Raw genomic sequence first — 115343 nt, forward strand, 5'->3', positions numbered from 1 at the left:
ACTGCCAGTGTATATCGGGATGGTGGATGGATACGGGTAGGTACAGGGGCTCTCTAGCCTCGACCTCGATGCAATAGGGCAGGATGTACTTGCTCTTGTACCATTGTATACTGCACCAGCTGTCGTCAATGTACCAGCTCTTGCTCTCCCCATAGGCCATACGGTAGCTGCTGCCTCGTGGTAGTTCCCTGCTTTCGAGGGCCTGGGGATAGTAGCGCTGCGGCTGTATCAAAAGGCTTCGTATCATAAGCTTGAAAGGCTTCGGGTTATTCCATAGAGCATTGCTCATGTCTGCACAAAACCTGCGGCAACGCCCATGCTGCTAAGCGCTGCCACAGGTTTTACAGCAGATCGGCACACTTATCGATATGTGATCAGGATCTGTAACCCTTCATCTTTGCGCATGCTGTCTGAATCAAAGCTGTACGATTGTTGTGTTGAACTGAAGATATAGACATCTTTGTCTCGAAGCTTCTCGGTGTTACCGGTTTTGGCAAAAGCAATGGTTCGACCTGCGAGCAGTTCGCGGGCAATAAGTTCGGCCAGAGTCGCTTTGAACGTGGGGTCCATATCGGCAATCTGTGTGCGCTGGCTGGAGCTGAGCTCAAAGCGCTCGTCCATCCATTGGTCAAAATCAGTTTGCAATAGCAACATAGATCCGGCTAGGTCTGCTGGACTTTGAGCTAATTCATTGGCCTGTACGAAGGCACTTCCTGATGCATTTAATGGTTGTCTCATAGTTTTTAATTGTTTAAATGAATTACAAATAAAAACTTTGCCGGGAATTATAAAGAATGGAAGTTGCTGATTTTTAAGTATTTCACCAAATTGTTGAAAACTCACGCATTTCGTTACAAAGATTCGCATTTATCGATATTTAATCGATGGAATTTGACTTCTTATCTTTCATTTTTTATATTAGGTATTAATTTGTTTTCTAACACGAAACCTAATCTAATTATCCTGCCTAAACTTTAACTATTATGAGGGTCCTCAATTTTGTTCTTAAGTATGCCTTACGCATTGCGATTATTGCTTATCTGATTACAGCCAACTGGAGATTTCTGGAAATCTTCGCTTACCTGAATGCACCAAAATTTTGGCCGCTATACTGGGCGACTTGTACCTTGGTACTGATTTATATGGTGATCATCGAGGCGGTATATTGTGTGCTCATATTGAACCATAGTAAGACAATGGGCGGGATACGGCGCTCTACAAGAAAAGTGGTCTTTTTTGTAACGGGCATTACCATCGTTACAGCTATAAATCTAGTGTTCTTACAGTTCCTTTTGTCTTCTGCTGATCATACTTTTCTGACTGCGGAATATTTTAGGAGTGGATTTGTGTTTTTTCTACTGGTATTTATGGCATACGAAGCATGGGTGTGGTATTATCCAAAGACTACATTGGGTTTTTGGGTGATGGAGCGTTGGGTAGGAGGCGTAGTTCTGGGGATCGAGCAGAAAGCAGCATCCTATTCTTCAATATATGCGGAGAAGGAGGAGGCACTGATAGATGATGGTAGTGATATAGTCGTAACGCAGGAGGTGCGGCTTGAAACAGCCGAATGTGATGCACCCAGGCAGTCTTTCGTAGCAGAGATGTCTATAGTACTCATGGATATCTTACTGATTATTTCCCAACGGGATGGCGTATACATTTATTTGCGTTCGGGGCAGCGCTTCTTTACACAGGCCAAATTGGCGATGCTTTTTAATGACGAACAGCTGGCTTGGTTTGCCGAGTATAGAAAAGGTGCCAGGGTGAATTTGACGCACTTATCGGCAGCGCCGGATAGTGACTGTGTACTGCAACTGAGTGACCAATATATGCTTGTCCTAAGGGAAGTATGGAAAGAGTCAGCTCTCGGGCTGGATAGCTTCTTGACCGTAAGTCCAGTGTATATCGATAGAATAGAACAGCAGATCGAAAATAAAGAGCAGTTGGATAAGGCTGTATTGAGCGAAAGTATCGAGCTGAAATCCGTAATTGAAAACTATTAATTCCTGTGTCTAGAGCGATGGGCTCCGCATGCTGCAGATGCGAAACAAATCATCGACATGGAAACAAAAAATGAAAAACAAGAGACCATCCACCATTGCCAGTGTACCTGCATACCGAGTACAGGTGATAGAGGGAGTGCCTGTGCCAGTACTTGTCTGGCCCTGGCATTGCAGGGTATGGCTGCGCCGCTATACAATCGCTTTGACCAGTTACTGGATACAGCCGTGCGTATGTTGGAATTGTTGGAGGAGAAGATGGATCCACCTAGGGACTTAAATGAGGAGCTGTTGGATGCTTTAGATCTTAAACTTTTACTTAAGGTAGGAGATACTAAATTCGCCTCAATGAAAAAGCTGTTTAAAACCTATGAGGTAAATAAAAAGCCTTATTACCTAAAGCACGAAGTGATGGAGATCATCAAACATCATGAAGTGATTTCAAACTCCGAACACGAAACTTTATAACAAATAAGAAGCTGTTTCTGCCTTTTCGCGGAAGCAGCTTCTTGTCCGCTGCAGAGCAGTGCTTGAACTAAGGTTGAACTAGCCTATAACTAGCCTAAGACTAAGGTTGAACTAGGAAACAACTAAGCCTCAACTAAGAATGAACTAGCAACTCTTCATAATCATTCATAATCGTTCATTTTCCTTCATAATCATTCGCAGCCCCCTGCAAGCCATTGTTTTACGGAATATCCTGTAAATCTTTGTATCGTTATGCTTCACGGAAGGCGCCCCGTACAGCTTGACAACAAACAGAGTTTTTAACGTCAAATAAACAAAAAAATGGCAAAATCAAAAGACAACGTCGTGATGCAGGGCGCATCAGGAAGAATCGGAAGAAACCTCGTGTTTCGGCAAAGAGGCGATCAGACAATTATCGCGAAAACACCGCGCATACCCACGGATCGCGTTATGACGGCCAAGCAGGTTGCTGTACAGTATAAGTTTTATGATGCTACCCAGTACGCCAAGAGTGTCATGCTGGACGATGATCTGAAAGCAGAGTACAAGAGCAAGACCAACGTAAATCAGTCCGCTTACAATTTAGCATTCAGAGATTATTTTAAAGACCCAGAGCTCCGTCGCGTAGATGATAGAACGTACGAAGGGGAGGTGGGCAATAAAATCAGTTTTCTGGTCAAGGACGTGATGGTATTACGGTCACTATCGGTAGAGATACTGGATGATCAGGATGCAGTCATCGAATCGGGTGCGGCCGTGCTGAAAGATAAGTCGGATAGCGAATGGCTCTATACCGCTACAGTGCAGAACCCAGACTTTATGAACTGCAAGTATCGCGTCACTATGGTCGACCGACCGAATAAGGTGGTCACGGTGACGAGAGGCTTTGGTGAATCGCAGGGCTAAGCTTTGTAAGCAATAGAAGTCATCAGAGGATAGGGCCTTCGGGCCCTATCTAATTACTAATATCTAAATACTAAAAACATGACATCACTATCAAATAATATCCCTGCACCCTCACAAGGTTGGCAGGATAGAATAGTACAGTTTATGGAAAACGTAAAAAACTATTTATTAATAAATTTAATACTCATAACCTTACTTTTTACTTTAACAGGGAAGCTCCTGCAATTCCTCGATCCAGTGGCAGGCGTTCTCGATATCGGTATCCTTACAGTAGCCCTGTTCGGCCTATTGGTAGGTATCGCAGCAGTACTGTGTAGCCTATGGCTGCAGGAGCTGCTCTGGCAACCCTTTAAAGTATTTCGGAAAAATATTCAATCTCACTTTAATCGATTATCATCATGGCAACAATGTATTCTATATTTCTCGGTTTTCTTCTTAATGCTCTATGCAGTGGTAAAGGTGATGGGGATAGTGTTGTAGCTAGTGCTACTCGTACTCCTGTACAATCACTCAATTTATCGTCTTTGAAGCAGTTCCCCATTAGGGACGACCTTTTAGCATATGGAATCAAAGGCCGTAAAGCTACAAATAGCAATTCTGTACATTTTGCAATACATAAGGATTTACCTTCGGTGAGCTCGCAAGCTCGGTTCCAGTCTATGGGAAGGACACTAGGGCAGGAGACCTTGGAAACCACCTCTGTAGCTTTACGAAGCCGTGATAAACATAGGGTAAACAGTCTTGATCTTTGCGGCACTTTCTATCAAGAGAAAGTGCCTAGACATTCCGCCAATAAGGAAAAAAGAAACTTAATAATAACTATTGCTTCTGCAGAACTAGGAATCAAAGAAGCCACTGGCAACAACGATGGACCTCGTGTCGAGCAGTACCTCCGCTATACCAACCTTGGCCCAGGCTATGACTGGTGTGCCTCCTTTGTAAGCTGGGTATACGCGCAGGCCGGATTCAGTGCCCCACGTAACCCTTGGAGTCCCGCGCTATTTCCGAGGGCAAGAACCTATAAGGATACGGATGAGATACAGCAAGCTGACCTTTTCGGAATCTACAGCAGTGGATTAAAGCGTATCCATCACGTCGGGCTCATCAGGAGTAAGCAAGATCAATATATCTTGACCATCGAAGGCAACAGTAACAATCGCGTAGAATCACGGCGGAGGCATGTCAAGACAGTGTACAGCTATGCAGACTGGATAAAATAGAAAGGAGAGATATAATGAACTATAGATTTATATTATGGATACTATTGACTGCCGCCTTGACGGGGTGTAAGCTGAGGCGGGACACGAGTGCTGTAGCTTCATCGCAGAGACAGGCAAAGAGCCGTGTCGAAGATAGCACATCATGGTTTCAGCTGATAGGCCGGGACAGCACCTCACAGTATTGGAGCTTTACAAGTGATAGTGGCTTCTATTTCCATCCAGAGAATGGCTTGTGGGGACAGTCAGGCAGATTGTATTATATCGAACAAAAACGTTCGGAGACAAACCATATCAATTATCAAAACACTTATGACAGTATCGGGATGTCGCAACATAAGGAAGAAAGCGATAAGCGTAGCAGTCAAACGAGATCCCCATTAATGTATGGGCTCTGGTTACTGTTAATACCCTTGGTTTTGGTCGCTTATTTCTATTGGAAAAGATGACACCTGAAGCAAATTAATGCTTCTATTAGCCCCCGAAATAATCGGGGGCTGTATGTTTAGGATATTTCGTTTAATGTCTTCATTATTTCCTCCGTCCTCTTCTGCGATAAGCTGTATTGCCTTCCTTCAGAACATCGTCAATCGATGTAAAGGTGGGTTTGTCAGGGTCTAGCGCCACTATAATATCTTCTAGGCCACCAACGACTACAAGTATTTTCAGTAACGATTCGAGTGATATTATTCCTTTCTGTTCGAATTTACGTAATGTAGCCAACGGTACACCCGAGCGTTGTGACAATCCATCTTGAGTAAGCTCCATCACAAGCCGCCTATCACGTACATGATCTGCTATTTTTTTTTGCGCCTTTGACGTAGATATAAGTGATGGCATGATGTTATTTGTTGTTTGGTTTTCTATCTAATTAACACTATAGTAGTATAAACATGGGTTTACTTATTGGATTTTGCAATAGTGTGTATCAAGTTTGATCTGCATTGGTCAGTGACGGGGGAGGAAAGAGGGTTAGGGGGTACGGAGTTATGGAGTGAACGAGTTATCCAGTTAACAAATACTAATGGGGATATCTGGTTTTTGGAACGGCCCTCGAGATGATCGGGGGCTGTTTATTTCAACCGATTATATCTTTTAATTTCCAAACTAAGACGTGCTTAATTCCGTTGCGCGAAGGTAAAGCAATATCATCCAAGGACACCACAATTTTTTCATAATGATCATTAATCGCTTCTAAAGGGGCATACTCGCGTTCGATGGTCTGTTCATCTATAAGGATGTAAGTGCTTTGAACATAGATCAACCGATCGGCCTTCTTTGCTACAAAATCGACCTCTTTATTTCTCAGTGTTCCTACATAAATATCATAACCTGCTCGGCGCAATTCGAGATATACCAGATTCTCCAACTTATAACCAAGGCCATAACCAAAGCCAGGGTATAGGTAATTTTTAAAGCAGAGATCGTTAGCGTAATATTTACTAGCGCCAACGATAGTATCCTTTCCACGGATATCATATCGGTCTACCCGGTGAATTAAAAAAGTGTCTTCAATATAGCCAAGATAGGTAGAAAGAGTCTCATAGGTTGTCTTGCGTCCATTACTTTTAAAGTAGTTGACTATATTGTTTATGGAAACTAAATTCGAAGCATTATTGACCAGATAAACAAAGATATCCTCTAATAGCTTTGGATCTTTTATGGAATGCCGTTGAATAATGTCGCGTAGTAGAACAGTGTCTTTAATAGCCGATATATAGTTTCTTCTGGACTCTTCATTTGGAAGTTCAAATAACTCAGGTAGCGCACCAGTTTCCATGTAATCAAGATAACTTTGTTTTACCTGCTCTTTTTTCATCATGCCCGTATACTCACTGAAACTAAAGGGCAAAATCTCAAACTGTACATATCGACCCGAAAGTAATGTTGCTAGTTCGCCTGAAAGCATTTTAGAGTTTGAACCACTTATAAATAGTTCATAGGTTTCTGTGTAATCTTGCGATAACGAGTTGATCAAATGTTCCCACCCTTCAATATTCTGTATTTCATCAATGAAGATCCATATCTTTCCCTTCGGTTGCAATTTGCGTTTATACGTTGAAATTAAAGAGCTAAGATCTTTATAGGTTCTTAAGAAATCAAAATCGGTAAATTCTTTGTTTATGTAAAAAATATTTTCTGGGTGGGTGCCCTTAGTAATTAAATTGTTTGCTATTTGTCTCAATAGATAGCTTTTACCAGCACGACGTTGGCCCACTAGCACCTTTACTAATTTGGTACCGATATAATTTTCAATTTTATCTGTATACTCCTTACGGGGAAAACCCAACTGAGGAACATGACTATCCCAGAAATTGTACTTTGCTAATGCTGAAAAATATTCTTCCATACTCTAAAAATTTGATATAAATATACAAACTTTCTGCTGTACTTGAAAGTTTTTGCTGTCTATCTGTGTTTCAGAGGAGACAGAGTTAGAGGGGTAAAAGGAGGTTACAGGGTGTCGGATTTACGAATTATTCTATTAATAACTAAGATATTGACTGTTTTAAAGGTTTAAAAGAACTACATGTATGGTGATCGTAAAGGGGAAATAGGTTACGAAGTTATGAAGTTATGAAGTTATGGAGTGAACGAGTTATCCAGTTAACAAATGCTAATGGGGATATCTGGTTTTTGGAACGGCTCTCGGGATGATCGGGGGATTGTTTGTTTGTTTGTTTTGCTAAAATAATTAGTATTTACTGTTTTTTGTTGTTATATTAGCTTTTGATTTTTAACTACTTATAAATAATGAGTTATGATAGAATACTATGATTATGATGAAATTTTATTGGCTTTAGAGGAGCCAATGGAAGAGGAATTTTATGGAACGCGATCCAAGTTTATCAACCTGACTACCGACTTCAGCTTCAAGAGGATATTTGGGACTGAGGTCAACAAGGATTTACTGTTGTCTTTTCTGAATGGTGTCTTTGCGGGTCGCAAGGAAATCAAAGATCTGCATTACAACAAGAATGAGTATGTGGGGGACAGCGACAGCATGGGCGGGGTAGTCTTTGATTTGACCTGCATCGGGTCGAATGGAGAGCAGTTTGCCATTGAGGTGCAAAGGACTTCTCAGCTCAATCTGAAACGGCGAATGCTTTATTATGGCAGTAAGATCATTTCGGATCAGGCCCCTAAAGGACGTAGAAGGGAATGGGATTACAAGATTTCGGAGGTATACGTAATCGTTATATTGGATGGTTTTCCCATGCCCGGTGGGGATGGTCTGGATTACATACATGATATCTGCCTATGCCATAGAGATACAGGTCGCGTATTTTACGATGAGTATGGCTTTATTTATATTTCTTTGGTTAACTTTGTTAAACAAGAGGTTGAACTTCAGACTGATTTCGATTGTTGGCTTTACGTTTTGAAGAATATGTCCAAGATGGACAAATTACCATTGTATATGCGTAAGCCGATTTTTGAGAAGCTGTTTGATATCGCAGAATATAGTAATATGAACAAGGAGGACAGACAAATGTATGATGTTAGTTTAAAAAGAAAATGGGATGCGTATTCCATTGAGCAAACCCGGATTATCTTAGAGGAGCGTGCCAAGGAAAGGGGACTTCAACAAGGGCTTCAACAAGGGCGTGAACAGATGAAACTAGAGACCGCGAAAACAATGTTAGACAAAGGTTTTGATCTAGAGATGATCGCGGAACTACTCGACTTATCCGAAGCGGACATTGAGCGGTTCAGGTAACCGATTTCATAAAAGTATTCCGCTCAAGATACCTTATTCCTGTTTACTTCAGAAGCTCATCGCACCCGTAATATAACCTGTAAATAACCAAATCAGGGCTTCTGAATACTTGCTTTATTATTAGACTCTATTCTTTTTTTGAGGTTATACACATGACTCCTCCTTTGAAAAAAATGCTTTGAAATATCATCAATAGCTGTAAAGATGGGATTGTCATTGACTACCCGATGCGCATTTTGCGTATACCGGCCAGTGCAAAAAAGAGCAAACTAAATGCAAATAAGATCCAGCTTATCCAAGGGATACCTAATAAAGTGCTTTGTGGTACACCGGAGAGTAGGCAGCCACCTAGAAATAAGATGCCCGCGATGTAGAGGTATCTATTGATACTGCTGTCTTTGCGCTGTTGCTGCTGTAATGCCCCGAGCGCTTCGCTATCGATGCGGAACTTCAGTTCGCCCTGTTCTACTTTGTGCAGTAGGTCGATAAGAGACTTGGGGGCGGCCGATAATGTGCCCTGTAGCTGCTGTAGCAAGTGCAGCACATTCTCGATGATGTACGGCGGAGAAAGGCGCCGGGCCATGATCTTGGTAATATAGGGCTTGACCTTGTCGATGATATTGAGATCGGGCAGGAGGGACCGGCCGATACCTTCGAGTAATACGATACCCCGTACCAGTAGGTAAATGTGGTCGGGCATGAGGATATCATTTTGATTGAGTATTTTTGAAAACTTTGAAAAAACAGCTTTGACATCCAGCTCTTGAAGTGACTGCGCCGCAATCATATCAAACATGGCCTGTATATCGCGCTCGAGTATCTTTTCATTTTTGATGTGGATACGGAGAGACATGCGCTTGATGGTACGGATGAGATTATCGACGTCTTTATTGATAAAGTAAAGGATGAAGTTTTCGAGATGCTCTTTGTCCTTAGGGAGTAGACGTGCCATGGCGCCCAGATCGATAAAGGCGAGATGACCCGAAGGGGTAACGAGTATATTGCCCGGATGGGGGTCGGCATGAAAGAATCCGTGCTCGAGTACTTGGGTGAGGTAAAGGTCGAGACCGGTGTCTATAATATATTCTGGGTCAAGTTGATGTAGTTTGATGGATGCACTGTCGGTAATCCGGAATCCCTCAATCCTAGAAATGCACAGCAGGCTGTCGGTCGATAGCTCGGGATAGGCCTGCATACATTGGATGCGGGGCTCGTCCCTAAAATTGCGGGCAAACTGTTGGATGTTTTTGAGCTCATGCTGGAAAGAAAGCTCTTCCATAATATTCTTTTCAAAGGCTTCGAATATATCGGGAAGATTGATCTCCCGTACCAGCGGATAGTAGTCGATCAGCAGGCTGATGATGTCTTTGAGCAGAAGTAGGTCGGAGGTCACAATCTTACGGATACCTGTACGCTTTACTTTCAGTATCACAGGGGCGCCATTGCTTAAGCTGGCTTTATAGACCTGTGCGATAGAAGCGGAGGCAAACGGTTGCTCATCGATCTGCTCGAAAATCTCCGATAGATCGTCTACCTGTAGTTCGTTTTCGAGCCAGCTGCGGATATCGATATCTTCGGGCGAGACATTATCCTGTAGTTTCTTGAGCTCGAGGATAAGCCCCGGTGGAAGTAGATCTTCGCGCGTAGAGAGTGTCTGCCCAAATTTGACGTAGGTAGGCCCCAGCTCTTCGATGACTTTGCGTATGCGTTCGTAAAATAAGGGGGCTTGATCTCCTGTCGTATCTTCGGAAGAAGCTGTCGCTGATTCTTTATTGGTTATCTTGGATCTGAGGTCTTCAAAACCATGTTTGCCAAGGATGCTGATCAACTTGGCCGCTCGCATCAGTTTGTTCTTTTGCCTTGCTATCGGATTTTCCATACGCTATTATCTGTTGTTAAGCAACTACAAGATAGTGATTTTTTGGAACTCAGGTGTTAAGGCGGTGTTAAAGCTAGGCCTCTAGGGGCGTGCATTTTTTTTCCTTGGAAAGAAAATGCACGCACGATGGCCATCGAAACTATAGTTCTTTACGCAGGCGGGCTACCGGAATATTCATTGCTTCACGGTATTTGGCTACCGTACGCCGGGCAATGCTATAACCTTTTTCTTTGAGAATCTCGGTCAGCTTTTCGTCGGCCAGCGGTTTGCGCTTGTCCTCATTGGAAATACACTCTTCCAATATTTTCTTTACTTCTTTATTGGAAACCTCTTCACCGGAATCGGTCTGTATGGCTTCGGAGAAAAATGATTTTAAAAGGAATGTGCCAAATTCGGTCTGTACGTATTTGGAATTGGCAACACGCGATACGGTCGAAATATCCATATCGATCTCTTCGGCAATATCTTTGAGGATCATCGGTTTCAGCATACGGTCATCTCCAGTGAGGAAGTAATCGTACTGAAACTCCATGATGGCATTCATGGTTTTGAGTAAGGTCTGTTGCCGTTGTTTGATAGCGTCAATAAACCACTTGGCAGAGTCGAGCTTCTGCTTGACAAACTGCACGGCCTCTTTCATTTTCTTGTCCGCTTTCTCTGCCTTTTCGTAGTGCTCGAACATATCCTGATACGAACGAGACACCCTCAGTTCGGGCGCATTACGTCCATTAAGGGTAAGATGTAGCACGCCGTCATCATTACTGATATGAAAGTCGGGAATAATCTGTAACTGTTTGCCTGCGGCAGCTGCAGAGTCTCCGGGTTTGGGATTTAATTTTAAAATTTCATTGACGATTTCTTTCAGCTCTTCGGAGCTGACATTGAGCTGCCGCTCAATCTTATCATAATGCTTTTTGGTAAACTCGTCGAGAAAGTCTTCTACAACGCGGATCGCCTGTTGTACGGTAGGATTATGTGCATCTTTTTTCCGTAACTGAATCAGGAGGCACTCCTGTAGATCACGGGCGCCGATACCTGCAGGCTCAAACGCCTGGATGATATGAAGCATATCTTCTACTTCTTGTTCTTCGGCCATGACATTCTGCGAGAAGGCCATATCGTCTATCAGTGAAAGTATGGGGCGTCTTAAGTAACCATCGTCATCGAGGCTGCCTATGAGCTGGGTGCCAATAAGATATTGCTTATCATTAAGTGCCAGAAGGTCAAGCTGACTCTGTAATCTTTCGAAAAAAGAATCCTGTATAGCGATTGGTATCTCGCGCTGCTCGTCTTCATCATCATTGGCGTAATTGCTGCCGTATTCTTTATATTCGTCCTCCTGGATGTAGTCTTCTACACTGAATTCTTCATCAAAGGAGTCATCATTATTGTCATAATCATCAGGATCCTTATCGGGGTACTCCTCGACAGGGTCATTCATGTTGGTCAGACTGCCATCTTCTAAGGCGGGATTTTCTTCCAGCTCTTCCTTGATACGGGTGTCTAATGAGGCTGTAGGCACCTGCAGAAGCTTGATAAACTGTATCTGCTGCGGAGAGAGTTTCTGTAATAATTTTTGCTGTAAAGTCTGTTTTAACATGTCTAAGTTAATTACAATGGTAAAAATAGTGATTTATACCGACATTAGGAGCTGTTTCTTTATTAAAGCGTAGAAGAACAAATAAAATGGAAGGAAAATCTAATAGTTAAAATAACCTGTTTCAACCTATTATTACAGTTTGTTAAAATTAGTTAATTTTATTCCTGCCCCGTTCTTTTTGTTTTCTAAAATACAAGATTTTAAAACATTTTATCCATATTTACCGCATGTTTAGACGTGTTAAAAATAGATTATTGCGATATGTACTGATTGTAATTTACAGTATAATATTGTTTACCTGCGCGGTACAGCTTAATTTCTTAGGTCTATTCGGATATTCCCCAACAAAAAATGATATTGTAATGCCTACGCTCAATGTGGCATCGGAGGTGTATACGGCCGATTCGGTACTGATCGGGCGTTATTTTGAGGAGGATAGGGATCCTGTGCCGTTTGACAGCATTTCAGAACACGTATTGGACGCATTGATAGCTACCGAAGATATCCGTTTTTATAAACATAACGGAGTCGATTTTATGGGACTGGTCTCGGGCGCAATATCGACTTTGAAGGGAGATCCTAGGGGCGCTAGTACAATAACACAGCAGCTGGCAAAAAATCTTTTTAAAACCCGTTATACCAATGCACAGGGCTATCTGAGCAAAGTACCGGGGCTGAATATATTGATCACGAAATATAAAGAGTGGATGACGGCTTATAAGCTGGAGACCAGATATAGCAAAAAAGACATCATTACGATGTACCTGAATACGGTATCGTTCAGTAATAATGCTTATGGGATAAAGTCGGCATCTATACGCTATTTTAATAAGCAACCGAAAAACCTGAATGTAAACGAAAGTGCCTTACTGGTGGGAATGCTGAAGGGGACAACCATATACAACCCTATCCGTAACCCTAAAAATGCAATGCAGCGACGAAATGTTGTATTGGCCCAGATGGGAAAATCTGGGTACCTGACGGAAGCTGAAGTAAAAGGGCTGTCCAGAGATTCGCTGAAGCTGGATCTGAATTATAAGGACAATATCGATGGTAATGATTCTTATATCCGGTCGGCGGTAGAGCGGTGGCTGGAAAAATGGAGTCAGGATAATGAGATCGATATCTATAAGGCTGGACTGAAGATCTATACCACGATAGATTCGCGGATGCAAAAAATAGCAGAAAAAGTGGTGGCCGAACGTATGGAAGAATTGCAAAGACGGCTGAAGAATACCTGGGGAAGTGAGGAGCCGTGGCGGGATAAAGAGGGAAAGGTTATTCCGGAGTTTTTGGAAAACCATGCGAGAAAGCTACCGATATACGCAAGTTTAATGCAAAAGTATCATAACAATGAAGATAGCGTCTTTAGAGACCTGCAGGTAAAGAAAGAAATGGAAGTCTTTACATGGCAGGGGATGGAGAAGGTTAAGTATTCTACGATGGATTCGCTAAAACATTATTTGATGATGCTGAATACGGGTATGATGGCGATGAATCCTTACGACGGGGAGATTAAGGTATGGGTCGGAGGGATTAATCATGAGTATTACAAATTTGACCATGTAAACCAGGCTAAAAGACAGGCCGGCTCTACGTTCAAGCCATTTGCTTATATGGCGGCCCTGGAATCGGGTATGTCTCCCTGTGACAAATTTACGGATAAGCCGGTGAAGATCGAGTTTACCAATAAGAAGGGGGAGCATGAAATATGGGAACCTAAAAATGCAGATTGGAGTGTCTCCTATCGGGAGATGTCGTTGCGCTGGGCTATGGCCAGGTCGCTTAATACCATTACAGCACAGGTGACTGAGGCTGTCGGATGGGATAAGGTCGTCGATGTGGCGCATCTATGCGGTATCGAGAGTAAATTAGAATCTGTGCCTTCTGTAGGGTTGGGGTCGAATGATGTCTCGGTGCTGGAGATGGTAAAGGGCTATTCCACATTTATGAACGCCGGTAAGAAAACGGATCCTATTTTGGTTTCGAAAATTGTAGGTATGGATGGTAATGTCATCGCTACGTTCAAATCGGAACAGAAACAAGTGATCAGTCCGGAAAATGCCTGGTTGATGACGTATATGCTGCGGGGCACCGTGGAAGAACCGGGAGGAACATCGCAGGCGCTGTGGGAATGGGACTTGTTTAAAAACGAAAATGAGATAGGAGGGAAAACCGGAACATCATCCGACTATGTGGATGGTTGGTATATGGGGGTGACGAAAGACCTGGTCGCCGGTGTGTGGGTCGGTTGTGATGAACAAAGTATACATTTTAAGAATTCGGCGACCGGAGAGGGCTCTAAAACAGCATTGCCTATCTATGCGTTGTTTATGGAGGAATTGTATAAACATCCGGAACTGGGGGTAACATTTGGCAGGTTTCCTGAATCTACTGTCGAGATCAAGAAGGATTATCGCTGTCCTAGTCCACGTATACGGGTGGAACAGCCGGTAGATAGTGTAGAAACACCCGATAGCCCGGAAGATGAGGCGCTGCTATTGCCAGAGCTAGAAGAGGTGAAACCGGTACAGCGGGAGTTGGATATGCAACGGAATAATACGCAGGAAAATAGAAGTGATAATTTACCTTAATTATTTATAAATTTACTGAATTATAGATTGTACGGAATTATGAATGGAATTATGCGATACCTCGCCAAATTAGCTTTGACATGCTGTATACTGCTCTTGTTTGGCATGTCTGTCCAGGCGCAGTATTTTGGACAGAATAAAATGCGCTATAAGAAGCTTAATTTTAAAGTGTATGATACACCACACTTTAATCTTTACTATTATTCTAAAAATGATAGTTTGGTTCGTTGGTTGGCCAAAGAGTCTGAGGTGTGGTATGAGCTTCATCAGCAGGTTTTTCAGGATACATTCTCCCGCAAAAATCCTATTATTGTTTATAATAATCACCCCGAATTTCAGCAGACTACGGCTATTTCGGGCGAGATCAGCGTAGGTACCGGTGGGGTTACCGAAGCTTTCAAACAGCGTGTGGTGATGCCTGTCATGCAGATCAATCAGCAGACCAGGCATGTATTGGGGCATGAGATGGTGCACGCTTTTCAGTATAGGGTGCTTATGGAAGGGACGGATTCGACCCGGCTAGAGAATATCGGCAATATACCGCTATGGATGGTGGAGGGAATGGCCGAATATTTTTCTATTGGCAAGAAGGATGCTTTTACATCGATGTGGATGCGTGATGCGTATGTCAACAATGATATTCCGTCTTTAAAGCAGATGACGGAGCAATCGTACAATTATTTTCCCTACCGCTATGGGCAGGCTTTTTGGTCTTATATAGGTTCGACGTATGGCGATACGGTTATTATGCCGCTATTTATTGAAACGGCTAAATATGGTTATGATTATGCGATGAGAAGAGTATTCGGTTATGATGCACAGACGGTCTCTACACTATGGAAAAATAGTATGGAGAATATGTACCGGGGACTGGGTAAAGATACAGCTTCAAGACCGATAGGTATCTCGCTGCTGAATAGTTCGAACGCAGGAAATATGAATGTGTCGCCGACGATATCCCCGGATGGTAGGTATGTGGCCTATCTGTCTGAAAAAGATATGTTCAGCATTGATCTGTTTCTTGCCGATGCCCATACGGGTAAGATGATCCGCAAACTGGGAAGTAAACTGACGAGCAAAGATATTGATGAGTTTAGTTTTCTGGAGTCTGCCGGTTCTTTTTCTCCGGATAGCAAGAAATTTGCGTTTTCTGTTTTTAGTGAAGGAAAGAGTAAGTTGATGACGGTGGACGTCGAAACGGGCAATACATTGTCGGTGCAGGCTATGGGGGATATCGTGGAGTTTGCTAATATTGCCTGGTCTCCTGATGGAGAGACTTTAGCGTTTTCGGGGTTGAGTAATGGACATTCGGATCTGTATACGTACAATTTAAATTCTAAAAAAGTAACGCAGCTGACGAATGATGTATATTCGGACTTTCAGCCGAGTTATTCGAGAGATGGCAAGTATATTGTTTTTAGTACGGACCGGATAGCGCTACAGAGTAACAGTAAAGATGTGGATATCCCGATGAATCTGGCCATATTGACACTGGCAACCGGAGAAATTAAAAATATTCAGGTATTCCCGGGGGCTAATAACCTGAATCCTCACTTTTCATCCAATGGTCAGGAAATCTACTTTCTGTCGAATGGAGATGGCTTTCGTAATATGTACCGCTATCTTATCGCATCGGGCACAGTGGAACGGTTGACGGATTATTTTACAGGTATTTCGGGAATAACGGAGTACTCGCCTGCGATGAGTATTTCGAGTAATGATGAGATTGTTTATTCTTATTTTAAGAAGGGCAAGTATGACGTATACAAAGCGAAAAGTGCCGATTTCGAGCCTGTAGCGGTAGATGGTACAACGAGTGATTTTACGGCTGCTATGTTGCCTCCTCTGGTAAATAGAGGGGTAAATGTGGTCAATACCAACCTGCGTAATTTTAACGTATTTGGGCGTATAGATGATGATCAGATTAATAATATCGCGTATACCCCTAAATTTAAACTGGATTACCTAGCAAACAGCGGCGTGGGCATGTCAGTAGGGTCACGCTACGGGGCGGGTATATCGACGGGTATCCAAGGGATGTTTTCGGATATCCTGGGGTACAATCAGATTTTTGCCGCCTTAAACATCAACGGGGAGATTTATGATTTTGGAGGACAGGTGGCCTATATCAACCAGCGTAGCCGTATCAACTGGGGAGGGGCACTGTCGCATATACCGTATATGTCGGGCTATAACCTGTATGAGATGGAGGATTTTGGCAGAGGAGAGGAGCTGTCCTTAAATACTTATCTGGTGCGTAATTTTCAGACGCAGGCAGAGGCCTTTGTGGCATTCCCATTCAATCGTCACCATAGGGTAGAGACGGGTGCTGCGATATCCAGACACAGTTACAGGGTGGATAAATGGAGACAGAGTTATTATTATGGTTATGGGGACCGCCAGAAAATATCTAATGAAGAAGCAGAGAAGCTTGGATTCAGGAGTCTAAAGCCCTTTACTATTCAACAGTTGAATGCTGGTTTTGTAGGGGATAATGCGGTGTTTGGTATAGCAGCACCTCTTCAGGGATTTAGATACCGTATTGGGGCGGAACAATATTTTGGCGATTATTCTTTTACGGCCTGGAATGTGGATCTGCGGAAATATCATCGGATCAAACCGGTGACGGTAGCCGGACGGTTGTACTCGTATATGCGTACCGGAAAAGATGAAGATGCGCTGTATCCGTTGTATATCGGATATCCGTATATGCTAAGGGGGTATGAAACCGGGAATTTTGACGCTTCGGGTAAGGTTAATTTTTCGGACCTGATGGGGTCGCGTATGGCAATAGCTAATCTGGAATTGCGTCTGCCGTTTACAGGACCGGAGAAACTCGCTGTGGTAAAATCGGGATTCTTATTCTCAGATCTTAACTTCTTTATAGATGGCGGGGTAGCTTGGCGTGGCGGAGATAGAATAAAATGGGATAAAACCGATGCCGATAAGGTGCCAGCTGTGGATGGACAGGGAAATCCTGTTATAAATCCAGAAACTGGACAGCAGGTAATGGAATATGACAAAAATGTAAGGGTACCGGTATTCAGTGCCGGAGTATCGCTGCGTGTAAATCTATTCGGCGCAATGATATTGGAGCCATACTATGCTATACCATTCCAAAAGACGCGTTCTAAATTCGGAACATTCGGATTAAACTTTGCGCCGGGTTGGTAGTCTATACCTATAACATATGCGATATATGTTGAGGTTGTTAAGGGGGCGTTGTTTAGGCTTAGGTTTAAACAACGCCTTTTTTTATGGTGTCTGCACCTGTACAGTAAAGTTAAAATCGCCATCTCCATATTGCTGTCTAGAGATTAGTTGACCTGGGTTCTTAGCTGCAAAACCTGCATTGCTGCTTGCTGTTGGGGCGCAGCGAAAGAAATGTTCAGCCAGTTTGGATTGTGTTTTCGGATCAAGCGTTCTTTTTGCATGCGGGTGAAGTGGGTAAGCTCCATCAGGCGCTTTTGCGCGCTCTCAAAAGAAGTAAATTCTTCTACATGTACAATACGGTTGAACTTAGGCAGTTTGCCTGTATGACGGAGGGAGTGGAACTGTAGATTGGCAGATTGTGCAATTAAATCCTGTGTATAAGCTGCCTCTACATAGGCTCTATTAGGGTCTGTTGCGATGTAAATCAGGTGTTTTTTCATGCGATATACTAAATTATTTGGTGGTGAATATATTTTTTACTAATTTTATTGGCACAATAATACTAATAAATTTAGTTTTCAAAGAAAATATTTAAAAATACTTTATGTCAAACATTTCATCAAACCTCCGGTTTTTAAGAAAAAGGAGTAAGTTAACACAGCAGCAATTTGCTGATGTGATGGAGATTAAACGTGCTTCGGTAGGGGCGTATGAAGAAGATCGGGCAGAACCTAAATATGAACTGCTAAAAAAAATAGCGGAGTATTATGATCTGTCCATGGACGAATTGGTCAATGAGCAGATCGATGAGAAATGGAAACCTGTCCCTAAGAGTAATGCCTCTAATCTAAGGGTGCTAAGTGTTACCGTAGATGGGGATGATAAAGAGAATATCGAACTGGTGCCTACTAAAGCGAGCGCTGGCTACCTGAACGGTTATGGGGATCCGGAGTTTGTGAAGGAGTTGCCCCGGTTTTCATTGCCGATCTTTAAACAAGGTACCTATCGTGCTTTTGAAATAAAGGGTGACTCGATGTTGCCGCTTCCGACAGGATCGATTGTGGTAGCAGAGTATGTAGAAAACTGGCACGATATTAAACCCGGTCAGACCTATGTCGTCGTGTCTAAGAATGATGGCGTGGTCTATAAACGGATTGCATTTAAATATAAGGATGATAAAGGATTGAAATTATTGTCGGACAATAAAGTCTATGAGCCATACTGGGTGCCGGCGGATGAAGTACTGGAGATATGGAAAGCGAAAGCTTATATCTCGACGGAGTTTCCTGAACCCAATAGTGAGCCGACCATGGAGTCGCTGACCGCTATGATGGCCCAGATGCAAAAGACGATCAGTGCTGTTGTCGATACCAAAAAACCGTAGCTTAATAAAAGAATAAATATGTGGAGAAAGGCTGTGCATGGAGAAGGACGTGAAAAAATATAGAAGGGGCTTGTGTTTTTCAAAAAAAAGCACTACTTTTGTACTATCTGAAAGGAAGGGGGCATGTATTTGCCCCCTTTTTTAATTGATTTTTAAAATTAATGTATGCAGGTCGAACAACGTGTAAAAGAACTGGTAGAAGAAAAAATTGCGGATAGAGCGGATCTCTTTATTGTCCGTATCAAAATGCTGAATAATGGGGTTTTGGAAATTCTGTTGGATGGTGATGAGGGGATTTCTATCGAGGACTGCGTGGCTGTAAGCAGGCATGTGGGCTTTCATCTGGAAGAAGAGAATGTTATAGAAAAGGCATACCGGCTGGAGGTTTCTTCTCCAGGTATTGACGCGGGATTGTTATTGCCAAGGCAATATGTAAAAAATGTAGGCCGCAATGTCCGTGTTAAGTTGGACGATGGGACCAAACGTGAAGGTAAACTGATCAGTGCGACCGAGTCGGAAGTAATAATTGAAGAGAAAACAAAAGAAAAAGGAAAGAAGGCTGAAACAAACGAAGTCATATTTTCAATGGATAAAATAACAGAAACAAAGGTGTTAATTTCATTTAATTAAAAATGAGCAGCAATATTAATTTGATTGACTCTTTTCAGGAGTTTAAAGAGTTCAAAAATATCGACCGTCCAACGGTAATTACAGTATTAGAAGAAGTATTCCGCAGCATGATCCGCAAGCGTTTTGGTACGGATGAGAATGTTGACGTTATTGTGAATCCGGATAATGGGGATTTGGAAATGTGGAGAACACGTGTGGTGATGGAGGATGGATTTTCGGAAGATGATGACTTGGAAATCGAATTAGCTGAAGCACACCAGTTTGATCCGGATCTGGAAGTTGGTGATGATTATATCGAACAGATTACGTTAGAAAGTTTTGGCCGACGTGCTATCCTGGCTGCCCGTCAGACTTTGGTGTCCAAAGTATTGGAGCTGGAGAAAGATGAGGTCTTTAAGAAGTATAAAGACCGTGAGGGTGAGCTGGTAATCGGAGAGGTGTATCAGATCTGGAAGAAAGAGATTTTGGTGTTGGATGAAGATGGTAATGAGTTGATCTTGCCTAAGACGGAACAGATCCCTGCCGATTATTTCAAAAAAGGGGATAGCATCCGTGCCGTAGTCTATAAGGTGGATATGATGAACAGTAATCCAAAGATTATTATTTCGCGTACCGCACCTGAGTTCTTACAGCGTTTGTTTGAACTGGAAGTACCTGAGATTTTTGACGGTTTGATTACTATTAAGAAGATTGTACGTGAACCAGGAGAACGTGCTAAGGTAGCTGTAGAGTCTTATGATGACCGTATCGATCCGGTGGGTGCCTGTGTGGGTATGAAAGGATCCCGTATACATGGTATCGTACGTGAATTGCGTAATGAAAATATTGACGTGATTAACTTTACGACGAATCATTCGTTGTATATCACGCGTGCATTGAGTCCGGCACGTATTTCTTCGATCAAAATTGATGAAGATGACAAGACGGCAGCGGTGTACCTAAAACCAGATCAGGTGTCGTTGGCAATCGGTCGTGGTGGGCACAATATCAAGTTGGCAGGTAAGCTTACAGGATATGAAATCGATGTGTACAGAGAAAATGACGAAGTAGAGGAAGATGTGGATATTGAAGAATTCTCAGATGAAATCGATGGCTGGATCATTGATGAGTTAAAACGTGTAGGACTGGATAGTGCCAAGTCTGTATTGTCTTTATCACTCGAAGAATTGATAAGACGCACAGACTTAGAAGAAGATACTATTCAAGAGATAGTACGCATTTTGCAGTCGGAGTTTGAATAAGCTTCGATTGCCCATACGGATATTACATATTAAATGTAAATATTTGTTAATTGCGAGTAAAAAAAACATATTTTTGTAGTAACAGATTTTTAGAGGTTAATAAATAGATGACAGAAGGTAAAAGCATAAACTTACTCAAAGCAGCAAAGGAACTTAATATTGGTATAGGTACTGCAGTGGAATTTTTAAGTAAAAAGGGTTTTGACGTGGAAGCAAAACCTACGACAAAATTAACTGCAGATATGTATGGCGTTCTTTCGCGTGAATTTCAAGGTGATAAAATCGCAAAGGATGAAGCGAAGCAGATCGTTATAGGTAAAATTCGCCGTGATGAAACTCCTTTGGGCGGAAGTGCAACTGTACCTCAAGATTCTACAAACCCTAAAAAAGAAGATCGTGCAGAAGACGTAGAAGAGATCCTGATAAAAAATGTATCTACTTCGGCTCCCGTGGAAAAAGAAGCTCCTGTTGAAAAAGAGGAGACGGTGCAACCGGCAAAGCAGGAGGAAAGTACGGGTAGTGGACACCTTAAGGTAGTGGGTAAGATTGATCTTGATAGCTTAAATAAGGGCAAAGGAAAGAGGAAGGAAGAGGAAGTGGCGAAGCCTGAAGTGAAAGCTGAACCCGTAAAAGAGGTTGTGAAGGAAGAACCTAAGGAAGTGAAGGAACCAACCCCTGAGGTCGTGAAACCAGAAGTAAAAAAAGAAGAGGTAGCTCCTGTAGCGCCACCACCCCCGGTTGTAGAGAAGAAAGAGGTCGAGAAGCGGGTTGAAGAGGTAAAGCCTGTGGTCGAGAAACCTGAACATAAAGTTGAAGTTAAAAAGGAAGAAATAAAGGTGGAAAATAAACCTATTATAGAATCTAAATCAACGGAAGAGCATAGTGAAGTGATTCGCGCGCGCTCAGAGAAGTTGGAAGGACCAAAGGTTATCGGTAAAATAGAATTACCAACCTTTAAGCCAAAGGAAAAACCTGTCGCTTCGTCGTCTAATGCTAATCAAGACAACAAACGGAAGCGTAAGCGAACCCATAAACCGGGATCGCCGATTTCTCCAAATGAACAGGCGGGACAACAGGGTGGAAATACCCAAGGTGGACATCAGGGACAACACCGTCAAGGTGGTTTCCAGCAAGGAGGCGGTCAGGGACAACACCGTCAAGGTGGTTTCCAACAAGGAGGTGGCCCACGCGGTAACAATAACAACCGCCCTGGTGGCAACAATGCCGGAAGAGGTAAGTTTGATCCTAGAAATAGAGGAGCAAGACAAGATGCTCCTAAAGAGGAACTGACAGAGAAAGAAATTCAAGATCAGATCAAAGCAACACTTGCTCGTTTGAGTGGTGCTGGTAAATCAGGTAAATTTGCGCAACGTGCAAAATTAAGAAGACAGAAACGTGACGATGTGGCTTTGTCGGCAGAGGAAGCAGCATTAGAACAAGAAATGATGGCTAATATATTGCGCGTTACCGAGTTTGTAACGGCAAATGAGTTAGCTAATTTAATGGATGTGCCGGTCACTAAAGTAATTGGTACATGTATGAGTCTGGGCATGTTCGTGTCTATCAACCAACGTCTGGATGCTGAAACATTGACTATCGTAGCGGATGAATTTGGCTACCAGATCGAGTTTATTAAGCCTGAAGATGAGGAAACTACAGAGCTTGAAGAACCAGATAACGAAGCTAATCTGATCTCCCGTGCGCCGATCGTGACTGTAATGGGACACGTCGACCATGGTAAAACATCGTTATTGGATTATGTCCGTAAAGCGAATGTAACTAAAGGTGAAGCCGGAGGGATTACGCAGCACATAGGTGCTTATGCGGTAAGCTTAGAGGATGGTCGCAAGATTACGTTCTTGGATACACCGGGTCACGAGGCGTTTACAGCGATGCGTGCCCGTGGTGCTAAGGTAACGGATATCGTTATTATTGTAATTGCGGCGGATGACGCGGTGATGCCTCAAACAAAAGAAGCTATCAACCACGCACAGGCTGCTGGAGCTCCAATTGTATTTGCATTTACGAAAGTGGATAAGCCACATGCTAATGCGGATAGAATCCGTGAACAGTTGTCGGCAATGAATATCTTAGTGGAGGACTGGGGCGGTAAGTTTCAGGCACAGGAGATTTCTGCAAAAACAGGAGAAAATGTAGATCTGTTATTGGAAAAAGTATTGTTGGAAGCAGAGATGCTCGAACTTAAAGCGGATCCTAAGAAACGTGCAGTAGGTTCAGTAATTGAAGCGGCTCTGGATAAAGGACGTGGTATTGTCACTACGGTGATGGTACAAAGCGGTACGCTGCGTGTAGGAGATGCTATCTTAGCAGGATCACACTCCGGTAAAGTGAAAGCATTGACCAATGAACGTGGTGAACGTGTAAAAGAAGCGGGACCTTCGGTGCCGGTTCAGATTTTAGGTATGTCCGGAGCGCCGACTGCTGGTGATAAGCTGTATGTCATGGAGAGTGAATCTGAAGCGCGTATCGTCGCAAATAAACGCTTGCAGTTGCAGCGTGAGCAAGGTATGCGTGCTACGAAACATATTACCTTGGATGAGATCGGTCGTCGTCTGGCAATCGGTAACTTTAAGGAACTTAATATTATCGTTAAGGGTGACGTGGATGGATCTATCGAGGCACTATCTGACTCTTTATTAAAGCTATCTACAGACGAAATACAGGTAAATATTATCCACAAATCGGTGGGTGCTATCTCGGAGTCCGACGTATTATTGGCTTCTGCTTCGGATGCTGTGATCATCGGTTTCCAGGTAAGACCTACGCAGAATGCGCGTAAACTTGCCGAGAACGAGCAGATTGATATCCGTCTGTACTCGATTATCTACGATGCGATCGAAGAACTGAAATCCGCAATGGAAGGTATGTTAGAGCCTAAGTTTGAAGAGAAAATTGTAGCGGAAGTAGAAATCCGTGAGACTTTCAAAATCACTAAGGTCGGTACGATTGCAGGATGTATGGTCACGACGGGTAAAATCGCTAGAAATAATGATATCCGCATAATCCGTGATGGTGTAGTGGTACACACCGGTAGATTGGCTTCGTTGAAACGCTTTAAAGATGATGTGAAAGAAGTAACACATGGCTACGAATGTGGTCTTCAGATTGACAAGTATAACGATATACAAGTTGGTGACATCGTAGAAGCATACGAACAGGTTGAAGTAAAACGTAAATTGTAATTTACAGGAACAAATATTAGAATCCCGGTCAGCAATGATCGGGATTTTTTATTTCTATAGAAAGTTTTAATGGCTTATCATAACTATTTATTTGATTTAGATTTTTTAAGACTTTATCTTTAGCACTATGTATAAGTTCAGGATATCGGATATTATCAAACATCCCAATAATAATATTTCTATTCGCTTTCAAGACCTTTCGGGTTCCTTTCCGACGTATAAGGCGGGGCAGTTTTTGACACTATGTTTTCAATTTGGCGAGCGGGAAGTACGTAGATCCTATTCCTTCAGTAGTTCGCCCGATGTAGATGAACTTTATGAGGTGACTGTAAAACGCGTAGACAATGGTGAAATATCGCGGCTGCTGCATCATAATACAGCAGTAGGCGACGTAATCGATGTCATCGATCCGCAGGGACTTTTTGTATATGAGCCTGATAGAGACATTAGGCGGACTGTGTTTTTGTTTGGTGCGGGAGTGGGAGTGACGCCGTTATTTTCGATTCTGAAAACGGCATTGACCCAAGAGCGGTACACTAAAGTAGTGCTTATCTACAGCAATAGTAGTAAAGAGTCTACTTTGTTTTATGATGAGCTACTTCAATGGCAGGAGAAATATCCAGATCGGCTGAAGATTGAATTTATCTGGTCGAATAAGAAGAATCTACTAAAAGCGAGGTTAAATAGGGAATACCTGATCGAACTGGTCAATGCAAATCTAGAGAGCGGAGTAAAGCCTGTATTCTACACTTGTGGACCTCTGTTTTACATGGATCTCTGTCGCTTTACACTGTTGGGCATGGGATTTCCGGATGAGACTATCAGGAAAGAGACGTTTCACTTTCCTGAAGAGGAAGAAGATGAGGATGAGAAAGAGGAGGAACCAGTAGACATGACACCGTACGATATTATATTGAAATTTAACGGACAATCTTATCCCATGACTATTCCTTATAATAAAAGTGTCTTGGATGTAGGCTTGGAGCACAAATTGAAATTGCCCTATTCTTGTAAGTCCGGAATGTGCAGTACTTGTATATCTCAGGTGCATGAAGGCGCTGTTAGAATGGATTATAACGAAATATTGACGGACCGCGAAGTCGGAAACGGAAGATGCCTAATCTGTACATCACACCCTATGGAAGATGGAACAATAATCGAAGTATTGTAACATAATGACCGATCGGACGACATATAATCAGTAAATGGTATACAGGATGAATAGAGCAATGAGGCATGTGTACTTCGCATTATCAGTCCTATGTTTTTGTATGGCTACTGCTAATGGGCAAGACATTAAAAAAATGGGGAAGCTCAAGAGCCCAAAGCTGACTGAAGTGTCGGGTATAGTCTCTTCTTACACGGATAGTAACCTGTTTTGGGTGCATAATGACAGTGGAGATGAAGCGAATATTTATCTGATTGATACGCTGGCCGATCTGAAAGTTACAGTACACCTGGAGGGAATTAATGTGGTAGACGCGGAGGATATTGCATCTTTGATGATTGACGGTGTGCCTTATCTGCTATTGGCAGATATGGGAAATAACTTAAGAAAAAGGGATACGCTATCACTTTTTTTATTTAAGGAGCCGGTTTTTGATAAAGATAGGAGGTCTCATGTGGTTGCTCGAGAGGATATTATGGAGATTAGGTTCAGATATAAAGATAAAAGAAGAGATGCAGAAGCGCTATTTGTGGATCCCATTGATAATATGATTTATATTATTTCGAAGCGGGACTTTAGGTCTACGTTGTTCAGAATGTCTTTTTCTGAGGCTAAAGCGGGATCTGTGCTAGTGTTGCCGCCCTTGATGCAGCTTCCGCTGACTTTTGCTACAGGAGCAGATATACGGCAAGATGGCGGATATATTATAGTGAAAAATTTAGTAGCTGTATTTTTGTGGAAACGCGAACCAAACCAAGATATTATCTCTGCATTAAGCCAACCTTATCAGCAAATTCTTTACAAACCAGAACCTCAGGGGGAGGCAATTTGCTTTGATAGGAATAAGAATTTTTTTTATACCATTTCTGAACGCCCTTTTGGCTTAGAATCTTATCTTTATAAATATAAGTATAAATATGAAAATTAACATTTTGAACTACTTTTTGGTGGCTACTCTCTTTATTGTAGGCTTCCAGGCTAAGGCTGCTCAGGTAGATACCGTAGAGATTTTCTCTAACAGTATGGGGAAGAAAATAAAGGCAGTAATTGTATTTCCTGAAAATCACAAAAAACCAGTCCCCACATTATATCTATTGCATGGTTATTCTGGGAATTATGCTAACTGGGTTAATAAGGTACCTTATATTAAGACGCTGGTCGATAGATATAATTATGCGATTGTATGTCCTGATGGAGGATATGGTAGTTGGTATTGGGATATAGAAGGAGATAAGAATAATCAATATGAAACATTTGTCAGTAAGGAACTTGTAGCGTATGTCGAATCACAGTATGCAGTCTGTCAGAATAGAGAAAGCAGGGCAATTAGTGGTTTGAGCATGGGCGGACACGGTGCATTATATGTCGGTATACGTCATCAGGATGTGTATGGTGCGATAGGAAGTACAGCTGGAGGAGTCGATTTCAGACCATTTCCAAATAGCTGGGAAATTATTGAACGATTGGGTACTTATAGCGAAAATAAAGAAGTGTGGGATAAACATGTGGTCATGGAGATGTTGCATGAAATAAAGCCAAACAATCTGAAGCTTTTTATAGATTGTGGCACAGATGATTTTTTCTATAACGTGAATAGGACGTTACATGAGAAAATGACTTATCTGAACATACCTCATACGTTTGTATCGATGCCCGGTAAACATAACTGGGATTATTGGAGTCAATCTATATCATTGCAGATGGCATTCTTTGATCAGTTTTTTAGAAATTAACTATTTTATTCCGTTTCAACACCTATGCGCTTACAGTTAATTGTTACCTTAATAAGTCTATTTACCTATATTAATACTTATGCACAGCAACGGGCTACGATCAGTGGTTATGTTAAAGATGCCTCATCTGGAGAGCTTTTGATAGGCGCTGCCATACAGGTAAAAGGGCAGCAACTATCCACTTCGACAAATAGCTACGGTTATTTTTCTATAGATGTACAACCGGGAGAGCTAGAAATCACGGCCTCTTTTGTAGGTTATAAAGCGTTGCATACAAAAATAAACATACAGGAAAAAAAACAACTGACACTGGAGTTGGATCCCGTAGATAATGTGTTGGATGAGGTGGTTATCTCTGGAAAGAAGCGAAATGACAATGTGACAAATGCGCAGATGGGGGCACTTAATTTTACGATGGAGGAAGTTAAAAATGTCCCTGTGTTATTTGGCGAGCGCGATATTCTGAAGACGATACAGATGTTGCCCGGTGTTGCTAAAGGAGGAGAGGGATCTTCTAATTTTTATGTTAGAGGTGGAGGCGGAGACCAAAATCTTATTTTGTTGGATGAAGCTACGGTATATAATGCTTCGCACCTGATGGGTTTCTTTTCGACGTTTAATTCAGATGCCATTAAGGATGTTGCGTTATATAAAGGGGGGATACCAGCACAGTATGGAGGGCGGGCTTCGTCGGTGCTAGATATCCGTATGTTGGATGGTAACAACAAGAAATTTGCGGCAGAAGGCGGGTTAGGATTAATAGCTTCGAGACTTAAGCTGGAAGGGCCGATTGTTAAAGACAAAAGTTCTTTTATGATTTCGGGAAGGCGTACCTATGCAGACCTCTTCCTGAAACTCTCCGATGATGAGACTATAAATAAGAGTAAGCTGTATTTTTATGACTTGAATGCCAAGGCCAACTATAGGTTTAACGATAAGAATACCTTGTACCTCTCTGGCTATTTTGGAAAAGATGACTTGGGCTACGGCGATTTATTCAGTTTTGACTGGGGCAACGCTACGGCGACCGCCCGTTGGAATCATGTATTTAATGAAAAGCTTTTTAGCAATACCTCTGTTATATACAGTGATTTTACCTATAGAGTAAATGTCTCTAGTGACGATAGTAAATTTAAGATCGCATCTAAGATTGAAAATATCAATTTAAAACAGGACTTTTCTTATTATCGGAATAATCTCAATACATTCCGCTTCGGAATACATGGATTGCGGCAGAGGGTCTCTCCTGCAAGTCTTAATGCAGGTGATAACGCTTCGGTAAATTCTATAGATATACAGAAAAGATATGGTATTGAACTGGCCGCCTACGCTTCGCATGAATGGAAGCCTTCTAACTGGCTTTCGTTGATATATGGTTTACGACTTACGGATTTTATGGTTCAGGGACCGGGAACATATTATACCTTTGATGAAGATGGGGAAGTTATTGATAGTAAGGATTATGATGGTAGAATAGTAAAGCATCACTTAAATTTGGAACCTAGGATGTCGATGTCTTTTATCCTTAATCCAAAAAATAGTGTAAAGTTATCTTATAACAGGGTCGTACAGAATTTGCACCAATTGACAAATACGACCTCTTCGTTGCCCACAGATCAATTTGTACTAAGTAGCATTAATATTAAACCTCAATATGCTGATCAAGTGGCTGCGGGGTATTTTAGAAATTTTGTAGATAATACGTATGAACTCTCTATAGAATCTTATTATAAATACATGGGGAATCAGATTGACTTTAGGAATGGAGCTGATTTGCAGGCTAACAAGTACTTGGAAGGAGAGTTGTTATTTGGACAGGGAAGAGCGTATGGTGTGGAATTATTGCTCCGCAAAGCAAGAGGGCGGTTCAATGGATGGTTAAGCTATACACTGGGTAAGAGCGAGCGTCAGTTTGACCAGATCAACGAAGGCAACTGGTTTAATGCGCGTCAGGATAGGACGCATGATGTTTCTATCGTAGCGATGTATGAGCTATCAAAGAAATGGAGTTTGGGTGCAAATTTTGTGTATTATACAGGTAATGCTATCACTTTTCCTAGCGGAAAGTACAGCATCAATGGTAATACGATGTTCTATTACACAGAGAGAAACGGCTATAGAATGCCTGATTACCATCGATTGGATATTTCGGCAACCTATGAACCTAAGCCTGCGCATAAGCGCTTTCATTCGAGTTGGTCTTTTGGACTTTATAACGTATATAACAGAAAGAATGCATATATCATCGACTTTAGAGAAAATGAGAATAATGCGCAGATAACAGAAGCATATCGTATTGCTCTGTTTGGAGCTATTCCTTCTGTAACATGGAACTTTAAATTTTAGCTATGAATCATTGTAGAGTTTATATATTTCTTATTATAAGTGTCTTATTAGTTTCTTGTGAAGATCTAATAGATGTGAATTTAAATAGTGCCAATCCAAAAATCGTAGTAGAGGCGGACTTGAATGATCTCAGCGCAAAGCAGGTGATCTGGGTATCCCGAACGGTGGATTTTGACTCTCCGGTGCCGAGTGAACCAATAAGTGGGGCTGTGGTATCCGTGGCAGATAGTAAAGGGCGTTTGTTTAGTTTTGTGGACAAGGGAGATGGACAGTATGTCAAAGAAGGTTTTAAGCCTGAAATAGGGTTAACTTATAATCTAACGGTAAGTATACAAGGTGAAGAATTTAAATCTTCCACCAAAATGAATCCATTTGTGTCAGTGGATTCATTGGCGGTGAAGGAAGAGACGATTTTTAATGAACCTTACTATTTTGTTGTCTTGAAATTTGAAGACCCGAAAGATGTGCCTAATTATTACAAGTATGATATTTCGGTAAACGGAGGAGGTTTTAAATTTGCGAATGCGTATAATGATAAGTTTAATGACGGATTGTATGTTTCGCATCAAGTAGCAGATCGTGACAATTCGCTCGAGGTTGGAGATAGTGTGATCGTAAGACGTCAGTGTGTAGCAAAGGAGGTGTATACCTACTGGAATCAGATACAGATGCTCAACCCTGGTAGCGCTGCACCGGCTAACCCCACTTCTAACCTATCTAATGGTGCCCTAGGCTATTTTAGTGTGAGTAGTGCAAAAGAGTATGGTGTTAAGATCATAAAAGAGGAAAATTAAAGGGTATCAAATGTGTACCCTTTTTGAAGAAAATGGGTTATGGTCCTAGGTAAGGCATATTTTACGCTAGGAATCGCTTTCAAATTATCATGAAAAACGATAATAGACCCGCTTTTGGTATGTTTGAGTACGTTGGCATAACATTTTTCCGGACTGATATTCAAGTCGAAATCACCGGTAAGGACATCCCAATAGATAAGTTCGAAGTGTTTGCGCAATATATTAATCTGTGATTTTTTTGCCCGTGCATAGGGGGGTCTGAATAGCTTACTTTTGGTATGTTCCTGACATAGCATTACATTTTCGATGTATACCTCGTCGGGGGTATCCCAACCCTTTAAATGGTTGAATGTATGGTTGCCTATACGATGTCCTTCCTGGACTAGTCTTTGGTAGATTTCGGGATGCTTCACGATATTTTCTCCTACACAAAAAAAAGTCGCCTTGACCTGATGTTCTTGTAAGACATCCAAGATCCAGGGTGTAATCTCAGGTATAGGGCCGTCGTCGAATGTCAGATATATTTTCTTACTTGCTCTGGACCGGTTCCAGGTGACGCTTGGATACATCCAGCGGAGAAAAAAAGGCGCATTGACAAAATACATTTCAGATTTCAGTATTAATTTACCAAATTTAGCTAAAGATTATTAACCAATTGGTCTCAAAATAGAAAAGAGAGGCTGTTTATGAAAAAATTTTTCAGGTATTTTGAACTTTCTCTGGCAGAGCAACGTGGTTTTATAGCACTCAGTGGTCTTGTTTTGTGCCTGTTAGCAGTTCCCACTATTAACAAGATAGTTAGACAGGAGGAAGATCTAAGCTATGCCTTAGTACTATTGGATAGGCGGGGTACAGACGAAAAGAAATTCGTGAATAAAGAAGAGGATGTCACTAAAGGTGTAATAGAAAAGGTGATGCCGATAGCGGATTTTGACCCTAATGGCTTATCGATAGAAAAGTGGCAAAAATTGGGCTTAAGCCAGAACCAGGCCCAGGTAATTAAAAATTACGAAGCGAAAGGTGGAAGGTTTTTTTCGAAAGAGGACTTAGCCAGGGTATACTCGATTTCCAGATCGGAATATGAAAGACTAGCGCCGCATGTGAAGATTGATCAAAGTAAGTTGACGGAAGCGAGGAAAGGAAATTTCTTAGCAGCTTCGGATAATAGAAGGAAGGTTGAGAAATCGATACCGTCGGTGGACCGAAAAAAGCAAATGTTGGATGTGATGCAAGCAGATAGTGCGGATTGGGTCACATTGAAAGGCATAGGGCCAGTTTTTGCTAAGCGTATCATTAATTATAAGAATGCGCTTGGAGGTTTTAACAGTGTCGATCAGATAAGTGAGGTATATGGATTGCCTCCGGAAACTTATGCACGGATTAAAGATCAGTTATATCTTTCATCGGACTCAAAAATTAAGACAATAGACATCAATACATGCTCTATCGATGAGTTATCAAAGCATCCTTATATCTCTAAGAAGCAAGCACAATGGATTGTAAATTACAGAACACAACATGGTGTTTATACCGATTTGTCAAGTTTAGAAGGTATAGCACTACTGGATCAAGATTTTTTGCGTAAAATTGAGCCGTATTTAAAATTTTGAATGTAATGTTAGAGCAAAAACTGAGAGAAGTTATTCGGGATATCCCTGACTTTCCAAGTCCAGGAATTATATTTAAAGACATTACACCGGTATTAAAAGACGCAACTCTGTGCGTTGATATTGTAAACGAGTTTGCGGACAAGTTGAAAGATGTAGACATCGATGCAATAGCTGGAGTGGAGAGTAGGGGATTCTTGTTCGGACTGATGTTGGCTACCAAGCTGGGGATACCATTTGTTCCCATCAGAAAGCAGGGGAGATTGCCGTACAAGACGATTGCTGAATCTTATAAACTGGAGTATGGGCAAGCTACAATTGAAGTACATGAAGATGCGCTAGATGCGGGGACAAAAGTACTGATCCATGATGACCTATTGGCGACTGGGGGTACGGTTGTGGCGAGTGCTAAGTTGATTGAAAAATTGGGCGGGGTAGTGGTTGGTTTCTCCTTTGTAATAAGCCTGGATTTCTTGAATGGAGCCGGAAGATTGAGGCGTTTTAGTGACAATATTATTTCTTTGGTAAGATATTAGGATTATACGTTCTGTTTTATATTTTTACGGTTTAAAAAATATAAAAATGTATGGAATGGATCACTGACCCTCAAATTTGGATTTCTTTTTTAACACTGACTGTGCTAGAGATTGTACTCGGTATAGATAATATTGTGTTTATTTCTATTCAAAGTGCTAAACTGCCGGCCGAACAACAAAAGAAAGCAAGAAAGATCGGTCTTTTACTGGCATTGGTAATGCGTGTATTACTCTTATTTTCTATCAAATGGGTAATGGGGCTAACCGCACCTCTGATTAATCTATCTGAATGGTTTGACTGGAATAATGAGAAGTATGCACGATATTTCGTGTTGTCCGGACGTGATCTTATTCTATTTATAGGAGGATTGTTCCTCATATACAAAAGTACTACTGAAATACACCATAAGGTGGAAGGAGAGGTTGAAGTGGCATCGACTGGTAAGAAAGTTGTTTCGTTTGCTTCTGTAATTGTACAGATTCTTATTTTGGACCTGGTGTTCTCGTTAGATTCAGTAATCACTGCGGTAGGGATGGTGGATCAGATCGGCGTGATGATTGCTTCCGTTATCGTAGCTGTGGGTATTATGCTGCTATCAGCGGAATCAATCAGTAAATTTGTTAATGATTATCCCTCTGTGAAAATGCTAGCATTAGCATTCTTATTGTTAATTGGGGTTTCGCTTACAGCTGAAGCATTTGATCAACATATTCCTAAGGGATATATCTATTTTGCAATGGCTTTCTCTGTACTTGTAGAGTATCTTAATATAAAATCGCAAAGAAAAGCCTTAAAGAAAAAATAAGAATAGAATAAGGGGCGGTTCAACATTAAAATGTGGGCCGCCCCTTTTGCTTATAGGTAAAACATTGTGTCGTGTTTTATTCTATTATTCCTTCTATTCGGTAATGTCGGTCTCCCAACATTTTTACAGATTGTAATTTATCTATAGTATATCTTTTCCCTTTTACATATTCGAGGTGTTCGGATGTGTTATAGAGAAGATTTTTGGTTGACTTTTTAATGATAAATGTCGTAGGAATCTGGTCCGTATAGACAATTTCCAATAAAGATAAATCTAGCGAGGGATCGGTTACAGTATATTTTACCGTATTTCCGATGCTGTCTTTTCGATACGTTCCGCGATATGCAGGTTTGTTGAGGTCTACTGCCAAAAAGCTTGCTAACTCCTTGTCCCATGCCGCAATAACGAGTTCTTTTGTTTCCGATACACGGTCTTCTGATACCGTTTTTTTGATTTTCGGTTGCAAAGAATCTAAACGCGCTATTTCTTGCTGAAAAAAAGAAGGCAAATCAAATTGTTGTATCACGGTAGTGGTTTTGGTTTCCGATGATGGTGATCCGCATGAACTATGCATAGCTATCACAAGACTTACAATCGCTAACGTAACTATTTTTCTTCCTTTTTCTTTCCGTTGACTAGTATACCAGAACATCTCCACTCATTTCTATAGGAATGTCTAAATCTAGCAGCCTAAGAACCGTAGGTGCAACATCGCCTAGTTTACCGTCTTTAATATGTAAATAATCTTTATCAATCAATATACAAGGTACCAGATTGGTGGTGTGCGCTGTATTAGGAGAACCATCTTCGTTGACCATGAACTCCGAATTTCCGTGGTCAGCTAAAATAATGAATGAATAACCATAAGCTAGACCGGTCTCGACAACCTGCTGGGTACAACGGTCTACAGTCTCTACGGCTTTTACCACAGCGTCGAATACTCCTGTATGTCCCACCATGTCTGGGTTGGCGAAATTAAGACAAATGAAATCCGGTTGATTATTTCTAATGTCCTCCGAGATAGCCTGTGTAATCCCGACTGCACTCATTTCTGGCTGAAGATCATATGTTGCTACTTTGGGTGAAGGTATTAATAACCGACGTTCTTTATCAAACTCTTTTTCACGGCCTCCGGAGAAGAAAAACGTCACATGGGGATATTTTTCGGTTTCGGCTATACGTACTTGGCTCTTTCCTTGAGATGCTAAAGCTTCACCCAAAGTCTGCGATAAGTTATCTTTTTCAAATACAACGTGAATGTTCTTGAAAGTTTCGTCATAGGACGTCATGGTTACATAGTACAATTCTAAAGGGGCCATGTTGTAATCTGGAAAAGCTTGTTGAGTCAAGGCTATTGATATTTCACGTCCACGGTCTGTCCTAAAGTTAAAGCAGATAACTACGTCGCCATTCGCTATTGTAGCTACCGGACGATTCTGTTCGTCAACCATGACAATAGGCTTTACAAATTCATCAGTAATCCCTTCATCATAAGAGTTCTGTATCGAAGCAATCATATTTTTAGAAGGTGTTCCTATTCCTTTAGTCAATAAATTGTAGGCTTGTTGTACGCGTTCCCAACGATTGTCCCTATCCATTGCATAATATCTACCTATTGCAGAGGCTATCTTTCCGCAGGAATGGGTCAGGTGTTCCTGTAGATTCTGTAGGTAGCCAACACCTCCATTGGGGTCGGTATCTCTGCCATCCATAAAGGCGTGGATAAATACTTGGTCGTTGGATAAACCGAACGACTGGGCTGCATCGCAGAGCGCTTTTAGGTGATCGATATGAGCATGCACTCCACCATCGGACAAGAGTCCGATAAAGTGTACTTTTTTATGATTTGATCTTGCGTATTCAAATGCGTTTTGAATGATTGGATCTCGGTTGAAATCACCTTCCCGAGCAGCTTTATTTATACGTCCAAGCTCTTGATATACGATTCGACCGGCACCTAGGTTCATGTGTCCTACCTCGGAATTCCCCATTTGTCCTTGCGGAAGTCCGACAGATTCTCCAGAGGCTTCCAGTTTAGAGTTGGGATAGGTCGAAAGCAATTTGTCAAGAAAAGGCGTTTGCGCAGCACGAACTGCATTTGAATTATCTTCTTTGCCATACCCTAATCCATCCAGGATGAGTAGAGCTACTTTTTTTTGATTTGAACTGTTCACACACAAATATAACAATTTTAAAAGATAAACTTATTGATAGAAGCACGCTAAAAGTACAGAGAGGAGGAGGTATTGATAAGGTATCCGACCGAGTTGCTGTTGACAGATCTTGATTAAACAAGTTATAATTACGGATAGGAAGCGGGTGACAACTTGGGCGAGGTTAAGAATCAAAATGCTATTTTTATTTATAGTATTAACTCTACAAAACGAAATTTTCGTGTTTTGGTCAAAGTGATTGAGTTGAAGGGAGCTGTGTCTATATCTGAGCTCCGGATTGATTGATTTCAGGGAATTTAATAAACAATAATTTTTTAGAATAAATTTATTTTATTCATCTTAGCTTAATATTTGACGCTAAATAAATGGATCAAGAGTATAAGAAAGAGCTGAACTATTTTGTTCAACAGGCTTTGGAGGAAGATGTTAGAGACGGAGACCATACTTCTTTGGCGGCATTGCCAGAGGACAAATTGGGAGAAGCTAAACTACTGGTAAAGGAAAATGGTATTTTGGCTGGAATAGAGGTCGGCGTAGAGATCTTGCATCAAGTAGACCCCACATTACAGGTGGAAGTTTTTATTAAAGATGGTCAAGACGTTGTAGTCGGTGATATTGCGCTGATCGCGAAAGGAAAGATTCATTCTATTCTCAAAGCGGAGCGTTTGGTACTTAACGTCATGCAGCGTATGTCAGGCATTGCTACAAGAACTGCTGAATACGTAAAAGAACTGCAAGGAACAAAAGCACGGGTATTAGATACGCGGAAAACAACGCCTTTACTTCGTTTTTTGGAGAAAAAAGCTGTTGTGATAGGTGGAGGTGTGAATCATCGGTTTGGATTGTATGATATGATACTGATTAAGGACAATCATGTTGATTATGCCGGCAGTGTGTCTGCAGCAGTCAACAATGCTGTCGCTTATAAACAGAAAACAGGTATTGATATTCCTATTGAGGTGGAGGTCCGTAATTTTGACGAATTGCAAGAGCTATTGGACTGTAAGGGTGTAGATAGGGTAATGTTCGATAATTTTGAGCCGGAGGATGTGCGCAAAGCTGTAGAGCTTGTGAATGGTAGACTCGTAACCGAAGCATCGGGTGGTATAACGCTAGAAACGATCCGTGCGTACGCCTCGTCGGGCGTAGATTTTATATCGGTGGGAGCGTTGACACATTCGGTTAAAAGTTTAGATCTAAGTTTAAAAGCGAGACTTATTTAATAGAAGTTAATGATTTCGATTTACTTAGTAAGTATTGTAATTCTTGCCTATTTATTCGGCTCTATACCGACTGCTGTGTGGTTTGGTCAGGCTTTTTACGGGGTGGATGTTAGAGAGTACGGTAGCGGTAACGCCGGGGCAACTAATACATTTCGTGTATTGGGAAAAAAGGCGGGTGCTATCGTCATGTTTGTGGATATTTTCAAGGGGTGGACAGCAACAAATCTGCCTTATCTTTTGGATACAACTATAGTTGGGGATTATCGGTCACCGCATTTTGTAAACTTCCAGCTTGCATTGGGTGTAATAGCTGTTTTGGGACATTTATTCCCATTATTTGCAGGTTTTAGAGGAGGGAAGGGAGTTGCTACATTATTCGGTATGGTATTAGCTATTCATTGGCCAGCCGCATTGTGTTGCGTATCTGTCTTTATACTATGTTTACTGATCACGCATTACGTATCTCTAAGCTCTATTTCGGCAGGATTTACTTTTCCGATTAGTCTAGCATTAATATTTAAGACAACGGTGCCGTCGATTATGTTATATGCAATTGCGATCTGTGCCCTGATATTGATTACGCACCAAAAAAATATAGAGAGGCTTTTGAAAGGACACGAGTCCAAGATTTATTTGTTTAAAAAAAGACGAAGTGATTAAACTATCACATGTTTGAATTGTTTTAATCCACAAGGTCATTGTCAGATAATAAAAAATAGGATGAAAAGGTTATTTAATTATGCAGCGGTTTTGCTTTTGGGAGCAGTAGTTGCAGGTTGTGCTACTTCAGCTATTACGGGAAGAAAATATCTTAAGCTTGTAGATAGTAGCGCAATAAACGATCAAGCAGCATTAGCTTATAAGGAATTCTTGTCGAATTCGAGCACAAAAGTTGTCACGGGCACAGCTAATGCTACTGCTGTAAAGCGTGTTGGTAACGATATTGCCGCCGCTACGATGCGCTTTCTTAAGGAAAGAGGGATAGCAGATCGCTACAACTTCAATTGGGAATTTAATCTAATTCAAAATGATGAAGTCAACGCTTGGTGTATGCCAGGTGGAAAAGTAGCGGTATTCACAGGTATATTGCCTTTTACAGGAACAGATGCTGGCTTGGCAACAGTAATGGGCCATGAGATTGCTCATGCTATTGAAGAGCACTCGGTAGCTCAGGTGTCCAACAAAATTGCGGCACAGGGAATTGGTCAGATAATTGGGGTAGCTTCAGCGACGACGGACAATAAGTGGATCGATGCACTCAATTTAACCTATGGTATCGGAGCACCGATAGGTATGCTTAAATTTTCAAGGGATGATGAATTGGCTGCGGACAAAGCTGGATTGATCATCATGGCCATGGCGGGATATGATCCGAATCAGGCGGTGAAATTTTGGGAGCGTATGGCTTCTGCAAAATCAGGAAACCAGCCTGCAGAATGGACTAGTACACACCCGAGCGATGCCCGAAGGATTAGTCAGCTGCAGAGCTTAATACCTGAAGCGATGAAATATTATAAAAAATAGATTTTAGTAAACGCTATTGAAACAGCAACCAGGTAAATGGTTGCTGTTTTATTTTTATAGAAATAGTATCTTTGCGACACGTATTAAAAAATGCTATTTATGTCAACAAAAGAAGATAAGATTGCAACTTTTGACCCCTCTCAACCGGGATTAGCAGATGCAAGTATTTATGGATTGCCTTTTTCGGCAGAGGAGAGTGAAATTATTATTGTTTCGGTGCCTTGGGAAGTAACAGTAAGTTATGGCGCCGGAGCTTCTGAAGGACCAGCAGCTATATTGGATGCTTCATTTCAGGTAGACCTATTGCATCAGGAATTTCCGGAGTTATGGAAATTGGGAATCTATCTAGACGAAGGACCAGCACATTGGAAAGCCAGTAGCGCCCTGTATAAGGAGATGGCTCAGCCTATTATCGAAGCCTTGGAGAATGGGGAGATTGTGGACGATAATCCAGTTTTAAAAGCAGACTTAGCTAAGATAAATGAAGCTTCCGCTGTGCTTAATACCGAGCTTAAGGAGCTTGTGACTGCATGGATAAATAAAGGCAAAAAGGTTATCTTATTGGGTGGAGATCATTCTACGCCTTATGGATATTATCAAGCCTTAGCATCGATTTATGGTAGTTTTGGTATATTTCATTTTGACGCGCACATGGATTTGCGTATTGAATATGAAGGTTTTACCTACTCACATGCTTCCATTATGTACAATGCTATACAACTGCCAGAGGTATCTAAACTGGTGCAGGTTGGGATCCGTGATTTCTGTGAGCAGGAAGTAGCGGTTGTCAAAGGTTCTGATAAAGTGAAAGTCTTTACCGATGCTGATTTGAAAAAAGGTCAATTCGAGGGCAAGACCTGGCAAGAGCAGGTCGATGAAGCCATCGCTTTATTGCCAGACAATGTAGCCGTAAGTTTTGACATTGATGCTCTTTATCAATGGTACTGTCCAAATACGGGGACACCTGTACCGGGTGGACTCTCTTACGAACAGGCTGTGTATGCATTAAGCCGTCTTGCTGAATCCAACAAGAAAATTATAGGTATGGACTTAGTAGAAGTCGCTCCAGGTGAGGATGAATGGGATGGAAATGTAGGGGCTCGCCTGTTGTTCCATATGTGTGGCGTATTGGCAAAAAACAACGGCCTGGCAGTTGGAAACAAAGTCATATTTTAGGCTTTTATGCGTATTTACCTTTGATTTTGTTATCTTTAGGCGGATTTTGAAAATATTCACTAAATATTTCAATATTCAGACTCTTAAAACGAAAAATTAATAATACTTCAACAGAAACTATGTCTTCTAAGATTATTTACACCAAAACAGATGAGGCGCCACTATTGGCAACTTATTCCTTTTTACCGATTGTACAAGCATTTGCAAAAACTGCTGATATTGACGTTGAGTTGAGAGATATTTCATTGGCTGGACGTATTCTTGCCAATTTTAATTCGTATTTGAAACCAGAGCAACAGACTGTAGATGCTTTGGCAGAATTGGGACAGTTAGCTACGACACCTGACGCGAATATTATTAAGTTACCGAATATTTCGGCTTCTATACCTCAACTGAAAGCGGCTATTGCTGAATTACAGCTTGCAGGCTACGCAATACCTAATTATCCAGACAACCCTTCTAATGATGAAGAAGAGAAAATCAAAGCAAGTTATGCTAAGGTTTTAGGATCGGCGGTGAATCCGGTATTGAGAGAAGGAAACTCGGACCGTAGAGCTCCAAAAGCGGTAAAGAACTATGCGAAGGCAAACCCACATCGAATGGGGGCTTGGGCAGCGGATAGCAAAACCAAAGTTGCCTCTATGACAGAGGGAGATTTTTATGCGACGGAACAATCGGTGACTATAGAAAAAGAGTCTCAGTATAAAATAGAATTTGTCGCTGCAGACGGATCCGTAAAAGAGTTGAAAGGATTAGCTCCATTGAAGGCAGGTGAAGTTATTGATTCTTCTGTGATGAATGTTGCTAAATTGAAAGACTTCGTTGCCGCTACTATTGCAGAAGCTAAAGCAGCTGGAGTCTTGTTGTCAGCACACTTAAAAGCTACCATGATGAAGGTTTCAGACCCTATTATCTTTGGTGCTATTGTAGAGGTATATTTCAAAGAAGTATTTGCTAAATATGGTGAGTTGTTTGCTTCTTTAGGTATCAATAAGAATAATGGCTTGGGTGAGGTATTCGCTAAAATAGCGGGTAACGAAAAAGAAGGTGAAGTAAAAGCGGCTATTGAGGCTGCTATTGCTAATGGCCCTGATTTGGCTATGGTTAATTCTGATAAAGGAATAACCAACCTACACGTTCCTTCTGATGTGATTGTCGATGCTTCTATGCCTGCGATGATCCGTATAGGTGGTAAAATGTGGGATAAAGCAGGTGCAGAACGTGATACCATTGCGATGATCCCTGACCGTTCGTATGCAGGTGTATACGAGGCTATGATCGAAGATTGTAAAGAAAATGGCGCGTTGGATCCAAAAACAATGGGTTCTGTTCCAAACGTAGGTTTGATGGCGCAGAAAGCAGAAGAATACGGTTCTCATGACAAGACGTTCCAAGCAACAGCCAAAGGAACAATTCGTGTTGTCGATGCTAATGGCGATGTATATATGAGCCAGGCTGTAGAAGCGGGCGATATCTTCCGTATGTGTCAGACAAAAGATGCTCCTATTCAAGATTGGGTTAAGTTAGCAGTTAACCGTGCTCGTCTATCAGCTACGCCAGCGGTATTCTGGCTGGATGAAGCACGTGCACACGATAGAGAGATTATCAAGAAAGTAGAGAAATACCTAGGCGATTTTGATACAAATGGTTTAGATATATTTGTAATGTCTCCAGTAGAAGCTACAAAATTCTCACTAGACCGTATTCGTGAAGGTGAAGATACTATCTCCGTAACAGGTAATGTTTTACGTGATTACCTTACCGATTTATTCCCAATCTTAGAAGTTGGTACTTCAGCTAAGATGTTATCTATCGTTCCTTTAATGAATGGTGGAGGTCTATTTGAAACAGGTGCTGGTGGTTCTGCTCCAAAGCATGTTGAGCAGTTCTTAGAAGAAGGTTATTTACGTTGGGACTCTTTAGGAGAATTCTTAGCGTTGCAAGCTTCTTTCGAGCATTTGGCACAAACACAGAATAATAGCAAAGCTCAGGTGTTGGCAGATGCGTTGGATGAGGCAAATGCATTGTTCTTAGCTAATGACAAATCTCCGGCACGTAAAGTAGGACAGATAGACAACCGTGGTTCACATTTCTACCTGACATTATACTGGGCTCAGGAATTGGCAAAACAAACTAAAGATGCTGATTTAGCAACTAAATTTGCAGCATTGGCACAAACGTTGACTGCCAATGAAGCTAAAATCAATGAAGAATTGATTGCTGCACAAGGTAAAGCACAACAAATTGGAGGATATTACTTCCCTAATGATGAGCTTGCTTCTACAGCGATGCGTCCTTCAGCGACATTGAATACAGCGATTGCCGGAATTTAATAATCTGTAATCCAACATAATCAAGTCTCTCTATTTAAGGAATAGAGAGACTTTTTTTTGCGCACAAAAAAGCCCCAACCATTCGGTATAGGGCTTATTCAATAGAAAATATAAAAAATTAATTGAAATTGATGACGAAGTCTTCCGGTTTTGTTCTTACTTTTTTCAGGTTGACCAACCAGTCATTTGGTTCATCTCTGTAACCTAATGCCAGTATCGTAACCGATTTCAGTCCCAACTTGTCCAGACCTAAAAGTTCGTCCAGTTGCGCATTTGTAAAACCTTCCATTGGCGTAGCATCCACACGTTGCTCTGCAGCAGCGGCGATCGCCATTCCGAAGCCGATATAGGCTTGCCGTGCAGCATGTGCAAAGTGTTGCTCTTTGGTTTGTTGTGCAAACATTCCAAATAAGGTGTTCTTGTAGTCGTCCGATGTACCTAATGGCAACTCTCGTTCTGTTTCCTGCTGTGCGAATACGGCATCTACACGTTCTTTTGTATATTCATCATAAGCCGCAAAAATCAATAGGTGAGAAGAGTCTACAATTTGTGTTTGTCCGAATGCGATAGGTTGAATCTTAGCCTTAAGATCCGGATTACTTATCTGTATAATTTTAAATGGCTGCAATCCAGATGAGGTAGGAGCCATTCTAGCAGCTTCGATAATATAGTTTACTTTTTCTTGTGCTACTGGAGTGCCGTTCATTTTTTTAGTGGCATATCTCCAGGATAAGTCTTGTAATAAGCTCATTGTTTATTTGTTGTTTTTTAGTGTAAATATAAAACCTTCAACAGCGTCTATCAGGGTGGGGGTAGGTGCTGAAGGGATATGGTCGTCTGATAATAGGGCAATAGCAACAAAACCATGAAGTGTGGACCAGAAAGTCTTTATCTTCAGGTATTTATCTGCGATGTGATTTGCAGAGTCGTTTAGCACTTGCTCTATAGCACTATACATGTAGTTTGAAGTACGTTGCATTTCCTTTGAACTGTTGATAGCCTCACATGGAGGGATTCCTAATCCGAACATGATTCTATAATGCTGTACATAAGTAGATGCGAATTTCCAGTACGTATAGGCGATATCTCGTAAGCGCTCGCTAGAGTCGATTTTGTCTTCAGGAATCAAACTCATCTTATGGGATAGGATATTGAATCCTTCTTTTGAAAAATACTCGATGATAGCCTCCTTACTTTCAAAGTGTTTATAGATTACCGGAGCACTATACTCGATTGCATCCGCAATCTTCCGGATAGATAGGGCTTGCCATCCATCTTCAGTGATTATCTTCCATGACTGGGTGATAATCTTGCTCCGTAGCTCCTGAATTTCACGCTCTCTTCTTGTTGTTGTACTCATGTGTTTGAACATTTAGTTAACACTGTTAGCAAAAGTAACACCCGTTTTTATTTTTTGCAAATGCGGCTTGTTTTTTAGACTTTCAGTTGACAAAAATAAATCTATCTTTTTTTCTATCTTTAGTCAAAACTGTATAATATGCAACAACAGAAGGTATCTTTGATTCTAGGGAGTGGTGGCGCACGAGGCATTTCTCAAATTGGTGCTATACAATGGCTGCTTGAACAGGGAGTCGAAATTGACGAAGTGGTAGGTTGTTCTATAGGTTCACTAGTCGGAGCAGCCTTTGCTGGTGGGAAGATAGGAGAGTTGGGCGAGTGGATGAGCAAGCTGACAAAACGGGAAGTATTTCGTTTGATGGACTTTTCCGATCCGAGGTTCGGGATTTTAAAAGGCCAAAAGGTTATGCGTACCTTACAGGAAGTTTTTGAAGATGTCGCTATTGAAACCCTCGGTATCAAATTTACTGCAGTTGCAACAGATTTAGCCAACGAGCAGGAAGTTGTATTTCGAAAAGGAAGTATTTATTCTGCGATTAGGGCGTCAATAGCTATACCAGCTGTTTTTCAGGGGGTACAGCTTGCTAATAAATTTCTTGTTGATGGAGGAGTACTTAACCCTGTTCCTATCAATTATGTACAAAATACAGATAATATTAAGATCGCAATCAATTTAGATGGACCTCCCAAGGCAGCCGTAGAGAAATCCTATAGCAAACTCAATGCATTAGATTTATTGCAGGAATCCTATATGGCCATGAGGCGCAGACTCAGTCTTTTGAGTATTCAACTGTATCAGCCTGATTATGTAATAAATATTCCCAATGATCTTTCAGGAATATGGGATTTTGATCGATCGTCAGATTTGATAAAAGATGGATACGAACTGACCCGGAGCACACTATCCCAACATATCGATAAGATAAAAGGTAAGCAAGTTTAATTATTCTTGCTTACCTTTTTCTCTTATTATAAATCAGCTTTACGTATGCTAACTGCATTTTTATGACCATGAAGCCCTTCTAGTTCAGCCAATATTTCTACTATGGAACCAATTTGTTGTAGTCCTTCAGGACTTATCTGCTGAAATGTTATCTTCTTAATAAACGAATCTACAGAAACGCCGGAGTAGGATTTTGCATAGCCAGAGGTAGGCAGTGTATGATTTGTTCCGGAAGCGTAATCTCCTGCACTCTCTGGAGTAAGATGTCCAAGGAATACCGAACCTGCATTAAGTATTAGCGAAGTGATCGATTGCCAGGCATCCGACTCGATAATAAGGTGCTCGGGAGCATATTTGTTGGAAAACTCCATTGCAGCTCTCAAATCTGTCGTTAGGATAGCGTAGGAGTTGGTCAGGGCCGCGCTGGCTATTTCCTGACGCGGTAGTAGACTTACCTGCTTGTTTAGTTCTAGATTGACCTGCCTAATGAGTTCAGCCGAAGTCGAGACCAGTACAGCCTGGCTATCTGGCCCATGCTCGGCCTGTGCCAATAGATCCGCAGCTACATAAGCCGGATTTGCTGTTTCATCAGCGATAACCAATACTTCCGAAGGACCAGCAGGCATATCTATACTGACATTTGTCTGACCTTGTATGATACTTTTTGCTTTCGTGACAAATTGATTTCCAGGGCCGAATATTTTGTCAACCTTCGGCACTGTTTCCGTTCCGAATGCCATAGCAGCAATAGCCTGAGCACCTCCCACAAGATAAATGCGCTCTATTTTCAATAGGATTAAACAATAAGCAACGAATCCGTTGATTTTGCCCGATTTCTGAGGAGGCGAGCAGACCACAATCTTTTTGCAGCCAGCTATTCTTGCCGGAACGCCCAGCATGAGCAGGGTGGAGGGCAATACGGCCGATCCGCCTGGAATGTAGAGGCCGACACGTTCTATAGGACGCGCTTCCCGCCAGCATTTTACGCCTGGCATTGTCTCGGTAACCCGCTCGCGTTTCAGTTGCGTACTATGAAAACGGTGAATATTTTGAAACGCAATTTCGAGCGCACGCTGCTGATCTCTAGATATTGTACTGGCGAGCTCCTCGATATCGTCTTTGCCCAGATATACTTGTTCCAAATCTACCTGATCAAATTTAGAAGCATAGGCTCTTAGGGCTTTATCTCCTGAACTTTTTACATCTTCGATGATGGAATATACGGTGTCAGAGATAGCATTATTAGGGTCTGTATTTCGTAGCACCAACTGTTCGATAGCAGTTGGTGATAATTCTTCCTGATTGTAAACTTTTAGCATTATAATATGATTTTTTCTATAGGCATCACCACGATTCCTTGTGCGCCTACAGACTTGAGTTTATTGATTTTACCCCAAAAATCATCTTCCGAAATCACGGTGTGCACAGCTACCCAGCCTTCCTCGGCTAGAGGTACCACGGTTGGACTCTTGACACCTTTCAATAATTCCGTTACTTTTTCGAGGTTGTTTTTTTCTACATTAAGTACCACATATTTCGTCTCTTTGGCCCTTAATACGGATTGAATCCGCTGCAACAGCTCCATTAGTATTTCGTTTTCTTCCAGACCTTCGCGTGCTATTAATATAGCTTCCGATTTGCGTACATCAGCAAATGGCTTCAAACCGTTGCTTTTTAGTGTACCGCCAGTCGATACAATATCGCAGATAGCATCGCTTAGCCCCAGACCTGGTGCAATTTCTACGGAACCAGAAATTGTCTGGATATCGGCGTTTATTTTATATTCTTCAAGAAAATTCTTAAGTATAACAGGGTAGGAGGTTGCGATTGATTTGCCATTAAGGTCTTTCAAATCAGATATTTTGGAGTCTCTAGGGATAGCAAGTTTTAATGTACATTTGCCAAAGCCAAGACGCTGTAAATAAGCTACATTAGATTCTGTTTCGTCAATTACATTTTCGCCTACGATGCCAAGATCGGCAATACCTTCTTCGACATATCCTGGGATATCATCGTCTCTCAAAAACAATATTTCTAAGTTAAAATTAGAAACAGACGTAATAAGAGAGCTTTTATAGTTCTCAAAATCAAGACCGCAGTTTTTTAGAAGTTGAACGGATTTTTCATTTAATCTACCAGACTTTTGGATAGCTATTTTTAGATTTTTCAAAACGAATTGTTTAGTTGATGGTAAAACTATTATTAATTATAAAAATGAAATCGAGGGGGAGTTGCTTCACGTAGAAACACATAACATTACATATCGCCAATCTGGCGATGATGCATATGAATGTGATGTGAAAAAACTGTTGTCATTTATTAATAATAATTTTCCAAATGTAGAATTTTGTTGGTGAGTTTGCAAGCTTTTTTTTATTTCTATTAAAAACTGTGAAAAAAGTAATGACACATTTAAATACTTTAGCCCTCCATAAAGGAAAGTATTGTTGTGATATGAATAGATGCGGTTGTAGTATAAGAGGGCTAGGTAGGTTTTGAATTAACACTGAAACATGAATAACAGAGGAGACAATATACACATACATCTATTTAACATAACGTAAATTATGTATATAATTCATGTGTTTTGATCTTTACATGATGGTTTTGACATTTAGCCGTAATAAATGGATTCTAGGTTTTAGACAAGCAAATAATTTGTTTACTTTGTATAAAGATTTAAAAGAATGTCGTCTAAAGCAGATAAAGCAGAAAAGACCGTATATTTTAGTATCATAGGAAGCTTTGCCTTGGCTATAGTTAAATGGTTGGCCGGTTTTTTTGGAAACTCATTTGCCTTGATAGCTGATGCTATTGAATCTACTACAGATATTTTCTCCTCTATATTAGTTTTACTAGGAATTAAATATTCAAAACGACCTGCAGATGAGACTCATCCCTATGGACACGGCCGTATTGAGCCATTAGTTACTTTTATTGTTGTTATTTTCTTGGTGATATCAGCTACAGTTATTGCTCATCAGAGTGTGATTAATCTAAGAACCCCACACGAGCCGCCAGAGGCTTGGACATTATTTGTGCTTGGTGGAATTATTATATGGAAAGAAATTAGTTATCATGTTGTTAATAGACGTGCCAAAGCCTTAAATAGCACTTCGTTAAAAGCCGATGCTTGGCATCACCGTAGTGATGCAATCACCTCTGTTGCAGCGTTTATAGGTATTTCTTTTGCTATTTGGTTAGGCGAAGGGTATGAATATGCGGACGATTGGGCTGCATTGTTTGCGGCCGGATTTATTCTATATAACTGTTATCATATTTTTAGACCAGCTTTAGGTGAAATTATGGATGAAAATCTTTTCGAAGATATGGTAGATGAAGTTAAGACTATGTCGCTTTGTGTTGATGGCGTTCTTGCTACTGATAAGTGTTTTGTTAGAAAAATTGGCATGACATATATTGTTGATCTTCATGCGGTTGTAAGTCCTGATTTAAGTGTTAGACAAGGCCATGATATTGCACATGCGTTGAAGGACTATTTGATGTTGAATATGCCTTCGATTTCAAATGTTTTTGTGCATATAGAGCCGTTCGATCCTGCTGCTAGGCGGAGCAACAACTAAAAATTAATTTATCCCATTGGTGCAACATTGCTCCTCTCCTCCCTATTTTTTTTGCAGCTCCCTTCCCCTACTTGATTAATGCTCGCGTGGCGGTGTTATGCTATTGTTTTTGATCTTTTGTTATGTTTTTTTAATTTTTTTATAAATATTTATATGAAATTATTAAATTTGAAAACTTCTATATAAAGTTTTTTCAAAGAAAGATGCTAAACCTTAACAATTTTATTAAATACGTTGAAAAACGCAATCCCAATGAGTCCGAGTTTTTACAAGCGGTAATTGAAGTTTTGGAGGATCTTATTCCTTATATCAATAAATATCACCCCGAATTTGAGAGTTTGAAAATTTTAGAGCGGTTAACTGAGCCAGAAAGAGTGATCTCTTTCCGTGTCGCCTGGCTGGACGATAATAACCAGATTCAGGTCAATCGAGGATATAGAGTTCAGATGAATAGCGCTATTGGTCCTTATAAGGGTGGACTTCGCTTCGCTCCTAGTGTGAATCTCAGCGTTTTGAAGTTTTTGGCGTTTGAGCAGGTTTTTAAAAATTCGCTTACGAGTTTACCTATTGGCGGAGGTAAAGGTGGTGCCGACTTTGATCCAAAAGGTAAATCTGACAACGAGATAATGCGTTTCTGTCAGTCCTTTATGACCGAGCTGTATCGTCATATCGGTGCCGATACAGACGTACCTGCGGGTGATATTGGCGTTGGTGGCAGAGAGATTGGTTATCTATTCGGTCAATACAAACGTATTCAGAACAATTTCACGGGTGTGCTTACTGGAAAAGGTGTCAATTGGGGTGGCTCTTACATCCGACCAGAGGCTACCGGTTACGGACTTCTTTATTTCGTAGGTTGCATCTACGATTCTATAAATGAGAATCTGGAGGGAAAAACTGTTGCGATTTCTGGCGCAGGCAACGTTGCTTACTTTGCGGCAGAAAAAGCCATTTCATTGGGTGCTCGGGTAATTACCATATCCAATAGCTCAGGCACATTGTATGACAAAGAAGGGCTTACTTTAGAGAAACTATCCTTTATCAATACCCTAGGGCGTGATTTGAATAAGTTTACAAAAAAATATAAGACAGCGACCTTTCATCCCGGCGAGAAGCCGTGGCAATTTAAATGCGATATTGCGCTACCCTGTGCCACAGAGAATGAACTGAATGAAGCAGATGCTAAGAAATTGATAAAAAATGGTTGCAAATGTGTTGCCGAAGGTGCCAATATGCCTTCTACGGCAGAGGCAGTCAAAGTTTTTTTAAAAGCTAAAGTGTTTTTTGCGCCGGGCAAGGCCGCAAATGCAGGTGGTGTCGCTGTATCGGGGCTAGAGATGTCGCAGAATTCGATTGGACAGCAGTGGTCCGCCAGTAAAGTGGATGGTCGGCTAAAAACCATTATGGAGAATATTCATAAGACCTGTGTGCGTTATGGAAAAGAAGAAGGTGGATATATCAATTATCTGAAAGGGGCCAATATTGGCGGTTTTATCAAAGTTGCTGAGGCGATGAAGTCTCAGGGCGTATTATGATGATATTCTTACGGGATTAATTATACAATTGCTAAGATTTTGTTTACTTTGTGGCCTTCTAATTAAATCAAGATTAAATGAGGGTTTTAGCAGAATTGCCACATCCAGATTGTAAGATTACTATTTTTGGGATGAATCAAAAGTTCATCATCAAGTTTGAGCAAGGGAATCTTGAGCAATCCTATAAGATTGCAGAATCAGATGTGTTGAATGGAGTTAATGGGGTCTTTGAGATTCTAGATGAACATTTTATCAATCACGTCCTAAAGTCTTTTACAAGTATGCGGACCGGGTTTAACGATACCTACAATAGATACTATTAAATAAAAATAGGTGAGCTTTTCTATCACTCTCCTATTTTTATTTTTCAAATGTATGTTTTTTTCTAAAATTGGCTACCATATCTGGTAGTGCTATCGAAGCCTTTTCTTCAAATAGTTGTATTGCATTGCTTCTTATATTTAGCGGAGGAATATTCGGATCTACAACCACTATTTTACATTCGCTCGATGTTTCATAGACTAGATTTGCTGCAGGGTATACTTGCAGAGAAGTGCCTACAACCAGTAGAAAGTCCGCATTCTTTACCAGTCGAATCGCTTTATCCATATTGGGTACAGTCTCTCCAAACCACACTACATGCGGCCGCAAAGGTGAGCCAAATTCGCAGGTTTCCTCCATTCTAATTGTGTCCCCTATTATCGGGTACACCATGGTAGGGTCTAGCGAAGATTGCGATTTTCTAATTTCACCATGCAGGTGTATGATATTTTTACTACCTGCACGTTCGTGGAGGTCATCTATATTCTGTGTGACAATCCACACATCTGCATCTTGTTCTAGGTCGGCTAGCGCGACATGTGCTGGGTTAGGCTCCGCTAGAATACACTTTTTCCTTCGTTCATTATAAAAACGCTGTACCATCTCTGGATTTCTTCGCCATGCATCCGGGGTTGCCACATCTTCAATGCGATATCCTTCCCATAGTCCATCATTCCCCCTGAATGTCTGTAGTCCACTTTCGGCAGAGATGCCAGCACCGGTTAAGACGACTATCTTACTTCGTTTTGTCATTCTTCAAAGATAAAAAAAGAACGCATAGAGCAATACTTCCTCTATAGGGGAAATGTCTACCAGCACTATTGTTTTACAAAGTAGCGATGTTCGATAACAGTTACTTCGTCTTCTTTTTTCGTCATTTTATCGAGCCCAGCTTTGATGCTACAGTGTCCCGTTATTCCACGGTATACCAAAGCTCCGCCAAGGGTTACCCCGGTCAATGCTGTCATTGGACGTTTTATGAGTTGCTTTATGCCTATTCCTAATATCAACCCACCGGCCACAACGGACAGTATTCGTTCAGAGGTCCCGATATTTCCATCGACACAATCTTCATCCACTTTCTTTTTTATCTTTTCTAAGGCGTAATTTAAAAGCATAATAAATGTTGTTTTATGTTACAGTTATATAACAACTTATTTGAAATTATGTTTTTCAATATATATGAATATATGTATCTTAACGCGTATTTTTAAGAGAGATTTATAAGATGCGGGTAAAAAAACACTCCGGAGAATTAGTTCCTTTCAAACCTGATAGTTTGCGTTATTCCTTGTCCCGCTCTGGAGCCAACCCAGAGGAGGTCGATGGTGTATTCGAACGTATAAAAGATAAGTTATATGATGGTATTTCTACCCGTGAACTTTACGAGTTAGCGTTTGAGTATTTAAAGTCCTGTAGAGATACTTATGCCGCTCGATATAGTTTGAAGAAAGCCTTAAGGGATCTTGGCCCCGAAGGGTTTTATTTCGAAAAATGGGTGGCTCGAATGTTTCAGGAGGACGGTTATCAGGCTGTGACCGGACAGACCATCCAAGGACACGCTGTCACGCATGAGATTGACGTCGTCGCGAGCAAGGGAAAGGAGCTTTTGGCGATAGAGTGCAAATTTCGAAACGATGTGGATGCGAAGATATCGGTAACCACTCCTATGTATTTTATGTCTAGAGTGGTAGATATATCAAATATTTCCTACACGTTTTTTAATAAGTCATTAAAAATATCTGCCGGATGGTTGGTCACAAATGCTTATCTGACTACGGACTCTATCAAATTCGGTGAGTATCATAAAATGAATCTATTATCTTGGGATTACCCTAAAACATACAGCCTTAAAGCCCGTGTCGATAATAACGGACAATACCCAGTCACTTGCCTAACCTCGCTGAATGCACAGGATAAGGCCAGGCTTTTGAAAGCACAATGTATTTTGGTCAAAGACGTGGTTAGATATCCCAAATTTCTACGTGATTTAGAAATCACTGACCAAAAGAGGAAGCAGGTCTTAGAAGAGGCCATAGAATTGGTTAATAGCCCTTTGGAACATTGATTTTTAGAAAGACTGTGCTAACCACAGCGGAAGTGCAAATTCCTTTAGAAGATGTGCTAGGTTATAGTCTTTGTAGTTTGCATGGCTAAGCCAGACGTGTTCTACTATTTCGGCATACGTTGATACTTTTATATTTAATGGTGAATTGAGTCGGAATATATGTCCTTCTACAATAGTGTCAGGCTCATTAGCTGCTTGGGTGATGTGTGTGCCAACTAAAGTTAAGGCAGTCGGCTCAAATCGAAGATGGAGTTCTTCGCTAAGCTCTCGGATTAGTGCGTCAATCGGTGTTTCTTGAAATTCGATCTTGCCACCCGGTAGGGTGTAATAAACTGAATTGTTCTTTCTTAGGGCTAGAATTTCGTTCCGTTCGTTTGTAATGATTGCTAGGGCAACTGTTATTTTGGATGTCATACCTAATACTTCGCTAGGTTCTTTTGATACTATATCATGACATTGCTATAGGTGTGGATTGTGAGTCTATAGCAATGTCATACCACTTGTGTATATTCTATCTATTCTATGCAGCTTTCTAGGTAGTAATCCAGTGCAGACTTAATATCGTCTTCACTGATGAATACATTGTATGTAGCGTTCCCTATCTCTTTTAATAAGGCAAAACCAATCTTACCTTCTTCATTCTTTTTGTCATTTTTCATGAGTTCAATCAACTCTCCGTAGATTTCAGTCCCGAAAGCATAACGATCGTACCGGGATAAAAAGGTCTGGGTAATATCTTTTAGTTCACTTTCTGTAAGTCCGGTATGCTTATGGGATAACCAAGCTTCACAGATCATCCCGATAGCTATGGCTTCTCCATGTAATAAAGGATTGCTGTCATGTAATAATGAATATCCTTCTACAGCATGTCCGATGGTGTGACCAAAGTTCAAGATCTTTCGTAATCCCTGTTCCGTTGGATCGCTTACGATTACCTTGTTCTTTATCTCTACCGAGCGGTATACAATCTCAGTACTTACCTTTGTCGTATCAATTTGCTTACAGGTATTGTATAAATCTTTGTCCTGAATCAAGCCGTGTTTTATGATTTCTGCAAATCCGGAGGTTAATTGCCTTTGGTCCAGCGTATCCAGAAAAGCGGAACTGATGAAGACTGCTTGTGGTTGCGTGAAGGTACCGATAATGTTTTTTACATTATCAAGGTCGATTCCTGTTTTACCTCCTACTGATGCATCTACCTGTGATAATAACGTCGTGGGTATTTGTACAAAATCAATTCCTCTTTTAAACGTAGAGGCCGCAAACCCACCCATATCCGTCACCACTCCTCCTCCTAGATTTATCATTAGGGCTTTTCTGTCGGCACCGAAGTCTAGCATAGTTTTCCATACCCCGATACAGAAATCAATATTCTTGTTTTCTTCCCCTGGGTCTATTTCGATGATGTCGTAATCCAAAAGATTTGGAAGAGCTGCTTGTAGTACCGGCAAGCAGTGGTCATTGGTATTTCTATCTACAAAGATAAGAATCTGTGAATATCCCTTTTTGGCAATATACGACTCGAGTGATTTTAACGTGTCGTCAAAATAAACTTTATACCCTAAACTATCTATTGTTTGCATGCTGTTAAAATGAAGAAGTAAATATACGTATTTTATACGATCCTGACCTTTAATCCGTCAAACTCGACGAGATCCCCTTTTCTAACTTTCAGTCGTTTTCTTAAATCTACAGACCCATTGTACTTTACCAAGCCATCCTCAACAACTCGTTGAGCCATCCCCCCGTGCTCCACCCAATTTAATGCTTTCAATAATTGTATCATCGGAATAAATTCCCCCTCTAGTGTAAATGTTTGCATAAGCAAAAGTAAGTTAATCTTGCGTAAAATAATCTTTTTCCCCAAAAACTATTCATTAATTACTTACTTTTGTCTCGAAAAATTAATGCATAATGATAACACAAGAGAGTTCGCCCATATTAAACTTTGATAACACTGAAATAGCCTTCCGTAACAAGTCTGATAAAGATCTAGAAAGAGCCTATTGGTTATTTAAGATGGTTGCGTCCAATGCCCTGATTAAGATTGGTACTCCAATAACTAACTTTTCTTTGAACATCGGTCTGCCCATTCAAGGGATAATTCGAAATACCATTTATAAGCAGTTTTGTGGAGGTGAGACTATTCAGGGGTGTAGCAAAGCCATTGATGAATTGGGCAAAGGTAATGTGACTACGATATTGGATTATTCTGTTGAGGGAGAAGAGTCTGAAGCAAGTTTTGACGCTTGTTGTAACGAGGTATTGTCTACTGTAGCTTTTGCAAGAACCAATGAATTGATCTCATTTTGCGTGTTCAAACCAACTGGTGTAGGCCGTTTTGATTTATTGGCTAAGGTTGATGCTAAACAAGGATTAACAGCTGACGAGACTGAGGAGTTTAAACGTCTCTTGGATCGCTGTGATCGGATCTGCAAGGCTTGCCACGATGCCGGTATTAGAGTACTTATCGATGCCGAACATTCTTGGATTCAAGATACGATCGACGATATCGCACGTGAGATGATGGAAAAATATAATAAAGAGCAGGCTATCGTTTATAATACATACCAGTTGTATAGACACGACAAGCTAGCTTCTTTAAAAGCGGACTTTGCCTATGCTGAAGTTCAGAATTTTTATCTAGGAGCAAAGATTGTCCGTGGGGCTTATATGGAGATCGAGCGTGAGCGCGCAGGGGAAAAAGGATACCCATCCCCTATACAACCGAATAAAGAAGCTAGCGATAGTGACTACAACAGTGCCATTATGTTCTGTGTCGATAATATTGAGCGGATTGGTCTTATGGCAGGCACCCACAATGATGCAAGCTGTATGTTGTTGGCTAGCGAAATGGATAAACGTGGTATTAGACATAATCACCCACATGTGTTTTTTGCGCAATTATTGGGTATGTCCGATAACCTATCATTCAATTTAGGGGCAGCAGATTATAATGTTGCTAAATATATGCCTTATGGACCTGTCAAATCCGTGATGCCATACCTGTTCCGTAGAGCACAAGAGAACACATCTGCAGCAGGTCAGACAGGGCGTGAGTTAAGTTTGATTATAAAAGAGAAGAAACGTAGAAAAAGTTTGAAAAAGTAACTTGACTGATACTATCATCTAGATAAAATGTGATTATCGGTAATAGATACTTTATCTCCGTTTGAGAGTGATTACGCTAAGTGTGAGTTTTATTTCAAACGGAGATATTTTTGTATTGCGGCTTTTTGCTATTAAAATAATATGACTGACAAAGAATTAGTGAAATATCATCATTTGATGAAGCTTTCAAATGAAGCTAAGGCATTACTTTTTGATGTAGATGGCACTTTGGTAAACAATATATGGGCACACAAGGCCGCTTATGTTGAGACAGCATCGGAGTATGGTATCCAGTTGGACGATACTCTGATTGATGAAACCGCTGGGTGGCCTACTGTTGCTGTAGCTGAGGAGATTTCCAGACGGTATAACGTTGTTTTGGATATTGAGAGCTTCTCTAAGCGAAAATCAGCTATATTTATTGAAAAATTTGTTTATGAAACTCAGCCTGTCAACTTTGTGAGACAGGTACTTATAGATAATGTAGGAATAAAGAAAATTGGTATAGTTTCTGGAGGTAGCCGATCCACGTTAAATATTACACTAGATGTTGTTGATGTGTCCGGCAAATATGAGGCTTTAGTATGTGCTGGTGATACGGAAAAAGGAAAGCCATCCCCTGATCCATTTTTATTGTGTGCCAGGTTGCTTGATGTATCTCCTCATGAGTGTTTAGTCTTTGAAGATGGCGATCCTGGTGTGACGGGAGCTATCGCAGCAGGCATGTCCTGGGTGCGTATAGATCAGTTGTAAGTGCTAAAAATTAGTCATTACACGTATGCCTCCATTGGTGTAATCCATATCTGATCGTCTGTATTGGCCCACCGGAACCTTGAAATATGGTTCTACGGATATGCCAAAACGGTTATTAACTTTTACTTTCTTGCCGATAGAGAAATTTACGAAACCATTAAAACCATTAGTTGAAACATTTTCATCTGCAGATTTTATAGTTTTACTCACTGCTTTTACTGCAGACTTCATCTGTTTCTCGTCCTCAGGAAAACCTTGAGAAAATGTTTCTGTATTGATATTGTCTACATAATGGGCATTTCTTTCTTGATTAAGTATTGCCGAGTATGAAACTCCCGCAACGGCATAGAATGACTTTGCTACATTATATTTCACCTCTAATGGAACGTCTAGCGATTGCACTATACTGGTTACTGCATTAACGTTAGGGATTATCATTCTATTGCTTTCGGTTGCACTATAAGCCATTATGTTATTGCTTACAGGGGCATCGCTTGCTTTTTGACGAACGACAACGGCTTCTGCACTACTGGCTGCAGCAGGATTTTTCATCATGCCTACTTCATATGAATTGTATGACGCTCCTGTGCGTACACTCACTTTATTGGTGATGTTATAGGCTAATGTCAAACCTCCACCAACGTTAGTTTTTTGACTGGTCGACTGAGGCGATACAAATAAGCCCAAGTCAAATCGATCTCCAAAATGCACCTGTTTTTTCTGATTTATCGATTCCACCTCTTTGAAACTTAATTCAGACGTAGGGATGGATCTAGCCGCTAGTATGCTATGGTCAGCTTGTGCCGGAGTACTTTGAGAAGTTCTGATGTCCGCTGATGTATAGCTTCTTGTCTCTGCCAAAACCTTCTTGATTGATCCCTGAGGAGGTATTTCCAAGCTGATTTCAGGACGGCTGAATGCCTGTGAAATAACCGGCAGATTTAGCTTGTATTCAGCTTCTTGCGACTGAGGAGATATGCGACTATATGATCTAAGTTCATTATCGTCAATCTTTGATCTTTCATTAGGAACTCTTTTCTCCGATTGATCAGCGCGCTGACTGTCCATTGCTGTATCTTTATTTTCGACAACAGCGGCTATATTATTTCCATTATCAATATTTGGTGTGGTTGAATTCTTGATATAATATACCCCCCCTACCCCCAATAGCAATAGAGCGGCAGCAGCCGACACCCAGCGTGTGATGGGGCTGATCTTGTTAGTGCTGCTAGGATTTTGACGCTTGAAGCTCTCCCAGGCTCCTTCTCTATATCCCCTATCAGGCTGCTCCTTAAGGCGTGATATTATATCATCGATTATGTCTTTCTCACTTTTCATTCTGCATATATTTTTAAGAATGATTTATATTGTCTAATACAGAAAACTGATCTGTATACAGTTTTCTTAATCTCGATTTTGCTCTTGTCAAATATGTCCGCGAGGTACTCTCTGGGATGTTCAATAGTTTACCGATTTCTTCATGCGAATACCCCTCTATTTCATAAAGGTTGAATATCGAACGTTGAATTTCAGGTAGTTCGTAAAGTAGTTGTAATATATCGTTTTCTTCGAGCCTCGTAGATGAACTTACCGCATGTTGCAAAAGTTCACCTTCGTGTATATCATCCAATGCATAGGCTTCTTTTTTCGCCCTGATTTTATCTATTGATGTATTGACTGTTATGCGTGCCATCCAAGCTTTGAATGTCTTTTCTACAATGGTCTCATCTTCGTCAAAAGAAAAATCGGTAATTTTCCTAAAAACTTTTACGAACGATTCATTAACAACATCTTCAGCTTCCATCTCTTCTTTTACATAGCGAAGGGCCACCGCCATGAGGTAACCATAAAATTTTTTGTAAATAAAAGACTTGCTACGTTCCGTATCAACCAATACACACTCCTCCAAAGCGGACTTTAGAGTTAAAGGGGCTCTCTTCTTGAAGTATTTTGGCAATATATTCACGTAAGACTTATCTGATATTCATGTATCTAAATTAAGTATTTTATTCCCTATAATGCTAACCATAAAGCGTCAATTAAACAAATAAATCTCTCAACGTTTATGTATACTAACGAATACGACGATCAAACGCTACACCTATAGCATTTATTTTTTTGATTTGATATTGAACTTGAGTCTTTGGTTCTTTTTGCTTAATTTTAAAGAAATATCCGCCTAGCATGAGCGAATTAACATGAACGAGCTAAAGCAGCGTATATGCATTATTTCACAACAGAAGACATATATAGTATAGTTAGAATCCGCCAATTTACGGATGGGAGATAAAAAGTAGATTATACACATATGAAATACTCCTATTTAGCAAAGCACAAACACTCATGAGTCCGCCAACTGGTGGATGACATATAAAAAACAGATTATACACATATGAGACATATACTATTCCCTACAGACTTTTCAGAGGCAGCAAACAATGCTTTTTTATATGCCTTGAATTTAGCTAATCAATTGGATACAAAATTATTTGTATTGTACTCCTATATCACTCCTGTTTTGTCTGCAACACATGCGGGACAACCCGAGATGTTGGCAGATGTATACCAACAGGTTGAGCTTTCTAAATTTGATTATTTCAAGAAGCAAGCTCCAGCATTACGCGAGCTTGCTCAGAATCATAAACTAGATCCTTCGAAGCTTGTATTTATATTTGAAGAAGGGACTGTCGTTTCCAGTGTGAAGAAGGTTGCTAAGTCTGAGGATATCCGCTTAATAGTGATGGGAACCTATGGTGCATCCGGTTTTACCGAAAAATTCATTGGAACCAATACAGTGGCTGTAATACAGAATGTTCAACAGCCTGTACTCGCCATACCTAGCCAAGCAAAGTATGCACCAATAAAGAAGGTTGCTTTTACGACACTATTCCGCGAAAAGGATTTACCTGCGCTGGAAGAAGTGGTAAGTATGGCTAGTTTAGTGAATGCTGAAGTGTACTGCACTCATGTGATGGACGATGCTAGCAATCCGGCCAAGCCGTTATTGTATGGAGAAGATTGGGGCAAAAAGTTTCAAGGGAAAAAGCTGGATTTCGTCTTTCTAGAGAAGAAAGTAAGTGTTGAAGAAACGATTAATAGCTTCCTTATGGAGAATAAGATTGATCTGTTGGCTATTGTTAAACGTAACAGAAATTTCTTTGACAGATTGGTTAATTCCAGTCTATCAAACAAATTAGCGTTTCATTCGGATACGCCTATTCTTGTATTCCATGAAGAGAAGGACGCTAAGTAAAATGAACGATTTTTAAGTATTTCTGTTATAATTAAAGTGGGATGTTAAGTACATTATTGAATATTCTGAAACAGGCAAATAAGTTGGATCTACCCGTAGAGAAGTATACGATGCTTATTAATGAAAAAACAGAAACTGAAGGCATTCTCTGTTTTGTTCCTATGGAACGAAAAGAGATTAAAGTTTTGTTACCCAACCCTTATCACAAAGATTTATTAGAGTTGTCGACTCCATTTACTTATAAGCATTTACTCTCACATAAAGAAGTTATCATTTTAAAGTAACGAGAAGGCAAGTTTTGATATTTAAAACAAATTATACATATATGAAAAAAATACTTTCTCTCGCGCTGCTATCTTCCTCTGTGCTAGGTGTAGCTTGCAATGGTAGCTCCGCGAATAGTCAAGAAACGTCTGCCGACAGTGTTCTCGCCCCTGTTGAGTCACAAAAAGCTAATACGGCCTATAAACCCGCTTTCGATGGGCAGACTCGTATCCCTGGTGTCAAAACCTTTACGGCTTTTGAAGGTAAAGTGTTTGCTGAAGGATTAAAATCACCTTGGGGAATTGCCGTTCTCCCGGACGGTCGTTTTTTGATTACAGAAAGAGCTGGAACGATGCGTGTCGTAGGTGGTGACGGGCAATTGGGCGAACCTATTACCGGTCTTCCCTCGGTTGATAGTGATGGACAGGGAGGGCTTCTTGGGATCACCTTAGATCCTGAGTTTGAAAGCAACCGTATGGTATATTGGATATTTTCCGAGCCATCCGCCCAAGGGAATCTTACAGCTGTTGCTAAAGGAAGGTTAGCAGAAGACGAAAAAGCGGTTGAAAATTCTATCGTTATCTATAGAGCTGGCCCTGTTTTCAAAGGAAATCTTCATTTTGGAGGACGTATTATCTTCGATAAGAGTGGCAACCTATTTGTAAGTACAGGAGAGCGTTCAGAGTTGGCTACACGTCCTATGGCTCAGGATCTGAATACCGGGTTGGGAAAGATATTACGTATTACCACTGATGGCAAGCCTGTTGCAGGTAATCCTTTCGAAGGCAAACAGGATGTTCTTCCAGAGATTTATTCTTACGGACATCGCAATGTGCAAGGAATTGCTTTACATCCAGAGACAGGAGATCTTTGGGAAACAGAGTTTGGTCCTCGGGGAGGAGATGAACTTAATCGTGTAGAAGCTGGGAAGAACTACGGCTGGCCGACGATTACCTATGGTATCGAATATTCAGGTAAAGAGATCGGCGCACCTCCTATTCAACAAAAAGAAGGCATGGAACAACCCGTTTATTACTGGGATCCAGTTCTATCGCCATCGGGCATTTCATTCTATACAGGCACTGCAATTCCGGAATGGAAAAACAATCTTTTCATAGCGGGACTTAGTAGTATGCATATTGCTAGATTAGTGATCGAAGATAATAAAGTCGTGGGTGAAGAACGACTACTTAGCAAAGAAGGTCAGCGCTTTAGGGATATTATTCAAGGACATGATGAAGCCCTTTATGCGATTACTGATACGGGAAAACTATACCGTATCGCAAAGAAATAGTAGATGTATTATCCTGTGTCCACTAGTAGGTAGATAACAGATAAAAAACAGATTACATATGAAAGAAGAGTTGCACCATATCCCGTTAGTAAAAAATGATTTAGATCACCGTTTCGAGATTAATGTAAATGGTTATTTAGCATTTATAGATTTTAAAGAAACCCGGAGTCGGATTTCTTTAATACATACTGAAGCAGCTGCTGAACTGAAAGGTACGGGGGCAGCCCAAGCCGTGGTCGAGAAGACCCTGTTATTTATTGAACAGGATGGTCGGAAACTGATGCCCTACTGTCCCTATGTATTTGCTTACGTTAAGAAGCATCCCGAGTGGAAACGGATCGTTGATCCTGCCTTTCCTGCTTATGGGGATATCTAGCTTTTTTGTGGATAAATGACTACAAAAGCAGTGTTTTTTACCGTATAATAATATGATGACACTTCTGTTGGTCAATTCTGGCATACACTTTGATTACTAATTATTAGATTGTAAAAAATATTTTATTAATCACTTATAATTACAATATACTTCCTTAAGCCCAATGATAACGTGCGATATTATTGGGCTTTTACTTTTTTAGCGTTCGACCCTCTCTTTAACTGATTCGCCGTAGAAATCGGTATATATAGCTTTCTTTTTAGCTAATTCGTACCATTTGATAAATGCACCAATAAAGACTATCATCATGAGGATCATTGCAAATATTGCTAGGCCCGCTAATAGCCATTGCTGATTGGGCAAGTAAATATTGAATACCTGTTCATAACCCGCCCAGAAGGTGATAACAGCCATAAATACTCCAGGAATAGCTGTGCACAGTGCATACTTTCCACGATCCATGCGAATCAACATGGTGGTGCATACGATTAGTCCACAGGCAGCCAGTAATTGATTGCTTATTCCAAACAGCGGCCATATACTGCTTACATTTCCTGTATAAACCAGGTATCCCCAAGAAAAAGTAAATATAAAGCTGCTGAGCAAAATGCCTGGCAACCAGTTTTTATCTTTGAACTTAGGTATTACATTTCCCATCATCTCTTGTAGAAAAAAACGGCCTACACGTGTGCCGGCGTCTATTGCGGTTAATATAAATACAGCTTCAAACATGATCGCAAAATTGTACCAATAGGCCATTACATCATCCATGAAAGGGATATTGTCAAAAATATGTGCCATGCCCACAGCCAGGGATACCGCGCCTCCTGTTCTTCCATGCAGATCGATCCCTATCCGTTCTATAAAATGATCAAGATCTACCGTCATCAGTTCAGGATGTTGAGCGAGGAAGGTCTCGTACGATGCTAAAGGAGTATTTATTGCGAAATAATCTCCGGGCATTAACGTGCATGCTGCGATTAGGGCCATTAGTGCTACAAATCCTTCTACCAACATAGCACCATAACCTACAAATAGAATCTCCCGTTCGTTGGCCAGCATTTTTGGAGTTGTCCCCGTGGCTATAACAGCATGAAATCCCGAGATAGCACCACAGGCAATGACAATAAATATAAAAGGTAGAACAGGACCACCGATTACCGGTCCACCACCAAAGATAAAGTCCGTAAGTGCCGGCATTTGAAGGGTTGGTTGTACAAAGATAATTCCTACAGCTAGCATGAGTATAGTGCCTATTTTTAAATAGGTAGACAAGTAGTCTCTAGGGACTAGTAGTAACCACATAGGTAATACGGATGCAAGAAAACCATACATTGTGATCGCTATAGAAATCGTTTTAATATTCCAGTGAAATAAATTGCTTATCTGTTCATATTGCATCAGATTGTGTCCGCCAATTATTCCTATAATCAACAAAACTCCTCCTATAATACTTGCTAGTGTAACTGAATCTTTTCGGTACCGCATGATCAATCCCATTAATACAGCTATAGGCATAGTGATAATGACCGTAAACAAAGACCAAGATGCTTCATGCATTGCGCTGATGCAAGCTAATGAAAGCCCCGCCAACGTAAGAATTAAAATCAGGAGAACGGCTATCCCCGTTATAGTGCCTGTAGTTCTACCGATTTCTTTATAAGCGATAGAAGCTAAGCTTTCTCCTTTGTGCCTTATAGAAGCAAAGAGCACAATCATATCATGCACTCCTCCTGCTAGTACACAGCCTATTAAAATCCAAAGAGTTCCCGGTAGATAGCCAAATTGAGCAGCTAAAACGGGGCCTACCAGAGGACCTGCTGCCGCTATGGCAGCAAAATGGTGTCCAAATAGTACATTTCTATTCGTCGATACATAATCCTGACCATCGGCAAATTCGTTGGCCGGTGTGATGTTTTTGTTATTTAGACGTAGAACCTTATTCGCCATGAAAATACCGTAAAAACGATAGGCTATAGCAAAAACAAGCAACGATACAAAAATTAAGGTTAATGCATTTATCCCGTTTAAAGACTCCATAGATTTATAGTTTGATTGTAAGTGATGGTAAAAATAGAAATTATATCAATTCTTGCTGTGTATTTAATTTATTTAAAAAACTATAACTGTTTCATTCATGCTTGGAAAATTGTTAATTTGTTATTTTTGCATCCAGTTTTAGTAAAGGAATAGTATAACAAAAACCAGTATATATTAGGATTGTATAGTTTATTACACCTCTTTTAATATGATCGAAGTACAAGATTTAAGATTGTTCGATTTGGCTAGGCGTCAGATCGATTTGTATCCCAACCTATCCATGTTTGGGTATAAGCGAGGAAGTAAATGGCAATACCTTTCGACAATAGATTTTTTGAAAGAGGTCGATCGATTGTCACTAGGGCTTATAGGTCTGGGGATATTGCCAGGTGAAAAAGTCGGCTTAATTGCAGATAGCAGCGTTGAATGGCACATGATGGATTTTGCTATACAGCAGATTGGAGCTGTGGTGGTTGCTATGTATCCCAATATTACAGATGCTGATTACCAATATATATTTAATGACGCGGAGATTAAGCTTTGTGTCGTAGGAAATAAGTCGCTTTACAATCGTATCAATAATATCAAGCAAGCTATTTATACGCTTAAGTACGTTTTTTGCGTTCAGGAGGCAGAAGATGTCCGGAACTGGAATGAGTTAAAAGAGATTGCCGCAGATAAAGATATTACCTTGTTGGACACGTTGCGAGACAAAGTTTTACCGGGTGATTTAGCGACTTTAATATATACCTCAGGTACTACGGGCAAACCCAAAGGCGTCATGCTTTCACATAACAATATTGTTTGCAACGTTATGTCGGCAAGGGATATTACTCCCTGTCAGGCTTTTGATCGTGGACTTACCTTTCTCCCGCCCTGCCATGCTTATGAACGGATGGTCGTATATACCTATATGTACATCGGTATTACCATTCATATAGCAGAGTCTTTAGACAGGATCGGACAGAATATTACGGAGGTGAAGCCCCATATCATGACAGCGGTACCACGTATCTTAGAGAAGGTTTATGAAAAAATTATGAAGACCGGTCATGAGTTGTCTGGAGTTAAACGTAAAGTCTTTGACTGGGCGGTGGATATCGCGGATGGCTATGATCCCAATCCCGCTAAGCGGAGTGCATTCTATAACTTTAAATTATCAATTGCCAAGAAGCTAGTCTTGGATAAGTGGTACCAAGCATTAGGAGGACACTTGATTACAGTCGCGTCGGGTTCGGCTTCCTTACACAATAAACTTGCTCGAATGTTTCTAGCTGCGGGTATTCCTATTTATGAGGGCTACGGCTTGACGGAGGCCTCCCCTCTTATAGCTGTCAATCATTATATACATGGCGTACGTGTAGGTACTGTCGGTCTACCCGTTAAGTATGTAGAGGTCAAGTTAGCAGAAGACGGGGAGATTTTAGTCAAAGGCCCGAATGTGATGATGGGCTATTATAAAGATCCGGCAGAAACGGCTAAAACCATCATCAATGGCTGGTTGCATACCGGTGATATTGCCGTGCTTGAAGAAGGACGTTTTATAAAGATAATAGATCGTAAAAAAGAGATGTTCAAGATATCCGGAGGCAAATACGTTACCCCTCAACCTATTGAGAAGAGACTAGTTGAGTCACCATTTATCGAGCAGGCTATGGTTATTGGAGATGGTCAGAAATTCGCTTCTGCGTATATCGTTCCCAACTATTCCAACCTCTTAGAATGGGCGCGTACCAATGCTTCCGAACTGGTGACCTTGCCCAAAGAAGAGTTCTTAAAACAAGATGCTGTTCTTAAAAAGATAAATAGTGAAATCCGTCAGGCCAATCAGCATTTCGGAAATTGGGAGCAGATTAAAAAGCCTATTATCCTACAGGACGAGTTTACAATTGAGGGAGGCGAACTTACGCCCACTTTAAAGATGAAACGCAAGGTGATTCTCTCCAAGTACAAAGTGTTATTTGATGAGTTATATCGTTCTGCCTAAGTGAGTTATTATGTCTGGGTTCAAGAAGAGGATAGATAGTTTTAAGTGGGCTTTCAATGGCTTCAAGGTAGCCTTCAAGGGCGAGGTCAATTTAAAGATTCACCTCGTTGCTGCAACAATGGCAATAGCGCTTGGTTTTCTTTTTGACATCGATCGTTACGACTGGCTTGCTGTTTTGATTGTAATAGGGATGGTATTATCTGCCGAAATTTTCAATACCGCTTTAGAGCATCTGGCGGACTTCGTGTCCATCGAAAGGTGTCCTGCTATCAAAAAAATCAAGGATCTTGCCGCAGCTGCGGTCTTGCTCCATGCTATTATTGCAGCTATAGTCGGTATTATTGTATTTTTTCCTTACATTATCGCTTATCTCCAGGCCTAGATATAGATAGCATGGACAAAAAAAAGCCAGATTACATTCCTAATCTGGCTTTTTTATATTACTCACATCCGTCAGGGCCGCAGCTCGGTCCATCCTGCTCTGCCACAATCTGTAGTGAACTACCCCCCTTCCACTCCGATAATGCCTTTTCCAGTGTCTGTACGAATAGTTCATTTGGTTGCGCTCCTGAGATAGCGTATTTACGGTCGTATACAAAGAAAGGTACCCCCTGCACACCGATCTGGCGAGCCTCATGAATATCCATTTTTACTTCATCATCCAGCTCTCCGTTCTCCAGTACTCTGACTAATTCATTTTCATCCAGTCCCAATTGCGCGGCTAGACCTGTTAACACAGCGATATCATCCACATTTTTACCTTCTGTAAAATAGCTTTTAAAAAGCAATTCTTCCGCTTCTAGCTGTTTGCCGTACTTCTTCGCAAAGTGGGCAAATACATGTGCACGGAAAGAGTTTGCTACCACCGCTTTATCCATATGATATTCTAGACCTTCTACAGCTGCCATTTGTGTTACCTGTTGGCTCATTTGCTGCGCTTGGTCTAAACTCATTCCCTTATGCTTAGACAGATAATCGCTGATATTTTGAGAGGTGTCAGTCTGCAAATCCGGATTCAGCTGATAGCTTTTCCATTCGATTTCTATGGCATCTTTATTCGGAAGAGTTTCAATAGATTTTTCTAATTTACGTTTTCCAATATAACAGAAGGGACACATGATGTCACTCCATATTTCGATCTTCATTTTTTCCATTTGCAATCCATTTGTTTAAATAGTTCCTTATTACAAAGATAAGTATTGTTTGAGGCAAAGTATAATGTGTGTAACATAAGTCACTTTCGGCACCGCATATTCGGTGTAACTTTACGTTATCATGTCAGAAAGGTAATGGTAGAATAGTTAACTTTCGACAAAAAAGAGATCTTATCTGACAGGCACCACAGGAAGACAGAATAGCTTTTCCTCTGAGAAGAGTTGCTGTGTAAGCATAAGATTAGTTAAGTCGCTATGGAAGAGAACGTAAAACTGGATGCTGAATACTGGGAGCATCGTTGGCAGGCTAGACAGACAGGTTGGGATATTGGATATCCATCCCGACCTATTGTGCAGTATATGAAAGGATATTCCAATAAGGAAGCACATATCCTAGTTCCAGGCTGTGGCAATGCGTATGAAGCAGACTGGTTGGCCGCTGCCGGGTTTATGAATATTACGGTATTGGATATATCGCCCACAGCGATTGTGAGCGCCAAGAATAAAGTACAGCATGGCGCGGCTATTAATTTTGTTTGTGCCGATTTCTTTAGCTATCATGGGCAATTTGATTTGATTATTGAACAGACCTTTTTCTGCGCCATCCCTATAGGTCGGCGCAGCGATTATGCCCGTAAGACATCTGAGCTATTGGTTGCCGATGGCCATCTGGTAGGTGTTTTGTTTGACCGGGAGTTTAGTTACAGTGGTCCACCGTTTGGCGGCAGTGCCCTCGAGTACGAACCACTATTTAAAACGTATTATACATTCGAGCACTTCGAAACCTGTTACAATAGTATCGATACTCGGGCAGGTACAGAGTTGTTTATCAAATTGGTGAAAAGATGAAAGAGCTGTTTTTAAGAAATTGGACCTTTATGCGGATCTTCAGAATCGCATTGGGACTGGTAGTTGCTATTCAGGGTTGGTATAGTAACGAATGGATATTTATTGTATTGGGACTTATATTTGCTATAATCTCTTTTCTCAACCTAGGTTGTTCTGCCTATGGTGGTGGTCACTGCAACTACCGTAGATGATATAAAAAAAGGTAGGCCCACCATTATGGTGGACCTACCTCGCATTACTACCCTTTATTGATTTATTGTTTATCCCACCATACACGGCCACTCAGGTTATCTCCACCTGGTACTGCCGCCGCTGCCGCTTTATAATATTCCTTATTTGTTCCTGCTTCTTCGGCTGTAGGATATGGAAACCTACGGGGTATAGTACCATTCGTAGCATTACCTGGGTATACCACCGGTGTTAGTTCCGGATAGCCTGTTCTTCTCCAGTTGGCCCATGACTCGTAGAAGTTCAATGCTGTATTCTGGAGAATCCAGTATTGATTACTGATCTGTTTTAATCCCTCCGTTAGTGGGTTGGCATTTACAAAAGCAGAAGCGTCCTCCTCCGATATAGCCAATCGATCATCATACTGTCCCAAGAAAGTAATACCAGCTTTTACTGCATTAGCGTAATGTGTAGCAGCAGAGCCTCCTATTCCCCATCGTTGAGCAGCTTCTGAAGCCAACAATTCGCTTTCAGCGTAAGTCAGTATAAAAGTAATACCATTCGATTTTATCATGCCTGGGTGCAGCGAAGAGTATTCTGCCATCGTGGTGTAAGAGGGGTGAGCAGATACCGCATACTCCACTTTGCTGTTCAAATCTTTTCCGTTTGGCATTCCTTTTTGCTTAGTAGCATCCGTAATATAACCGGGGTTCTGAGTTTTGTTATCTTCACTCATCCAGAGATTTGTAACGGCAACTTTTATTCGGGGATCGTTTTTCCCTTTCAGTGCATTGATAAAAGTATCAGACCATTTTACATAGTAATGTTCGGCTCCCCCATCTCCTAGTAACACTTGACTGGTGCGGTTCTGTGTAACACGTGAACCGCTATTATCATGTTTGATAATGGCGTTTTCGGTATTACTGGCTAGTGTTTTTCCGATAGCTTTAGTTGCATAAGCTTTGGCAGTACTTTCATCTACCTTAGTCAGGCGCATAGCTAGTCTTAACATGACCGAGTTACCAAACCTTTTCCATTGCTCAATGTCTCCTCCATAGATGATATCTCCTGTTACTTTATCACCGGTCGTAGTCAGTGCATTGGTGGCTTCGTCTAGCTCTTTTAGAAGATCCATATAGATATCCTGCTGTTTGTCGTACTTAGTAGATAATATTTTTTTATAATATCCTTGTCCGGCTTCTGAATAAGGTACATCACCATACAGGTCTGTGATTCGGGCAAATATTAATGCTTTCCAGATACGTGCTATTTGATGGACGTTATTATACTTTTCATTGTTCTTTGTGACTTCAAAAACATCAACAATGGGTTTTACCTGCTCATCGTATGCCCTCTCCCAATAGGCAGAAGTATACAGTGGGTTGAGGAGGTACTTGTCTCCCGCCCAGTAACTGATGACTGTAGACAAGCCTTGTATCATTGTACCGGAGTAGATCAAATTGGCACGCCATGTATCGTACGCAAAGTCAATGCTACCCGTATAAGTCAGTTGAGCCGTAGTTAGCGTAAAGTTAGGATCAAAATTCTCCCCTCCATACGCTACAGGGTTTGTATTTATATTTACAAAGTCTTTCGTACAGCTTGTTGTTGTTAGTACTCCGGCAAATGCTAAAAGTGCTAGTATGTTTAGTTTATTCCTTTTCATATTTGTTATCCGATTTAGAGTTTAACATTGAGGTTGAAACCAAAAGTGCGTGCAGGTGGCATACCTCCCAATTCTAAGCCAATAAATGTTGCATTATAACTCGACTCAGGATCAATATTGTCCGTTTTTTTCATGAGTGTAAACAGATTACGTGCTACGAAGTTCAATCCCAAACTCTTGATCTTGTTATTAAACATGGAAGTCGGGAATGTATAACCAAAAGTCAACTGTCTAAACTTTATGAAACTAGCGTCATTCACGAAGCGAAATGATGTGTTATCAGCCATATTCTCATAGTATTTAGGCGCAGCATTGCCAAGAGCTTCACGATCTTTCAATGTTTCTTGATGCAATCCTTTTATATAGCCGTAGTAGTCTGTACCTGAGAATATTTTTCCGCCAAATTTGCCATCGATCAAAAATCCGAGATTAAAATTCTTATAAGTAAAGTCGTTGTTCCAGCCTGCGAACCATTTGTTCTGGGCTGAGCCATAGCTTTTTAATTCACCTTTAGCTGGCGAACCATTCTCTAATTTCATAATCTGACCATTGTCGTCATACTTGTAGTCATAAGCAAATATTTGTCCGAATGCTTTACCTGGTACATTTTTTATGAAACCGACACCGGATCTAGATGTTGCCACTAGCTGCTCGTCCAGACCATCAGCCAAGGATAGTACTGTATTATCATTGTAGGTTCCGTTTAATGAAGAGGTCCAGTTAAAATTTGCTTTCTTTAGGACAACCCCTGATAATAAAAGCTCTACTCCGGTATTACGTATGGAGCCCATGTTCAAAACCGCAAAGGGATATCCCGTTGAAATAGGAATAGAAACTTCTAGAATTTCATTTTTTGAACGCTTAGTATACCAGGTTAGATCAACAGATAGACGATCATTTAATAAACGGACATCTGTTCCTATTTCAAGCTCCGATGCGGTCGAAGAGAATAATTCAGAATTAGGAACAGCTGTGTTCGAAATTTGACCAAGCGCATTATTGTTTAAATTCTGCGCCATAAAACTGTAATTTAAAACGGTTTGGTAAGGGTTGGTTGCTTGTCCCACCTGGGCATATCCGGCACGTAGCTTACCGAAATTTAATACTGGGGAATTTAAAAATTCTGAAAACACGAACGAACCACTTACTCCGGGATAGACGGAGTATAGTTTATTGTCCTTTCCGGGTGTAGCCAAAGTAGAGAACCAGTCCGCACGGACACTACCCGTCAAGTAGAAAATATCACGGTAAGCATATTCCAAAGTACTGTATAGCGATTGCATTTCCTCTTCAGATTTTATCTGTGCCAGTGATTTATTCGCTAGTCCAGGAATAGTATGTACTCTATCTACCAAGAATTTGGTTCCTTGATTGATCATCATGTCTGATTTTGTGTTACGGAATGCTGCTCCTAAATTTGGCGTCAACGACATATCATCGGTCAATGTAAATGATTTTCCGACCAAGATGTCTGTATTCAAATCTGTAAATTTAGTGCTTTGCAGAACCATATTATTAGGTGGGGCATAGGCTAGTCCTTCTGGGAAAACACCTTCATATTCGTTGGTATAGTAGTCCTGTCCTGCGCGACCTTGTACGAAGATGCCATTGTCAAATGTATAACGAGCCGTTACCGAGCTTATCAGTCTGTTTCTCTTTGTATTGTTTTGGATTTCGTAAGCTGCGTACCAAGGGTTAGTGTCCCAAGGATTTCCGGAATTATAGGCTATTTCTTCGCCATTAGTATCTTTCCAAGGTTTTAGATCACGGATATCTATACTTGTGGGCAGGAATATGGCATTAAAGTTTGCACTACCAGCACCATCTGACAACATCGGTCTATTTTTTGCGTTTTCAATGATATAATTAGCACGCGCATCTAAGGTTAACCTTTTGACCGGTTCGAATGTGCCGGTAAGGTTGAATGATTGTCTATCCAAACCAGAGTTTGGCATAATAGATTTATTATCTAGGTCAGTGACCGAAAAACGGATAGAACCTCCTTCAAAGGATTTATTTAATGCCAGCGAGTTTGTCCAGGTATGTCCATTTCTATAGAAGTTCTTGATATTGTTTTTTTGAGCGGCATAGGGACGTTCCACCCCGTCAAACTGTACAACCTTTGAACCATCAAGCTTACCGCCCCAACTCGATGCGCCTACTTGTTTGGCCGCAGCGGCGCTACCGGGTTTTTCATTATTTGTACCTTGCCCATACACGTATTGCCAGTCCGTTGGATCCATCACATTTTCTACGACATAGTTGCTGCTGAAGTCTATGCCGTTACCTTTGCCGGATTTGGTCGTAATCAGTATAACTCCTGCTTTGGCTCTAGAACCATATAGTGCGGAGGCGGCCGCTCCTTTTAGTACAGAAATACTTTCTATATCATCGGGATTGATATTACTGATGGCATCCCCCATGTCTGGCGCATTGTCCCACTGGCTACCTTTGTTTCCGTTGGGATTAGTTGTCCCACTGGTAGAGGCGCCCGATGGTTTATTTTCCATCGGCATACCGTTGATTACATAGAGCGGTTGGTTCGTCTGTCCCAAACTGGATATACCCCGGATTACCACACTGCTGGAAGCTCCTACACCGCCGGAGGTGGACGAGACATCAAGACCCGCTACTTTTCCGACAAGGGAATTTACGACATTATTTTCACGAGCTTTGGTTAGACTTTCTCCTTCAACCTGCGTCACGGAGTATCCCAGGGAACGGCGCTCTCTTTTTACACCTAGGGCAGTCACTACTACCTCGCTAAGCATTTGGTCATCGCGTTCTAATGCGACAGTCACCTCACCGACTTTTTGTATGGTGATTTCTTTAGATAGATATCCTGTGAAGGAAACCACCAAAGTATTTCCCGTTGGTACATCAATCTCGAATCGGCCATTCAAATCGGTTGCTTTTCCGATTGCACTGCCCTTTACGCGTACGGTAGCGCCGGATAGTTTGTTCCCATCCTGATCAGTCACCAATCCTTTTATGCTCAAAGTCTGTTGTTCGGACACCACAACCAGTCCTTCACCCGAAACCGAGTACTGTAGACCATTTCTAGCAAATAGACGTGGTAGTAGGTCAACAACTTTTGTGTTATCTACTTTTAGTGAAAGTTCCTTGTTAAGGTTTTCATTTGTTGCACTATAGACAAAGTAATAGTCGCTATTTTCCTCAATCAATTTGAGAATCTTGCTCAACTTTGTCTTTTTGACATCCAAGGAGACTTTCTGTTGGGAATAGACATTTGCGGTTACGTTCGCGAATGCCAATACAATCATAATCAAGGTTAGTTTCATCCGAATAATGAATCTAGAGCGCACAAGATAATTCCAATGCACTTGCATAAAGCCATTTTTAATCATACTTTAGTGTTGGTTAAAGTTTATAATAGGCAGCGTATGGGTTCGAAGCTTACGCCTGCCGGTTAAATTAATCCAATAAGGGGATGGTTTTTACCATCCTTTTTTAGTTATTTCTCATAAATTATCACGTCTTTTCCATGTATCTCATAATTAAAGGGTTCTACTTTTTGTAATGCTTTTAAAACTTGGTTAATATCTTCTTCTTTAAATGTAGCCGTAAATCTATATTTTCCTATTGCTGGGCCCTTCAATGTGATATTGATGTCGTACCAGCGTTCGAGAATAGACTTCAGTTCATTGAAATCCTGGTCGACCATAGCTAGTCTATTTTCTTTCCATGCGATATCTGCCATTTCATGCTTTTCATCGTTAGGGACATCCTGTATTGCTATTTCCTTGACATTCGCTTTAGGTTTTGCCGCTTTCTTTGCTTCCGTCTCCAGGTTTGCAATCATCTCATTTTTATAAATAGTCACTTTTTGGTTAGGTTTGATGACGATAGAATTTTCATTTTTGCCTTTACTTTTCAGCTCGATTAGACCTTCAATCAGAAGCGCCTCTGAGGCCAGTTCATCGGGATAAGCCTTTACATTGAATGAGGTGCCCAATACTCGGATATCAAACTCATTGGTGTGTAGTACGAAGGGCTTATCTGCATCTTTTTTTACATCAAGATACGCCTCCCCTGTCAAAGACACTTGGCGTGTTGCTTTTCCAAAATCGGTATCAATCTCCAGCTTACTTTCCGAATTGAGTGTAACCTTAGTTCCATCTTCCAGGGTAAATGTTTTCTTCTCCCCTTTTATAGTTTGGTATATCTGACCTGTAGCAGACATAGCTAGATCCTCAATAGCTGTCTCCGTTGTCTTAAAATATCCCAAGTACATAAATCCAAACAAGGTGAGTGCAGCGGCTACAGCGATAGAAGTGGCCACTATAGCCCACCGCTTGATAGGTTTTCGTTTGTTTTGTTGGTTGATTGTATTTCGTAGGTTATCCATCTGTTGGATAACTCGTCTTTTATGGCCTGTCAATACAGCGAATAAACGTTGTGCTCGGGCTATGACATCCTGTTGATCAGGGTGTTGTTGTATATAACGTTCCCAGTATTGCACACATTGCTCATTTTCCTGGGCACAGTATTGTTGGAATGTATCATCAATTAGGAAGTCCTCTACTTCTTTGTAGTCTTTATGGCTCATTATTTAAGCGGTTTTATAGTATAGTGCCTATAATCCGTTCGATTGCCTAAAAGAAAAATGAAATAATTTGTATTACGTTGTATATTAGCTAATTAAAATTCCTTTAATTGTTCTCGTAAAGTCTTCAGTGCATCATACAGCGTATTATAAGCGGTCTTTACACTAATGTGAGCGATTTCGGCTATCTTTTCATAACTATAGCCTTCAAAAAACTTGAGGTGTATCAGTTGTTTCTGTCTGAAAGTCAGTGTTTCCAGTGCTTCTTTTAAGCGTAGTTTGACCAGTTCATTCGTCTGTACTCGGATTATAAATTCATCGTAAGGCATCTCTGTCCAGTCCTCTTCCGCTTTTAGATGCTGCAGGGCGGTGTTAATCTTATTCTGTTTTTCTAGTAGTCTTAAAATTTTTCTTTTTAGGAATGTCAACAGGTATGATTGTACATTTTCTACGCGGTCTAGGTTTTCTCTTTTTTCCCATATATTGGCAAATACCTGATCTAAGGCCTCTGTACTTAGATCTACATCACCACAAGTGCGTATACCAAAATTGACAAGATCGTTATACAGCGCAGCATACAGATCGAAGAAAGCATTCTCATCCCCCGATCGGATTCTTTCCCATAATAATCTATAACCTAATGGTCCTTTCATTGCTTTGTTTTAGCCTAGCTGTTCGAATTGGCAGCATTATACTGGTCTAGCGAAGATGTCTATTTTTTTTTAGATATATTCAAAAAAAGTTAAATTAATATAGAGTTCTAGTGATCCGTTAAAAAATGTTAAGAAGCAAGATTACTTGTACTAATTTACTTTCTCTTTACGTTTATAAAGTATAATTTCATAATTAGGTTAATAATTGGTTTGGTAAAATCCTGAAGTTCCCCACTTCAGGATTTTTTATTTTCCCTCGTCCTCTTTTACTTACGTTTTCTGCCTTTAATAGGGTTTTGAGCTCCTTCCATTTCTTTTATCTTTGCCGCATGCAGAGAATGTTTTTGGTTGTTTTATTTCTACTATTCATTTTTCAGGGGTTAGCACAGCGGTATATCGAAGGCAGAGTCATACGGGTAGCCGATGGTGATACCTTTACGTTAGTAGATCTGCATAAAAAGAAGACGAGAGTACGTTTCTTTGGAATAGACTGTCCCGAGATCGGTCAGGAATACGGCCGTGCAGCCAAAAACTATACCTCCTTGCACACGCTTGATAAAGTAGTTAGAGTGGAAGTAAAAAATAAAGACCGATACGGTCGTTTGGTCGGTGTTGTCTGGCTGGATCCGTCTACTGATCTGAATTTAAAACTTATCCAAGCCGGTCTCGCTTGGAATTATCCCGCTTACAGTAAAAGTGATACATATCGTGAGGCTGAGCAACAGGCGAGAGTACGTAAGGTCAATATTTGGAGACTCAAATCGCCTACGGCTCCTTGGGAGTTTAGAAAGCTTACTAAAAAAGGTAAACGTTAAAATATCTAAAAATCAGACCTATAATTTGATTAATAGAAAGTTATGTTTTATATTCGGTTTGCTAATGTTTGATTCTTAGTGTAATTATGTTATGAAATCTCCATTAAACCGAATGACAGTTTATCCATCCGATCTACAAAAGATTACCGGGCGTAGTGAACGTACGTGTCAACGTATCATCAATAAGATCAAAGATATGTTTGGGTTAGGGAAGCAGCAGTTGGTTACAGTACATCAGGCATCTGAATACTTGGGTATCCCTGTATCTGATATGTATAGCTTCATGCGTTAAGCCTTTCCATCTACCGTCTCGTCTGAGCCTCTATATAGGCCTTTTCTCTTTACGTTTATTATTAACATACAATTGTGGTGCTGTCTATTCCAGTTCTGATTCTATGGGGACGTCATTGCAGGTTTGTTTAAACCGACATTCCCGTCAAAAACGACAAATCTGCCAATTCCGACAACCCCGTCAAAAACGACAAGTCATTAAATAATCCATCATACCTTTAGTTTGTCATTCAGGAAGTGATATCACCTGTTGACACGAAGTAATTAATTTATTTAATAATTTTTAAAGAAAAGAAAAAATGGCAATTAAATTCAATGTCCATGAGATTGGGAACCCAAGTGACCCAACTGCACCCAAAAAATTTTATGCAAGGCCAGTGCATACTGGTGAAGTTACTTTAGAAGAACTTGCCGCGGATATTTCGCACGCTTCCTCTATTACAGAATCGGATGTCTATGCCGTTCTGCAAAGCTTGATAAGGGAGATACCACGTAATATCTCTCGGGGCTATATCGTCCGCCTTCGAAACATGGGGTCTTTCCGCGTGACTGCGAAAAGCACCGGAAGTGATTTAGAAGAGGAAGTGACTACTTCAAATATCTTCGGTCCAAAACTTCTTTTTCATCCTGGTAGACAGATAAAAAGCGCTATGCAAACATTAGTTTTTAAGAAAAATGGCTCTTAATTACTAACACATGAAAGGGTTTAAAAGGGATATCTCTAGGAGATATCCCTTTTTTTAGAACCTCAAATGGGGATAAAATGACCGCGGTCAAATAAAAAAACGCTTAAGCGACTTTCTAAAAAGGCTTAGGCAACTTTTTAAAGTTGCCTAAGCAATGTATATCAACACCGTATCCTGTAATAAGAAGTGTTTTTTTGTATCGATAATCAACAAATATTACAGTTGAGAATATGTAGTTTATCTATTTATACGTAGCTGTATATACATTTACTAATTTGTTTTATGGCGTCTGATCCTGCAACCACTCTCTAAGGTTTGCAATAAACATAAGCTCAAAGACAAACATCCAATCGTCGTTCTGGGTGCCATTGGCCAAATGCTGATGAAAGTTGGAATCCAACAAATAATCTATGGGATTGTGCAGTCTTTGTAGATAAAAGATCTTAGAAAAAGAGCTTCTTAGTGACTCAAATTCGTCTAATAGAGCAGAAAGCTCTTTCTTTACAACTAGTTTAGTAGAATCTTCATTTGCTTTGTCATAACGCTCTAATAATAAAAGTACATGCGCTGGATATACATGTAATTCATTGATCTGTTCAAAGATTTGCAAGGCAAAATGATTTCGTAAAGCCAAATTTTGACTTTTTCTTATTTCCTTACGCAATTCCTCATAAAGCTTCACACATTTCCGCGCATTATCCAAACGTTCTTTTTGTGATAGTGACCAATTGGAATCACCCATTGTTAGCGGGATATTCAATATTTTTGTTTCATTAGTGTCATTAGGGAATTTGTATCGATGTCCTCTTTCTAGCAGTGCACGATCCCAAAACTTGAGGGATTCCTCTAATTTATCTTGAAAAGTGTAAACACTATCTTTGTAATTTAGACCGTAAAATCGTTGTAAGAAAGATATATTTGCAGTATGACTATCTATCTCGACATAATTCCAATTCATAGCTGCAAAATAATAAAGACCGCGCCATACCGTTTCAAAATGCGGAGATGAGTCATCCCAGACTGTGCATAGCATATGCTGCATCTCGCTATTTTTAGCGATCTCAGCAAATGCCTTAATGGATTTAAAATTAGATTGATCTCGGGGCATCATCGGAGCTACTTGCTGCGCTGCAGTAGCTCCCATAATTTTCAAACCATTATCTCTGTACCACTTTATAGCACGATTATTGCCGTAGGCCCAAGGTGTACTATAGTTCCAACGCATAAAGATGCATTCTTTCGGAAAAAGCGCTATATTATCCTGTAATAGTTTGAGCGATTTGACCCAGTGCATTTTAGCAGAATCTATTGGCATACTATCATCATAGGTCGTTTCATACAATCCCTTTAGTTTGAAAACCATATCGTCCCAAAAAATAGGAACACGTCCGCGACTAATGATATAGCTAGAAACTTTATTCAGCCAGTACATCTGTAGTTCAAAAGCCGACATACCTGATTCTTTTGATAATGTAGACTGTCCCAACTGCCCCACTTCATCGCCACCAATATGTATGTATTCTCCATAGGGAGTAGCCTTTAAGGCTTCATCATACAAATTGAATAGAATAGCATAGGTACCCGAGTCTAGTGGAGAGAAGGCCCAGTCAGAAAGTGGATCCTCTCGCAGCGACCTATAGGTGGGGTGCTTTAAAATAAAAGAAGCATGTCCAAGTCCTTGTATCAAGGGACTTATCTTTACAAACCTTTCCTGAGCATAGTCACTCAGTGCACGGAATTCGTCAATTGAAAAGGCGTGATCTGCACCTATCAAAGGGGTATGCTCATACCTAAGTTTGTCCTCAAATTCTAGAATAACTGCATTAACCTTTATTTCTGCTAAACGGTCAATAACGCTATAATAATACGGCATATCATCTAAATGATGCTTTAAATCAATATGTACAGCTCTATGACTGACATCGGGATAGTCCAGAATATCACAAGCAGGTATCGGGATGTTATGTTCTTTCATATCCTGTATTAGTTGTTTGATAGTTTGTAAACCATAAAAAAGACCTGATCTTTCTTTGGCCTTTATCTTAATTACGTTATTAGCGATCTGGATACGGTATCCTTCTGCATTTACTGGTAGTTCCATCTCTGAATCTAGAAAGAGTTGAATACCTCCGTCTACTACTCGTTTCACCCTAGCCAATGAGGACATTTCTTTGGATAGTTTAAACGGAAAAATGTCGTCTGCATAATAAACATGCCTAGGCATATGTAGCATTCCTACACCAGGTTGCGCCGTTATCTTTTTGGGAATAGGGAATAGCTTAAACGCAGTATCTAGTTGTGCTTTTCCTACTCTGGGCATTAAAAAAATGTACAAAACTGCAATAACTAGGCAACGGCCCATCTTCAAACCGCTACCAAATAGAAGAAAGTTCATAAACATCTAGTTTTTTACAGATAACTTTACCGTTTAGGACTTTAAGCGATAGTCTTTCTGAGTGACTGTTGGTGTTTTTATTAATTGGTATATAAAACTCTCCATCCTGAGCAAATATTTCGACCCCAACTCGGTCTATAAATAAATGAAGTTTTAGTCTGCCATCTATCAGGGGAATGGTATTGACAACTCCATCTACTCTCAGCTGTTCCGTGTTTTGATCGTAGGATAACAATATACCGTACATGTTAATTTCAAATAGGCTCTTGTCCTGTGGAAGGAGATCTATATCAATCTCTAACTCTCCAAAAGAAATCTCACGAAAGGGATTATTCATTGCGGAGTTGAAGATTTGTTTTTGCCAGGTATGTTTTTTTTTCCTTAACTGAGTCAGTTCTGCTATAGGATTGCGTCTTACGAATAACATATCTCCCCGCTTTCCCATTGAGAGTTCCATAGGTATACTCATGGACTGGTTAAACGTCATTCCATCTACAGCAGTGTGTGTATGCCTCCAGCCAATTTCGATTCGTATGTCGTTTGGTGTATTGTTAAATACTTGGGCTGCATAATATCCACGACCATAGTTTCCTCTCAATCGTTCGAAGTCAGGTTTAAACATCATGCCATCAAAATCACCTATCGCGTAACTGCCATCTACCGCAGAAAGCACCCATTTTGTCTCCGCCATGCCGCTGTCGCTTTTAAGTTGATAAAACTCTGGACATTCATACAGATATTTATCCTCTCCCCGCCCACCTCTTATTGTACTTATCTGCTTCCAATTCCGTAAATCATCGGAGTTGAAGAAATACACCGCATGTTGCTCGTGTTCTTCAGTGACATACAAAGTTAATATCCATTTTTTTGATTCTTCATGCCATATCACCTTAGGATCACGATTTCCAGGAACTATTTTAGGAATGGCAACCTCGCTTATCTTTTGGAATGTTCGTCCATCTAATGAATACGCAATACCTTGCTCCCAAGTTCCTTCTGCGCAGGTATAAAATAATAACAATGGAGGATTTTCTAAAGTACCCAAGCCCGAACTATTGGAGATATCGACAATAGCACTGCCAGAAAACATAGTGCCTCGATGATCGGGAAAGAGAGCTATTTCCAACTCTCTCCAATGTACCAAATCGGTACTCACAGCGTGTCCCCAATGCATATTCCCCCAATGTAAACCGTAAGGATTATGTTGGAAAAACAGATGGTATTCTCCTTTGTAATAAACTAAACCATTAGGGTCATTGAGCCACCCTTTCTTTGCCGAAAAATGAAATTGCGGTCTATGCTTTTCCTGGTATAAGTCTGTACTATAGGTCTCTTGAGCGGTCTGCTGAAATAGTTTATGGTGGACAGCTAGGTCAAGCACAGTATCTAGATAAATGGAAATCATCTCCCCTTTCCAATCATTCAAATTAATATACGTATACCAATCAACCCGATCTAAAGCAAGTTCAATGTCAAAAGAACGAACAGCGTCCCCCCCTACTTTAAGCACTACTTTATGTTTGGATGCTCCGTTTTTGACAGGAATCTTTAACCAATTGTACTTCTGCTCTATCCTGTCGATCAACTGTAGTTGACTACTTTTTTGACTAAGGAGAGTGATAGGAATTAGATGCAACAAAAGAAGAAAGTATCTCATATTAGCTACCGTTCATTAAGCGATCAGCAATCTGTTTTTTAACGTGCAAATATTGTTGAGTATTATCGCTAAATTGCTCCATAGAAGGAGCTATCCTAGTCGCCCAGCTATGCGCTTCAGCTTTACCAAATTTCTTTTCCAACAGGCAATAGTATTCATATTCTTCAAGCCCTTTTCTAATATTTTCCATCCGAATACTACTTATAGGTCCATCTTCTCCAGGATACAACAGTATACCGTCACCATGTAACCATTTGTATTCATCCGTTGGCGTAGTAATAGACAAGTTTAGCTTTAGATTTGTATTTTTAGCCAATGTATTTGGGTATTTCCATCCGATTTTATTGTACTGGTTAAGTCCCCAATATAAAAAACCGTCGAAGCGTTGGTGATAAGCCATTGCACTTAGCAACACTCGGCTATCTAAGAAAGGATTCTCGATGCGCCAATTAGGCATCGGGTGGTAAGGTTGTAATGAGATATAACCCCATACTTTTCTGCCTGTGGCACGTACTTGATCTGCGAAACGATTAGTATAAATACCGTCCGTAATATGTAGTACCAAAATATCAATCTCAAGGTCCTCCAACAATTCAACTGAATTTATATGCATAGATGTCGTTGCAATAGGAATAGTTGGATATACCGATTTTATATGTTTATGGACCTCTTTCATTGTTTCAAAATGAGAAGTGTCATTTTCGTCGAAACCATAAAAGACACCATTTCCCTTTTCGACGTATCCCATCCGGATCATCGTGTCGATATAAGGCCTATTACTCTCAAAACGTGCGATCAATTCTTCAGCACTGGCATTGCGATCTTCCCAAGTCGACGTTATCGGATATAGCACAAAGCCATTCAGGTTATTTATATAGAGAGCATATTCCTCAGAACTGATCTTCAGCTTAGCCTCTTCACTAGACAGATTGATATACATGTCTGTCGGAGCCAATCGGTTTTCAGCTATAAAATTGAACCACTTGCTACGCAATAAACGATCAAAATTTGGATACACGCTATCTAAAAACTCTAGCGACAGTGAAAATAAAGTCGGCAGTGTCGATCTATCGGGTAGCTCGAATCCGAATACCTCCATACTCACAGTTACCCTTTCGACTACTTTTCCTATGTGGACACGTATCTCACCTACGTACACTCCTGGTGCGGTCCCTTTTGGTATTGGACAGTCCACCCAAATTACATTGGATGTATTCTGTAATACTTTGACACTATCTCTTTCCAAAAGAGGATCAGGGTACCAACCTGGCAATAGACCCGCTACATCTTGTACATTAGGATGCCCATCAAACGTAGAAACATACACATAGCCTACTTGTCTCCATCTTAGACCGCTAATCTGATGTACTCCATTTTTCAAATGTTCCATTTCTACCTTCACCTCATCGATGGCCTCCGTACTGCGGATTACGATCTGAAAGCTTTCGACCTCATTTGAAGCTCCTGCTAGTGTAACACTATTGCTATTCCCAAGAATGTCATCTGGTAGTACTTTTGTCGAGCTATTGACGATCGATAAAACATGTCTTCTCTTAGCACTATCGATATCCGTTATTTCTATTGCTTTATCTTCTTTACAGGCATAGGTATTACTACCCAATAGAAACGCACTAGTCCCAAAAACTGCTGTATTCTTAATAAACCTTCTCCTATTTATATCCTTATTCATAGTACTTCTTCTTTTATTATTTGTCTGATAGATTGGTTGTTTGTATCCACAATGTAAATTGTGCCATTAGATCCTATGGTTACACCTGTTGGATTGTTTAGCCTAGCTTCTTCTTTCAGACCATCTGCGAACCCTCTTTCAGAAGTTCCGAAAAATGTCGATACAGCCCAAGTTCTAGGTTTTATCAAACGTATACACTGATTGGTATTATTTCCGCCATCACCATACCATGGACCACCATAAGGCCCAGAGTCTCCGGCTATGTACAACTCTCCGGTGCTGGGCTGACAGGCGATGCCCCACGGGCGATCAAATTTCGCTTTGACACCGATGTCATCTACATATCCTGCCACTCCGTTGGTACCCGCAATAATGGCTGTCTGTAACGGATCTCCAGAAAACGCCTTTAGGTCCACCTGATGCACTACTGAGTTGCCTGTTTCCACTATATAAAGCATACCTTGAGCGTCAATGGTAATCCCCCCTATCCATCCTAGTCCAGATACTACGGCACTGAGATTGCCATTAGCATGTACTTGATACACTGCTCCATTCGTCAGCGAAGCTGCATATAGTTGATTATTTCTAGGATCTATGGCAGTGCACACAATATCTCCTACGCCTGTCAGCGTAGTCACCTCGCCGTTGGAATCTATCTTACGCAACTTAGCATTCCAAGTGTCCGATACATATACGTTCTTATTCTTGTCCACACTAACATGGAAGGGGGTGTCAAATTTAGCTTTTGTTCCATTACCATCTTGGTAGCCAGCCTGACCAGGCATACCCGCAAAAGTAGTAACTGTGCCATCTGGAGTGATTTTGCGTATACAATGATTTCCGTCATCAGCAACGTAGATAGTTCCTTCGGTATCCACTGCAATCCCCGGAGCTCTAACTAAATTAAATTGAGCGGTGTTACCGACACCATCCTGATATCCCGCAATACCATTGCCTGCTAGTGTCGCTAGGCGCCAACGATATACTGGCGGAAATTTAAAGTATTCTGCACTTCTTTTTGATTTATTTCCTATTTGTACTTCGACGGGGCCTATTCCCTTACCGGCGGGTACCATAAGCAATATCCTATCCATAGTTACACCAGTCACATGTGCTTTAATACCGTTAATATATACCGATATCTGGGCAGTATCGCTCGAAAAGTTACTTCCGAAAATCATCATTTCTGTTCCTTCATCCCCTTCAGTTGGGATAAACTTTTCTATGTTTATATCGGCAGTGGCATCATGGCTATTTCCATTTTCTTTTTTGCAGCCCAGAAAGGCTACACAAATAATTATATATACTAATTTGATTATCGTGTTCATACCTACATTATTTAATTACTTAAAATTTCTAATACCTTTGATTACAATTTTTTAGAAGTTGTAACCTGGATTTTGCTTTAGCGCGGTATTTCTATTTAGTTCACTCTGTGGAATTGGAAATAGATCATAGGTGCCTTTATAAAATCTGTCCTCTACTTTAAAACGTTCATACAGAAAGGTATCTCCACTCTTAGTAATCTTCATACCGTGCACGGCCTTCATAACCTGTTCACCTATTTTCCATCGTCTAATGTCCCAAAAACGATGCGACTCAAAGGCCAATTCGATACGTCTCTCATTATGAATGCGGGTTCGCATCTGATCTTTTGAAAGGCCCAAAGGCAAATTTGGCATATTAACTCGCGTACGTACTTCATTGACAGCCTGATAAACAGATGCATCAGGCATAGATAACACTTCATTTTTAGCTTCTGCATAATTCAATAATACTTCAGCATAGCGCATGAATACAAAAAAATGGCTTCCTGGACGCCAAATAGGTGTTAAGCTCCCATTTTCGTCCAACGTTTTCGCTAGATAATACCCCGTTTTGGTATAATTTTCGCCACTTCCATTAATCCCGTCTAAGCCTCCTTCAAATGTTTGAATTGATTTACCCAACCAAGACATGCCATTATGAATTAGTGTCATTTTGAAACGCGGATCTCTATCAGCATATGGATTCTGAGGGTCATACAAAGGTGACTCATTAACACTAAGTCCATCTCGCATTTCAAATGCATCTACCAGCTCTTGGCTGGGATTAACGATAGAAAAGCCACCCTGACTTGGCATTAAGTTGTTGCGTAACTGGTCTTCGTAATTCGCGGTATATTGGAAGATTGTTTCCGATGAATTGCGGGTATGCAACATATCTTTAAAGGATCCGTGCAGTTTATATACACCTAATTTCACGACTTGATCTGCTGCATTTGCCGCTTTTTCCCATCTATCCACCTCGTTGGATGCATTATGTAAGGGACTCGCGTAATAGAGAAGTATCCGCGCTTTAAGCGCTAGTGCGGCCCCCTTTGTAGCTCGGCCTAAATCTTTGGTAGTATAGGTGTCTGGTAATAAGGATGCTGATCTATCACAGTCTTCAATAATAAAGTTAATCAAATCAGCAGTAGACGCGCGAGATATATTCAGATCATCACTAACTTGAAGTACGCGCTCTACCAATGGTACAGTACCATATCGTTTAAAAAGTTCCGCATAAAACCAGGCTCTCAAAAAATATCCTTCTCCTTTCATCCGGGTTTTACCTACTTTTTCCTCTTCACTTTTAACTGGTAGCGCATCGATCTTTTCTAAAAAGAGGTTTACCCTACGTATGGCAGCATAACTATCTGCCCATTGGTCAATAGGATTATTGGAAGAGGTCAGTGTACCATCATAAACAAACTTGGGACTGGGCCAATAGCGATATGGGCAATATCCATTATCTGTAGCGCCATCGTAGGAAAATGACCATAGGCCACCACCTACCCAGTCAATTTTTATACCACTGCCATATATCTGAGCGAGAAAACGTTCGGTTTCTCGATAGTTCCCAAATACCTCTTCTTCGGACATTCCTCCCGACTCTGCCTTGTCTAAATAGTTATCAAACTTATTGCATGCAACCAAAAGTGTTACAAAAAGCAATATGGCTATTTTATTGATTTTCTTTTCAAAAATATTCATAGTCATCTACTGTTTAATCATTAGAAATTGACGGTTATGCCGAAATTGTACACCCGTTGCTGGGGGTAGTTATTCCCGCTTCCACTTCTAATCTCTGGATCATAAGATCCACCGATCTTATCCCAAGTGACAAGATTCATCCCATTGGTATATACGCGTATAGAATTTAATTGCCTGTCTTTAAACAATTTGATCCTTTTAAACGTATAGCCTATCTCTGCATTCTTCAGGCGTACATAAGACGCATCTTTGAGAAAGAAAGAAGAGGGTCTATGGTTATTGTTATTAAAACCATAATGAAGTACGGGATAAGTCGCTGTATTAGCGGTCTCTGCTGTCCATCGGTCTAAATGGTGTTTCAGGACATTGCGTCCTTCTACAAATTCATAAACAGCTTGGTCACTTAATAGCACATTAAATCCAGAGCCTCCCTGAAAAAGGCAACTTGCATCAAAACCTTTCCAGTTTAACCCGAAGTAGATACCGTAGAATACTTCAGGCACATCACTCTTTCCAATTGGCCCCGCATCATTTTGATCGATTATATTATCGTCATTCAGATCCACATAGCGTAGATCCCCAGGGATAACTTGCCCAAATTGTGTTGGATGATTTGCTATTTCTTCCTGACTATTGAAGAACCCATCTGCCCTCAATCCAAAAAACTGACCAATAGGTCTTCCTGTATTACTTAAATATGGAAATGGCTTGGTCTCCTCATCCATAAATATGATCTTGTTCCTTGCGAATGAAATATTCCCTTTAATAAAATAGTTAAGATCATTAATTGCTAATTTGTGATTTAATTCAACCTCAAACCCCTTATTTTCTGTTTTACCAAAGTTTACAGGCGCTAGATTAGCACTTGGGATGCCGATAATCGAAGGAACGGACCCTCGGGTAATCAGAATGTCATTGCGCTTTTCACTAAATAGGTCCAGGTTAAACTCAAAAAGTCCGTTGTAAAATTTCGTCTCGAGGCCTATATTAGATTTTCTAGCTACCTCCCAGGAGACATCTGGATTGGCAATAGCCCCCTCGCCTATCCCGTTAATCCAAGTGAGAGGATCACCGAATGTATAGCCTGAATAATTATTGTACTCAGAGATAAACAACCATCGTCTCCCGCTCAGTTGGTCGTTACCAGTAAGTCCATATGAGCCTCTAAACTTCATAAAAGTCAAAACCTTATTGTCTTTCAAGAAGTTTTCTTTAGACGCCACCCAACCCGCCGAAAGGGCAGGAAAAAAACCGTATCGTTTATCTTTGGCAAAATTATCCGTTCCATTAAAACCAGCATTAAACTCCGCAAAATACTTGTTCTCGAAGTTGTAGGTAAGTCTAGTCACCACACCCTGTGATACGTAAGGTATTTGTCCCCCCAATACCTTCTGTGTCCGGTTGACTAACAATAGACCGCTTAGGCTATGTCTATCGAATGTTCGCTCATAATTTAGGGAGATGTCCATCCAGATATCCCGATTTTGATTGAACGAGGAGGACGGTGCAGATAATGGTAAATCTTCTTGAGTATAGGTATAGCTATCTAGATTGGTGTATTCTCCTGAACCATTGTAGTAGGCTGAGCGTTCACTACGCGTCCTACCAAATTGATTTCTAAAATACCCATCAAATGAATAGTTGCCCTTTATGGACAAGCCCTTAGTTATAAAATTTAGTTTTCTGGTCGCGGAAAGCATCCCGGACAAAGAGGAGTTGAAGTTTTGGAAATATCCTTGTGTATTCAACCAATAGAATGGATTCAAAAGTGAAGGTGTTTGTGCGTAAAACCCTGTAGGATAACGAATAGGGAATGCATTAGGAGTCACCTTTTGGAGCATATCAAAAAGCTCTGCAGCACCAGATCTCGGATAGTTACCATTTTCAATTGCCCCAAACAGGTTTAACGACATGCTAAAATCATCATCAAAATCTACGTCGATATTAGATCTAAAATTGTAGCGTTTGAAAGAGACGTTTGGATCATATTTAGGTTGCTTTTCGGTTTTATAAATACCGTCTTGATCCGTATAGCCGATATTTACAAAATATCTTGTTCTTGGACTGCCTCCACTGATATTAAAATTTGTCTGCGATAGCCTTGAATCTTTTAGTGCTTCTTTCATCCAATTTATGTTAGGGTATTTCAACGGATTAATTCCCGTACGGTATGCCTCCAGTGCAATCTCATTATATGGTATCAATATTCCCTCTGGATTATCATTCAGATAGGCTTCATTAGATAGCAATGCATAGTCATAGGATTCCAAAATCTGTGGTAGACGCGTTGCCTTCTGTAGGGCAGACTGCGATGAAACTTGAATCTGTGGCTTACCAGCGACACCACGTCTTGTGGTGATGATGATTACACCATTTGCCCCTTTCACTCCATACAAGGCTGTCGCCGAGGCATCTTTAAGAATGGTGATGTTCTCAATCTCATTGACATCCAGTAGATTGATGGCACTATAATCTTTCTGCACCCCATCAATTGTAATCAATGGAGCAACACTATTGAAAGTTGATCGCCCACGAATTAATAAATCAGAATTGTCGTACCCAGGCTCACCGCTACGTTGTAAGGTAATCAGCCCCGGTAGACGTCCCGCTAGGGCGTTTGTGACATTAGCTACAGGACTCTGCTTTAGATCTTTTGTAGAGATAGACGCCATAGATCCCGTTTGTGCTATCTTCTGTTGGGACTGTCCAAACCCAAGCACAACTACTTCCCCTATATCGGCAACATCAGCTGTAAGCATAACTGTAAGCGGAGCAAATCCTCTAACCTCATACAGGTACTGCTCATACCCCACGGTTGTAAAAGATAATTGATCACCCAGCTCTACCAGTATCTTAAAAGCTCCAGTGCGATCGGTAGATGTGCCCTTATCAGCACCGATCACATGCACTGACACGCCTGATATCGGGTTGCGTAAAGAGTCCGTGACTACTCCAGAAATCTCTTGTTTTTGCAGTGCATTGTCAGTTTTTCTACCTCCGCCTACTGTGCTTTTAGGATAGGGTACTTGTTTGATTACTACAATCTTATTGTGGATAGTATAGCTGTACGCTTGGTTAAGAAAAAGCTTTTCTAGTGTGTTGTTTAATGATTCATTGTCGACTTGGATTGATATCTTTCTTTTGTCATTAAACTCCTTTTTGTTATAAAAGAACGTATAGCCGGTCTGTGACTCAATCTTTTTAAAGACGTTTGCCATGCTGCTATTTTTTTCACGAAGATTAAGTGTCTGTCCGTATGCTTCAGCTTTAAGTTGCAAACAACTCCCTAATAAGACAACAATAATGATTTTAATTTTCATAATGTATAAAAATTGCTTAGTGGACACATTTAAGCACAAAGAAAGGCAGAACAGCTTTCGATTGTACAGCATGAAATACTGCTTGAATTTTCTGATAAAATTCATAATTTTGTGATGTTTCGGTTTATAATTTATATCAACAATAAAATTTACTTCACTTATGTGAAGGACTGTAAGCGGAAACATTTTCCAGATGTGTTACAGCACATCTGGTTATTTCCTTAAATCATCTGATCTCAAGTCATCTTTTTCTTATTTAGTAAACAATTAGTTTTTTATCCTTAATTTCAAAATTCACACCGGTAGTTTTTAAGACTTCCATGGCTGTTTCTAACTCGGTAGACCGAGGGATCTTACCCATAAACTGGTATTCTTGTACGGAGTTTTTGTATTCTACTTTTATGTCATACCAACGTGAAAACTCTTCCAATATAGTAGGTAGGCTGGCATCCTGAAAATAGAAATATCCTTCTTTCCAAGCTACGATGCCGTCCAAATTAACAGATTCCAAAGAAATAGTACCATTTTTTCTATTCAATTGTGCCTGTTGTCCTGGAGAAAGGGGATAGCTGTTGCTGCTAGATTTGACACCGACTATGATCGACCCTTCTACTAGGCTTGTTTTTATTTTTTTGCTATCATAGGTATTTATATTGAATTGAGTTCCTAGCACATCAACCATTTGATTATCGGTATATACCCTAAATGGTATACGGGTTTTATCATCTGTGTGCTTCGCTACTTCAAAATATGCCTCACCATAGTGTAAGATAACTTCTCTCCTATTCCCGGCAAATTTTAGTGGATATTTAAATGACGACAATGAATTTAACCATACTTTAGAACCATCGGGTAAAGTCACACGATATTCACCACCTGCCGGTGTATTTATAGTATTGTAGACCAATTCTGAACCCTCATCATTTACAAAACTGTAAGTCAAATGCCCATTCTCATCTTTTTGAATCATTACATTACCATCGTAGACTTTGGCGCCCACATTAATGCTATCAAGCAATACCTCTTTACCATCGGATAAAACTAAGGTAGCTCGAGAGCCCCCAGGTACAATAGTAGCAAAGCTATCGTTCTCGGTATCTGTTTTGTAGAAATAGATAAGAAGTGTAGAGGCAAAGATAACTGTAATAGCCGCTGCGATATTCCTCCACGCCGCGAAGGAGGATATTGTAGCCTTCGTTTCCATATGTGGCTTGCCCAAGCGTGCTTTCACTTGATTAAATATGCGGAGCTTTAGCTGCTCTTCGCTTTCTGCATAGGATGGGTGCAGTACAATATCTTGATCAGGTATTTCAGAGAACCATTTCGAAAAAACTTCTTTCTCTTCGTCCGAGATGGTGCCACCTACCCATTTTGAAGCTAGAGATTCGTAGTATTTTTGCTTATCCATACAGAGCTTTTACATATATGTCCCTGTAGATTCACGAATCCCTTAGTCCAATAAGAAAATTATAAAAGAATTTGCAGAAAATGGGATAGCCTCGTGCGTAAATGTTTAATTGCTTTGCCCAAATGAGCTTCCACAGTCTTTTCAGCAATATTCAATTCTTTAGCAATCTGCTTTTGCGTATACCCTTTTTCCCTACTTAATTGAAACACTAATCGACATTTTTCTGGTAATTCAGCTGTATATTTGCTCAATTGGTCTTTAAGCTCCTGATAAATTAGGTGTTCCTGGGTAGAATCATCTATCAGATTGCTCTTCAATAGTGAATTAACATAGTTCTGTTCCCTGTAGTATTTATCCAACACTTTTATTACTCTATATTTCACAGAGACGACTAGGTAGTTCGAGAGATTACTCTGAATTTCAAATGTCGCCCTTCGTCGCCAGAGGTTACAAAAAATATCCTGCACTATTTCCTCTGCTGTCGCTAGACAATTCACCTTATAATAAGCTAATGTATAGAGTTTTTTCCAATACCTATCATAAATAATCTGGAAAGCTTTTTCATCCCCATTTTTCAATAGATACAAAAGTTTATCGTCTTCCATTAGTATTATCTGTGACATCGATTTTTTGGTTTCAACAAGTGGTTACTAGTGTCCAATATACAAATTATAATTATTTATGAGAAATTTAGATTTTGTGAATAGATTTTTCTTAGAGGATATTCACATTTTTTGGACTCTATCAGGCTGCTCTTTCCAAGGCTTAAAATCTTCGAATTGTTTTTGAGATTGCTGCTTTACCCTCACCTTCTGAAGACTTAATTTTTATTTGGTAATCGTAAAGTTGATCTGATCGGACATCATAATCCACATATGGCTTATCCGGATATACAGAGGCTATTTTTATATAGTTTGATTGTCCTATCATCTTTCTATACAGAATATACTGCTCATTTGGAAGAAATGATACCTCGGGCCAGAATATTTCTATACCCATATTCAAATTGCGCAGGTAAAGTTCCTGCGGTAATAATATTGTCTGTAGTCTAGTAGGCTTAACAGCCGATGTTGGAGAAAGGATACTATGATTACCCCAAGAATCTAGCGATGCAACGGCATATATATACGATTCGGAAGTTTGTACCGTAGTGTCCGTAAAGAAAGGTAAGGTATGGATAGTTTTCATCATAGGTACGAACTCCTCCCCGTCAGATTTTTTCCTATATAGCATATATCCATCCACTTTATCGTCACGCTGTATTACATCATCCCAATTTAAAACTATTGCATCGTCCGCCCACCTTGCTTCCAGCCCTCCGGGTGGACTTAGATTTACCGGTCTTTGTACAGATACGGATACTATTTCTGAAGTATCGCTGACCTGTTGGTTTAGACTGATAGCTTGCAAGGCGTATTGCAATTGACCTGAAAAACCAGGTGCGATGCTGGTATCCAGAAAGGTATGTGCCTGTACCGCAGAGGAGATGACTGCCATATCTTTTCTCGATGTGCCACGCAGTATATAGTAACCGAATAGATTCAGTTCTTCACCCTGCTGCCATTTTAAGCGCACTCCCTGTTTTACAACTTCAGCCGATACCTGTGTCGGTATGTTCGGTATAGTACTGTCTCTATGACCAACGTAACCCGTAGTTTCTGCAAACTGCATAGGATCTGCAAGAGGTAGATCGAACAACAATGGGCGGACGCGATAATAATACACAGACGATCCAACAACCCTATCGTCAAAAAATGTTCGCTCTTCTGCAGGTATAGTATCAAGAACAATATAGTCTTCTGATACCTTTCTGGATTTTAAAATCTGTATCCCAGCATACAATGCATCATCTGGAATACTGTCCCAAGTTAATAAAATTCCTCCCAAGGTGTCCCTAGCCTGCAGGTTCATAACAGGTTTGATCGTCCCTTTGGATACTGATACGGTATATACCGTGTCGGATGGAAGACCTATGTTGCCTGCGAAATCCTCGATCTGTATATAATACGCTAGATTGCGGCCAGGCTCTACAACGTCCGAATGATAGACAAAAGTACTATCAGACAAAATACTACTTCCTGTCACTAAAGTTCTTCCTTGCTCCTTGAAGCCTTGGTTGTGTGCTCCTTGTTTATAAACTCGGGCGATCAACGGGAAAGGGCTCTTCTTACTAGCTGTTGTACTCAACCAACTCATCGATACGATACTATCGCTAGGCGATATAGACGCTATGGTATATTGTTCGGGATAGGTAGGAAGACCAGCCGGAATTTCGACAATCCGTTGCTGTACCTCCCTGGCAGCAATGATCTTCGTCAGACGGTATGTAGACACCTTATCTGGATCTCTATTATGGTCTGTAAATGTCAGTCCAAGAGCTTCCTGAAGATCAGGATTGATCAATAAAATACCTAGTACAGCTGGTCCCTCTTTCAGGAGTCTGTCATAAACCTCTTCTGTACGCTGTACACCCATCTTGTTCTTTATGTCGTCCATCATTCCCCCTAGATTTTTTTCTAATTCGATAGCTGATTTTGGAAAGCTGATATCTGCTAATCTTTTGAAATTACGGCTACCTCGATCGGCCCGTTCTACACGTATGTACTCATTATAGAGAGGGAACTTATCGATATTACCAGGGAAAGCAGCTGCAGCCACTATAATAGTCTTCTTTGGACCCGCTAATATCATTTCAAATTCTTGATTGATAGGGTGTTCCTGTGCTGTAGAAGTAGTTGTAAATAAACTATTCATTACCAGTACAAATAGTAACGGTATTTTTATTTTATTTCCTAGTTTCATTATCATTACAGTTAATAAATTCTATTTATCGACATAGATTTCCTGTGTTAGAATTACCCATGCCAACGCTAAATTGTAATCCTCGTTTGGTGCTTATATCCAGTGCCGCGTGCGCCCCGATACAGACTCTCCCGCCACAAGGTATCAACCATGCACAAAACTCGACACTGTTACAATTGGCGCGTTTACCGATCTGTATTTCTATATTCCCGCCGGCACGCCCACCCAGCTGCCAGCCATTTGCGGTACTATATCCTCCCATTAATGCATAACAGGTTGAAAATCCACCACCTACACAAATCCCTATGAAGCAACCTTCCCCTCCGGCTTCCACAGTCCCCGCCAAACGGAAGCGGTAATCATTCTCTGCAAAGTTCAAAACGAGGACAGCATCACTACCGGTATAAAACCAAGCTCTGACTCCAAAGACATCGCCCCCTATACCGACAGCTCTGTCCTTGGGTACACCGAAGCTAGTGCTGCTATGTAAATACACGCCTGAGAAAGCCGAATTACCATTGTACAATTCTCCCTCGAGGTATTTGAAATAGGAAGCGATCTCATCACCTCTGCTTTTTGGATTTTTGATGTTTACGCCTAGTGCAAACTCCCCATAGTTTTTGAGTATTTTCAGTATATCCACGTCCATATTTGCTCCTAGGAATACATAGTTTTCCTGAGGATCCCATTTGATTTTCAACAAACCATTTAATCGGGCCCGCGCTACGCCTTTTATTGGTTCGATATCCGAATTTACCGTTATAGCGAAAAACTTATCCCTAAAGTTCAACACGGTATAAGCATCGACCAGTTTGAAGGTCGTGCCAACGACCACTCCCACATGCCCCGTAATAATAGGTCCAGACTCGACGGTAAGGCTGATCGGTTTAAGCTCGACAAGTGCTCGCATGCCAGAGATAGTGGCTCCACCTTTAATATTGACCATAAACTTTTTATTGGCACTGTTATAGCTAAAACCTCCGCCCACTTGCGTTATTTCCACAATGCCAATTGGAATCGACACCCCTGCTGCGAACTCGGCACCTATGTCAATACCACCACTTACCTTTCGGTAATGAAAACCTATTTCCGCATTAATTGGCGTGCCCGGAATTCCTAGTTTACCACCTCCTTTAAAGCCATCTTCATAAAGACCTACTGTCACTCCGGCTTTAAGAACGGCAACTGAAAGCTCACCCTTTATAGTACCTACGCTGAACCCCACCTGCCCTCCGGTATTAACGGAAAAACGAATGTCGGAGGCTTCGAAGCGAAGCCCAGGAAATTCTGCAGAAAACTCACCCTGTACGGAAATATAAGGTTTCTGTCCAGAAAGTGTACTCAGGGTCAGGCTTGCAAGCTTAAATTTGGCAAAAGCCAGATCAGCTGTTTGATTTACAGGTGCTTCTAATAAGAATCGTCCATCGGTCTGAAATTGAAATGAAGGAATTTTAATCTCTTTAGTAAATAATGTCCCAAATTTCATGTTGGCGCTTCCGGCCAGATAATAGACTTGTGTATTGCCTACGCGACCAAATCCAAGGGGTTGGCTACCCGTGGTAAGCTGTGCAATTTTATATATGGAAATACCATTGGTAGGAAAATTGAAGTCACCTCCATAAATTGCATCTTTTCCTATCTTTAAGTTTGTAAAATCGATAGTTGATTCGCTCGACTGCGGTATCGTAAATTTTAACCTACCGCCCACTTTAAAACCACTTTCATTGAATAGCAGTGCGGTCAACTGAGCCTTCCAACTGCCGATTTGAAATGAAGGGAGGTTCTGTTGTTGTACCTTGACGACCTGTATTTTCAGGTCTTTGGATAGTTTAAACTGCTCTACCTGTATATTGGCAGCTGATATCGGCCCCAGAGCTGGGGTTTTTATCTCTCCCGCCAATTCTATGCCCTCCATGCTTACAGAAGAACGAGAAAGATCCAGTTTCATCGTAAACCCATACAAGCTAGCAGTCAGGTCAGCGCCATCGGCTTTAGCCAACTTTAAATGTACGTTCTGTACACTATTGGCATTTGCTTTGAATACATCGATCTGAGGAGTACCAACAGCATCATTCAAGGTCAGTAAGATGGGCTGACTTGAAGGTAGTGTATATCCGCGTGATCCTTGGATCTTGCTTATATCGATCTCTACGCGTCCCGTTATCGTACCTTTACCCTGCTCATTCCCAGTTACTTTTAGTTGTTGGTTGCTTTTTAGAACAACAGGTAAGAATCCGAACGCTTTAAGTGTTATATTATTTAAATCAGTCAATACCACATTATTCTGTGGTATTGCATTTCCTTGCCTATCGAAACTTACCCTAGCGTCTGTAAAAGGGATAGCTATAGCGATATCTTTATCAAAAAGAGGTGCAACTCCTTTCATATTTACAAACCGACCAGTCCAACGCTCCCCAGCTCCATCCGATTCGGCCTTATCCAACTCGATCTCAAACCCCAGTAAGCTACTGATATTGCGTCCGCCACCGTCTTCCAACATAAAATCAAGCTGTAAGTCCTGTTGCTGTTGAAGTTGTCGCGCTTCCCGTTTGGCAAAATAACCAGATTTGGACGCTCGCATCGTGTATTCCCCTATCGGCATATAAAGTTCGTACCGCCCCGAAGCGTCGGTCTTAGTATTGAGGTAGTCTCTTCCTTCTACGGCAATGTAAGCATTGTCCAATACGAAGGTTCCTGATCTCACGATACCATACACTTTTACTCCGCGCTCCAGCTCTATGCGTATATCTGTTACTTTACCGGTTTCATCGATCTGTATTGAGCGTTGTATTGGAACCAGACCCGATCCTTGAGGCCCTTTAACGGTTACTGTGGCTCGGCCGCCAAAACCTTCGTACAGCCATATCCCATCGATATCGGTGTATTGCAGGCTATCAAAGAGACTGATCAATGCATCAGCAACAGGAGCACCACTTTGCTTATATACCACTGTAAACTTAACCTTTCCTAAACGTGGTAACATAGGGCCGATGTCACCGAGATCGGTCGTTTCGGTACCCGAAAATACAAATGCATTGCTTTTATAGGTTTTATTGATCTGCGCCTGAAAACTATTGTTTAACTGCAATTGTTCGGTCAGCACTGATAAATCTTCCTCATAGTTACCTGGTCCTCGCGTATTCCCAATACCTTGAAGGGTCGACTGATTCAGCGGATTACCTATATTACCTGCGGCGTTACCAAACATGGCCGGAGAAAAAGTAGCACCTAGATTTAGTGCATTCTTAACCGTATGGGTGTTCTGTACAGATTGCGTCCAGTTGTCCACGGTCTGCATATTCATTACCTCTTGTCCGGGCTTTACTACAGCAACTTGGACAATCTTATCCTTTAATCCCAATTTATCAGGATTAGTCACTGATGCAATCTCTACCAGGTTAACTTTTATCTCTAGTGGAAGATAGCCTTCCTTTTCTACAATTAAAGTATGGTTTCCTCTATAATAACTAGTTTGGAACAGACCTTGTTCTCCTGTTTCGAAGTAATTGGTACTTCCCTTAAAATGTGCACGGGCAAAGGGAATTCCCTTTTTCTCCTGGTCTACTACACGTCCCACAATATTGAATATCTCTGGTGATATTGTAAATGAGCGCGTTTCCATGATACCTTTACCCGCGATGAACTGTTGCTCCATTCCAGGGCTTACTTCTAGATTTTTAAAAGAAGCAGGTACACTAGCCAACTTTACAGTATACGAAGCTCCCTCTTTTAATAAGGGAAGATTACCGATATAATACTGCCCGGTGCTATCTGTTTTTACGGTATATTGTCCATATTTCTTGCGCAATGCCTCTTCTGAAGCATATTGATCTCCCGTGATTAGCTGTTGGTACGTGATGTCTGCAACTACGCTACTGTTTGCTAATGTGTTTCCTGCCGCAACATATACTGGCTGGGATGTGCCATCAATGGCGCTGGCCGAAGCCAACATGTTTATATTGGTACCCAACTGTGTGAGTTTTGTCCCTGGGATTGTCCCCGCGAGGCTTCCCCCACTGCTATTCAACAAGGTACTTGCTTTATTTATCTGACTGGTCAGGACTTGGTTGAGGCTTCCCACAGTTACCAACGAAGAAGAAATTGATATTTTATCTTCTTCTCTGAAAGACACGGTAAGCACCGCATCTGCTACGGGTACCATATTTTCTCCCGCCTTTAATATCACTTGTCCGCTCACGGCAGGCTGTACCAATGCACCTACAAAAGTGGGCCGCGCTACTAAAATCTGTGATGGGCTAAGTTTTTGGTCGATGACGCGAAACCCACTGCTCTTATTCTTGAGCACCTTATTTAAGGGCTCGAATTCAAGTCGTAACTCGCCACTATAGAATAGACCTGCAAAAGAAAAGTTGTAACGATCTTTTCGCTGATCTGATGCCTCTATGCTATCTTTGGCGATGACGATATAGGTTCGGCCTCCTAAAATGACCTCCTGTCGATCCCTATTCTTATCAGCTCTTTCATGCTGCAGATAGGTGTTTTTTGTAACCTCCTCTTTTGGCCTCAGTAAGCGTACTCTAACGCCGGGGTTACCAAGCCCTTCGCCGTTATGTGGTTCGATCTGATAAGTAGGATTCAATCGGTAGGTTTTGGCCAACAAGAGTTTTTCACCGAGTTCTATAGTTGGGGAGCTACTCAACTCTTGAATAGGAATGCTATGTTCAAAAGTTTCAAAATCAGATGTTTCTACCGTTAGTATTATGCGTTCGTATGAGTTGTTTCCAGCATACTTGGGATCCATAAAATGTATTTCAAAGTTTCCTTCCAGATCAGTCCGCCCTGTAGCCAGTATATTAACTTGATTGAAGTCCCCTCCTTTCAATTGTGGTACGGTGTTGCTTCCTGCATCGGTGATAATCGTATTCCCTGGATTGACTCTATTGCTAGCTTGAGCGTCACTCGCTACATTGCCCCCAGATACCGCAGCATTCCCCATTGGTGTAGCTATATTTTTTAATGAGCCTTCGGTGCGTAATCCTGCCCATAGATTGTCCTGTTCTACAGTAGTTTTCGACGGTTTTGGATTGTTGCTCTGTGTATTCGCTGATCCTATATTGTTATTTTTGATTATGGACTTCACTCCGCGTAGGGTTATCTTGGCATGGGCCAGTGCATGTCGTTCCTGCCCAGCTTGAGGTGTTACGTTTTCATATGTGAGCGCTAATGATGATGCGCCATTGGCACTCATTACACTGCTTGCCTCTACCGATAATGTAGGAGCTGCTCGCGTTTCGCCTATCATCTTCCTACCGTCAAGCGTGGGGTCTGTCTGTGCTAGTGCGGTCGCATTATTGGCCTGAATCGGGTTGTGTTCCAAATAATGCGAGGCCAGCAGCGACGTTTGCAGCGTATTGCCGACCACACCTGGGTGCATATTTCCTGTATCCCCCTTATACGGCAAGGCTACGGCTGGTTTATGTACCTCTTCGGATCGTTTAAATGCCCATACCAATCTTCCTTTAATTGTGTTTGTTGCATATTTCTTCGGTAAGTTCTCTTCTGAAGATGTTTTTTTATTATTATCTGTTGTTATTGTTTCGCTGTCCCCTTCTTTTCCATAGGTAAATACCAGTACCTCGCTGATTCCCCGATTTCTAAAAAAGGTTTTCCCTTCTGGATCCTGTGCCTGTACCACTAGTGCATATTTGCGTCCAGGTACCAAAGCGGGATAGGACGGACCATATAACAGCATATTCTGAAACACCGTTTCTTCTATCAGTGGCGGAGTGGATTGTATCAAATCGTTTGGATTTCGAGGTGCAACCATCTCCACTATCCTTACTTTATACTGCGTGCCCGGAGGCGATCCGGGGGGCGTAGACCACGTGATAGGGAATGCTTGGACAGCTTTGGTATCCAGCACCTGATCGGCAAAAGGAGACAAAATTCTTGGGGGTTCGACATCCGAGATCCTAAAGCTGGTACAGCCTAGGGGTTGATCTGGGCTGATCGGTTCGAGGTTACTGTAGCGCAATGCGCGTATACATAAAGTGTAATTCCCCTCCAAAAGCCCTACACCTCTAGTCATATCCGTCCGGCTTATACCGGTATACTCAATCTTATTGATATCAAATAAAAAGGCGATATCATTCCCATGGAGACTGATACTTTGTCCGGCCTGTATGGTTATAGGACTTGGGCTTCTATAACCCGGCTTTACCCACGCTGCAATTCCATTATCTCCCGTTATTTTTGCGGTAAGCTGTACGTTGACTTCGGTCGTGGATAGATTGGTCAGTGTTACCAACATTAACTCAGGATGTGAGGCATAATCTGCAATCCGGCTCTGATAAGGAGGTAACACATGGGTCGTAATCTGTACCTGTCCCCACAGATATGGCCCGCATAGTAAACTTGCAAAAATTATAAGTATATAACGTATGTTCGAAAGTATCAGTTTCATAGTCCAAAATTCAGTTGGTAAGCAATTTCCCCACGGGTTTCAGTGAAGGCTGGTTGTCCCCCCGTGATTACAGATCCAGGATTGTTATTTGTAAAATAAACCATGGCACGTATAGCCTGAAGTTTATTCAGTTTAAAAGCTAGATTGAAGGAGCTATTGAAAATATTGCTTTTGTTAGCATTCGCCTCTCCCAATAGGTAATTCATATTAAAACCGGTCGTCATTTTATTGTTTAACAGCACATATGTCCCCCCAACTCCGATCCCTTTATAACTGTTTTTAATGGCTTGACTATTCAGATGGGTATAACTCAGATTACTATTCACCGTGGCGTGATTTTTTAGCAGTGATAAGGTATAATTTAGCAGGTACTGAGTGGAATTTATATCCCGACTGGGGGCATTTCCGGTATTGTCAAAATAGCTGTTATAATCATTCATAGCATTGAAGTTTGCTGAAAGCAAAATCAAATGAACGGCATCTTCATTGCTTATGGTATAGCGTGGCACGATGCCTAGTGTACGTGTCGTCTGCACAATCTTTAGCGAGTCTGCAAAGCGAAGTGTATTAGGTTTTTGATTGTTAGAATAATTACTGAACTGAACATCAATGCCCAACTGCTTGGTAACATCGCTGGAGAGATTTGCGGATGCTATCCAGCGCCGGCTAGTCGATTCCTTCTGTAATCGGACATTATCTTGTTCCAAGCCCACATTTCCCTGAAAACGTATATACCCTTTGGGATGATTATAGCTAGGAGCTATCGTTAGATTCTCTATATCATTGGTAAAATAATAAGCTCCCATAGATGTAAAACCTGGCTCCACCCGCCTATAATTGACTTTGACAGCATAGTCCTTTGCCCTATACCCCCCGCCAGCGCTGAACGCCAGGAACCATTCCGAGGTGCCGTTAATGTCCAGTAGATTACTTAGCTGCCGCAATGTTTTGTCTTCAATGGAATCCAAAGACAGTCTTGAGTTGATATCACGTGTTAGCAAACTGATAGCCGCGTCGCTCTCTATAAAGAAATTTCTAAAAACGGTAATCCGGGTACCATAGCTCAGGACCGAGTTGGCGGCTGGGGTTACCCTGTTTCCTACGAAGGTCAAGCCATCTGGATTAGTCGTGCTATCATCCTTAGCATGTAGAATATTCAAATCAAAAAAATTGTTCGCTGTTCCATATCCAATTTTTAGAGCTATTCCTTTTCTGCTGAAGGAGAAAGGTACCAATGACATAGAGCTGGTGTCGATAACGGTAGCGCGGTTCAAACGTCCGTACATCATGCCAAATCGTAACTTTCCTGGAGTAAGTTCTATTCCTCCTCCTAGTATTGTATGCCCCGCTAAGGTGTATGGTGAGAAGTTAATATTGCGATAGCCGGCATGTAAGGTTATCCACTTATAGGTTGGGCTCAGCCCAAATTGATTGAAGGGCTGCTGAAAGGTGGTTTCTTTCTTGGAGATAGTAAAATTGGTGGGTACAGACCACCCATAAAATGTAAACGTCGGACTACCGTTTATTAGGTAATTAACAGGTTCCAATCGGTTGGGGATGCCCGAAGCTCCATAGAACATACCCCGCAGCTCCAGGTTTCCCTGAAAAGCGAAGGGCTTCTGCTGTGCTATTTTAGTAAGATCTTGGGCAAATAGTTGCCCAGAATACAATCCTAGCCAAATAAAACAAAGCATGTATCTTATTCTGCTTCTATTCAAGAGATTACTCCACAATTTATGGAGTGATAAATCGACTATCGAATACACCATAGCTATTAGTCTGGAATTCTATATACTTTTTTCACTTCCGAAAAGCTGTTCATATTGACACGTGCTGTAGTCGATATTGATCCTGGAATAAGCACATAACGAAAGGAATAGGTGTTATTGATTCTTACATTACTCGAGCGGATGGTAATCGATCCTACTCGAGCTACATATCCCATCTTATATTCTGAAGAAGTGTAGAACCACCCCTCCGATAGCTGAATAATCTCATAAGTTCCATGATTGTCTACCCGCGCATATACAGCGATCTGCCCGCGGTCAAAAATATCTTTAGTCAGCCTAGGTGCCTGTATAAAGAATGTCAACGAGTCACTTCTTGGAGTTATCCAATCACTATATATTACATTTGCACTTCCGGAGGCACCCTGTGGACCTCTCAGGTTCATAATGGCGCTTCCCCATATTGTTGTTTTAGGACCATAGAGATCGCCTGTTGTAATATGGATGTAGTAGTCTCCTGCAGTTCCTATATTAGGTGGAGGAGTGTCGGATCCATGCAGAATTCTAGCCCCGTTTGTTCCGCCTGTACCAGGCGTACCCCTGAGGTTGACTGGAATACCCCAGGATGTCGCTGATTTGGGACCGTAAAAATCGGACGTGCTTGTATCAAAATAAAAATCTCCAATATGTCCTATAGCAATAGTAGGGGCGTTAGCACCACTCAGTATCTGCGAACCAGCTGCACCGGTCGCTCCATTTAGTCCCTTCAAGCTGGTAGGGCTTCCCCATCCACCAGCAGACTTAGGTCCATAGAAATCTCCGGTTGACTTATTGAAATAATAGTCACCATAGGCACCTGTCGAAGTGGCCGGAGCGTTAGTCCCACTTAGTATTGTTGCTCCATTCAGGCCATCCGTGCCATTTGTGCCATTTGTCCCCGGGGTTCCAACAAGGTTCAAAGGTACACCCCATCCTGTTTCGGATTTAGGTCCGAATAGTTGTCCCGTATTCGTCTGTAAATAATAGTCGCCCATTACCCCCATATCAGTATTAGGTACGTTGGTACCGCTATGAATCTTAGCGCCATTCAGACCATCTAATCCTCTCGGACCCACATCGCCTTCTTTGGTACAGGCGTAGACGCAAAACACTAGCATCCATACCCCAAAACATTGTAAAAAAGAAAATCTCTTCATATCTATATTATTCGTCTATAATTTATTTTAAAAAGGCCCTTTGTCCCCTTTGGCTGCTTACAAAGAGAAAACAATTGCTGAAATCATTTTTATAGAATGAGCGGAAGGCTATAGTCTACGCGTGAATAGCGCATCTGGGTTAGTAAGGTATGGCAATTGTAAAATCCCTACCCAAAAAAAGAAAGGGTCAATTAGGAAATGGAGGGGAGCGTGATGATCACTTTAGCGTTATATTCTTCTTCTAGCGGATTTTTATCGATTTCTAGCGAAGCTTCGGGTACCGCCATTCTGCTATTGATCATCCGTAATCGTTCTTCTACCCCCTTAAGACCAAAAGAGCTCGTTTTAAAATGCTCGGCACCTACTTTATAGGAGACGTTAAAACCTACACCGTTGTCTAGGACAGCGATGACTATCTTTTGGTCCCTCTCGGTGACACTTACCAAAATTTTACCAAGACTACCGAGCAGATGCCTTACACCGTGATGAACTGCATTTTCGACAATGGGTTGAATCAGCATGGAAGGAATTTTTTTATTGCTTTCTTTCAGTGTTTTCTCTATTTTTATACTATAGCTAAATGAGCCGGAAAAACGTTCCTGTTCGAGGTCGAGATAGAGCTTGACCAATTGGAGTTCGGAAGCTATACTAACGACAGAAAACTGTGAGTTTTCTAATACAATACGACTTAGAGCGGCAAACTTATGTATCAACTTACTGGCACTTGTAGCATCCTGTTCTACAACATAGGCTTCAATCGAATTCAATATATTAAATATAAAATGGGGATTCATCTGCGAGCGTATGGCCTTCAGTTCACTCTCATAAAGCTGTTGCCTAAATTCGGACTCTAATTTTTCCTGCTTTTCAATTTCCAGTATCTCTGCTTGCTCCCTTATTTTACGTGCGTTTTGTTTTAATTCCTTTTGTAGGGTACGTGTAAACTTCTGCTGCAGACGGTTTATTTTCTTTTGATGCTGTATACGGTAGATCAGAAACAAAATTATAAGGAGAAAAAAGCTTCCCGTCGCCGCAGCCTTAAACCAGAAACTCTGAAACCATCGAAGTTGGATATGCACAGGGAGATGGATGCTTCCGTCTGACCAATATCCATTTTGATCGCTCACGCGCAGAGAAAACACATAATCGCCTCCTGGAACATTACTATATACGGCCTGTTGATATTCGTCTGCATCGATCCAATCCGCATCTATACCTTCTAACTTATACCGGTATTTTAAATTGCCGTCGCTCATCTGCATGGGGTTAGCAAAATGAAAGGTGAACGTGTTCTCCTGGGGCGATAGAATCAACTTGCCTTTTAGCAGGCGATAAGAGTTGTCTCGATTCATAATTTTGAATGTACTTATTACCGGCAGTATCTGTTCTTCGTATTTTTGCTCTATTGCGCTGATGGGTCCTTTCACCAAGCCCATATCGGTAGTCCATATCAATGCATCAGCATCGATATAAAAGTCTTTCACAGCTAACCATGCTGGAGGAGATATACCTTTGCCAGGATGCAGTTGTGAAAAAATTCCGTTTTCCGGATCGAACAACATCACACCATCCGCTGCTTTCATCCATATACGGCCTTTTAGATCTTCCTCTAGACGGTGCACATATATCCAAGGAAAGCGATTCAGGTCTTTTATATGCCTAAAATGGGTGCCATCCGACCTATCTATGATAGCTCCGATCCCCTGTTGGCTACTGCTGTACCAAAAAGTTCCTTGCTTATCAAGCATAAAGCAAAATACAGTATTGGATGCAATACCTGTTTTAGTCTTTTGATACATAAAATTTGTAAATTTCATGGTCGATTTATCTTCGATTCTAGCTGCACCAAATCCGTCCAGCCCCAACCATAAAGCTCCTTTAGCATCCTTGGCTACTGTGATCACTTTGTTGTTCACTAAGCCATTGCCCTCGCCATATAAAGAGATGGCCTGTGTACTGATATTATATTTATATAATCCAGAACTCCAAGAACCGATCCACAGCACACGGCTACCTGAAACGGTATCAGCTACAACTTTATTACAATCCGCTTTTTCGAAAGAAAAAGAGGGACCAACAATTTTCAAAGGGTTTAGCTGTTGGGTTTTAGTACTAAAGACATAAACACCTTGATCAAAAGTGGATAGATAGATACTATCTCCAACGACAGATACTTGACTGATGCTTAGATTTCTAAGTGGATATGTAGTTTTCCGCTGTTGAAGATCATAAGATAGCTCTCCTAACGCAGTCTTGGTTATGTACCATCGTGTATTCCCTACCTTAAAAATCCGCTCTATCGGTGCAATTTCAGAGGTGGGAATGAAATCTTTTATCCTGTTTAAGTGTCTGGAATAATAAAACAAACCATTGTTGGAACATATCAAATAGCCATTCGGTGTTTTTACTATCCTATTTATCTTTACTGGGAGTGGATCTTTTGGTGATATTTTATCCCAAGATATGAGCTCGCTGTGTTGGCTCGCCAGATCGTAACTATATATCCCCTTCTTATTGTGCGCTGCCAGTATTTTCTTCTCTTCCGGAAAGTAGGCAATGTCCGTAATTGTATTATCGTAAGGATTGTTGCTATACCCGATATTCAACATCTTTGTTTGAATGATCTGCTGTTGCCGGTTATGGATACTTATGAGGTCATGGTCGTAGTACGAGGCATATGCCCTATCCTCTATAAAGCATACTCCGCCAACTCCGTTTTCTCCGGAATTCTTCAGATCGTATGATTCTATTTTACCGGAGACGGGATCGTAGGAATATAGTCCATTGTACCGCGTGCCTACCCATAAAATCCCCTGTTGATCTTCCGTGATGCTATAAATGGTAGTATAGCGGTTCTTTTCTCTTCCTAGCTTTATTAGACGGATATGACTGGTAGCTATATCCAAGACCTGCAGATCTGTTTCCTGTCCACCGAAATAAACCTTTCCAACGGAACTATGTACCGCATATAGTTCTTGCTTCTCAAGGATACCATTGTCCACTTTTGCAGCATACGTAGTAATTGCCTCCTTTGACGACTTAGTCCGGTCATAACACAGCAACCCTTGATTATATGTGGTGATCCATATTTTGTTGTTCTCTCCTAAACTAATTTGTCCCAGGTCATTAGAAACGGAATTGCCTTCTGCTTCGTCAAAATTGACATTGAAAAACGAATGCCCATCGTAGTAGCTAAGCCCTTTATTGGTTGTAATCCACACAAGTCCCTGTTTATCCAGTGCTGCGTCCCGTATAATATTGCTTGGGAGTCCATCCTGTACCTTAAAATGTACATAATTATATATCCTCTCTTGTGCTATTACGATGGACATTGTACTTATCCACCCTGCAAGTATGAGTTGGATGATCGCTGCTCTACACATGGCTACCGTATTAAGATCGAAAGAGTCGATCGATCAGAATATTCTTTCTCGATGCAGAGACCTCTATCTCCGATCCATCAATGAGTTCAAGTGTTCCCCCATCCCCCTTTTTATACCGGACGACATACGTAAGATTAACAATTACGCTACGGCTGACACGGACAAAATGATCCTCTTGCAGCAGACCTTCAAATTCTTTAAGTGTCTTTGAAACAATAATCTTAGTACCTGTTGCAATATTGAATACCGAGTAATTGCTCATTGCTTCGACCTTTATAATCTCCTCTTTTTTGACAAAATAGATACCTTCTACAGTAGGAAGTGCTAATCTAGAATGCGCAATCCGTTCGCTAGGGATAATCACCTGTGCCAGTTTTCTTTTGGATTCAATCCGGACATTTAGCTTATTCAGTGCGCAGGCCAGTTCCTCCGGATTGACTGGTTTAAGAAGAAAATCTAATGCATTTGCCCTTAACGCATCTAGTGTGTAGGCATGGTAAGCGGTTACGAAAATGACCTCAAAATCAAACTGCCCCAGATTTTCCAGAAATTGAAAACCATTCATAACCGGCATTTCAACATCTAAAAATAGCACATCCGGTTTTAGATCCTGGATTTTAGCTAATGCTAATTGAGGATCATTGAAAACGTGTTCGACATATATTAAGTCAGGAAATACATTCAGTTTATGCATCAGCAAGCTGCTGCCCTTTATTTCATCATCTAAAATCACTGCCTTAATCATAATTGGTTTCTATTACTCTGTAGGAGGCATACCTGTCTCATGAAAAACTAATTATAATAAAGCTACTTAATTTTTTATTTATTTGATAGTATAGATGAGTGAATAACCCAGCAAAATGAGTCGGACGGTAGAAATAAAGAGTGGAAGAATGAGATAATAGGAAAAAGCTGATACTGGAGATAATCTATATTATACACTATCAAATGCATGATGCGATTTAATAGTAGCGATGTTCATATGACCCTAATAGACAAAGGCCTCACCTAGGTGAGGCCTTTGTCTATTAGGCTACGAAAGACTGTTCTCTTAATTGTATAATTGATTGAACAGCAATTTGAATGTGCCGTGGCTCTGTGCCCGATTGGTGATTTCAGGGCCGAACGCAAATAGTTTGCCTTTACCCAATAAAGCGACTAAACCTACAGATCCATCTTTTAGATATTGCTGCCCATGCGCCCAACCACTTAATAGCGGCTTTTCCGTTTGGAAACTTCCAATCGCATAGAGATCTTTTCGATTCTCAAGCTTAAATACTGGGCTATTATTAAAAACGACATTGATACTGGAATCCAAACCATAATTTTCAGCTAAAGAAACATCTAGATTTGCTTGGAGTATACTAGTCGGGATATAATATTCAGCGCTGGACAACGGTGTGTGTTTACCATCTTTTTCCGTTACGGCCAGTGGGTCGGTGACAGCTAGATTAAAGTGATAGACTAGTTCGGATGAAGAACCTACGGTAAGAATCTTTCCTCCGTTGTCGATGTATTTTTTAAGCGCTGGAATAGACTTTTCAATTGAAACCTGCCCCAATAAATGCTTATATTCCTGCGGAACAAGATCTACATCTGGTTGTCTGAATTTTGTAAGCTCATCATTCCTACCCGGAATACCCTGTCCGATAAATAATAGAATATCATAACTCTCTATACTACCATTGTCAATATCCTGAGGATAAAAGCAAGTGTATTCAAAACCATATTGTTCTAATATCCAACGCGTCCATCCCGAAGGCATAGAACCACCGTAGTGATCAAATAAACCTATTTTTAAGGACTTCACTTCAATTAAGTTTACTGGTTTTTTTGCAGCAACGTCGATCCGAAGCTCTAAACCATCAGATGCTTTTTTTAATTTATCTTTTAATCTGCCATCGACATAAAAGTTTTTAGAATTACCATCTCGATATACCTTCTCTCCTATATTTATAAGCTTATTCACGACTATAAAAGCATCGTTTGCTTTTGCATTGATAAGATATCCACCCTTGCTATTGGGAAGCACATTGCTGGTTATAGCGATCATTTCGCCATAGGGTAATCGTTGGAGCGGCCCCTCTACATCTTCATAAGAACGATCATAAGATACGCCCATCTGCATGGCTAATGTCCATCCTGCAGCATCGTATGGACGAATTGGAGGTCCCCCTTCGTATTGCGTATCATGTGGGTGATCCTGAGCTTCGAACATATCGATAACCTGTGGACGGAACGCCTGATTTGTTTTTATGATCAGTGATTTTTTTGGATATTTTTTTCCGTTATGGTTAAAGTCCTGTGTCGCTTGGTAGACGTATATCCCGGACTTGATCAAAGCGTTAGCGAATTTGACAGCTGTGCCGAAATCAGACTGATCTGCAGGTAATATGTACACCCGTGGATCTCTATTTTCGGGCCGGCGAAGAATGCTGTCAAAATACAAGCTTGGGATAGTGGTAAATCGGGTTTTTACGCTATTAGTTATTTTTTGTTTTTTCGTACTAATATCATCCTGATAGGCTTCTTTCATTTCCTCAATGTGTTTTGGAGACATTGTCCAGTAGTCTTTATTGCCTCTGTCAATAGAGTTCTTACCCATTTTGTAAAAGTTGTAAAGCAATTTATCTCCATTACGTGCAGCGTAGTCCAATATCCCCATATTCATCGATACAGAATAATCTATGGATTGATTAAAGTGCCACTTTTGAGGGTGTATGGGATTAGGTAATCCGTTTCTTGGAATTAAACGCTCAGGAACTAACTTAATCTCTGATGGTGTAGGGTTGCCTGTGGTTTCTGTCAGTATGCCTATCATGTTATGAAAATAGGGAGCAGTGCGCAAGCCACCATTCCACCAAGTAGAAAATGTAGACTGATCCATTCTGACATATCCCGGTTTGTCCTCTTCATTCAATCGGTTGATCATCGCAAAGCCTACTCCATCAATGCCTGTAACGAGAAGGGGGTCGTATACATAATTGAAAGGGTCCCGATAAGGGGGGCCAGCAACGATGGTCCCTGCGGGCGAAGTCTGGTGATGATTGTATACTATCTGTGGTAGCCAATCGACATACATAACCTTCGCTAGGTTGCTTGCTTCTTTCATGTTAAACATATAGAAGTCACGGTTATTGTCATGTCCAACGTATTTTTGATAAAGTCGTGGAATGGACATGTTTCTTTTATCCTTATTGATATACTGCATGTACCAATCGGCCATAAGATCTTGTCCATCGGGGTTCACATGCCACATCAATATAATCACTTTATCAAGATAGTTTTTTATTTCCTGGCTTTCGCTGGAAGCAAGAAGATATAACGTTTCAATAAGCTGATGGGAACCTACCATTTCATTAGAGTGCATACCGCCGTCTATCCAAACAATAGGTTTTCCCTCTTTGGCTAGCTTCCTGGCTGCTTCGTCCGTGAGTCCTTCTGCTCGTCCTAATGTTTGTGATATTGTACGATACTTGTCGATATGGGCCAGATTATCTGGAGAGGAAATCATTAACAGATATTGTTTACGACCTTCTTCGGTGAGGCCGGATTCTTGGATAAGGACTCTATCAGATTCTTTGGCTACTTTTATAAAATAGCTTTCCATCTGCTGATAATTAGCCAGTTGATAATCATCGCCGATGGAAAAACCAAAATGGGATTTAGGAGTGCTAATCTTTTGCGCCAGAACTTCCGCGTTCCATAAGGATAATACGAGGGCGCCTAATATTATATTCTTGATCTTCATCTTGTTTGTTTTTTTGTTAAGCCCGATAAATATATACTTTATTTATCGGGTATTAACTGTTTCGTGTTTTTGAATAGGGATTGATATGCCTATAATGGGTTCTGTAAACAAAGCGGATTCAATTCGGTCTCTTTCTCCGGCAAAACCCATTCCCAATCTTTGCTGTCTGCAGATCGAAAGCGGTTTGGCTCACCTATTACTGTTCCATTGCCATACATATTAAAATTGGATGCCAATGGATCTACATTTGTAGGCATAGTGGTCATGTTATTCGACCAGTTTCCTTGATTATAACCTGTTCGAGGCTTGGGGCCTCTGTCTAGTGGTAAATTCAGTCTTTTTAGATCTAAGAACCGGAATCCCTCCCCCCATAATTCCACCCGGCGCTGGAACATAATCTCATCGATTAGATTCACCCCCGTGTTTACTGATTTCTGATACTGCGGATCACGATGTTTAGCCAATGCAAAAAGTGACTCCACTGCTTGGGCGTCATGCCCTCCCGCACGTGCGTAACCTTCGGCAGCAATAAGCATCATTTCTGGTAGTCGCATAAACGGGATGTCTCTTTCTCCTGTGGTCTGTGGATCGGTTACTAAGAACTTATTGGCCATATAGTTCGCGTACTTAGAATTCGAGGACGGTGGAACCAATGGGCGCGGTGTCACCGTACGGTCTACTGCTTTTGGAAACCATATCGATTTACGTACATCGGTGTCGCTAATACGATCATATAAAAGACAATAAATCGCCCTTGGGGTATTTTGGTTATAGCTAATATTTTCATTAGACATATACCCATGAAAATGCGTCAGATTCTTGCCTTGGGATAGTAGCGGTTTTGATCCCCACAGCCATTCGCTGTTCGATTGATCGGCAAACCTATTGTCCAGAGTCTTGTATGTATCGGCCTGTAGCTGAGCACCTGATTTTTTGACTACCTGATCAGCCATTTGTGCCGCTTCCAACCACTTTCCTTGAGCCAATAATACACGTGCTTTTAATCCACGAGCCACGTGTACATCGATATGGGATTTATTAGACCTTTTTACATTGGTTGCATTCAACAGTGAGATAGCCTCGTCTATATCCTGATTTACTTGAGCATATACTTCTTCTACACTCGCTCTAGCCCGCGGCTCGGTCGAATTATCATTACGGAGTACAATGCCCATTTGTGTATTATTCACACCTGGCATATAGCGCGCTCCGTACATCTGAACCATAGTAAAATAACCAAATGATCTGTAGAACATCGCTTGTCCTTTTATGTTATTTTTCTCATTCTGCGCACCATCAATATGATCTATACGGTCAATAATCATATTGGCATTTGAGACAAAATACTGGAGCAGGCGGTAAAAGTGTTCAACACTACCTACGGTAGGTTTACGATGGGTTGCCCATTGTGCCTGGGTCTGAAACTGGGCATTGGAATACGTATATACCAGATCCTCTCCCATCATATCGTACCATATCATCAACATATCATATCCGCCATAAAAGGCCGTACCTGATAGGTCTGGGGTCCACATCAACTTGTGTAATCCGTTCACCGCCATCATAGCGGTTTTTGTATTGGTAAAGATGGCTTCCTCATCCACTGTTTCTGTAGATTTCGTTTCAAGAAAATCTTTCTGGCATCCCCAGAACAGTGTTGCTATTAAAGCTAATATCGGTAAGAATTTAATGTTCATTGTTTTTAAATTTAAAAAGTTAAATTCAGGCCTAGTGTAAATACTCGGGACGGCAAATAGACATCAGCGTTACCACTATATCCCGAAAAAATATTCTTACGTGGGTACATTCCCTGCCGCTTGCTAATCAGAAAAGCATTGTCTGCAGAGAAGTAAACACGTAATCCGCTGACATGATAGGTTTCTAATATTTTTTTAGGCAGTTCATAACTCGCCGTGACATTGGCTAATTCTAGCATATTCGAACTCACTAACCAACGGGTCGAAGATCCAGCATTCAAATCCACATCAGAAGCGTCGCCAAGACGAGGCACATCGGTGATATCCCCTGGTTGCTGCCAACGGTTTAAGATATCAGTATGCCTTGTCGATCCGATCAATGCCGATCCCGAGGGCCCGGTCATCATGTTATTATAACCGGTGTCATACATTGTGCCCCCCAACTGATAGTTGAACAATAGATTTAAAGCTATACCGTTATAGGCCAACCCGGTATTAAAGCCACCGGAGAAGGTCGGCATAGATACGCCTGACCAATCGTACATAGCCTCTGCTATGGTAGTTGTATAGTAGGTACCGTTTATATCCACGATAGAAGCCGACCTTTTTGCCGCATCAGGTTCTTCTAAATAGGTGTTCAGGACCTCTGCTGTAGGTATGTATATACTGCTTCCGGTAGCAGGATCTACTCCTGCCCACTGACGAAGATAGAACTCATAACGCGAATGTCCCTTCTCAATGCGGTGCATTCCGGAATTGTACGGATCGACGGGAAGTTCCGTAATCTTGTTTTTCAAATAGGTCACATTAAAGCCTATATCCCATACAAAACCATTCTTATGGATAGGTTGGCCATTTAAAGCCAACTCTAGCCCCCGATTATATAAACTACCTGCATTTTGATAGGCAAAGGTCAGTCCCGCATCCGGAGCCTGTGGCACCTTAAATAGGAGATTACTAGATTGTCTATTGAAAAACTCAATAGAACCCGATAAACGGTTTTTTAGGAGACCAAATTCCAAGGCGATATCACTGGAGTGCGAAACCTCCCACTGCAAGGAACGGCTATTCAACTCCCTATCGCGGATATAGCCAGGCTCTAAGCCGTTATCGGCAGGCACGTATGAAGCTTGCCATGCATAGTAAGTGCCAATATCATCGTTACCTACTCCACCATAAGAAGCGCGTAGTTTCAATAGATCAAATAGGCCTAAATCTTTAATAAAATGCTCTTGATCCAAGCGCCATCCGGCACCTATGGAAAAGAATGTACCCCAGCGATAGTCTTGATAAAATCTAGATGTACCGTCGCGCCGTACAGATGCCGATATCATATATTTATTGGCATAGTCATAGTTTACACGAGAGAGATAACCTTCCGTACGGTAGCGATCTGTTCTCGATGCTTGATCGCCCGGTACAGAATAATTCGGAAATTCGTAATTACCGTTGTCAAAACGTTGGTCAGACATCTTCGCCAGAAGATAATTGTATTCGTAATCATAGCTCTCATGTCCAGCTAAGATATCGATATGGTGCTGATCAATTTTTTTTGTATAAGAGAGTAATTGATTGAACGTCCAAGTCGTAGTAAAAGAATTGGATTTACTTATATTTCCACTGTTTTGTTTTTCGGGATAAACTACCGAAGCTGAGGAGTTCAGACGAGCGTCGGCACTTACCGACCCATTTGTAGTAAATTTAAGCCCATCGATAATCTGTATTTCAGCATATACTTTAGCATTCAGTAAATTACGCTTGTATCCGTCATATACGTTCTGCAGTTCTAGGACCGGATTAGTGCCTCCAACATAGTCGCGGCTTGGCGCAAACAGATTATCGGAGATTTCATACCCCGTACCAAAATCATAGATCCGATTACCCCTATTGTCCAGTATATAATCTTTAGTCACCGGATTGTGCATATGGATTGGGTAAATCGGACCTATATAACGCACAAATCGGAAGGGGTTGCTATTATTTCCAGAGCTTTCGTTCTGCAATCCACTCATATTATTGAGTACTCCGTTAATCATTCCGCCAACTTTTAAAAAGGAGGTAATTTTAGAGTTGATGTTACCGTTGATCGTATAGCGGTCAAATTTGGATCCGATGATGTATCCCTTTTCAGATAAATAGCCTGTTGAAAGATAGTAATCAGATTTTCCTGTTCCCCCACTTAGGTTGAGCGCCGCATCTGTACGCATACCTAGACGCTGGATAGATTTTAGCCAATCGGTATCTTCTCCCCACATAAAACTTGCATCGGGGTTTAGCTTGCCAGAAGCGTCAACAACCTGATTATCGGGTACATTAAAAGGGTTGTATTTTAGGTCATTGCTAATTAAGTTCTCAGCGGCGGCTTTATTTGCTTGTTCAAGCGTCATGCCATTTTTTAAAAGCATGTTGCGTGTGCTTTCCCAATTAACCAGAAGATAGTCCGCTACGCCTAGTTTCTTATAGTCACCTGTCTGGGGTGCAGTAAATCCCTGATTCAATTTGAAACCAACGGTCTGTTTGTCTTTTTTTCCTCCTTTGGTCTGAATGAGAATAACTCCGTTCGCTCCTCTCGCTCCGTATAAAGCAGCCGAAGAGGCATCTTTCAATACGGTTAAACTCTCTATATCTGTAGGATTGATTGTATTAAGAGGGTTGTCGTATGGCATACCGTTCACCACAATAAGTGGAGTAGAATTGACACTTGAAGAAATAGTGCCTATTCCCCGGATGTGAATAGTTGGATCGGAGCCCGGCTGCCCACTAGCCGTTGATACCTGTACTCCGGAAACCTCACCTAAAAGAGAATTTGTAACCGAGGTTAACGGTCTGTCTTTAAATTTATCTGCGTTCAATTGTGTCGCAGAACCTGTATAAGCACTCTTTTTTGCTGTACCGTAAGCAACGACCACCACTTCATCCAAATCATCCACTTTGAGTTGAAGTTTAATGTTATACTCTTTTTGTGTGCCGACGGATACACGATGTGGTTCATAACCTACAAAAGTTATTAATAGAACATCTCCATTTTTGGCTTGAACTGAAAACTCTCCTGCATTATTGGTAGAGGTGGTCTCGCCTTGAATATTTTGCACGGTAACTCCGGCGAGATACTCGCCTCCGGCTCCGACCACACGCCCTCGTACCGCACTCTGCTGTTGTTCAACAATAGGAGTTACAGGAGATGTTTTCTCTCCCCTCTTTTCTACGATTATACGCTTACCTCGAATTGCATAAGTAAGATTTGTATTTTCAAAAGTCTTTTTCAGTGCATCTTGCAAAGGAATATCCGTCAGGTTTAGTGAAATACTTCCTATATTTCTTATATCATTTTCTAAATACAAAAAATGATAACCTGATTGTTTACTGATGCTGGAAAAAGCATCTTTTAGACTCTTGTCTTTTAGCGTCAGATTTATGTTCTGTGAGTAGACAAAAGCGTTAACCTGGCTACTGCATAGCAACAGCGCAGCAATGGTTAGTTTTAACGTCATGATGGGCCTAATAAATCTATAGTTATTACAACAGAAATTTGTAATATATCTTTTATACATTCGATGTTAAGATTTCAAGGTTAGTAAAATGGTTTTTAATTTATATGGAATCTAGCTCATAAATCTTTAAAGCCAGATAGTTTTGTTTGTTCTTTTTTTTTTACGCGTTCTAAAGGGTATTTTGGCCACTCATCGAACGATACGTACCTCCTTTCCATGAATTTCAAATTTCACTCCACTTAGGATAGATAAGTCTTCCAACAGTTCGTCTAATGGTAGTTCTGTAGGATATGTTCCTCCGATCCGTTTGCCACCAAGTCTAACATCGGAAAGTACCGTTATATTATACCATCTGGATACCATTTTCATGACATCTAATAGTTCGAGATTATCAAAAGTGAAATACCCTTCTTTCCAAGAAGTCAACTGGTTAATGTCAAATTTTTGACGTATAGCCTCTTGCTTTTCGGTATCTGCAATCAATTCAATCCCAGGGCTTAGCTTGTGTTCTTTTTCGGCCATATAGAATTTAACTCCTCCTTCGATTAGCGAGGTCCGGATAATATTTTGTTCTTTATAAGCCTGTACGTTAAACTTCGTTCCGGTCACTTCGATTTCTCCTTTGCCAGCAAAAACATGAAATGGTTTTTCTGCATTATGAGCAATATCAAAATACCCTTCTCCTTGAAGATAGACATGACGGTGATCTTTTGTAAACGATTGAGGAAACCGGAGGATAGAACCTGCGTTGAGCCATACCGAAGATCCATCACTCAATACCACCTCTTGATGTTGCCTGCTGGGTACTTGTATGGTTAACCACATTTCGGACACATTCTTTCCCTCTCCTTGATGCAGAAGTCTTTCGATATCTGTTGGTGAGAGTTTACCTTCTAAAGTCTGTATTTCACCATTGGGTAATGTAATGGTGACTTTATCATTGCTGTAACTTTTTGCTTGGGCGATAATCTGTGAAGGCTCAACTACTGCGGTGTTCTTTAATCCAAAATGTAGGGTTCCAGCGATAAAGATTATGACAACAGCGGCAGATACACTCCAACGCATCCATTTAATCCGTGCTGGGCCTTGCTTTCGCAACATAGGTAATCCTTTTTTTATCAGCTTTTCGGTACGTTTCTTATGCAGCTCATCTTGCCAGTCCCAATCGCTTGCAAGAGGATTTTTGAGGATATGATGTTCGATCTGCTGGCATTCTTCCTGCGAGCATAATCCTTTGCTATATCTTTCGAGTAATTTTATGATATCCTCTTTGTTCATAATATAGGGATTTATCTTAGTCTATATTATGAAGAGTATGGCCGAATGCCAAAGTAGTAGATGAATCTGAATTTATTTTCTACCTACTCACAGCATATCAACTATTATGATGAAGAGCAGATAGGGAATATAATCTTCATCAATTTTAAGTTTAAGAATCTTAAGAGCGTTGTTGATCTGTTTCTTTACGGTTTTATCAGAGATATTTAAGTGCTGGGCAATTTCTAAATAAGAGAGATTGGATTTTCTGCTCAGCAGGAATACTTCTCTCATCTTTTCCGGTAGCTTGTTTATATGATTTTCTAAGATGGTATTCAGTTCTTTGAAATCTACCTGTTGCTCTGTAACAAGAGGTGATGTATTGTAGTGTGAGGTATAATATACGCGGTATTGCTCGCTTTTTAAACGTTCTTTTAACTGTTTGAATGCCAGATTGCGCGCCATGATAAAAAGAAAGGATTTAAGCGATTTAATTTGCGGAATGCGCTCACGGATAGCCCATAGATCTACAAAAGTCTGTTGAACAACATCAATGGCATCATCTTCATCAGGCAGAATTCGGATAATTTGTTTGAATAACTTTTCCCAATATTCATCATATAAGGATTCGAAATCATTCCGTTCGCTCGCTTCTTCGGCCTTCAATTTGAATAAAGATACAACAGTTCCCATTGTTTGATTTCGCTGCTATTTGATATGTTGGTTAGTACTTTTGAAAGGCAATTTTACAAAAGATTAATAACTATTCAAAACCTTGACTTATTGAAAATGTCGTCTGAAAACTGTGTTATAATTAAATCTTTCTTTGGTAAAGCACTGTGTCCTTCCTAAATAACTTATAATATATACCACCTTTATTCTGGTATTTATACAGGGGATATTTTTATTAAAGTCATAGTCCGTAGGAAGATTTTGAGTAGTTTTGAGCTATACGTATATTATCATGCTAATTAT

The 115343-nt window shown here is 40.9% G+C and carries 89 protein-coding genes (1 of these 89 running past the window's edge); 44 read left to right on the forward strand and 45 right to left on the reverse strand.

The features are described 5' to 3' along the window. Window positions 1-360 precede the first annotated feature (360 nt). Window positions 361-738: a hypothetical protein gene (locus JKG61_RS10030; protein ID WP_202102847.1), complete on the reverse strand. Its 378-nt coding sequence runs from the start codon at window positions 736-738 to the stop codon at window positions 361-363. Between the two features lie 245 nt (window positions 739-983). Between JKG61_RS10030 and JKG61_RS10035 the strand changes: the two genes are divergently transcribed. The 6 genes from JKG61_RS10035 (at window position 984) to JKG61_RS10060 (ending at window position 5043) form a co-directional block, all read left to right on the forward strand. After that, a complete protein-coding gene (locus tag JKG61_RS10035; protein WP_202102848.1) occupies window positions 984-2006 on the forward strand; it encodes a hypothetical protein in 1023 nt (340 codons plus the stop codon). Window positions 2007-2063: 57 nt separating this feature from the next. Further along, window positions 2064-2471 (forward strand): hypothetical protein, encoded by a 408-nt coding sequence (locus tag JKG61_RS10040; protein ID WP_202102849.1) that lies wholly within the window; start codon window positions 2064-2066, stop codon window positions 2469-2471. Between the two features lie 321 nt (window positions 2472-2792). Next, window positions 2793-3377 (forward strand): hypothetical protein, encoded by a 585-nt coding sequence (locus JKG61_RS10045; protein ID WP_202102850.1) that lies wholly within the window; start codon window positions 2793-2795, stop codon window positions 3375-3377. A 78-nt stretch (window positions 3378-3455) separates the two neighbouring features. Further along, window positions 3456-3857: a hypothetical protein gene (locus tag JKG61_RS10050; RefSeq protein WP_202102851.1), complete on the forward strand. Its 402-nt coding sequence runs from the start codon at window positions 3456-3458 to the stop codon at window positions 3855-3857. After that, window positions 3776-4597 carry a CHAP domain-containing protein gene (locus JKG61_RS10055; protein WP_237249440.1) on the forward strand — a complete coding sequence of 274 codons (822 nt, stop codon included), beginning with the start codon at window positions 3776-3778 and terminating at the stop codon, window positions 4595-4597. Before JKG61_RS10050 ends, JKG61_RS10055 begins: the two co-directional genes overlap by 82 nt. A gap of 14 nt (window positions 4598-4611) precedes the next feature. Further along, on the forward strand, window positions 4612-5043 hold the full coding sequence (locus JKG61_RS10060; protein WP_202102852.1) for a hypothetical protein: 432 nt from the start codon (window positions 4612-4614) through the stop codon (window positions 5041-5043). An 82-nt stretch (window positions 5044-5125) separates the two neighbouring features. On the opposite strand, the gene JKG61_RS10065 is transcribed toward JKG61_RS10060, so the two are convergent. Next, window positions 5126-5434 carry a hypothetical protein gene (locus JKG61_RS10065; protein ID WP_202102853.1) on the reverse strand — a complete coding sequence of 103 codons (309 nt, stop codon included), beginning with the start codon at window positions 5432-5434 and terminating at the stop codon, window positions 5126-5128. Between the two features lie 238 nt (window positions 5435-5672). Next, window positions 5673-6944, reverse strand: coding sequence for an ATP-binding protein (locus tag JKG61_RS10070; protein ID WP_202102854.1), 1272 nt, complete (start codon window positions 6942-6944; stop codon window positions 5673-5675). 411 nt (window positions 6945-7355) lie between these two features. Between JKG61_RS10070 and JKG61_RS10075 the strand changes: the two genes are divergently transcribed. Continuing rightward, complete coding sequence (locus tag JKG61_RS10075) at window positions 7356-8315, forward strand: Rpn family recombination-promoting nuclease/putative transposase (RefSeq protein WP_237249441.1); 960 nt, start codon at window positions 7356-7358, stop codon at window positions 8313-8315. Between the two features lie 220 nt (window positions 8316-8535). On the opposite strand, the gene JKG61_RS10080 is transcribed toward JKG61_RS10075, so the two are convergent. Both JKG61_RS10080 and rpoN read right to left on the reverse strand, forming a co-directional pair. Continuing rightward, window positions 8536-10194, reverse strand: a complete 1659-nt coding sequence (locus tag JKG61_RS10080; RefSeq protein ID WP_202102855.1) for an ABC1 kinase family protein — start codon at window positions 10192-10194, stop codon at window positions 8536-8538. A gap of 139 nt (window positions 10195-10333) precedes the next feature. Then, complete coding sequence (gene rpoN, locus JKG61_RS10085) at window positions 10334-11794, reverse strand: RNA polymerase factor sigma-54 (protein WP_202102856.1); 1461 nt, start codon at window positions 11792-11794, stop codon at window positions 10334-10336. Window positions 11795-12156: 362 nt separating this feature from the next. Here rpoN and JKG61_RS10090 point away from each other — a divergent pair, with 362 nt between their 5' ends. Then, window positions 12157-14388 (forward strand): transglycosylase domain-containing protein, encoded by a 2232-nt coding sequence (locus JKG61_RS10090; protein ID WP_394371084.1) that lies wholly within the window; start codon window positions 12157-12159, stop codon window positions 14386-14388. A gap of 39 nt (window positions 14389-14427) precedes the next feature. Continuing rightward, window positions 14428-17562, forward strand: coding sequence for a basic secretory protein-like protein (locus JKG61_RS10095; RefSeq protein ID WP_202102858.1), 3135 nt, complete (start codon window positions 14428-14430; stop codon window positions 17560-17562). A 143-nt stretch (window positions 17563-17705) separates the two neighbouring features. On the opposite strand, the gene JKG61_RS10100 is transcribed toward JKG61_RS10095, so the two are convergent. After that, window positions 17706-18041: a GIY-YIG nuclease family protein gene (locus JKG61_RS10100; protein WP_202102859.1), complete on the reverse strand. Its 336-nt coding sequence runs from the start codon at window positions 18039-18041 to the stop codon at window positions 17706-17708. Window positions 18042-18145: 104 nt separating this feature from the next. Between JKG61_RS10100 and JKG61_RS10105 the strand changes: the two genes are divergently transcribed. The 9 genes from JKG61_RS10105 to JKG61_RS10145 all read left to right on the forward strand — a co-directional run bounded on the left by JKG61_RS10105 (window position 18146) and on the right by JKG61_RS10145 (window position 30040). Beyond that, the gene (locus JKG61_RS10105; protein ID WP_202102860.1) at window positions 18146-18925 is read left to right on the forward strand and encodes an XRE family transcriptional regulator; all 780 of its coding nucleotides are present in this window, start codon (window positions 18146-18148) and stop codon (window positions 18923-18925) included. Window positions 18926-19090: 165 nt separating this feature from the next. Next, on the forward strand, window positions 19091-19555 hold the full coding sequence (rimP, locus tag JKG61_RS10110; RefSeq protein ID WP_202102861.1) for a ribosome assembly cofactor RimP: 465 nt from the start codon (window positions 19091-19093) through the stop codon (window positions 19553-19555). A gap of 2 nt (window positions 19556-19557) precedes the next feature. Continuing rightward, window positions 19558-20796, forward strand: a complete 1239-nt coding sequence (nusA, locus tag JKG61_RS10115) for a transcription termination factor NusA (protein ID WP_202102862.1) — start codon at window positions 19558-19560, stop codon at window positions 20794-20796. Between the two features lie 107 nt (window positions 20797-20903). Next, window positions 20904-23999, forward strand: a complete 3096-nt coding sequence (gene infB, locus JKG61_RS10120; RefSeq protein ID WP_202102863.1) for a translation initiation factor IF-2 — start codon at window positions 20904-20906, stop codon at window positions 23997-23999. A gap of 127 nt (window positions 24000-24126) precedes the next feature. Then, the gene (locus JKG61_RS10125; RefSeq protein ID WP_202102864.1) at window positions 24127-25170 is read left to right on the forward strand and encodes a ferredoxin--NADP reductase; all 1044 of its coding nucleotides are present in this window, start codon (window positions 24127-24129) and stop codon (window positions 25168-25170) included. Window positions 25171-25216: 46 nt separating this feature from the next. After that, the gene (locus tag JKG61_RS10130; RefSeq protein ID WP_202102865.1) at window positions 25217-26095 is read left to right on the forward strand and encodes a hypothetical protein; all 879 of its coding nucleotides are present in this window, start codon (window positions 25217-25219) and stop codon (window positions 26093-26095) included. Continuing rightward, window positions 26085-26900 carry an alpha/beta hydrolase gene (locus JKG61_RS10135; RefSeq protein ID WP_202102866.1) on the forward strand — a complete coding sequence of 272 codons (816 nt, stop codon included), beginning with the start codon at window positions 26085-26087 and terminating at the stop codon, window positions 26898-26900. The genes JKG61_RS10130 and JKG61_RS10135 overlap by 11 nt, the downstream gene beginning before the upstream one ends. A gap of 24 nt (window positions 26901-26924) precedes the next feature. After that, entirely contained in the window at window positions 26925-29246 is a 2322-nt protein-coding gene (locus tag JKG61_RS10140) for a TonB-dependent receptor (protein ID WP_202102867.1), read from the forward strand. Window positions 29247-29248: 2 nt separating this feature from the next. Then, window positions 29249-30040 (forward strand): DUF4249 domain-containing protein, encoded by a 792-nt coding sequence (locus JKG61_RS10145; protein WP_202102868.1) that lies wholly within the window; start codon window positions 29249-29251, stop codon window positions 30038-30040. Here JKG61_RS10145 and JKG61_RS10150 read toward each other — a convergent pair. Further along, entirely contained in the window at window positions 30037-30645 is a 609-nt protein-coding gene (locus JKG61_RS10150; RefSeq protein ID WP_202102869.1) for a polysaccharide deacetylase family protein, read from the reverse strand. The genes JKG61_RS10145 and JKG61_RS10150 overlap by 4 nt on opposite strands. A gap of 81 nt (window positions 30646-30726) precedes the next feature. Between JKG61_RS10150 and JKG61_RS10155 the strand changes: the two genes are divergently transcribed. Genes JKG61_RS10155 through JKG61_RS10165 form a run of 3 tightly spaced genes read left to right on the forward strand, consistent with a single transcriptional unit; the run spans window position 30727 to window position 32989 of the window. Beyond that, window positions 30727-31650, forward strand: coding sequence for a ComEA family DNA-binding protein (locus tag JKG61_RS10155; RefSeq protein ID WP_202102870.1), 924 nt, complete (start codon window positions 30727-30729; stop codon window positions 31648-31650). A gap of 5 nt (window positions 31651-31655) precedes the next feature. Then, the gene (locus JKG61_RS10160) at window positions 31656-32183 is read left to right on the forward strand and encodes an adenine phosphoribosyltransferase (protein WP_202102871.1); all 528 of its coding nucleotides are present in this window, start codon (window positions 31656-31658) and stop codon (window positions 32181-32183) included. Between the two features lie 50 nt (window positions 32184-32233). Further along, the gene (locus JKG61_RS10165; protein WP_202102872.1) at window positions 32234-32989 is read left to right on the forward strand and encodes a TerC family protein; all 756 of its coding nucleotides are present in this window, start codon (window positions 32234-32236) and stop codon (window positions 32987-32989) included. Between the two features lie 76 nt (window positions 32990-33065). Here JKG61_RS10165 and JKG61_RS10170 read toward each other — a convergent pair whose 3' ends face one another. Together JKG61_RS10170 and gpmI are read right to left on the reverse strand one after the other, a co-directional pair. Beyond that, window positions 33066-33641, reverse strand: a complete 576-nt coding sequence (locus JKG61_RS10170; protein WP_202102873.1) for a hypothetical protein — start codon at window positions 33639-33641, stop codon at window positions 33066-33068. After that, window positions 33625-35163: a 2,3-bisphosphoglycerate-independent phosphoglycerate mutase gene (gpmI, locus tag JKG61_RS10175; protein WP_202102874.1), complete on the reverse strand. Its 1539-nt coding sequence runs from the start codon at window positions 35161-35163 to the stop codon at window positions 33625-33627. The genes JKG61_RS10170 and gpmI overlap by 17 nt, the downstream gene beginning before the upstream one ends. A 365-nt stretch (window positions 35164-35528) precedes the next feature. Between gpmI and nadC the strand changes: the two genes are divergently transcribed. From nadC to JKG61_RS10200, 5 genes are all read left to right on the forward strand, one after another. Further along, window positions 35529-36386, forward strand: a complete 858-nt coding sequence (gene nadC / locus JKG61_RS10180) for a carboxylating nicotinate-nucleotide diphosphorylase (protein ID WP_202102875.1) — start codon at window positions 35529-35531, stop codon at window positions 36384-36386. 9 nt (window positions 36387-36395) lie between these two features. Then, window positions 36396-37046: a glycerol-3-phosphate 1-O-acyltransferase PlsY gene (gene plsY / locus JKG61_RS10185; protein ID WP_202102876.1), complete on the forward strand. Its 651-nt coding sequence runs from the start codon at window positions 36396-36398 to the stop codon at window positions 37044-37046. Window positions 37047-37106: 60 nt separating this feature from the next. Continuing rightward, window positions 37107-37910 carry a M48 family metallopeptidase gene (locus JKG61_RS10190; RefSeq protein WP_202102877.1) on the forward strand — a complete coding sequence of 268 codons (804 nt, stop codon included), beginning with the start codon at window positions 37107-37109 and terminating at the stop codon, window positions 37908-37910. A 99-nt stretch (window positions 37911-38009) separates the two neighbouring features. Continuing rightward, on the forward strand, window positions 38010-39086 hold the full coding sequence (locus tag JKG61_RS10195) for an agmatinase family protein (protein ID WP_202102878.1): 1077 nt from the start codon (window positions 38010-38012) through the stop codon (window positions 39084-39086). Between the two features lie 119 nt (window positions 39087-39205). Beyond that, the gene (locus tag JKG61_RS10200; protein ID WP_202102879.1) at window positions 39206-41419 is read left to right on the forward strand and encodes an NADP-dependent isocitrate dehydrogenase; all 2214 of its coding nucleotides are present in this window, start codon (window positions 39206-39208) and stop codon (window positions 41417-41419) included. Between the two features lie 118 nt (window positions 41420-41537). Here JKG61_RS10200 and JKG61_RS10205 read toward each other — a convergent pair whose 3' ends face one another. Both JKG61_RS10205 and JKG61_RS10210 read right to left on the reverse strand, forming a co-directional pair. Then, the gene (locus JKG61_RS10205) at window positions 41538-42170 is read right to left on the reverse strand and encodes a nitroreductase family protein (protein ID WP_202102880.1); all 633 of its coding nucleotides are present in this window, start codon (window positions 42168-42170) and stop codon (window positions 41538-41540) included. A gap of 3 nt (window positions 42171-42173) precedes the next feature. Continuing rightward, window positions 42174-42779: a TetR/AcrR family transcriptional regulator gene (locus JKG61_RS10210; protein WP_202102881.1), complete on the reverse strand. Its 606-nt coding sequence runs from the start codon at window positions 42777-42779 to the stop codon at window positions 42174-42176. A 138-nt stretch (window positions 42780-42917) separates the two neighbouring features. On the opposite strand from JKG61_RS10210, the gene JKG61_RS10215 reads away from it, so the two are divergent. Next, window positions 42918-43721 carry a patatin-like phospholipase family protein gene (locus tag JKG61_RS10215; RefSeq protein WP_202102882.1) on the forward strand — a complete coding sequence of 268 codons (804 nt, stop codon included), beginning with the start codon at window positions 42918-42920 and terminating at the stop codon, window positions 43719-43721. Window positions 43722-43747: 26 nt separating this feature from the next. Here JKG61_RS10215 and hisD read toward each other — a convergent pair whose 3' ends face one another. Together hisD and hisG are read right to left on the reverse strand one after the other, a co-directional pair. Beyond that, window positions 43748-45040, reverse strand: a complete 1293-nt coding sequence (gene hisD, locus JKG61_RS10220; protein ID WP_202102883.1) for a histidinol dehydrogenase — start codon at window positions 45038-45040, stop codon at window positions 43748-43750. Continuing rightward, window positions 45040-45891 (reverse strand): ATP phosphoribosyltransferase, encoded by an 852-nt coding sequence (gene hisG, locus JKG61_RS10225; RefSeq protein WP_021068389.1) that lies wholly within the window; start codon window positions 45889-45891, stop codon window positions 45040-45042. Before hisG ends, hisD begins: the two co-directional genes overlap by 1 nt. A 517-nt stretch (window positions 45892-46408) precedes the next feature. Between hisG and JKG61_RS10230 the strand changes: the two genes are divergently transcribed. The 3 genes from JKG61_RS10230 (at window position 46409) to JKG61_RS10240 (ending at window position 49163) form a co-directional block, all read left to right on the forward strand. Next, entirely contained in the window at window positions 46409-47305 is an 897-nt protein-coding gene (locus JKG61_RS10230; protein ID WP_202102884.1) for a cation diffusion facilitator family transporter, read from the forward strand. Window positions 47306-47508: 203 nt separating this feature from the next. Further along, the gene (gene gdhA, locus JKG61_RS10235; RefSeq protein WP_202102885.1) at window positions 47509-48840 is read left to right on the forward strand and encodes an NADP-specific glutamate dehydrogenase; all 1332 of its coding nucleotides are present in this window, start codon (window positions 47509-47511) and stop codon (window positions 48838-48840) included. 77 nt (window positions 48841-48917) lie between these two features. Next, entirely contained in the window at window positions 48918-49163 is a 246-nt protein-coding gene (locus JKG61_RS10240; protein ID WP_202102886.1) for a hypothetical protein, read from the forward strand. Between the two features lie 37 nt (window positions 49164-49200). On the opposite strand, the gene JKG61_RS10245 is transcribed toward JKG61_RS10240, so the two are convergent. Further along, a complete protein-coding gene (locus JKG61_RS10245) occupies window positions 49201-49914 on the reverse strand; it encodes an SIR2 family NAD-dependent protein deacylase (RefSeq protein WP_202102887.1) in 714 nt (237 codons plus the stop codon). Between the two features lie 65 nt (window positions 49915-49979). Then, a complete protein-coding gene (locus tag JKG61_RS10250) occupies window positions 49980-50279 on the reverse strand; it encodes a YgaP family membrane protein (protein WP_202102888.1) in 300 nt (99 codons plus the stop codon). A 110-nt stretch (window positions 50280-50389) separates the two neighbouring features. Here JKG61_RS10250 and JKG61_RS10255 point away from each other — a divergent pair, with 110 nt between their 5' ends. Then, the gene (locus tag JKG61_RS10255) at window positions 50390-51229 is read left to right on the forward strand and encodes an ATP cone domain-containing protein (RefSeq protein ID WP_202102889.1); all 840 of its coding nucleotides are present in this window, start codon (window positions 50390-50392) and stop codon (window positions 51227-51229) included. 3 nt (window positions 51230-51232) lie between these two features. Here JKG61_RS10255 and JKG61_RS10260 read toward each other — a convergent pair whose 3' ends face one another. The 3 genes from JKG61_RS10260 to JKG61_RS10270 form a co-directional block, all read right to left on the reverse strand. Further along, the gene (locus JKG61_RS10260) at window positions 51233-51643 is read right to left on the reverse strand and encodes an NUDIX hydrolase (RefSeq protein WP_202102890.1); all 411 of its coding nucleotides are present in this window, start codon (window positions 51641-51643) and stop codon (window positions 51233-51235) included. Between the two features lie 101 nt (window positions 51644-51744). Next, entirely contained in the window at window positions 51745-52812 is a 1068-nt protein-coding gene (gene aroB / locus JKG61_RS10265) for a 3-dehydroquinate synthase (RefSeq protein WP_202102891.1), read from the reverse strand. A 32-nt stretch (window positions 52813-52844) separates the two neighbouring features. Further along, window positions 52845-53051 (reverse strand): RNA-binding S4 domain-containing protein, encoded by a 207-nt coding sequence (locus tag JKG61_RS10270; RefSeq protein ID WP_202102892.1) that lies wholly within the window; start codon window positions 53049-53051, stop codon window positions 52845-52847. 92 nt (window positions 53052-53143) lie between these two features. Between JKG61_RS10270 and JKG61_RS10275 the strand changes: the two genes are divergently transcribed. Further along, window positions 53144-54340 (forward strand): proline dehydrogenase family protein, encoded by a 1197-nt coding sequence (locus JKG61_RS10275; RefSeq protein ID WP_202102893.1) that lies wholly within the window; start codon window positions 53144-53146, stop codon window positions 54338-54340. A gap of 141 nt (window positions 54341-54481) precedes the next feature. Next, window positions 54482-55093 (forward strand): HAD family hydrolase, encoded by a 612-nt coding sequence (locus tag JKG61_RS10280; RefSeq protein ID WP_202102894.1) that lies wholly within the window; start codon window positions 54482-54484, stop codon window positions 55091-55093. 3 nt (window positions 55094-55096) lie between these two features. Here JKG61_RS10280 and JKG61_RS10285 read toward each other — a convergent pair whose 3' ends face one another. Together JKG61_RS10285 and JKG61_RS10290 are read right to left on the reverse strand one after the other, a co-directional pair. Next, window positions 55097-56431 carry a hypothetical protein gene (locus JKG61_RS10285; protein WP_202102895.1) on the reverse strand — a complete coding sequence of 445 codons (1335 nt, stop codon included), beginning with the start codon at window positions 56429-56431 and terminating at the stop codon, window positions 55097-55099. A 13-nt stretch (window positions 56432-56444) separates the two neighbouring features. Beyond that, the gene (locus JKG61_RS10290; RefSeq protein WP_202102896.1) at window positions 56445-57059 is read right to left on the reverse strand and encodes an RNA polymerase sigma factor; all 615 of its coding nucleotides are present in this window, start codon (window positions 57057-57059) and stop codon (window positions 56445-56447) included. A 426-nt stretch (window positions 57060-57485) separates the two neighbouring features. Here JKG61_RS10290 and JKG61_RS10295 point away from each other — a divergent pair, with 426 nt between their 5' ends. The 3 genes from JKG61_RS10295 to JKG61_RS10305 all read left to right on the forward strand — a co-directional run bounded on the left by JKG61_RS10295 (window position 57486) and on the right by JKG61_RS10305 (window position 60280). Next, entirely contained in the window at window positions 57486-58346 is an 861-nt protein-coding gene (locus JKG61_RS10295; RefSeq protein ID WP_202102897.1) for a universal stress protein, read from the forward strand. Between the two features lie 325 nt (window positions 58347-58671). Continuing rightward, window positions 58672-59904: a PQQ-dependent sugar dehydrogenase gene (locus JKG61_RS10300; protein ID WP_202102898.1), complete on the forward strand. Its 1233-nt coding sequence runs from the start codon at window positions 58672-58674 to the stop codon at window positions 59902-59904. A 58-nt stretch (window positions 59905-59962) separates the two neighbouring features. Continuing rightward, window positions 59963-60280, forward strand: a complete 318-nt coding sequence (locus JKG61_RS10305) for a GNAT family N-acetyltransferase (protein WP_202102899.1) — start codon at window positions 59963-59965, stop codon at window positions 60278-60280. 198 nt (window positions 60281-60478) lie between these two features. Here the strand turns inward: JKG61_RS10305 and JKG61_RS10310 are convergent, their stop codons facing one another. Further along, window positions 60479-62320, reverse strand: a complete 1842-nt coding sequence (locus JKG61_RS10310) for a carbon starvation CstA family protein (RefSeq protein ID WP_202102900.1) — start codon at window positions 62318-62320, stop codon at window positions 60479-60481. A gap of 208 nt (window positions 62321-62528) precedes the next feature. Here JKG61_RS10310 and JKG61_RS10315 point away from each other — a divergent pair, with 208 nt between their 5' ends. Next, window positions 62529-64307: an AMP-dependent synthetase/ligase gene (locus JKG61_RS10315; protein ID WP_202102901.1), complete on the forward strand. Its 1779-nt coding sequence runs from the start codon at window positions 62529-62531 to the stop codon at window positions 64305-64307. A gap of 10 nt (window positions 64308-64317) precedes the next feature. After that, entirely contained in the window at window positions 64318-64689 is a 372-nt protein-coding gene (locus JKG61_RS10320) for a diacylglycerol kinase family protein (RefSeq protein ID WP_202102902.1), read from the forward strand. A gap of 58 nt (window positions 64690-64747) precedes the next feature. Here the strand turns inward: JKG61_RS10320 and JKG61_RS10325 are convergent, their stop codons facing one another. Further along, complete coding sequence (locus JKG61_RS10325; RefSeq protein WP_202102903.1) at window positions 64748-65452, reverse strand: DsbA family oxidoreductase; 705 nt, start codon at window positions 65450-65452, stop codon at window positions 64748-64750. 264 nt (window positions 65453-65716) lie between these two features. Here JKG61_RS10325 and JKG61_RS10330 point away from each other — a divergent pair, with 264 nt between their 5' ends. Together JKG61_RS10330 and JKG61_RS10335 are read left to right on the forward strand one after the other, a co-directional pair. After that, the gene (locus JKG61_RS10330; RefSeq protein ID WP_202102904.1) at window positions 65717-66310 is read left to right on the forward strand and encodes a methyltransferase domain-containing protein; all 594 of its coding nucleotides are present in this window, start codon (window positions 65717-65719) and stop codon (window positions 66308-66310) included. Further along, window positions 66307-66501 (forward strand): hypothetical protein, encoded by a 195-nt coding sequence (locus JKG61_RS10335; protein ID WP_202102905.1) that lies wholly within the window; start codon window positions 66307-66309, stop codon window positions 66499-66501. The genes JKG61_RS10330 and JKG61_RS10335 overlap by 4 nt, the downstream gene beginning before the upstream one ends. A 62-nt stretch (window positions 66502-66563) precedes the next feature. Here JKG61_RS10335 and JKG61_RS10340 read toward each other — a convergent pair whose 3' ends face one another. From JKG61_RS10340 to JKG61_RS10355, 4 genes are all read right to left on the reverse strand, one after another. Continuing rightward, the gene (locus JKG61_RS10340) at window positions 66564-68144 is read right to left on the reverse strand and encodes a SusD/RagB family nutrient-binding outer membrane lipoprotein (RefSeq protein WP_202102906.1); all 1581 of its coding nucleotides are present in this window, start codon (window positions 68142-68144) and stop codon (window positions 66564-66566) included. A gap of 14 nt (window positions 68145-68158) precedes the next feature. Then, on the reverse strand, window positions 68159-71446 hold the full coding sequence (locus JKG61_RS10345; protein ID WP_237249443.1) for a SusC/RagA family TonB-linked outer membrane protein: 3288 nt from the start codon (window positions 71444-71446) through the stop codon (window positions 68159-68161). A 173-nt stretch (window positions 71447-71619) separates the two neighbouring features. Continuing rightward, on the reverse strand, window positions 71620-72714 hold the full coding sequence (locus tag JKG61_RS10350) for a FecR family protein (protein WP_202102907.1): 1095 nt from the start codon (window positions 72712-72714) through the stop codon (window positions 71620-71622). Between the two features lie 92 nt (window positions 72715-72806). After that, complete coding sequence (locus tag JKG61_RS10355) at window positions 72807-73364, reverse strand: RNA polymerase sigma factor (RefSeq protein WP_202102908.1); 558 nt, start codon at window positions 73362-73364, stop codon at window positions 72807-72809. 329 nt (window positions 73365-73693) lie between these two features. Between JKG61_RS10355 and JKG61_RS10360 the strand changes: the two genes are divergently transcribed. The 3 genes from JKG61_RS10360 (at window position 73694) to JKG61_RS10370 (ending at window position 75156) form a co-directional block, all read left to right on the forward strand. Further along, a complete protein-coding gene (locus tag JKG61_RS10360; RefSeq protein ID WP_202102909.1) occupies window positions 73694-74179 on the forward strand; it encodes a thermonuclease family protein in 486 nt (161 codons plus the stop codon). A gap of 91 nt (window positions 74180-74270) precedes the next feature. After that, window positions 74271-74471 carry a hypothetical protein gene (locus tag JKG61_RS10365; protein ID WP_202102910.1) on the forward strand — a complete coding sequence of 67 codons (201 nt, stop codon included), beginning with the start codon at window positions 74271-74273 and terminating at the stop codon, window positions 74469-74471. A gap of 298 nt (window positions 74472-74769) precedes the next feature. Then, window positions 74770-75156 (forward strand): HU family DNA-binding protein, encoded by a 387-nt coding sequence (locus JKG61_RS10370; protein WP_202102911.1) that lies wholly within the window; start codon window positions 74770-74772, stop codon window positions 75154-75156. Window positions 75157-75436: 280 nt separating this feature from the next. On the opposite strand, the gene JKG61_RS10375 is transcribed toward JKG61_RS10370, so the two are convergent. The 19 genes from JKG61_RS10375 to JKG61_RS10465 all read right to left on the reverse strand — a co-directional run bounded on the left by JKG61_RS10375 (window position 75437) and on the right by JKG61_RS10465 (window position 115061). After that, window positions 75437-77476: a family 20 glycosylhydrolase gene (locus tag JKG61_RS10375; protein WP_202102912.1), complete on the reverse strand. Its 2040-nt coding sequence runs from the start codon at window positions 77474-77476 to the stop codon at window positions 75437-75439. 52 nt (window positions 77477-77528) lie between these two features. Continuing rightward, window positions 77529-79208, reverse strand: coding sequence for a DUF4980 domain-containing protein (locus tag JKG61_RS10380; RefSeq protein WP_202102913.1), 1680 nt, complete (start codon window positions 79206-79208; stop codon window positions 77529-77531). Window position 79209: 1 nt separating this feature from the next. After that, on the reverse strand, window positions 79210-80898 hold the full coding sequence (locus tag JKG61_RS10385) for a DUF4091 domain-containing protein (RefSeq protein ID WP_202102914.1): 1689 nt from the start codon (window positions 80896-80898) through the stop codon (window positions 79210-79212). After that, the gene (locus JKG61_RS10390) at window positions 80895-82226 is read right to left on the reverse strand and encodes an IPT/TIG domain-containing protein (RefSeq protein WP_202102915.1); all 1332 of its coding nucleotides are present in this window, start codon (window positions 82224-82226) and stop codon (window positions 80895-80897) included. The genes JKG61_RS10385 and JKG61_RS10390 overlap by 4 nt, the downstream gene beginning before the upstream one ends. 51 nt (window positions 82227-82277) lie before the next feature. Then, window positions 82278-83912 (reverse strand): RagB/SusD family nutrient uptake outer membrane protein, encoded by a 1635-nt coding sequence (locus tag JKG61_RS10395; RefSeq protein ID WP_202102916.1) that lies wholly within the window; start codon window positions 83910-83912, stop codon window positions 82278-82280. 20 nt (window positions 83913-83932) lie between these two features. Next, on the reverse strand, window positions 83933-87232 hold the full coding sequence (locus JKG61_RS10400; protein WP_202102917.1) for a TonB-dependent receptor: 3300 nt from the start codon (window positions 87230-87232) through the stop codon (window positions 83933-83935). 256 nt (window positions 87233-87488) lie between these two features. Continuing rightward, entirely contained in the window at window positions 87489-88640 is a 1152-nt protein-coding gene (locus JKG61_RS10405; RefSeq protein WP_202102918.1) for a FecR family protein, read from the reverse strand. Between the two features lie 59 nt (window positions 88641-88699). Then, entirely contained in the window at window positions 88700-89263 is a 564-nt protein-coding gene (locus JKG61_RS10410) for an RNA polymerase sigma factor (RefSeq protein WP_202102919.1), read from the reverse strand. A 142-nt stretch (window positions 89264-89405) separates the two neighbouring features. Beyond that, window positions 89406-91442 carry a fibronectin type III domain-containing protein gene (locus JKG61_RS10415; RefSeq protein ID WP_202102920.1) on the reverse strand — a complete coding sequence of 679 codons (2037 nt, stop codon included), beginning with the start codon at window positions 91440-91442 and terminating at the stop codon, window positions 89406-89408. Window positions 91443-91467: 25 nt separating this feature from the next. Then, on the reverse strand, window positions 91468-97866 hold the full coding sequence (locus JKG61_RS10420) for a peptidase associated/transthyretin-like domain-containing protein (protein ID WP_202102921.1): 6399 nt from the start codon (window positions 97864-97866) through the stop codon (window positions 91468-91470). Next, the gene (locus JKG61_RS10425) at window positions 97863-99635 is read right to left on the reverse strand and encodes a hypothetical protein (protein ID WP_202102922.1); all 1773 of its coding nucleotides are present in this window, start codon (window positions 99633-99635) and stop codon (window positions 97863-97865) included. Before JKG61_RS10425 ends, JKG61_RS10420 begins: the two co-directional genes overlap by 4 nt. Window positions 99636-99640: 5 nt before the next feature. Beyond that, window positions 99641-100789 (reverse strand): hypothetical protein, encoded by a 1149-nt coding sequence (locus tag JKG61_RS10430; protein WP_202102923.1) that lies wholly within the window; start codon window positions 100787-100789, stop codon window positions 99641-99643. A gap of 191 nt (window positions 100790-100980) precedes the next feature. Then, the gene (locus tag JKG61_RS10435) at window positions 100981-104172 is read right to left on the reverse strand and encodes a sensor histidine kinase (RefSeq protein WP_202102924.1); all 3192 of its coding nucleotides are present in this window, start codon (window positions 104170-104172) and stop codon (window positions 100981-100983) included. Between the two features lie 10 nt (window positions 104173-104182). Continuing rightward, the gene (locus JKG61_RS10440; RefSeq protein ID WP_202102925.1) at window positions 104183-104917 is read right to left on the reverse strand and encodes a LytR/AlgR family response regulator transcription factor; all 735 of its coding nucleotides are present in this window, start codon (window positions 104915-104917) and stop codon (window positions 104183-104185) included. A 306-nt stretch (window positions 104918-105223) separates the two neighbouring features. Next, on the reverse strand, window positions 105224-107923 hold the full coding sequence (locus tag JKG61_RS10445; RefSeq protein ID WP_202102926.1) for a M14 family metallopeptidase: 2700 nt from the start codon (window positions 107921-107923) through the stop codon (window positions 105224-105226). An 89-nt stretch (window positions 107924-108012) separates the two neighbouring features. Then, window positions 108013-109620 carry a RagB/SusD family nutrient uptake outer membrane protein gene (locus JKG61_RS10450; RefSeq protein ID WP_202102927.1) on the reverse strand — a complete coding sequence of 536 codons (1608 nt, stop codon included), beginning with the start codon at window positions 109618-109620 and terminating at the stop codon, window positions 108013-108015. 11 nt (window positions 109621-109631) lie between these two features. Beyond that, window positions 109632-113111: a SusC/RagA family TonB-linked outer membrane protein gene (locus tag JKG61_RS10455; protein ID WP_202102928.1), complete on the reverse strand. Its 3480-nt coding sequence runs from the start codon at window positions 113109-113111 to the stop codon at window positions 109632-109634. A 189-nt stretch (window positions 113112-113300) separates the two neighbouring features. Beyond that, a complete protein-coding gene (locus JKG61_RS10460; protein ID WP_202102929.1) occupies window positions 113301-114389 on the reverse strand; it encodes a FecR family protein in 1089 nt (362 codons plus the stop codon). Between the two features lie 87 nt (window positions 114390-114476). Continuing rightward, on the reverse strand, window positions 114477-115061 hold the full coding sequence (locus tag JKG61_RS10465; protein WP_202102930.1) for an RNA polymerase sigma-70 factor: 585 nt from the start codon (window positions 115059-115061) through the stop codon (window positions 114477-114479). 271 nt (window positions 115062-115332) lie between these two features. Here JKG61_RS10465 and JKG61_RS10470 point away from each other — a divergent pair, with 271 nt between their 5' ends. Further along, window positions 115333-115343: the 5' portion of a lipoate--protein ligase gene (locus JKG61_RS10470; protein WP_202102931.1), read on the forward strand. It continues 976 nt past the right edge of the window; 11 of the gene's 987 nt are visible here — the first part of the coding sequence; its start codon is at window positions 115333-115335; the stop codon falls past the right edge of the window.

It is taken from the genome of Sphingobacterium faecale (assembly GCF_016746095.1).
GTDB classification, from domain to species: Bacteria; Bacteroidota; Bacteroidia; order Sphingobacteriales; family Sphingobacteriaceae; genus Sphingobacterium; species Sphingobacterium faecale.

Bases quoted from the DNA above. Each gene is read 5' to 3' on its own strand.
- JKG61_RS10255 (WP_202102889.1), top strand. From the start codon at position 50,390: ATGCGGGTAAAAAAACACTCCGGAGAATTAGTTCCTTTCAAACCTGAT.
- JKG61_RS10345 (WP_237249443.1), bottom strand. From the start codon at position 71,446: ATGAAACTAACCTTGATTATGATTGTATTGGCATTCGCGAACGTAACC.
- JKG61_RS10070 (WP_202102854.1), bottom strand. From the start codon at position 6,944: ATGGAAGAATATTTTTCAGCATTAGCAAAGTACAATTTCTGGGATAGT.
- JKG61_RS10285 (WP_202102895.1), bottom strand. From the start codon at position 56,431: ATGAAAAGTGAGAAAGACATAATCGATGATATAATATCACGCCTTAAG.
- JKG61_RS10305 (WP_202102899.1), top strand. From the start codon at position 59,963: ATGAAAGAAGAGTTGCACCATATCCCGTTAGTAAAAAATGATTTAGAT.
- JKG61_RS10365 (WP_202102910.1), top strand. From the start codon at position 74,271: ATGAAATCTCCATTAAACCGAATGACAGTTTATCCATCCGATCTACAA.
- JKG61_RS10435 (WP_202102924.1), bottom strand. From the start codon at position 104,172: ATGTGTAGAGCAGCGATCATCCAACTCATACTTGCAGGGTGGATAAGT.
- JKG61_RS10240 (WP_202102886.1), top strand. From the start codon at position 48,918: ATGAGGGTTTTAGCAGAATTGCCACATCCAGATTGTAAGATTACTATT.
- JKG61_RS10100 (WP_202102859.1), bottom strand. From the start codon at position 18,041: ATGAAAAAACACCTGATTTACATCGCAACAGACCCTAATAGAGCCTAT.
- JKG61_RS10380 (WP_202102913.1), bottom strand. From the start codon at position 79,208: ATGAGATACTTTCTTCTTTTGTTGCATCTAATTCCTATCACTCTCCTT.
- JKG61_RS10425 (WP_202102922.1), bottom strand. From the start codon at position 99,635: ATGGTGTATTCGATAGTCGATTTATCACTCCATAAATTGTGGAGTAAT.
- plsY (WP_202102876.1), top strand. From the start codon at position 36,396: ATGATTTCGATTTACTTAGTAAGTATTGTAATTCTTGCCTATTTATTC.
- JKG61_RS10250 (WP_202102888.1), bottom strand. From the start codon at position 50,279: ATGCTTTTAAATTACGCCTTAGAAAAGATAAAAAAGAAAGTGGATGAA.
- JKG61_RS10445 (WP_202102926.1), bottom strand. From the start codon at position 107,923: ATGAAGATCAAGAATATAATATTAGGCGCCCTCGTATTATCCTTATGG.
- JKG61_RS10245 (WP_202102887.1), bottom strand. From the start codon at position 49,914: ATGACAAAACGAAGTAAGATAGTCGTCTTAACCGGTGCTGGCATCTCT.
- JKG61_RS10140 (WP_202102867.1), top strand. From the start codon at position 26,925: ATGCGCTTACAGTTAATTGTTACCTTAATAAGTCTATTTACCTATATT.
- JKG61_RS10125 (WP_202102864.1), top strand. From the start codon at position 24,127: ATGTATAAGTTCAGGATATCGGATATTATCAAACATCCCAATAATAAT.
- JKG61_RS10230 (WP_202102884.1), top strand. From the start codon at position 46,409: ATGTCGTCTAAAGCAGATAAAGCAGAAAAGACCGTATATTTTAGTATC.
- JKG61_RS10340 (WP_202102906.1), bottom strand. From the start codon at position 68,144: ATGAAAAGGAATAAACTAAACATACTAGCACTTTTAGCATTTGCCGGA.
- JKG61_RS10095 (WP_202102858.1), top strand. From the start codon at position 14,428: ATGAATGGAATTATGCGATACCTCGCCAAATTAGCTTTGACATGCTGT.
- JKG61_RS10090 (WP_394371084.1), top strand. From the start codon at position 12,157: ATGCCTACGCTCAATGTGGCATCGGAGGTGTATACGGCCGATTCGGTA.
- JKG61_RS10315 (WP_202102901.1), top strand. From the start codon at position 62,529: ATGATCGAAGTACAAGATTTAAGATTGTTCGATTTGGCTAGGCGTCAG.
- JKG61_RS10260 (WP_202102890.1), bottom strand. From the start codon at position 51,643: ATGACATCCAAAATAACAGTTGCCCTAGCAATCATTACAAACGAACGG.
- JKG61_RS10370 (WP_202102911.1), top strand. From the start codon at position 74,770: ATGGCAATTAAATTCAATGTCCATGAGATTGGGAACCCAAGTGACCCA.
- rpoN (WP_202102856.1), bottom strand. From the start codon at position 11,794: ATGTTAAAACAGACTTTACAGCAAAAATTATTACAGAAACTCTCTCCG.
- JKG61_RS10195 (WP_202102878.1), top strand. From the start codon at position 38,010: ATGTCAACAAAAGAAGATAAGATTGCAACTTTTGACCCCTCTCAACCG.
- JKG61_RS10320 (WP_202102902.1), top strand. From the start codon at position 64,318: ATGTCTGGGTTCAAGAAGAGGATAGATAGTTTTAAGTGGGCTTTCAAT.
- JKG61_RS10295 (WP_202102897.1), top strand. From the start codon at position 57,486: ATGAGACATATACTATTCCCTACAGACTTTTCAGAGGCAGCAAACAAT.
- JKG61_RS10300 (WP_202102898.1), top strand. From the start codon at position 58,672: ATGAAAAAAATACTTTCTCTCGCGCTGCTATCTTCCTCTGTGCTAGGT.
- JKG61_RS10455 (WP_202102928.1), bottom strand. From the start codon at position 113,111: ATGACGTTAAAACTAACCATTGCTGCGCTGTTGCTATGCAGTAGCCAG.
- JKG61_RS10355 (WP_202102908.1), bottom strand. From the start codon at position 73,364: ATGAAAGGACCATTAGGTTATAGATTATTATGGGAAAGAATCCGATCG.
- infB (WP_202102863.1), top strand. From the start codon at position 20,904: ATGACAGAAGGTAAAAGCATAAACTTACTCAAAGCAGCAAAGGAACTT.
- JKG61_RS10155 (WP_202102870.1), top strand. From the start codon at position 30,727: ATGAAAAAATTTTTCAGGTATTTTGAACTTTCTCTGGCAGAGCAACGT.
- JKG61_RS10360 (WP_202102909.1), top strand. From the start codon at position 73,694: ATGCAGAGAATGTTTTTGGTTGTTTTATTTCTACTATTCATTTTTCAG.
- JKG61_RS10465 (WP_202102930.1), bottom strand. From the start codon at position 115,061: ATGGGAACTGTTGTATCTTTATTCAAATTGAAGGCCGAAGAAGCGAGC.
- gdhA (WP_202102885.1), top strand. From the start codon at position 47,509: ATGCTAAACCTTAACAATTTTATTAAATACGTTGAAAAACGCAATCCC.
- JKG61_RS10330 (WP_202102904.1), top strand. From the start codon at position 65,717: ATGGAAGAGAACGTAAAACTGGATGCTGAATACTGGGAGCATCGTTGG.
- JKG61_RS10450 (WP_202102927.1), bottom strand. From the start codon at position 109,620: ATGAACATTAAATTCTTACCGATATTAGCTTTAATAGCAACACTGTTC.
- JKG61_RS10270 (WP_202102892.1), bottom strand. From the start codon at position 53,051: ATGCAAACATTTACACTAGAGGGGGAATTTATTCCGATGATACAATTA.
- JKG61_RS10400 (WP_202102917.1), bottom strand. From the start codon at position 87,232: ATGAAAATTAAAATCATTATTGTTGTCTTATTAGGGAGTTGTTTGCAA.
- JKG61_RS10050 (WP_202102851.1), top strand. From the start codon at position 3,456: ATGACATCACTATCAAATAATATCCCTGCACCCTCACAAGGTTGGCAG.
- JKG61_RS10130 (WP_202102865.1), top strand. From the start codon at position 25,217: ATGAATAGAGCAATGAGGCATGTGTACTTCGCATTATCAGTCCTATGT.
- aroB (WP_202102891.1), bottom strand. From the start codon at position 52,812: ATGCAAACAATAGATAGTTTAGGGTATAAAGTTTATTTTGACGACACG.
- JKG61_RS10145 (WP_202102868.1), top strand. From the start codon at position 29,249: ATGAATCATTGTAGAGTTTATATATTTCTTATTATAAGTGTCTTATTA.
- JKG61_RS10375 (WP_202102912.1), bottom strand. From the start codon at position 77,476: ATGCCCAGAGTAGGAAAAGCACAACTAGATACTGCGTTTAAGCTATTC.
- JKG61_RS10415 (WP_202102920.1), bottom strand. From the start codon at position 91,442: ATGAAACTAGGAAATAAAATAAAAATACCGTTACTATTTGTACTGGTA.
- JKG61_RS10205 (WP_202102880.1), bottom strand. From the start codon at position 42,170: ATGAGCTTATTACAAGACTTATCCTGGAGATATGCCACTAAAAAAATG.
- JKG61_RS10105 (WP_202102860.1), top strand. From the start codon at position 18,146: ATGTCAAACATTTCATCAAACCTCCGGTTTTTAAGAAAAAGGAGTAAG.
- JKG61_RS10280 (WP_202102894.1), top strand. From the start codon at position 54,482: ATGACTGACAAAGAATTAGTGAAATATCATCATTTGATGAAGCTTTCA.
- JKG61_RS10040 (WP_202102849.1), top strand. From the start codon at position 2,064: ATGGAAACAAAAAATGAAAAACAAGAGACCATCCACCATTGCCAGTGT.
- nadC (WP_202102875.1), top strand. From the start codon at position 35,529: ATGGATCAAGAGTATAAGAAAGAGCTGAACTATTTTGTTCAACAGGCT.
- JKG61_RS10170 (WP_202102873.1), bottom strand. From the start codon at position 33,641: ATGTTCTGGTATACTAGTCAACGGAAAGAAAAAGGAAGAAAAATAGTT.
- JKG61_RS10055 (WP_237249440.1), top strand. From the start codon at position 3,776: ATGGCAACAATGTATTCTATATTTCTCGGTTTTCTTCTTAATGCTCTA.
- JKG61_RS10190 (WP_202102877.1), top strand. From the start codon at position 37,107: ATGAAAAGGTTATTTAATTATGCAGCGGTTTTGCTTTTGGGAGCAGTA.
- JKG61_RS10430 (WP_202102923.1), bottom strand. From the start codon at position 100,789: ATGAAGAGATTTTCTTTTTTACAATGTTTTGGGGTATGGATGCTAGTG.
- JKG61_RS10385 (WP_202102914.1), bottom strand. From the start codon at position 80,898: ATGAATAAGGATATAAATAGGAGAAGGTTTATTAAGAATACAGCAGTT.
- JKG61_RS10080 (WP_202102855.1), bottom strand. From the start codon at position 10,194: ATGGAAAATCCGATAGCAAGGCAAAAGAACAAACTGATGCGAGCGGCC.
- hisD (WP_202102883.1), bottom strand. From the start codon at position 45,040: ATGCTAAAAGTTTACAATCAGGAAGAATTATCACCAACTGCTATCGAA.
- JKG61_RS10135 (WP_202102866.1), top strand. From the start codon at position 26,085: ATGAAAATTAACATTTTGAACTACTTTTTGGTGGCTACTCTCTTTATT.
- JKG61_RS10035 (WP_202102848.1), top strand. From the start codon at position 984: ATGAGGGTCCTCAATTTTGTTCTTAAGTATGCCTTACGCATTGCGATT.
- JKG61_RS10410 (WP_202102919.1), bottom strand. From the start codon at position 89,263: ATGTCACAGATAATACTAATGGAAGACGATAAACTTTTGTATCTATTG.
- JKG61_RS10310 (WP_202102900.1), bottom strand. From the start codon at position 62,320: ATGGAGTCTTTAAACGGGATAAATGCATTAACCTTAATTTTTGTATCG.
- JKG61_RS10350 (WP_202102907.1), bottom strand. From the start codon at position 72,714: ATGAGCCATAAAGACTACAAAGAAGTAGAGGACTTCCTAATTGATGAT.
- JKG61_RS10395 (WP_202102916.1), bottom strand. From the start codon at position 83,912: ATGAATATTTTTGAAAAGAAAATCAATAAAATAGCCATATTGCTTTTT.
- JKG61_RS10200 (WP_202102879.1), top strand. From the start codon at position 39,206: ATGTCTTCTAAGATTATTTACACCAAAACAGATGAGGCGCCACTATTG.
- JKG61_RS10325 (WP_202102903.1), bottom strand. From the start codon at position 65,452: ATGAAGATCGAAATATGGAGTGACATCATGTGTCCCTTCTGTTATATT.
- JKG61_RS10335 (WP_202102905.1), top strand. From the start codon at position 66,307: ATGAAAGAGCTGTTTTTAAGAAATTGGACCTTTATGCGGATCTTCAGA.
- JKG61_RS10160 (WP_202102871.1), top strand. From the start codon at position 31,656: ATGTTAGAGCAAAAACTGAGAGAAGTTATTCGGGATATCCCTGACTTT.
- JKG61_RS10210 (WP_202102881.1), bottom strand. From the start codon at position 42,779: ATGAGTACAACAACAAGAAGAGAGCGTGAAATTCAGGAGCTACGGAGC.
- JKG61_RS10150 (WP_202102869.1), bottom strand. From the start codon at position 30,645: ATGTATTTTGTCAATGCGCCTTTTTTTCTCCGCTGGATGTATCCAAGC.
- JKG61_RS10440 (WP_202102925.1), bottom strand. From the start codon at position 104,917: ATGATTAAGGCAGTGATTTTAGATGATGAAATAAAGGGCAGCAGCTTG.
- nusA (WP_202102862.1), top strand. From the start codon at position 19,558: ATGAGCAGCAATATTAATTTGATTGACTCTTTTCAGGAGTTTAAAGAG.
- JKG61_RS10065 (WP_202102853.1), bottom strand. From the start codon at position 5,434: ATGCCATCACTTATATCTACGTCAAAGGCGCAAAAAAAAATAGCAGAT.
- JKG61_RS10045 (WP_202102850.1), top strand. From the start codon at position 2,793: ATGGCAAAATCAAAAGACAACGTCGTGATGCAGGGCGCATCAGGAAGA.
- JKG61_RS10460 (WP_202102929.1), bottom strand. From the start codon at position 114,389: ATGAACAAAGAGGATATCATAAAATTACTCGAAAGATATAGCAAAGGA.
- JKG61_RS10030 (WP_202102847.1), bottom strand. From the start codon at position 738: ATGAGACAACCATTAAATGCATCAGGAAGTGCCTTCGTACAGGCCAAT.
- JKG61_RS10390 (WP_202102915.1), bottom strand. From the start codon at position 82,226: ATGAACACGATAATCAAATTAGTATATATAATTATTTGTGTAGCCTTT.
- JKG61_RS10060 (WP_202102852.1), top strand. From the start codon at position 4,612: ATGAACTATAGATTTATATTATGGATACTATTGACTGCCGCCTTGACG.
- JKG61_RS10215 (WP_202102882.1), top strand. From the start codon at position 42,918: ATGCAACAACAGAAGGTATCTTTGATTCTAGGGAGTGGTGGCGCACGA.
- JKG61_RS10405 (WP_202102918.1), bottom strand. From the start codon at position 88,640: ATGGATAAGCAAAAATACTACGAATCTCTAGCTTCAAAATGGGTAGGT.
- JKG61_RS10075 (WP_237249441.1), top strand. From the start codon at position 7,356: ATGATAGAATACTATGATTATGATGAAATTTTATTGGCTTTAGAGGAG.
- rimP (WP_202102861.1), top strand. From the start codon at position 19,091: ATGCAGGTCGAACAACGTGTAAAAGAACTGGTAGAAGAAAAAATTGCG.
- JKG61_RS10165 (WP_202102872.1), top strand. From the start codon at position 32,234: ATGGAATGGATCACTGACCCTCAAATTTGGATTTCTTTTTTAACACTG.
- JKG61_RS10275 (WP_202102893.1), top strand. From the start codon at position 53,144: ATGATAACACAAGAGAGTTCGCCCATATTAAACTTTGATAACACTGAA.
- JKG61_RS10420 (WP_202102921.1), bottom strand. From the start codon at position 97,866: ATGAAACTGATACTTTCGAACATACGTTATATACTTATAATTTTTGCA.